Source organism: Pseudophaeobacter sp. 1A16562 (assembly GCF_041008785.1).
Taxonomy (GTDB): Bacteria; Pseudomonadota; Alphaproteobacteria; order Rhodobacterales; family Rhodobacteraceae; genus Phycobacter; species Phycobacter gallaeciensis_A.
Genome location: NZ_JAXGFT010000015.1, coordinates 1 through 113413, shown reverse-complemented (window position 1 = coordinate 113413; position 113413 = coordinate 1). Strand labels below are relative to the sequence as shown.

Below are 113413 nucleotides of genomic sequence, written 5' to 3'. Positions count from 1 at the left end.
TGTCGTGTCCATCCTTGCTGTTCGGTCGGGGAGAGCGTCGAGAGGGGCCGCCCCTCGCGACTCCGCCGGGAGGCGAGCCAAGATGGGTTCGGGAAGAGGTGCGGAACGCTCTTTCCGGGAGGGGGAGGAGGTTTGGAGGAGAGCGTGGAGCTGCATCCTCTAGGAGCAATGGGGTCTTGGGGCTGTGCGGAACGATGCCCTGAGCCTGTCGGGAGACGCCAGGGAGTGCAGGGGGTGTGGCGAGCCGCCCTTGCCTTGGGTGTTCAGAGGGGCAGAGCATCCTTTGGTCCGGCTGACGGCCCCTGGCGGGTTCGGGAGGGCGGAGCGCATCCCGAGCGGCGCGTCAGCGCCGCCGGGGTCCGGGGGCGTCAGCCCCCGGCGAACGACAGCTGGAACGCAGGCCCGAAGGGCCGGAGTGCCAGCTGATTAGTGAGTATTGACCTGGCGGGTCTGTTGACGGGCGAAGAAGGAGAGATCAATGGGCGGGGGGCAGGTGCTAACGGCGTGTGTCGGTGAAGAAGCTGGCGCTGGTCTGGCTGAACCGCTTTCGGGACAACGCGAACAGGATGGCAGAAACGCGCAGATAGCGACATTTGCAAAGTCTGGCCTTCGGGCCAGTTCAATAGGTCCTCACCGCTGTGACGCCGCACTCACAAGCAGACCTTGGCCGTGGCGCATTCGAGCCATGTGCAGCACGACGGGTCGTACAGCGGGAAGCGGTCAAACGACGTTAGGCAAAGGCGAGCTTAACCCCTAGTCGAGACGACGCACCATAATCTGATTGCCTTCGCCGCGTTTGGTCTCGAGCGTTTTCAATGTGGCGATCAGCTCGCTGAGCTTTCGCTTTCCATAGCTGCGCGTGTCAAAATCAGGAGCAGCAGTGGAGAGATATTGCCCGATCTGCCCAAGCGGAATCCACTCATCGTCCTGATTGATCGCATCCATTGCCCGCTTCACAAGCTTGCTTGGATCTTCCAGATGCGTCGGAGCACCGTCCTGGCTGTCCTCTTTTGGGGCCGTTGATTTAGGTGTTGTCTTTGTTGGCTCTGAGATGAGGTTTTCAACATAAATGAACCGTTTGCAGGCCTTCACGAACGCAGTTGGGGTCTTGCGCATCCCCATGCCGAAAACATCCAATCCCTGCTCGCGTATGCGGCTGGCCAGCCGCGTGAAATCGCTGTCCGAGGAGATCAGAACAAACCCGTCGAAGCGACCGGAATGAAGAATATCCATGGCATCGATGACCAGCGCGATATCAGAGGCATTCTTGCCTGTGGTATTGGAAAACTGCTGATGCGGCACGATTGCCAACGAGGCAAGCTTTTCCTTGGTCCAGCCTTGAGCGCCGGACCCCGAGAAATCGCCGTAAATACGGCGAATGCTCGCCTCTCCCAGGGATGCGATCTCCTCAAACATGATCTCGGCGTGTTTGGCAGATATGTTGTCTGCGTCAATAAGGACGGCCAGGAGCGGTGGCTTGGATGTGCTCAGCATGGGGTAAACTCTCTGTCGTGTTGACCTGTCCCACGAGGACAAACCCATGGGTATGCAAAATGATACGGCTGTCTTCAGCCTTGCTATGATTGCCTGCGGAGCCAGCTAAAGTTCTTTAGACCCGATCTTGATCGGCGATGCAATCGAACCGGAAACATGCCGTCGCAACGGGATTGGGCTCCGGCGCGGGCATGCGGTTTATTGCAAAACACTTGAAAATCCTTGCAATTGCCGGGGACCTCCCCCATGTAGGTTGGGCAAAGCTTCTTCCTACGTTCTTCTGTTTCCTAGCGGCCCCAGTTGTTCTTATGTCGACACTGGGCCGGGCTATCGCATGTTGCGGATGGCATTTTTTCAAGGAGACGACACGATGGCCAATGGCACCGTGAAATGGTTCAACTCTCAAAAAGGTTTTGGTTTTATCGCGCCCGAGCACGGATCGAAGGACATCTTTGTCCATATTTCCGCTCTGGAACGCTCTGGCATCCAGCACTTGGACGATGGTCAAGCCGTGACCTTTGATGTCGAGGCCGGTCGCGACGGACGCGAGTCCGCCAGCAATCTTGCACTCGCCTAAACCTTTACAGGTTTCAAGCACTCAGCGGGAGCATTCTGCAATGCTCTCGCTTCCCGCATCTTCAGTGATCATGTTCCAGATGCGGTTTTTCCCAAAGTATCGAAAGAATACACTTGATAGAACTCTCTTGGGGCACCCCCATGACCATTTTCCTGCCGTCCGAAGGGCGAACGCGGAAAATCTCCACAATCGAACAAGCCCATTTTTGGCTGCAGAAAGCATGGCCTGTTTCTGACAGAAACAGAGACGTCGCACTCGAGCAAATCGATGCGGCCATGGACTGTCTTGCTCCTGTCGGAGCTGCGCGCGCCGCATTCCTTCTGGCAGTGGACACCGCTGGATTTCAGGCGGATGTTCCTGCGGCTGCTTAGGCAGCCACTGCTAGTTGGCGCCATGGCCGCGCAGCCGTTTCCATCCATCCCATAGCCCACCCGATAGAAAACGGATTGAATTTTTACGCGATACCGCCCTGCCGCACAATCGATCTCAACGGAGCAAGACCATGACCAAGCTTGATACTGAGGCGCTGAAACTCGTCGGTGTTCGCCGCAAGGAAACAGCGATGGAGAAAACCACCCGTGCAGCGCGTGAAATTCTAGATGACGAAAACGAAATGCGCCGAGCCAAGAATGAGCGCCTTAGACGATCCCGACTGCAATATGAACGCGGAGATCGGTAGGACAAATCCCTTCTGACAGCCGGACCGAGATATTGCCGTTTCTATGTCTCCAGACGGCAGGGGAGCTCCACCCGCAAGCCGAAATTGCCGAGAGAGCGGTTTTCTATCGCCAATGTTTCCTGCGGTATTTTGGGGGAGTGCGTGTCGTAAGTGCTGCCCATGAGGTTTTTCGCACCTCCTGTTGGCCCTGTTCCGAGACGTCGCGTCGGTTTTGAACGGCAGCACCCCGAAAATTAGGTTGCACCATCTCCCATGGCCGAGGTTTCCTCTTGAATGACTGCTTTCGGGAAATCCGTTCCTTCTCTTCGCGTATGCAGCGTGGCTCGCGCTGCACTCAGCACCAATGTCTTGTTTGGGCTGGGAGAGGTCACCGCGGCTCCAAGCACGAAGGTCGGCTCAGGGCCGTCACCGTCGGCCAAGTCGACCCAGTCTCGCCAGCTGCGCCAGCATTTTTGACCCCGAGTCTGCGGATCCTGTGCCTCCTGCGGAACCCGTCTGCCCCATGCCCTGCCTCACGGGCATCTGCTGCACGCCGAAGAACTGCCGCGCCCTGAGGGCTGCGTATTCTGCGCCACTTGCGCCTCCGATCAGGTAGCGATTGTAGGCCTGCTGGCTGCCCATGGCGGCGCGGGCAAAGCTGTAGCCGCCGCCGAGACCACCGGAGAGGGCGGGCATCATAATGTTTCCGGAGATCGCGCGGACGATGAAGGGCGTGGCAATGATGAAGCCCTTGGCCATGAGCACCATCATGAAGAAGGGAATGAGCGCGCCGATGTTTGAGGCTCCCTCCGGTTCGCCGAGTTCGCCGATGAGGGCAGAGGAGACGCCCGTGATTGTCGCGAACACACCGGCCACGACTATGGGGTAGAGCGCGAAGGAGACCAGCGCCGACAGCCAGCGCGCGAAATAGTCCTTGGTGACCTCGAAGAGGGTCAGGAAAATCATCACCGGTGCGATCCCGATCAGAAGTGCGATCATCAGGCGGGATGCCACGAGGATGAAGGCGGCCAGCCCGCCGAGGATCGAGAGCAAGAGGACCCCGACAATGTCGAGCATGGCCCCTGCCATCCAGTTCAGCTCGGACCCAGCGGCGTTGAGATAGTCCCCTAGTTCCGCGATTAGCCGGTCAAACTCTTCGGCGAAAGTGCCAGAAGGGCCGGGAGTTCCACCACCAACGGAAGCAACCAGCGCACCCGCAATGCTGTCGATCCCGGCCAGGATGGCGGAGGAGAGGGCGTTGAACTGCACCCAGTTGGTTGCAAATATCCCGATGAGCCCGATCTTGACTGCCAGCCAAAAGGCCGTTCTGCCGTCCATCGCCTTGTATTGGTAGATCGTGTTCAGGAGGACTAGGATCACCACCAGTGTTGTACCCACAACCAAAAGTGTGCCCACGGTCGCAGCGACAGACCCGAACTGGGTTTCCGCGGCGGTGTCGAGGTAGCCCTGGGAAGTTTGAACGAAATAGGTGACGACGCTCATCGGGGATCAGCCTTACCAATTGCCCGCGGCTTCGCAGATGGCCTTGGCGGCAGGGCGGGCGGCGTTGGCGCGGCGGTTGTAGGCGTCCGAGGCCTGCAGCATCTCCCATCGTTCGCCACTCGCGTGGACCTCGCGAAACATCGCCTCGGCATCGTCCCAGGACGGGAACCGGATCTCGCAATCGCAGCTGCCAGTCTCGACGATGCGCTCAAGGTTTTGGGCACGGTAGATGTCTTGGACCAGCACGCGCTGATAGGCTTGGCGCAGGGGGATTTCTTGCATCCAGCTGAGTTCAGCGGGGCGGTCCGGACAGACATCGAAGCGGCGCTCCAAGGTAGGGACTAGGTCGCGCTCGGCGAACGCGGGGGTGAACGTCAGGCTGAGGCCGAGGGCGAGCGCAGCCAGGGCGAGGCGAAACCGCGTCACTCTCATGCCGCGGTTCCAACGGTTGTCGTTTCGCGCTTCAGAAACACTGTGTGCCCGACATTGGCGAATTCCGAGGAGCTGATCGACACCACCTCCCAGCCTTCCGCACCTTTGGCATTCAGACTGGCCTGCATGTCGGAAAGGCCGGTCTTACGAGTCATGGGAAAGGACAAGATATCGTATTCAAAGGTCTTCATGGGGAAGCTCCAATCTCAGTTGCGCCGGGCAGGTAGAATTCGGTGATGCCGCGTTTGCCGTCATGGCGACCGGCCTGGATGATCACATCGATGGAATTTTCGATGTACTGGATCATGTCGGCATAGGTCATCGGGATTTCGGTCTTGAGTGCCGCGATCGCGAGCCGCTGCACGGCGAGTTGCGGGGTTTCGGCATGCAGTGTGGTCATGGACCCGCCATGGCCGGTGTTGATGGCTTCCAGGAAGGTCATGGCCTCCTTGCCGCGCACCTCGCCCAGGATGATCCGGTCGGGGCGCATGCGCAGCGTGGCGGTGAGAAGCACATCTGCGGTCTGGAATTCTGCGTCGCGATTGGCGATGAGGGTCACGGCATTGGGCTGGGTCGGCAGAAGCTCGGCGGCTTCTTCGATGGTGACGATGCGTTCCTCGGCCGGCACATGGGCGAGGATCTTGCGCGCGGCCACGGTCTTGCCGGTGGAGGTGCCGCCCGAGACGATCATGTTGAGCTTGTTCTCGACGCAAAATGCCAGCGCATCATCGATCACGCCCGCGGCCACGACGGCGCGCAAGGCGCGCTTCTTTTCCACGCGCAGGTCTTCGAGCTTTCGCTCCTTTCCGTAGAGGAAATCGAGCGCAATGCCCTCGAGTGGCAGGCTTGAGAAGAACCGCAGGCTGATCGACATGGCCGAGAGCACGGCGGGCGGGGTGATGACCTGTGCGCGGATCGGGCGCCCCTTATAGGTGATCGAGACCGAGACGATGGGGCGGTCCTTGCTCATCGTGGTATTGGCCGAGGAGGCGATCTGGTTGCCGAGGTCCCTGACCTGAACGCCCGTCAGCCTCTGGTCCAGCGCGCGCATGAAGTGATCACCCTGGAATTCGCCCCAGCAGGTCCCGTCTGGGTTGATGCAAATCTCGATGACATCGTCGCGGGCGGCGGCGTCGATCCGGTCGAGCGAGGTTTCAAGATAGCTCAGCGACATGGGCTCAGAATATCTCCAGATCGCGGTCGACCATGACAGTGACGCGCGCGCCCTGGTCGACATAGATGACGGGGCCGATGGAGAGGTAATCGCCTATGACGCTGTCCGTGGCATCTGCCAGATCATCGCCAACGTCTTCGAGAACGTCGGCGGCAGTCTCATCCTGGACCTCGGAGGCGGCGGCACTTGGTGCCGCGGAAATCAGCGAGATCAAGGCGGCCGACCCGAAACGCTCGGCGAAGCGTGTGTCCACGAAACCCGTGACGCCAGAACGGCCCAGTTCATCACCCCCGAATGAACTGATCTGGACGGTCTGGTTGTCGGGCAGGATGATCCGGTCCCAGGCAATCGTGACGCGGCGCTGCGCGATATCGACGCCGGCGCGGTAGCGCCCGATGAGGCGGGATCCGCGGGGGATCAAGAGGCGCGCGCCATCGACGCTGTAGACATCCTCGGAAACCACGGCACGGGTCTGGCCGGGCAGGGAGCTGTCGAGGGCAGTTTCCATGACGGCCTGGATCATGGTGCCCTGGATGACGGTGTTTGAGGGATTGGCGATCACCTCGGCCTGCGTCACGGTAGAGGGCAGCGCCCCGTTCAGCACAAAATCCGTCACCTCGCCAAAAGTGCGTTCGGTCAGAGCCGTTTCATTCGCTCCGGACGTGCCGCCAAACGCGATGGTGGGCGAGGCGATGCGCCGCTCCTGGAAGGCGCGTTCCTCAGCAGCGCGGCGTTCAAGTTCCGCGAGCCGTCGTGCTTCTTCCTCGCGGCGCAGCCGCTCTTCTTCCCGCGCCCGCAACTCGTCCTCGGTGGGCCCGGTGGGTGCGGGGAGGGGGCGGTTGGCCTCGAGCTGGGCCAGTTCCAGATCCATGCGGAGTTGCTCAAGGCTGCGATCCCGCGCCGTCAGTTCGTCCTGGAACCGTTGCTGTGCGGCTTCCGAGGCGGCTTGGAGCGCAGCGATCTGATCGGTCAGCGCGTCGATCGCCTCTGCGGCGGCGGTGTCTTCCTCGACGACCGGTTCAGGGGCGTTGCGCAATTCCTCGATCTGGGCCTGAAGGGCTGCGAGCTGTGCCAGAAGCTCAGCATTGGGCTCGATCGGATCGGGTGCGACGAACACAACCTCGGGCTCGGGCGGGGGCAAGGTCTCGATGGCGCCGAACCCGTCGCCTTCGTTCTGGAACACGTCCGGCGTGGCCGTGGGAAGGGCTTCCTCTTCCTCGGGTTGGGACATGAGATAGAGCAACGCTCCGCCCGCGCCGATCACGAGGACGACGACCAAAGCGAGCAGCGGTGAGCGCCGTGGGGCAGGGGTCGAACCTGCGCCCTTGCCTTGTTCTAGAGCAGCGAGGCGCTTTTCGAGGTCTGCGTTTTCGGTGTCGCTCATGAGCCTATTCCCGCAGGTGGCGTCACCTCTATGCAGACCACCTCGTCTCCGACCCGCAGCACCCATTGTCGGGTCACGCCTGAAACCCGGATCACGCCGTCCTCGGTGGCTTGCGTGTTGACCGTGCGTTCACGGCCATTGGCGTAGCGGAAGATCGCAGGCACCGGCGCGTTCCGCGGAAATTCGAAATACGTAAACGTCCCGTCATCCCAGACACGGGTAGGGGTGAACTCGGTCCGCGCGCTGGCACCGTAATTATAGTTCGGCGCTTGGGCCGCGATGGCACGTGTGGGCCGCGTATTGTCTTCGGGGTAGCGGAACTGCACCACGTAGAAGGTTGGGCTGCGGACCTCCTGGACGTTGAAATAGTAGCTCCGCCTGTTCGTGTAGACGGTAACGTTTGTATGGACACCGCGCGCCACCGGCTTGATCGCGAAGGCCTGACCGCCGGGCACGCCGTCAATCTCGAAGCCCTCCGTGTCGCCTGCGATGATCGAGCGGATGCTTTCACCTTCGCCAAATTCGATGGTCGTCACATGGGTAAGCGAGACATTGAGACGATAGACCTGGCTCTCCTGATAGGTGGCCAGCCGAACCCGATTGTCATTGGGGCCGCTGCGCGGGATGGCTTCGGCGGAGGCAAGGCCGGGCAACAGGGCAATGACAAAAATAAGCGATCTTATAAACAACAACGTCAGTTCTCCAATCTGTCGGAGCGGATGGAATATTCGAGGACGGTGAAGCCGAATGGATTGGTCCAGACCTCATCGATGGAGCGACGGGTCTCCGGGCGGAACTCGAAGAGAAGCGTCGCAGTGAAGAGGCCGGTCTGGGTGCCGTTAATGGACGTCAGGCGCTTGCGCAGGCGGACCGTCGCGCGGTTGGTTCCGATCCGGTTGATGCTGAGGATTTCCACGTCGAGCCGAGCATTGGGGCCATAGACCGTCGGCGGGTAATTCTCGTTGGCGCTGTTCCAGATCTGGCGCAGCCCGCTCTCGGCAGCTCCGTCCGAGCGGCGCAGGACGCTGCGGATGCGCAGATCGTTGTCCAGCTGGTTATAGACCTCCCGGTCGGTCACATAGCGGAACACCTCCGCCTCGATGATCGCCTGGTTGGCGGTCACCGAGGAGGCGCCCACCGAGGCTTCGGGGAGTGCAAAGCCGGTGGCGGGATCATAGGGGACAACGACGGGGGGCGGGTCGACATCGAGGATCGAGACAGCCGCGGCACTCAGACAGCCGATGATACCGAAGACAAGGCCCATCAGGCCAAGGCGTTGCCAGAGCCGTTCGCGGCGCAGGGCACCGTAGACCAGTTCTTCCTCGATGATTTCTTGTTCAGTCGCCACCATTCATGCCCCTGCGATTACTCGGCCCGCAGGTCCGGCAAGGTGAAATCCATGAAGCGCTGCTCTTCGGCGATGGTGGCGGCATCGATCACGCCTCCCGTGCCATCGCCCACGGTCTGGATGGCTTCGAGCTGCCACATGGCGACCAGCGCAATGGCGAGCTCCGCGGTCACGCGCGTGTTGAGATCGATGCTTTTCTTGAGTTCGTCCATGTCGTCGATAAGCCCCACAAGGCGGTCGACCCGCTCGAGCGATTGGCCGGCATCTTCATAGCTGTTCTGGGCGGCGGCTGAGACGAGCGCGCCGGTTGTTGCCTGCGTCGCCACGCGGTTGGCTCCGGGATTTCCGCTCGTGGCCATTTCCGAGAGGGTGTCCTCGTCAAAGCCGAGGTCGGCCAGAACGCGGTCCATCTGGGTTTCGATCTCGCCTGCGCCGGAGCCCGAGAGGCCCGAGAAATCCCCAGTCTTGATCGCCTCAATCGTGGCGAGGATGTCGCCGAACTCTTGGTCGAGCAGGCCGTTCAACTCGTCTTCCATTTCCGTGCGGATGATCTCGGGAAGCTCGGCAAGGCGGGTGAGTGCTTCATAAGTTCTTTGCAGCTCCGCGAGTTGATCCGTGAGTGTGGCAAGCTGTTCACGGAGCTGCGTCAGCTGCTCTTTTTGCAGAATCTCGTCTTCGATCATCTGCCGGAGCTGCTGGATGTTTTGCGCGATATTCTGGGTGTCGACGACCGGCACACCTTGCGCCACGGCAGCGGACAGGGTGCCGAGATGCAGACCGATCCCAAGCGTCGTGGCCAATGCCGTCCTCACGAGCAAATCTCTCATCAGTCTATCTCCCTGATCGTGAATTCCATGAACGTGCCTTCGGCCATACGCGCACTGGCCTGAGCCAGCTCTTCGGCGGAAAGGACGCGGGTGCGCGCCGCCTGAAGCCGGATGCGGGCGGCGACGAGGCGTACGAGTTCGGCGCGGGCATAGGTGTTGAGCGCGATGCTTTCCTGAACATCTTCCGTTTCGGAAATCCGCTCGACGATGTCCGCAATACGGAAGGCGGCCTGCCTAATCGCCGCAGGGGAATTGTTGCCATAGAAGGCCGCGCCGTGCCCGGTGATTGAGAGGTTCGCATTGGCGAGAAGTGCCGGATCAATCGTGCCGAGCGCTTCGATCCCGCCGATACGGCTCAGGTAGAGATTGTAGCGTTCGGGAATGACCTGAACGTAATGCTGGGTTTCGGCAAAGGGCGGCACGCCACCATATTCGAACACCCGGCCGGGTCCCGCGTTATAGGCCGCGAGCGCATTGATGATATTGCCGTCGAAGGTGTTGAGCTGTGTCGCGAGATAGCGTGCACCGCCATGCACCTGCAGGTAGGGGCTGTCATAGTATTCCGGATTGATGCTCAGATCGCTGGCGGTACCGGGCATGATCTGGGTGAGGCCAAAGGCGCCGACGGGTGAGCGGGCGCCAATCGTGAACCGGCTTTCCTGCCAGATGAGCGCCTGTAGGAGTGCGCGCCATTGGACCGGGGAGAGGCCCGCGCGGCCAACGCCGGCAAAGCCGCTGGTCTCCTGAGCCACGCGGATAATGAGCTGCTCGATGTTTTCCGCCGCATCCCCGAACATCTGCGCACCGCCGGGATTGGGATCAATGTCACCCGTGCCATAGACCGCTTCGACAGAGCGGGCTGGATCGCCACTGCCGCTTTCCAGGCCCGAGACCATCGCCGACAGTCCTTGACCGCCGAAGCTGGTTTGGGCATCGAGGATGCGTTGCAGGGTTTCCAGTTGCTCGCGTTCGATCTCGGCAATGAGCTCGCGTACGGCGAGCTTATCGGCCTGCAGGGCCAAGTCGGCCTCGCGATCGCCTGTTTCGACGATATCACGCGCGGTCAGCCCACTGTCATTGGTCGGCACACCTTGGGATAAGGCGGCGCCAGGCAGCAGGCAAAGGGCCAGGATATGAGGCAGGCTAGACTTCAATTTCGCGATCCGGGGTGCCAAGGGGCGTGAAAGTGCAATCCGGAGCAATGGGTGTTGTCGAGGCCAAGAACGTGAAGCAATTGGCCTGCGGTTCCTGATACTGGGCGCAGGAGGCCAAAGCGCCGAGCGCGGTGAGAAGCAACAAAATGCGAATCATGAGAGTCTCCAGAAGTCGGGGCGGTCGCGGTAATCGGCGCCGACGAGCGCCTCGCCTTTCTCCATGCCGCCGAGGATGGTGAGATTGGGCCCGAGAGCACTGAGATCGGCATCGACCACGATCGAGCCCTGATCGTCGCGGATCAGCGCCAAACGGCTGTTGCTGCCCGTGTTGAGAAGGACGTCGAGCTCCTTCTCCGTTAGGTTCAGCATGGCGTAATCCGCAGGCTGCGCGCGGATATTGGGCAGCAGGATCTGCGTCGGCACCGCCTCGACGATGGTCTTGCCGGTCCGGGTGCGCTCAAGCTGGCTTGCGTATTGCGTCATCATCACCGCGACCGTGTTCTGCTTGCGCGCGGTGACCAGCCAATTCGACAGCCGCTCGGCGAAATACGCGTTATCGAGGGCCTTCCAGGCCTCGTCGATCACGATGATGGTGGGGCGGCGGTCTTCGATCTCGCGTTCGACCCGGCGGAAAAGATAGGAGAGAACCGCCATCCGCTCCTTGTCGGCCTCGCTGTCGAGAATGCCGGTCAGATCGAAGCCCACCACATCGCCTTTGAGCGAGAACGTGTCCTCGAGGCTCTGCCCGAAGATCCAGCCATAGCGGCCGTCTTCGGTCCACTCGAGCAGGCGCTGGTGCAGATCGCCGCCATCATCGGTGGACACAAAAAGCGATGCGAAATCCCGCCAGTTCCGCAGGGCCGGGTTTGTGGCCTGCGCGTTCTGGCGCACGACTTCCTGGATGCGATTGGTCTGTGCCGGCGTCAGGGGCTTGTCGGCGCGGTAGAGAAGCGTGGCAAGCCAGTCCGAGAGCCAGGCGGTCCCCCGCGCATCGGTTTCGGTCCAGAGCGGATTGAGACCCGTGGGCTGGCCTGCGTTCAGGGAGGCGTAGCGCCCGCCATTGGCGCGCACCGCCATCTCCATACCGAGACGGTAGTCGAAGACGAAGATCCGCGCCCCTGCTCGACGGGCCTGGGTCATCAGGAAGGCCGATAGCACCGATTTGCCCGACCCGGGCCGCCCCATGATCAGGGTATGCCCGCTGGTCGGTTCTTTGTCGGGCGAGCCTTGCTCGTGATAAGAAAACCGGTAGGCGCTCTGCTCCGGCGTGGGCAAATATGTGACGACCCGGCCCCAGGGGGTAAGTGCTGCAGGTTTGCCGAGCTGTGTCCGGTGGAAGGCCGCAAAATCCGCGAAGTTGCGGTTGGTGACGGCGCTGGCGCGAACGCGCTTTGGCTGGTTGCCGGGGTGCTGGCTGAGGTAATGGGCCTTTGCGGCGACCCGCTCGCCGATCATCTTCACGCCTTCGGTCGCGGCGGCGTTCACGATTTCGGCGCTGAGGGTTTGCAGTTCTTCGAGCGTTTCGCAGAAGAGCGTCACGACCATGTGATGCTCGCCGAAGCTTTGGCGCTTGGCCTCGAGATCATCGGCGGCGATGTCGAGGGCTTCCAGAAGCGAGAGGGCGGCGTCCTGGCTGGCCTGCATCTGGCGCTTTTGCCGCTTGATGCGGCCCGCCATGAGGTTCGAATTGATCGGCGTGAAGGAGTGCGTCACGATCATGTCGACCGGCAGGTTCAGCATGTCGAACATGGTGCAGGAGGTGCCTTCCGAGTATTCCCCAATGGTGAAACTCTTGCCGTAGCGGTGGCCCACGACGCCCTCGGAAAGCTCGAAATGGTCGCCGTGAAAGGTCACGCGGGTATTGGCGACGTTGAAGGACAGAAAGCCGTAGGTGTTTGCCGGATAGAGCGGCAGTTCCGTTCCCGTGTTGAGCGCCCCCAGAAACCCGATCAACTCGCCGCTTTTGGCGGTTAGCACACGCGGATTCAGCTCCGTCAGGCCTGACAGGAAGACACTCACGGCCTCGCCCAATCGGCGAAGGCGCTTTTCGGTCGCTTCCTTGAGGCGATCCGGCGCGCTGCGGTTCAGGAATGGCAGGACGCTTTTTGGAGGCGGGCGATGGATGATCGTAAGGGTGAGCGTCTTGTCGCGCAGCCCGCTGGTCTCTAGCTTCTTGCGCCAGAGCCGGTCGACTTCTCCCGCGAAACTATCCTCGCGCAGGGGCTCGAGGTCCGACGTGATCGCCTTCGAGACCTTATGGACGTAATAGCTGAACTCCGGACCCAATTGCGCAATGATCCGAGCAAAGAGCGCGGTCACCTTGTCGAGATAGGCGTCATCGGTCGTGTAGCTATTGACCCCGTCGAGCCGGATGCACTGGAAAAGCTCGTTGACCCGGGTCCGCACGGTCTGGTCATCAACTAAGCTTACATAGGGCAGCATGTGCGCGAGGCGGGTCTCGCGCGCATACCAGTCTGGCGTCATTGTGCGGGCATCGAGCGCAGCATCACGGGCGTCATCACGGGGCATAGCTGTCCCCGCCATGAATGGACCTGTTGCGCGTGGGCGGTGTCTCCTGCAGCGCCGTCATCATCACGTCGATGAAGCGCGGGTCCCAATCGGCGGCCTTCCACAGCACCGGATAGAGCAGGGCCGCGACAGCCAGCACCGCGATATGCTGGACCCAGACGAACAGGAGCACCGAGCCAAAGAGCCAGACCATCGCATACATGATGGGCAGGCCCAGAAGCTTCGGCGGGCGCACGAGCCCCAGAAAGAGAGGCGCGCGCTCAGCCACCGGCAAAGACCGCGGCAACGATGGTGGGGGCAGCCGCGACACCGGCGATGCCGACAAGCACCCAAAGCGCTTGGCGCAGGTCGATGATGTTGAAGAACCAGCTCAAAAAAACGCCGAGGACCGCGAGTGTGGCGATGACCACACCAAGAGGTCCGGTCAGCGCATCGACAATACCCTGCAACAAGCTCTGGATCGGGGAGAGATCGATGCTCTGTGCAAGGGCGGGCTCGGCAATGAACAGGAATAGCGCCAGCGAAGCGACAAAGAGGTTTGAAATCTGTTTCATGAATTTGATCCTTCCAATCGGGCCACGACGGCCATGACGCGGGCCACGTGGTTCTGGGTTTCTCGGTAGGGGGGAACGCTGCCATACTGGCGGACCGCATGGGGTCCGGCGTTGTAGGCAGCCAGCGCCAGGTGCGGATCGCCGAACGTCTCCAGCATCATCGCGAGGTAGCGGGCGGAGCCGTCGAGGTTCTGCAGCGGATCACGCGGGTCGACGCCCAGATCACGCGCCGTCGCTGGCATCAATTGACCAAGGCCAATGGCACCTGCACTTGAAATCGCATCCTGCCGATAAGCGCTCTCAACCTCGATATTGGCCCGATAGAGAGCCAGCCAATCCGTCACGGAAAGCCCCGCGCGACGCAGGCCGGGATGGTCGGCATAGCGCAAGGCCGTGGTCTGAATCCCGGAGAGGACATCGGCGCGGGGCAGGGGTGCCGGACCGACACGGGCTGCAAAGCGCATCGCTTCTCGCTCTGGCACAGTTTCATCGCTGCCGAAAATCGCAAGTTCATCGGCAGCCGATCCCTGACCGATGCCATCATTGTAGTTCCGAGCAAAACTGCTCTGAGACCGGGATGGGGTCAGAGAGCCGTCGCTCTCCATGACCAGGACCATTTGCGCTGAGGCAGGTGCTGCGACCAGCCAGAGACAGACGAGGTTAGTTGTCAGCGCCCTTGTCTGATGGGGCTTTGTCTGACGGGGCGAGTTTGTGGGTCCGGCTTGTCCCCGCTTCAAGCGGCAGGTCGACATGCGCAAAGCCAAGGCCAATGAAGAAAGACACCACGCCGGAGATCGTCTTGAACTCGCGGATCTTGATATCGTTGTAGGTCGTCCGCGTGCGGGCGGTGACGAGGAGCTTTTCCACCCCGTCATCAGAGACAACACGCATGATCCAGACCCCGTAATAGCTGGGGCCTTTCTTATGTGCCGACTCTTGGCACAGGATTTCTGCGCTATAGCCGCTTTCCACGAGCTCGCGGAACCTGGCTTCCGTAACCACATTTGGTGCTTCGATGTCCCAGTTCATGGCCCGGCTCACGCTTTCTCCAATGGCGCAATCCCGGGCATTCCTACTTGAAGCCCAGAGTTACGATAGTATACTATCAACCGCAAGATGTAATATCGTGCTTTAGCTGTAGTTTGGTCACGCAAACACTAGTCACGGCCAGTGTCTGCGATCAAGGAGATAACAGGTTTGAGAAACCCAAGGTTGACAGGCCTGCTCCCATTGCAAGCTATAGTCCTTCTAATCTGCGTTCCCGGGCCGGTTTTGGCGGAATCCTGCTTCGCCCCGGCCCGTCCTTTCATGCCAAGCGATTCGCAGGCCGCGCGGGACTATTCGGACATCATCCGTGGCGACTTCGAAGATTACATCCAGGATATCCAGAGCTACTTCCGTTGCCTCGACAGCGAGCGCGCCCGCGCCTTCGAGGAAGCGCGCGAAGTCAGCGAGGACTATGGCCGATTTCTGCAATTGGTAGGGGATTGATGGGCAACCTCGGGAGCATCAGACTTGCAGCCCATGGAAACCAGACGCCGATAACACCCTCATATATCTACTTTTTAGATAACAGATTTCATCCGCTAGCGACGTCACAAAAGGTATGTGACGCGTGGCAAAGACAATCAGAAGCAAAGGGCAAGTGGCACTCTGCCAGGCGTTGGTCGACGCGCGCATCAAAGCGGGCCTCGGCCAGAAAGACTTGGCGGATAGGCTCAGATGCCACCAATCCCTTATTGCCCGTCTTGAAAGCGGTCAGCGCCGGGTCGACGTTGTCGAACTGGTCGTTTTGGCGCGTGCCATCGGCTTTGATCCGTTCCAGCTTCTGGCGATCGTTGAAGCCGCCACGGAGCCCGACCACAGGATTTGAAGCCAATGAATTGTTGAGAACACGGAAACCCATTTTCCCGGTCTGATGATCATTCCCTCCTTGAGGACCAGTTAGCCAACATCAAAGAAGCCCGGCGCGCGGTCGTAGTGAACGCTCTGCAACCCCACGCCGCAATTCGCAGCGCCACAGTGCAGGAAGTCAGTAAACAGTGAACGATGATAGGGGTGAGGGCGTCGCGATCGCCAATCTGATCGGGACCGATGGGTGCAGTGTTGTTGGTTGGGTTTATCGCTGGAGTACAGGCTCACATGCGGTGATGTGGGACGTCCATGGGCCTCAGCCGGTATCGGAAATCCGGCCAGATCTGGGTGCGGAACAGAAGCAGGAAATCGACTTCGATGCGCTCACGCGGATCGGAAAAAGTGACAGTGGATAGGCTTCTCAGGCTGCCGCCAGTTCATATTGATGGAAAGGGTCTGCGAGCGTACCGGTCATTGGAGTAGATGGCAGCGAAGGTCTCGAAGGAGCCCAAATTACCAGCTTTCTGTGACACAGCGAATGTCCTCTTCGGTTATGAAGCCAACAACCTAGTAAGGTCAAAGCTTGCGCCGAGCGCAGTATAATGTTGCAGTACAACAGGATCACACTAGTGCGAATGGGCTTTCAGCTGATCCGAGAAAAAGGGTTTGACAGGGACAATGACACCGCAAGAGGTAATCGGACTAACGCGCCAAATCGCTGACGAAATAGAGGCCCTTATCCAAGAAAAGGAACGGGTAACGCAGCGTGCTCGTTTTGTCGGGCATTTGGGTGCCATAGCAAACGCACTATCCGTCAAAGAAGACGAGCTCTTTCTCGATACGACGCAAGATAAGTTGCCGATACCGTTGTACGCCGCTGCCGAAAAACTCAAAGCTGTTGCTGACAAATCGGATGACGAACGCGAGACATACGAAGATGAAGGCGAGTACATTGGCAGTGTTATTGGTGCAGGTGTAGGGGCTGGACTTGGCTTCGGCGTCCCCGGCGCGGCCATCGGCGCAGGCATTGGCAATGTCATTGGAGGTGGCATTGGCAGGGGTATACGGCGTGGGGGAGGCGGCGGTGGTGGTAGCAGTGGTGGACCCTTCGACGATGATTGGTGGGTACTTCAAAACTAGCAATCGGGCATCCGACGTCTCTGAACTCTATAAATTACCTTTAACTACCATCGCAAAACAGCTTTGCTTTGAGTTTGGTCGTGCGGGTAAAAATCAAGCTCATGTAGGTTCGTGAATAGCCGACATTGGTGCCACCGCAGCGAAAGCCGGAAAAGTCCCGCTCTCCGGACATACGCACCGAAAGCAGCGAAGGGCCGGTATTTGAGCAACTCAGAACGCTCAAATTCTCGTAGCATGATGGCAAAGCTGTCTTTGTCAGCGCTAGTAGTTCACCTGTTCGAAGCCGTAGTTGCCCTCATAGTCACGCCAATCGACGAAGACAGATCGGTGATAGATACCCGGGCAATTCTGGCCCCAACGTTCAAGTCCCACATGGGCCTCGGGCAGGGCAGTTATGGAAGATCGCTGCCATGAGAAATCGCCTTGGGTCCCGTAGGTGCCGAGGACCACGGTCGCGCTTCGGTTACAATCCCCATCGCGCCCGGAATCGTGCTGTCGTGCATACCGTACATCGAAGACGCGGATGGACCGAACGAAATTGAACTCTGGCCCGCTGATATCGATGTCCGCGCGGTCCTGAACAAGCCGCAGGGTGAAATCTGTGGGAACGAGATTATCTACTGGCAAGGATTGGAGCGGTCGACGGCTGTCGGTCCGGTACAAGGCTTGAATGATGCGGTCAGCATTGTTTGATTGCCGATCGCTCTCATAGGACGCGCCCATGGGACAGCGCCAGATTTGCAGTGGGGGTTCCACCGGCCAAGGCGTAATCCGCCGGATGAATTCGGCGCGGGCTCGGGCGCAAGGGACGGAAGCAGGCCAGCCGCCAGACAGGCACAGGAGGATCGCGCAATCGATCGGGTATGTCTGCGCGCGGGCGGGTACCGGCAGCGAAAAACCTGTCACGGTCAAAGCGACTGCGACCGAGGGGAGGAGCTTCTTGAGTAAATGGCGCATGCTGTGGAGCCTCCGTGATAGGAGTTCAGAATACATACGATAATATACTATCGCAACACTAAGTATAAAGACGCATAATGAAGTTTATGTTGTATAAATAGTAACCTCAATTCCACGTTCCCACCGCATTGCGGTCGCACCTAAAGGCCAACCTGTTCGGGACAACAGTTAGTCACCGCAGGACACTATCACCAAAGGTTATTGATCGATGCACCTGCTGAAACCTAAGGTTCTGTACAATGATGTATTCTGTTCTGATTTCCGTCGCGCTTTTCCTGGCAACCGCCTGTGTGCATTCGGTATTGCTGAGTTTCTGTTCCGGGAGAATGGCGTCTATCCCAATGCGGCCGTCTACTCGTGTGCTATCGATTGTAACTCTGCTGTTCATCACTCATCTGTTTCAAATAGCACTCTTCGCAAGTGGATTTTGGATCGCCGTGGAGGTGCTAGAAATCGGATCTTTTGAAGGCGAAGAAATGAATGATGCGCTTGACTACCTATACTTTTCGGCTGTCATCTACACCTCGCTAGGGATCGGAGATATCCTCCCGCAAGGGCATTTGCGGTTTCTTACCGGCGTCGAAGCCCTCAACGGATTGCTCCTGATCGCCTGGTCCGCGTCCTTCCTCTTCGCGACCATGAACCGCCTGTGGAACTGGCAACCTTGCGTCAGGCCCACAGACAGTGACAAAGACAAGAACTAGGCATCCCAGTGTTCCGGCTCCGGCAGATCAGCGGAGCTTGAGGGCAAGGGTGCCAAGCACGACGGCGATGGCCGAACTGCTCACAACGGCGAGTTTTACCGTCGCTGCAACCGGGGTCGCATCGAATGCCGCGCCCACGATGAACAAGCTCATGGTAAAGCCGACACCCGCCAGCAGCGCGATCGCCGGCACATCCCGCATCGATGTGTCGGGCGGTAGGGCTCCGATGCGCAGGCTAAGCGCCAGAAGTGTTCCGCCGAGAATTCCCAAAGGCTTTCCGAAAATCAAAGCAATCGCGATACCGATTGCGACAGACCACGCCTGTTGGTCAGCGGGAACAAAATCCAGCACGACGCCGCCGTTGAAGAAGGTGAAGATCGGCACGACAAACAACAGTGCAAATGGTGAAACGCGTCTCTCGGTTCCCTCGGTCGCTTTTGACGGGAACGACGAAAGCGCCAGGGTAAACCCGACGATTGCCCCGGCTATGGCCCCTTCGATTCCGGCCATGACCAATCCCGCCCACAGAACGCAGCCCATGGCGAGGTAGGGCACGAGAGAGGCCTTTCGGGTTCGGTTGAGCACAAGCAGACCTGCCAAGCCGCCGGCCACCAACCAAAGCGGCCAAAGCTGATCGAAGTCTCCGTAGAACAGGGCGATGACGGCCACTGACCCGAGGCCGTCAAACATCGCTGCTGCCGTCGCAAAGGCGATCATCGCGGGTGCCACCTGCCCTGAAACAAGCGAAAGGACACCAAGAACCAGCACAATGTTTGTTGCGATCGGTATCGCCCACCTGCGCAAGGCGACAGCGTCTCCGAAATTGAACCCAAGATAAATCACCGCTGGCACGATCATGCCTCCAAGTGCCGCACTTGCCGGAAGCATGGCCGCACAGGGTTCGGATAGCGCACCTCGGGTCAGCTCGTGATTTGTGTGAAGGCCGATGAGAAAGAAGAAGACCGTCAGAAGACTCTGATTGATCCACTCAATCAGAGGGGCTTCGATTGCCCATGCTCGTGATCCCACCCGCAGAGGCAGATGGTGAACAAGCGCGTAGGTATCCGACAGCTGCGAATTCGCGGCCACCATACCCAGAGCAAGACCGACGAGCATTGCAAGACCCGCGCGCTGCCCATCGCGAACCGATTGTGTGACATGATCCGTCAACTGTGGCCGGGCCCATCTTGAGGTGCCAGCCAACGCGACAGGTAGGCGCGTTCGAACAGAAAGACGCCGAGGATCGCGAGGGCCGCATAGGCGACGATGGCCGGATCGCTCTGCAGCTTCATGGCGGTGAACGCGACGAGAACAATTGCATCGAACCCGAGCGCCGCAAGAATGACGACTCCAGAGGCGCCGATTTCCGTCCGGCGGAACCGCCAGACACCCCAATGTACGACCATATCCATGATGAGGTAGAAGAAGGCGCCGAGCGACGCGATGCGACTCAGATCGAAGAACACGGCGAGAAAGGATGCGATCACCACCGTGTAGACCAGTGTATGCCGCTGGATCGGTCCGGACATGCCGAAATGGCTATGCGGGATCATCTTCATATCCGTCAGCATCGCAAGCATCCGCGAGACAGCAAAGACGCTGGCCAGCACGGCAGATGCCGTTGCGACGACTGCCAGAAGAACCGTCAGCAGGAAGCCCACCTGCCCCAGTGCCGGTTCCGCTGCCTCGGCGAGCGAATAGTCCTTGGCGGCGATGATCCCGTCGATGGTGAGGCTGGACCCGACACCGAAAGCCACTAGCAAGTAGACGACGACGCAAAGCGCAATCGAAATCATGATCGCGCGCCCCACGTTGCGGTTGGGATCGGTGATCTCGGCGCCGCTGTTGGTGATCGTCGTGAACCCCTTGAACGCAAGAATGGCAAGCGCGACCGAGGCCACGAAACCCATCGGACCGAAATCCTCAGCGTCCCGCGACGCGGCAGCGAATTCAAACCCGCTCGACCACAGGGCGGCGATGCCGAAGACCGCGATACCGCCGATCTTGATTGCGGCCATGACCATCGAGAACAGCCCGATTGAACGGTTGCCCGCGATGTTTACGAGGAAGGCGAAAAGGATTACCCCAACAGCCAGGACGGGCACCAGCGGCCCGCCCTCGATATTGAAAGGGCGCAAAAGATAGGTGGCAAAGGTCCTGGCGACGAGGCTTTCCGCGATCACCATGCTGAGCGCCATTAGAAGCGCCGCACCTGCTGCAACGGCCCCCGGTCCGTAGCATTTTTGCAGGATCATCCCGATCCCCCCTGCCGAGGGCCAGGCATTGGACATCTTGATGTAGCTGTAGGAGCTGAACCCGGTGACGATTGCACCGATGATGAAGGCGATGGGAAAGAACGGCCCGGCCAGTTCGGCAATCTGCCCTGTCAGGGCAAAGATCCCTGCCCCGATCATGACGCCGGTTCCCATGGCAACTGCACCGCCCAGCGTTATGGAGTTCTTCTTGTAGCCGTCGCCGCCATGATCGTGTTTCATAACATGTCCCGTCATTCTTGTTTCTTAGGTCGGCTTGGGCCGAGTGTTCATGTACATAGGCTCTATGCCTGGAAAGTGGCGACGCAGACCGCTCAGCGCCTGCTCCAGATCAAGGTGGTCAACAATGGAATTAGCCCCTGCCTGTCGCGCATCGCCGGACCGCATTGCCTCAAGTGTCACCAATATCATCGCAGCCGTCAAATAAGCCTGATCGCCACCTTCGAACAGGTTCGAGGCGATCTCTTTGCCTTCGTGATCGAACGCAACCGCCGCAATCCGTGTTCTTAATTGCCCGAATTGCGGCAGCCACCCTGAAAGCTTTGTCAATCGCCGGGAATGCTCTGACATCCAGCGTCCGAGCCAAAGCTTTTGTGCCACTGCAAATAGGCGTGTGAAAAAAGGGGGATCAACGGCCAGGTAATGGTGAACACGGACTTCGCGTCCATTGGGTTGAATGCCCTCATCTGGAAACGCCACATCGAGCGCCAGTCTCGGCGCCTCGTTCCGCGTGAAATTAAATCGCCACGGCTTCTTGCCAGGAAATACAGACCGGCCCGTGACCGGGTCGTAATAAGGTAGTCCAAGCGCCCGAAAGAACCACTCAGCCGCTGCCTGCCCATAGTGACGGCCCATGCCAAGCTCGAGTCCGATACGCAGCGTCTCTACCCGTTCGTCGCTTGCCAGATCTGCCGCCATCAATGTGCTGAGACCCGGAGCCGTCCCAACGCCCGTAACAAGACATCCGTTTGTCCCGGCCGCCGCCCGGATCAGGGCATCGACATAGCTCGGCGTCGCCGATGTATCGAGAACCGTTTCGCCTCTTGCGAGGCATTCAGCAACCAGTTCCGGTGGCGTCGCTTCAGTAAGATTGACGACGATGGCGTCGTCGGGAAGGGACTTGGCCGCTCCGGGGCGCGCCACGTCGAGGGCGGTGTAAACGACGTTTCCATGTGCTGTTTCAGCGACGCGGTTTCGCCTTGAAACCACCCAAACCTTCCACTCCCCATTGTCGGACAGAAGGTGCGTGAGCCGCGACCCGACATCACCGGAACCACCGAGGATCACCAGATTGCCCACTCCGTTCGCCCTCGGTCTCGGCGCTTTCAAATCGCAAATCCGTCGTGCATTTCCGATATCAAACTCAATCATCGATTAATTCGCAGACGAGCGCTCGATCATCGGGAAAAACTGACGTCGCTCCGGTTTCCCCATAGCCAGCTTGAGCCTTGCAAAACGGAACAGATCGCTTGCGTTCACTGCGCGGCAACTTCCCGGAATCGAGGCAGAAACGCCGGAACTTGCTCTGCATATCTCTCCCAGGCCTCCCCAAACCGGGCACGGCTGTCGGCCTCCTCGCTTTTCGCAAGTCGCGCATACATCCACACGAGGACCGGGAACATGGCGAGCGTGAGGATCGTCGGCCATTGCACCAGAAACCCGACCATAATGAGAACGAACCCCACATACTGCGGATGCCGTATCCGTGCGTAGGGACCCGTGACCGCCAGTCGCCCGGCCCGCTGTGCAGCCCAGAGATGATGCCAGGCCACTGAGATCAGCCAGAAACCCGCACCGATGAATGCAAAGCTGAGGAAATGGAAGGGTCCGAAATGCGGATTGGAACTCCAGCCGAAAATCATTTCCGGCAGGTGCCCGCTGTCATGCGCGAACCAATCGATCCCAGGCCAGTTGGATTGGAGCCAACCCGACAAAAAGAAGATCGTCAGCGGAAACCCGTACATCTCGACAAAAAGTGCCACGATAAAGGCACTGAAGGCACCGAAGCTGCGCCAGTCACGCGATGTCTGCGGCTTGAAGAAGCTGAAAGCGAACAGGATAAAAACCGCTGAGTTGATGAACACGAGCAGCCAAAGGCCATAAGAAGATCCCGGGTCGGTCATGATTGGTCATCTTTCGACCCGTGACCACCATGCCCGCCGTGACCACCGTGCCCGCCATGCATGAAGAAGTGCATGCCAACACACAGCAGTAGCGGAAGCCAAAGAAGCCAATTGCTGGCCAAGATATGCGCGCGATGCTCAAAACCTAGCAGCAAACCGCCGAGCACAAGTGCGACGATCAAATAGACCCCCGCGCGGGATTTCCAGAAGGACGGTGGATGAGCATCCCCGCCAGCTTCGTTCTGATTTTCGTGATCGGTATGTTCATGCATTTTGCTGTTCCTTTTCAGATTTTAGCGCCACGTAGGCGGAGTGAATTCAGCACTACCGAGATCGATGATGCGCTCATCGCGAAAGCGGCGAACATTGGGCTGATCAAAATGCCAAAAAGCGGATACAAAAGGCCGGCGGCGATCGGCACACCACTCGCGTTGTAAATCAATGCGAAGAATAGGTTTTGGCGAATGTTTCGCATCGTTGCACGCGACAACCGACGTGCTCTGACGATGCCGTCAAGGTTACCTTGCACCAAAGTTATACCGGCGCTTTCGATGGCTACGTCCGCGCCTGTTCCCATAGCAACGCCCACGTCTGCTTGTGCCAGTGCGGGAGCATCGTTAACACCGTCGCCGGCCATCGCGACTTTCTTACCTTGCCCCTGTAGATCCTTGATAATTGCAGCCTTGTCTTCCGGCAGAACATCAGCTCGAATCTCATCAATGCCCAGCTTGGTTGCTACGGCTCTGGCAGTGCGTTCATTGTCGCCCGTGGCCATAATGATTCGAAAGCCCAATTTATGCAGAGCTTCCAGCGCATCGGGCGTCGTTTCTTTGACCGGGTCGGACACGGCCACAAGCCCGGCAAGCGCGTTGTCCACCACTACAAACATCACTGTTTCACCGTCGTCTCTTCGGGAATTGGCCGTCTCGATCAGATCGCCGGCATCAAGCCCGAGGTCTTTGACCAGTCTGTGATTGCCGAGGGCCACCGTATATCCGTCAACCACGCCCGTTACGCCCTTACCGGTGATAGCTTGGAAATCGCTGGCTTTGGCCAAAGCTACCCCGCGTTCGTCGGCTCCGGCCACGATGGCTTCTGCCAAAGGATGCTCGGATCCTTTTTCCAGGGTAGCAGCGAGGCGCAGTACCTCTTCTTCCTCATGTCCCGCCTCAGGTAAAACTGCAACAAGGCGCGGTTGACCCATCGTGAGCGTACCCGTCTTGTCCACGATTAGAGTGTCGACCTTTTCAAACCGTTCCAATGCTTCCGCGTTCTTGATCAATACGCCTGCTTGCGCACCTCGGCCGGTGGCCGTCATAATTGACATTGGGGTCGCCAGACCCAACGCACACGGACATGCGATTATCAAAACCGCAACGGCTGCGACTAGAGCATAGGACAGGGCCGGAGCGGGTCCCCATATGGCCCAACCGATGTAGGCCAAGACTGCAATCGCAATAACAGCTGGCACAAACAATCCTGCCACTCGATCCGCGTATTTCTGGATCGGTGCACGTGATCTCTGAGCGTTTGAGACCATTTCTACAATTTGGGACAGCACGGTGTCCGACCCAACGCGCGTGGCTTCAACAACCAGCGATCCGGTCCCATTTATGGTTGCTCCGGTGACAGTGTCGCCCACAACCTTTTCGACGGGGATTGGCTCTCCCGATATCATGCTTTCATCTATGGACGAATGCCCTTCCGCCACAACACCGTCGACGGGCACTTTGTCACCGGGTCGGACCCTAACCTTGTCGCCGACCTTTACATCATCCAGAGGCACCTCCGCCTCGCTGCCATCTGCGTTTAGGATGCGCGCGGTCTTGGCGGCCATATCGAGGAGTGCCCGTATCGCTTTGCCGGTGCCCTCTCGCGCGCGCAACTCCATAACTTGACCCAACAAAACGAGTGTTACAATTACTGCTGCCGCCTCAAAATAGACACCAACGTGGCCTTCGCTGTCCCGGAAACCATCAGGGAAAACTTCCGGCGAAAGAACAGCCACCACGCTGAACACCCATGCGGCCGAAACCCCCATGGAGATTAGGGAAAACATGTTGAGATTCAGAGTTTTAAACGAATTCCAGCCCCGTATCATAAACGGCCAGCCGCACCACCATACAACCGGGGTACCCAACACCAATTCAATCCAAAGCGTCGTTCGCTCACCGAATATCTGGCGGACTTCAGGGAAACCAACATATGGTCCCATCGTCAAAACAAGCAACGGCAGCGTAAGAACGGCACCGACCCAGAAGCGTCTAGAAAAATCGTCGAGCTCGGGGTTTGGGCCATCTTCCACCATAGCTGCGTTTTCCAGTTCCAAACCCATACCGCATATCGGGCATGAACCGGGATGTGTCTGGCGTACTTGCGCATGCATTGGACAGGTGTACACGACGCCGACGTACTCCAGTGGCACCGTATCGTACTCGGCACCTAGTATGTCATTAGCGCCAGAGTGATGGTGCGCGCTTTGCCCGTGTTCTTCAATCTCCGCTTCGGGCACCAGATGCATACCGCATTTTGGGCAGTCGCCGGGCTCTCTCTGACGCACTTCGAGGTGCATCGGGCAAACAAATATGCTGTCCTCCGTCGCGGCGTGTGCGGTTTCTCGGTGTGTGTTCATTGTCGAGAGTCCATTTGTTTTTGAAAGAGGTAATCAGTACCGCTTGGCAAATTAGGCGCTTTGTAGTGCCCAAGCCGGGAGATCACTTTGCCAACTTCCATGATCGGAAGTTGGCACTCTTTCCCGTTTGCCTCGCAGAGACTATGCTTTGGCTCAATTGTTCTGAGGTACTTGCCCGTGCTGCTTTGTAGCAGCACTTGGCATCCTCATCCGCTCGATTGGAGCGGCAATTTCCGCTTCAGTGATGGCTCCATCGCCGTCCGCGTCAAGGTGCTGAAACCTGTCAACCGTTGTCTCACGGATCATCGCAGCATGAAGTGCCTCGAACTCAACGAGCGACAGTACACCATCGTTGTTTGCATCAAATTCGTTTGACTTAGCAAGCATCACTTCTCTGCCTGTTTCCGGAGATGACATGACCCTCGTGCCAGGCCCCATCATATACTTCATCACGGATCGATCCTTATCCATTGCATTGCCTTGAGCATGACCGCCCATCATTGCGTTGTGCATTTGCGTCATCATAGCCATCATGTTCTGCATCATGCCAACTTGGCCACTGGCGTGCTCAGGCACATCGCTTTTGGCAGCCCCACCGCTGCTATGATCATGTTGGCCCTGGGCCAACAGCAGTCCTGGGGTTGCGAGCGAAATGGCAAGTGCGGTGGCTATCGAGGTCATTTTTGTCATTGGATATCTCCTATTGTTTCAGCCCGTCGCGAAAAGAGTGAGAATTCATCGCAAGCCCACCGTTTTAGTGTGTGTGCGACCGTCGTCACTTTCTCGGCCTTCAGTCCCCGAAGTGTTTCCGCGTGACCTGACGATCTCGCTTTGCATGCTGGTATTCTTGCGACAACAGCACGCGGCAGTCTCGCCTGGTTTCGGGGTGTTTGAGTCGGTGTATGTCTTTTCTTCTTTTTCCATCACGGAGATCCTGCTAGGTGGTTACAATCCTGTAGACGCCTTATCCGCAGCATCGTTACCAAGATTGCACCCCTTGGGGATCATCGAAGAAAAATAGAAGTGTTCACTGCCCTTGAAGAGCGTGAGCTACTCAGGTCCGCCTTTCTCTTGGCGGACGAAAAAAGTCAAAAATCGGCTTTTTTGGAATTGAGTATCGGGCTGTGGTAACTGACCTGCTCCCCTTTGAGTCCGCGGTTGTTAGTTCGCTCTGTTCAGTGTTTGGTCCTCTATTGACCGTTGGTGATACTCCCACGGAGTGAGCCCGTCGAGGCTCGTGTGGGGGCGATGGTGATTGTAATCGTCACGCCAAGACGCGATCAGCTCCCGGGCGTGGCGCAGGTTTGCGAACAGATGCTCGTTGAGGCACTCGTCTCGCAGGCGGCCGTTGAAGCTCTCGACGAAGCCGTTCTGCATGGGCTTCCCAGGCGCGATGTAGTGCCACTCGACCTTCCGGTCTTCCTGCCATTTCAGGATGGCATTCGACGTAAGTTCGGTCCCATTGTCGCTGACCACCATGCACGGATAACCGCGCGTTCGGGCGATATTATCGAGCTCACGGGCAACCCGCTGGCCGGAGAGTGAGGTGTCCACGACCGCGGCCAGGCATTCCCGGCTGAAGTCGTCGATGACGCAAAGCACCCGGAACCGGCGCCCGTCCGAAAGGCTATCTGAGACGAAGTCCAGGGACCATCGCTGGTTTGGCCCTTGCGGGATCGTCATCGGCGCACGCGTTCCAATCGCTCGCTTGCGACCGCCACGCTTGCGCACTGTCAGGCCTTCTTCACGGTAGATCCGATAGAGCTTCTTCCAGTTAACTTGCCAGCCCTCTCGGCCCAGTAGGAGGTGCAGTCGTCGGTAGCCAAACCGCCGACGCTCCCCGGAGAGCTCCTTCAGCCGCTCTCGGAGCTCTGTATCCTCAGGCCTGGCTGGTCGCCGCCTGTAGACGCGCGGATCAATCCCGGCCAAGGCACAGGCCCGCCGCTGGTTGTAGTTCTTCTCTGTCATGGCCCAGTCCACGGCTCTCCGCCTTGCACCGGGCTTCAAAAGTTTTTTCCCAGCATTTCCTTCAGCGTGGCCACGTCGAGCATGTGTTCCGCCAGCATCTTCTTCAGCTTCGCGTTCTCGGCTTCGAGCGCCTTCAGCCGTTTGGCCTCCGACACTTCCATGCCGCCATACTTCGAACGCCACTTGTAGAACGTGCCATCACTGATGCCATGCTTCCGGCAGAGCTCCTTGGCCCCGATGCCAGCTTGGTGCTCCTTCAAGATGCCAATGATCTGTTCTTCGCTGAATCGGCTCTTCCGCATCGTTTGTCTCCTCGTTTGGAGAACAGGCTAACTTCAAACCGCGGACTTTTCAGGGGAGCAGGTCACCATGCGCCCAAACGAGACTTGCGGCGGAGACCGCGATTAGTGAGAGTAAAAGGGTGGTCTTTTTCATTTGTTTATCTCCATGGGGATTTTTTAATGAGGGTGGGATGCTTCAGCTTCGCGATCACCGGATCACATCGAAGTTGCGGTTTGCGCCACTTGGAGGTTTGTATGCCCCGGTCATGGTCAGCATTGACCTCTCGGTAATACATGTGCCGTGACCTCCAGTGTTCCGTGCCTGAAACTCAAGAAAACAGTTGGATGGTCGCCTGGGCTGAGATCTTGCTTGAGATCAGTTAATCGCGCGCCGATATGGGAACTCGAGACGTCAAGTATTTCCCCTTCATCAATGCCAAACCCATTATGCGCGATCGTCGAACCTACGAGATCTTTGAAGTATAACTCACCGCCCGAAGATACATCAGATGCGACCCCATCTAGGAACATCATCTCGGCCGAAGTGTTCTCGATGACCATCTCAATCTCAGCGTCGCCATCTTGAAGACCGCTGGTAACACACAGTTTGCTTATGTAGATGCCATGAAGACCTTCCAAGGACTGCTCGACGCCATCCGCGTGTGCAGGCAGACTAGCTACCGTCGACCCAATTAGTCCCATCACCAAAACATGCCGGGTAAAACGCATCATGGAGTTCCTTCGATTTAAAAGAATTGTGGGCGACTATACCTTTGCTTCAACTTCAGTCCGTGGGTTACTCTTCCGCATTGCAGCAAGAAACTCTCATACTCCCTTGCTCGCAGCCTGACATCGGAAGAATTCTGATAGTATAGAATGAGTTCCCGAAAAGGACTGGAAAAATCTTTGAAAGCCGCAATTACTGCCACCAAGGCCCCAAGTGATAGTCGGCCTTCAATGACAAGCCAGCCTCCAATCGAGTAGAGCAGAAAAGGCGTTAGTGACATGAGAAAATTGCTGATTGCCTTTTGCAAATACTTCGCACGCTGCAAGTCCAGTCTTGTGTTTCTAAGCTGGTGAGCAGCTGAGAGTGTTTTGCGAGTTATGTATCGGCGGGACACATCACCGGTTTGCTCACCAAGAACGTCTCCAAATGCGCGAACAGCACGAATGCGACGTCTCATCCGCTTGTTCACCCATCTTTGCAAAATGGGTATGATGAACAGCTGACAAGGTACTAGTGTCATCGCCGCCGCACCCAATATCGGGTCTTGAATGAACATAAACAACAGGACAGTGACCAATGTGCCGCCTTGGAACACAGGTGTCGCCAGAACCTCTCCCGCAAACCCTCCGATAGGCTCAATTTCACTCGTCGACAATGGAATGACTTCGGATTTGCGCCGGCCTTCCGGTGCGCGGCGCCATGCCCGGTAGAGCACCAGACGAAGCCTCAAAAGCGTTCGCTCTCCGATCTCTCCCTTTCTGACATTTATGCAATATTTGATCGCGCCACTCACGATCAGGGAAATAAGATACAAGCCTGACAAGACGCCAAGAAATTCTAGTTGCGTGTATCGAGCGCCAAGAATTTCAACAGGGAAGTGATTTGATTCGATCGCACCATTAACAATGCGTTTTGGCAATTCAAGGGTCGCATATAGAACTGGCTGTGCCAACAAACCAAGAAAAATCACGCTAACTTGTTCGTGCCAGCGCAATCCTATCAAATTACGAACAAGCGCAAACTCAGCGCGATATTCATCAGAAAACAGACTGTTCCGAGCCGCTTTTTTAATAATCTGCGCTAATACTACCAGGAAACCGAACAGAGAAACGAGTGGCGCAATTACTAGGATCAAGTGCAGCGCCATATGCAGCCAATGGGGTGGATTTTCAATGATCCGAAACCCCACCAAGTCCGCAATATGATGTGTCCAACCGAAAAGACCGGAAATTGTAAACGATTCGATTTCCAGGGTCGTACTCATTGTGTGTCCTTAAATAGGCCAGCAGAGTAACGGCCCTGGAGTCTCAACATGACGTTTTTTATTTCATGATCTCTGTTACAATGTACTGGCCGTTGATTTGCTCGACGACGAAATGGATCTGGGAGCCTTTGCGAAGGCCTTTCAGCATCGAAGGCTTGGCAACCGCATACCCCATTTCCATCGCTGGCATGTTGATGTTTTTGAGCGGGCCGTGGTTGATTGTCACCACATTTGATTTGCGGTCCAAGTTAGTGACAGTACCCATCGACATATCGTGGTCGCCGCCAGCAAATGACGTTGTTGCAGCAACTGCCAAAGCGGCCGCGAGTGAGAGAATCTTCATGTTTCATTTGCTCCTTTGTGAGGCATAAGATCGGTTGTTAGAGTCGAGGCTTTGTTAATTTCAAAACAGGCAAGTTTGGGGTTTTGGCTGCAAACCACCGAGGGAACTCACTCTGGCTACCGGGTCTGACCGAACGGTCGTTTTGACGATGACAGTGAGGGCGACCTTTGTCGTTTCTACCTTCAAAATCCCATGGTTTACTCAATTGTGAAAGATGACTGCCTGATGCTGATAAAGCTAAAAACTCCAACTAAATCAATACCACTAGGCCGGTTTGAAATGTATCAATTTGTAAGGTTTACACCGACAAGTGCCATCTATAACTCTTGCTTGTAACCCCGCGGAAAGAGATCGATGCAGCTCGAAATGATAACCAAGACACTTGGCGCTTTGTCGCTCGCTCTTTTTGTATTGTCCGTTTTTCCAACCGCGTCTGTTGCCGTTGAGGCCGGGCCTCTGACAAGCAGCAAAGTTTGTGCAGAAGCGGGTTCAGCGCACACTTCAATGTTCAATGATCGGAATGAGCGCCACCACTCCAGTTGCTTTGGATCGATGACTCACTGTTTGATTGCGGCCACAACGATATCGACGCTTTGTGCGCCACGGCCGGAGCCAACTTCGGGGGCCCCAAAGGTCGCGGAATTACAATTGAGCGAGAGTCGTGTGCTGGAGGTTAAGTCGCCTCCTCCGCGTTTCCGAGTACCTTTCCCTCTCTGAAATGTTGCCGCGCGTATAAGTATCAGCAAGTAGCACTTTGACAGTACATTTGCATACTTTGCTGCCGGTTACCGGTAGGGCATTTCCAACATCTTGATGAATCAACTCGGCCATTCTGACGACCTTCAGTTTGGCAAACTCCAATAATTTGACCACTAAGGAGAAGAAAATGCGTCTCTTTACCCCCAGTTTTCTTGCACGCTCAGACACTGCGCTGAGTACATCGGAGCATTTATCGGGTAGCCTTTCCCGGCGACAATTCGGTTTGGCTGCCGCGGCGGCTCTTGCAATGCCATCTGCTTTGCAGGCTCATCAAAACCCGACGATTACATCCAGAGGAACGTATGACATTACAGTCGATCGGGTGCGGATCGATACGGGCGACTTCCGTAAGACGGGTGTCGGTTACAACAATAGCCAGTTCCCAACCGTCCTCCGTTTTAAGGAGGGTGAAGAAGTCACGATCAACGTCAAAAACAATCTAAACGAAGCTACCTCCATTCACTGGCATGGGTTAATCCTGCCGTTTAGACAAGACGGCGTACCTGGGATCAGCTTCAACGGAATTCCCCCGGGAGAGACCTTCACTTATCGGTTTCCGATCACCCAGGCTGGCACCTATTGGTTTCACAGCCATTCCGGGTTCCAAGAACCCGACGGTGCTTACGGGGCCATTGTGATCGAGCCTCGCGGAGGTGAACGGGTGCGGGCAGATCGCGATTATGTCGTTCAGTTGGCAGATAACCACCCACACTCCGGCAAAAAAATCATGCGCAATCTCAAGCGGATGCCTGACTACTACAATCGGTCGCAGCGCACGCTCCAAACGCTCATAAAAGACTCGCGCGCTGACAGTCTGCAAGCAGCCCTGCAGGAACGCGGGATGTGGGGCAGAATGCGCATGATGCCGACCGATATCGAGGACGTTCAAGGGTTCACGGCGTCAATCAACGCCCAGAGCACGTCGCAGAACTGGACCGGCCTGTTCCGTGCGGGTGAGAAAGTTCGACTGCGTTTCATCAACGCGTCCGCGATGACCTATTTCGACATGCGGATTCCGGGGCTCAAAATGACCGTGATCCAAGCAGACGGGAACGATGTCAAGCCCGTCAACGTGGATGAACTCCGCATTGCAGTTGCCGAAACCTACGATGTCATCGTTCAGCCGCGTGAGAACAAGGCTTACAGCATCATCGCGGAATCGGTGGGGCGTACCGGCATGGTGCGGGGAACTCTTGCACCAAGGGAAGGTATGGCAGGCGCTGTGCCGACGATGCGGCCGAAACCACTTCTCACTATGGCCGACATGGGCGGAATGATGGGTGGAATGGGCATGGAGGGTCATGTGATGCAGAACATGGCTGGCATGGATCATTCCAACATGGCCGGTATGGACCACTCCAATATGGCTGGCATGGATCACTCCAACATGGCCGGTATGGACCACTCCAACATGGCTGGCATGGACCACTCCAACATGGCTGGCATGGATCACTCCAACATAGGCGGCATGTCGGAACCCAGCAGCGTCGACCCCTCCTATGCCAATGGCAGTGGTTTGATACCGAGGGCATACAATGGCGGGAAATTCCTCTCCTATGCCGACCTCACGGCCGCGCGGCCCAAGTACAAGTACAGGAAGCCGTCCCGCACCATCGAGTTGCGCCTTACAGGGAACATGGAGCGTTACATCTGGTCGATCAACGATGTGAAATTTAATGATGCGGAGCCGATCGTCCTGAATTACGGAGAACGCGTGCGCATTCGTTTCATAAACGAAACGATGATGGCGCACCCGATGCACCTGCACGGCCTGTGGTCGCTCGTGGATGTGGGCAAAGGGTCTCGCAACCCCATCAAACATACTGTCAACGTGAACCCCGCCATGACGATGGACATAGATGTCGAGGTCGACGAACCCGGTCAGTGGGCGTTCCACTGTCATCTCTCATACCACGCTGATGCTGGCATGTTCCGCAAAGTCGTGGTGCGCGGCAGACCGGCATAAGTGCCTCGAATACGAAGGAAAAGATCAATGCAAAACATAAAGATAGCTAGCGCTGCAGGCATGATGCTTGCAGCCGCTTCGGCGGCTCAAGCCGAACCGCTCATCTACGGGTTTCAGGCGGAGCAGTTCGAATATCGAGACGGTGACAACGGCGAAAACGTCTTTGTCTGGGATTTCGATTTCGTCGTTGGAACAGACGAGTTGAAGTTCGTTTGGCGGAGCGAAGCTGAAATCGTGGAAGGGTCTGGCGACTTCGAAGGCTTGGAAAACCAGCTGCGGCTGCAGTTCCCGATTTCGACTTTCTTTGACGGCGTTGTCGGTGTCCAGGCAAGTACACCCGACGGACTACCGGATCGGTATAATGCGGTGCTAGGCCTTAAAGGTCTTGCTCCTGGTTTCCTAGAGGTTGATGCTGACTTCTTTTTGTCCGATCATTCGTTCTTTCGATTTGAGGCGGAGTATGAAGGTCTAATTACCAATCGACTCATCTTGACGCCTAGCATCGAAGTAACTGTTCCCCTTGAGGATGATCTTGCCTATGATCAAGCTTCGGGTGGTGCAACAATCGAAGCTGGGCTGCGGCTGAGCTATGATTTGATTGATCGTTCCTTCTCACCTTACATAGGGGTTAACTACGAAAAGTCCTTTGGTGGGACGGCTGATCTTATTCGTGCAAGCGGAGAAGAAAACGGCGTTACCTCTATTGTTTTTGGGACGCGTCTGATGTTTTAACGCGAAACCGCCCCTTCTGAACGGAAGGGGCGGTTCAATCCGGCTGTATCAACCGTCGGTCGCAAGTTGATCTAGGAAGCAATCTGCATCTGTGCTGGAAAAGGAAGACTCAGATTCTACCCGATATTGACCTTCTCGTATAAAACTTCCTCGATTTCAGGTGAGCCTGCTCTCGGACTGAGAAAACTGTCGATGAAAAGAGGATACTTCAGCGACGAACATATCACTAGCACGAAAGTACACTGAAACTGCCGTTCTGAACTGCGATACTAAGGTACGCCCGTGCAAAATGGTGATTTTGGTCCCGAAAATCGACTGTATCCTCCAGACATGGCAGCCTGCTCATATGCAAAACCTATTTTCAGCCAACATGCCTGGCTTGCTGTCGCGTTGCCCTTTAATCTGAGACGCGACGCGTTTGGCGACAATTTTTGCCCTTAATTGTGAGATACGGCTGTCATGGGGCCCCTGTTTCTCGCGCACCTTTGCGCGATGTGATCAACCGCGGCAAGCAATCGAGGCTCCTTCTCGAAGGCGCGCAAGAGAGCAACCCTTGCATAGTCGTCGATGCTTTTGCTGACGATGGCTGCCTTAGCCAAGGGATGAGATCGAGCGGCGGCGATTGCGGCGAGGCAGAACAGCCTAACTTCCGATCTGGGGTTCTGGACAGCGAACGACGGATCCCCGCGGAAGGTTTTGAGTGACATGGCAAAGGTGACTGCGCGCATTGCGCGCCGAAGTTGCTTGGGGCCGCGCGAGCGCGCGGCGCACTCAAGCATCTCTGCCCCGCGGCGCGCTCGGTATATCAGTTTTCCAGATATTTGTTCCTCACGGAGTTTGCCAAGGGTCTGCACAAGTCTCGTCCCGCAAACTTGGCAGTCAAATGCCCAGGCCCGCCTCCAATGCCTGAGCGAAAGACCCTCTCTGGCGCATTGCATGCAATGCTGGAATGGCATCTGAGCCGTCAGCGAGGCTTCTCGTGGCGTCATTGCCGGAAAGGTCAAAGATCGAACAACATCTGGGTTAACCCGTGCGGCGTTGGCAATCTTCGCCGCCGCAGCCGCGTCGACGTTGAAGTCCAAGGCGGTGCCATGCGCGGTATCGATTCTGAGATGAGCCAGTAGTTCCGCATCATCACAGTAGTTGGCCGCCGCCAGCCGAGACAACCAACCTGACAACAACTCGTCTGGCAGCGGCGCGACAGTCTTGGGCAGCGGGTGCGGCTTCACACCCGGGACTTCTGGAGCCGCCGATGGGGGTTCGCATGGCGCGACCAAACCGGCGTCCATTTTGCGATTGCGTCATCGGTGATGCATTCCTCGCCTGTGATAATGGCGTCGATGGAAAGATCCTTGACCAGAGCGAAGATGCGCGAGGTCACCCCACCGGTCAGTGCCAAGACCTGCTTGAGAGATTTGACCTTCAGGTTGGACTTCTTTTCCAGTGGCATGGCAGCAATAAGGGTCTGGATCATGTCCGAGAACTCGGCATCGTCGCGCCAGTTTGGCAGATGATGTTCGTCCAGCCGTCGGGCAAGCTGGATATCACCGCGAATAGCATCGACGGCCTCGCTGACCCCAAGGCAGACCAGTGACACCTCGAGTTCATTGCTGAGATACCGCAGGACATTGAGAAATCGGCGCTGTTCGCGGTGGGTCCCGGCCAAGAGATTGTGGACCTCGTCGATCATGATCATCCGCAGGCCAAGGTCGCGTAAGAGCGCGATGACACGGACTTCGAGGGAAGCCACATTTTGAGCGCGGGCGCTAAGAGCCGTCGCCGGGGCGCCGACGGCGGCCAGGATGTGCAGGTAAAACCGCCGTTCATCAGGTGCGGGCGGCGCTTGCAACAGCAGAAGCGGTGTGCGGGTGATGCCCGACGCCGGATCGTATTCTGGTGCGTACTTGCGCGACAGGTTTCGGGCAATCATCGTCTTTCCGATCCCGGAGGCGCCATGCACAAGAAGCCCAGGCATACGGGTTTGTCGTGGCGCTTCGATCATGCCCTGCAAGCGGTCCAACACCTGTTCCGCCCGAGGAAAGCCGATCCAGATATCCGATTGAATGAGGGCGATCCGGCCGTCTTCTTCAGTTGTCCCTGCCCTCAATTCACCATCTCTCCACCTTGAACAATGGGCGCGATGTATCACCCGTATCGATCGGGCGCAGCCCTTCGGTTGTCGAGACGGCCGAGTTCGTGCCCTTCAATGTCCCTTTTCTTTCACGGGTTCTGCGTTCGGCCTTCGTCAGGCCCCGGCTTTCAGCTTCGATCTGGCGTTGCTGTCGGATCAGCTCAGCCAGCACCAGCTCATTAGACCCGGACTTGCCAAGGGCACGGGCCTTCCTCATCGCTTCGCGATATTCCCAGAGCGAGACGGGCGGAATTTCCAGGTTTCTGTACCGCGCCTCAACATACCGGCCATCGTCCAGTTCGACCCAGATCATTGAGATATCGCGAGGATCGTAGCGAACGACCACCTTTCCATCCCCGCGCCCAATGTGGCCTGCAAGGGCATCGGACCAGTACCTTATCTGGAACAGATGGATGCCGTCACGCCTGATCTTGCGCAGTTCACTCGGCAGGAAGCTCACCTGAAAGGCTTCCATCTCGAAGGGGATGTCGCCTGTCATTTGCTCTGAGAGCGCCTCCCATTTGGCAACGGGCGTGCAGCCAAGACTTGAATGAATGCTGTTGTTGTAACGGCAGATTTCCAGAGCAAACCAGCGATCGAATTCGCTCAACGTCATCGTGGCCTTGCTTTCGGCGTCATAGTCGCCCTTTGCCGCGATCGAGGATTGCGTTGTTCCCGGCAACAGGTGAACGGCCCCCATCATGGTGCCGATCAACCGTTCGATGTGACCACCGAAGTGAGGACTTGCTGGCGGTCGATAGACCAGATCGATCCCCCAATCCGCACAGGCCGACCGAAAGGCGCGCGACCGGAAATCGCGACCGTTATCGACGTGGATGCTGTGCGGTTTGCCCTGTGCCGGCCAAGGAACATCGCACGCCAATTCCGCAAGAAGTTCCTCCTTGAGGGCCACCGCCTGTGTCAGGCAAAGCGCCACTGACAGACGCGAAGGTGCCTCGAGAGAGGTGTAATATCCGGTCACCATCCGCGTTGCGACGTCGATCGCCAGCGTGACCCAAGGCCGCCCAATTGGTTTGCGTTCAAAGCCGTCGACAAGAATGATGTCCGCCGGTGTATGATCAATTTGGACGATCTCCAGTGGCATACTGGCCTTGTTCTCACCTGTGACCGGCGCAAATTTCTGGCGGGCCGCCTTTGCGCCCTCTCGTGCCTTCGCAACTTCGCGGGCATCCATCGCATCCAGACGACGCTGAACCGTTCGCCGTGTCGGCGGTTGCAAGCCCTCCTGCCAGCAAGCGCTGCGGATTTCTGTCACGACGCGCGACAAGCTCGAACGCTCCCGGCGCAAGAAATAGCGGCGAAGGTGCTCCTCGATTACCGCTTCGACTTTGCTGGATATTAACATCGTCCCGGTCGGGCGGCCCCGTTTCCGCGGAGCCAGAGCGCTGGTGCGCCCACCCTCTTCCGCCAACCGTTTTATCCAACGCCAGACCGTCGCCCTGCTGACACCAAGCTCCCAAACGGCGTCATTGATGCCACGTTCCAGGCTGCCAGTCCCATTGAGATATGCCTGAACAAGAGGGCGCAGCACCGCGGCCCTGCGCGCCTCTTCAGCACCAACAGCAACGCAGTCTTCGCCATCATCATTCATCGATATTTGCCGCAAATGTCTGTGAACCCTGTCTCAGGTTTAAGGGCAAAAATATCAGAATTAAAGGCAAAATCTCATATTTAAGGGCAAAGCTCAGCCGTTGATTTCGTTGGATTTCCCATCTCACAATTAAGGGCTACGCGACACCGCCGCAAGTGCCAGTTTTCTAATCATTTTAGGGTCCTTCTCTGGTTGAAGTGAAGATAACGGAGCCCTCAAAGGGCTCCGTTATCAAGTTGTCAACTGGCGTCTTTGAACTCGGCGTATTCGCCGCGTACTTGAACGGTCACGGTGGCGGTCTCGCTGTCGCGATTGCGCCAGAACCAGCCGTGTTCGCCGTCGAATGCAGCGACGATCTCGCCTTCGTCGCCCATCGATCCGCGACCCTTTTCGTAGGTCACCGAATTACCCCCACCATGGCCGTGCAGGTCGAAGTTGACGCGCCCGCCCTCGACCAGCATCCGGTATTCTGCGGTCTGGCCCTCGGTCATAACGAGCTTCCACTCGGCGGAGTCTCCGGGAGCCAGGGTGAAGGTGGTCTCGTCGCGCCAGACCTCCGCTTCCTGAGCGTGGGCCGCCCCGACGAACAGGCCGAACATGCCGTCTAGGAAGCTGGACTGGTCGCCGCCAGTGGCCTCCAGTTCCAGCAATCGGTCGGCCTCCGCCTCTTCGGAGAGTTGGGTCTTGATTTCACCCATCTCTGCCAGACCGAGTACGCCGCCAATCCCGGTCGGGTCGATGTTGTATTCGGCGGGAAGCACGACAGTCACGAGGATCGCAACGGCGCTGGCCGCAGCGATAACGGTGGAACGGATGAGCTGCGCGGAACTTGGCAGCTCATCGAGGCTCGGTTTTTCTGCGTTGAACATTTGGGTCTCCTAAATTCTCAGGCGGCTACGAAGTAGCCAGTGATTTGCAGGCCCATGAGGATGAATCCCATGGACATCATGACGACGTTGGCGGCGTAGGCCTGCCGGAAGAAATTCGGGGATTTCCGCCAGTAACCCATGACAATGAGGATCACGGCAAGTGCCATCAACTGGCCCAGCTCCACGCCTACATTGAACGCCAGGAGATTGGCCAGCAGCCCATCCGACGCGATCTCGTAGTCGAGTATCTTGGTGGCCAGACCCGTGCCGTGGAAAAAGCCGAAGATCAGCGTCGCGGCCTTAGTGTTCGGCTGCACCCCGAACCAGCGCTGGTAGGCACCCAGATTGTCGAGCGCCTTGTAAACGACCGAGAGGCCGATGATCGCGTCGATGATATAGGCGTTGATGCCCCAGCCGAACCAGACTCCTGCCAGCATCGTGGTCGAGTGCCCGATGGCGAAGAGGCTGACATAGATGCCGACGTCCTTCATCTTGTAGAGAAAGAAGACGACGCCGAGCAGGAACAGGATGTGATCGTAGCCCGTCACCATGTGTTTGGCACCGAGATACATGAAGGGGATGATGTTCACCCCCCAGATTTCCTGGATGTAACCCGCGTCGCCTTCGGTGACATTGTGAGCAAGCGCATTGCCCGCACTCAGAATGAGTGACGACAGCGTGATTAAGGACAGGATTACGATCCGGCCCATGCCGGGATCGGTCCAGCCCCGATGGACTATAGTCATGGATTGAACTCCGTATTCTTGTCTGATGGTTGGTTGAAACGCGCGAGTGGCGCGCGACCAATCAGACGCGCGGAGGTCGTTCGATCAGGAATAAGCGTCGGGGGTTGGCGGCGGCTGCATTCAGCCGCCATGCGGTCTTGTAAATTTCCATGGGCAGCGGCGACAGATCGGGGCCAGGCACAACCGCCTGACTGTGATCGTGATCAACACTGTCGTGGCTGTGTCCGTGCATGGCCCAAGCCAGGTCTTCTTCCAGACCGTGCGAATGCCCGTGCTCGGCAATCATCTCAGCGTGCTCCTGAAGCACATCAATGATTGCGGGCGCATGTGAGGTTGTGGGCATGACCGACCAGACGAGCACGGCCGCGCATAGAAGTGTCGCGAACGCGGTCTTTCCGATTGTCTGTAAAGTTGTCATCAGCTTTGCCTGCCCGCTCGTCTTTGGCGTGATGCGTCGTGGCACCATCTTGTTCAATCCCCCCAGGGAGGATAAGTCGTTGATATGACAAATCCCCCTGTCCATGCAAGTCATCCCGCCCTCATCGCACGGCTGAAACGCGCTGACGGTCACCTGTGTGCTGTGATCGAGATGATCGAGGCGGGCAAGCCATGCCTTGAGATCGCCCAACAGATGCAGGCGGTTGAGAAAGCGATCACCAATGCCAAGCGGGCGTTGATCCACGACCATATGGACCATTGCCTAGACGCTGAAAGCTCCGAAGCCGATCGTGCCGAATTGCGGGCGATCACCCGATATCTCTGAGGCCCGCCATGCTCGATATCCTCTCTGACCGCACCTACCGCCATCTGTTTCTGGCGCAGGTCGTGGCGCTTTTGGGAACTGGACTCGCAACGGTCGCGCTTGGGCTTTTGGCATTCGACCTCGCGGGCGACGGGGCGGCGATTGTGCTCGGCACAGTTTTTACCATCAAGATGGTAGCCTACGTGGGCATTGCGCCGATTGCAGGGGCGTTCGCCGACCGGGTGCCGCGTCGCGCGTTTCTTGTGACGCTTGATCTTGTGCGCGCGGGCGTGGCGCTGGCCCTGCCTTTTGTGACTGAGGTCTGGCAGGTCTACGTACTGATCTTCCTGTTGCAATCGGCCTCCGCTGCCTTCACGCCGACCTTTCAGGCGACGATCCCGGACGTTCTGCCCGAAGAGGAACGCTATACCCGCGCGTTGTCTTTGTCGCGGCTGGCCTACGATCTGGAAAACATCGTCAGTCCAACGCTGGCGGCACTTTTGGTTGCGATGATGTCCTACAATTCGCTTTTCCTCGGCACAGTAGTAGGGTTTACCGCCTCGGCCCTTCTGGTCGTTTCGGTGCTACTGCCCAATCCTAAGCCCTCCAAACCACGCGGCATCTATGACCGGACCACACGCGGCATCCGCATCTATCTGGCCACGCCCCGCCTGCGCGGGTTGCTGGCGCTGAACCTTGCGGCAGCGGCGGCCGGGGCAATGGTGCTGGTCAATACCGTCATTTTGGTGCGCGGATCGCTCGGCCTGTCGGAAAGCGCGCTGGCCTGGACGATGTTCGCCTTCGGCGCTGGCTCCATGACGGCCGCACTGCTCCTTCCGCGCGTAGTGGATGCGCTGCCAGACCGGCCCGTAATGTTCGGCGGTGCTGCCCTGATGGTGGCGACATTGCTGGGACTGGGGGTAACAGTGCTGACCGCCGGCCTTGGTTGGTTCATCCTTTTGGGGGCCTGGCTGCTGGTAGGTCTGGGATATTCCGCCGTTCTCACCCCGTCTGGCCGGTTACTACGCCGGTCCGCCCATGCCGGGGATCGCCCCGCTCTGTTCGCGGCGCAATTCGCGCTGTCGCACGCTTGCTGGCTGGTGACCTATCCGCTGTCGGGCTGGCTGCTGACGGTCTACGGTGTCGTTCCTGCGCTGATCGGTCTGGCGCTTCTCGCGGCCACTGGCATGCTCGCTGCTCTGAAACTCTGGCCAGCGAGCGATCCCGTGGAGCTTGAACACACGCACGACAACCTGCCACTTGATCATCCCCACTTGAAGGGGCATCGCAGGCACAGCCATGCTCTGGTGATCGACGAAAGCCACCCTCGCTGGGCCACACATTTCTGAGCGTTGGCGATTTGACGGAGGGACTGCCTAATCAAGATGGTTCGCAAACCTGTGAAAGAGGGAAGCCGATACCAGAGCGGCCAAAACAAACCAACCAGAAGGATCATCAATTGATGTACATACGAAGCGCACTTCTTCTCACAACCGTCTTGGCCTTGGGGGCTTGCTCGGAGTCTTTCTCGAATTCAGAAAACGCGTCGTCACGCCCGCCATTACCGGAAAATATCCTGGAACTGGCCGCACCGAACCAAGACCTCGCGACCGCCTATCTGCGGCCCGAGGACAACTGCTACTGGTACATGCACGCGAGTCCGGTTGAAACAACGCGATTGCCGCTCAGGACGATCGAGGGAAACCCAATTTGCGTCAAACGGGCCGAGTAGGCGATCTCTGGGAATGCCCGCAACCGGCTTGTCGCTTCCGTCCACTTGGTAGGGATCGATAACGTATCATCGACCTAGTGGTGCCCACATGGCAGGCTATTTCAATGGATAGATTTTTCTCTATCAGTATGCCCGCGGCTCAGTTTGTTAGAAATGTCCTGCTGTTCAGCTTCGCTGCATTACTGCCGGTCCTGTTGTTCTATGTCTTACTGGCTCCGGGCTTTGCTCCGGCTCTTGCTGCCGGCGGACCGGCACTCATGCGCTTTCTAAGGCAGGTTGCGACCAACGGTTTGCCCGTGGTTTTTGCCGTCAACTACGTCAGTTTTTTCCTTTTCGCCATGACAAAGCAACCAAAGGCGGGCTCAAGAGACACGGTGTTTTTCGTGCTGGTCGATGTCTTGCTCAGAGCCCTTCTCTTTCCAGGTCTCCACGTGCTTATATACGTTCTATCTGCCGACTGGTTCGGGTCATTCGGCGGCAATCGTTCAACCGCTTTGGCGGTTGTATCCCCGACTCTTGCGCGTTCGGCGTTTTTCGAGAACATCTCCGGCGTTTACCTCTATGCGACTATGATAAGCGCGTTGCCGCTCTACGTCTCGGCTTTCGGGCGGTCGGAATTTCTTGGACCGGTTGTACGTCGCTTGCCCATGAACACGGGCGTGATGCTGCTTGCCCTGGCTGCGTTTGCCTTGTCGGTCGGGCTGATCACGATCGGCGCACAAGGCATCGCATCTCTTCAGGCCAGGTGATGGCAGGCTAATCACCGTGGGCGTGGGCGTGGGCGGGGGCGACTTGCGGTGCCACCCATTGCGACAAGTAAACGCGCTCGAAGGCGAACACAGCGATCATCCCGACAGCGGCGTAGAGAACGATCATCGGGTCGCTTTGAAGCTTCATCACGGTGAAAGCTGCCAGTACTATCGCATCGAGCGCCAAGGCAGTCAAAAGCACGATACCGAAGGCGCCGACGTCTGCTCGACGATAGCGGAACACGCCCCAATGTATGATCATGTCCATGACGAGGTAAAAGAAAGCACCGAGGGATGCGATCCGGCCTAAATCAAAGAGCACGGCCAACGTCGCGGCGATGACGACAGTATAGACCAGGGTGTGGCGTTGGATGGGACCTGGCATACCGAAGTGGCTGTGCGGGATCATTTCCATGTCGGTCAGCATCGCCAGCATACGCGACACCGCGAAGACGCTGGCCAGAACGCCGGACGCCGTTGCGACAGCGGCCAGGATCACCGTGAGTATGAAGCCGGTTTGTCCAAGGGCGGGCTGCGCCGCTTGTGCCAGCGAATAGTCACGCGCTGAGATGATCTCCTCGATCGTGAGACTCGAACCGACCCCGTAGGCGACCAACAGGTAGACGACGACGCAGATTCCGATAGAGAACATGATCGCTCGGCCAACATTGCGATTTGGTTCAGTGATCTCGGCTCCGCTGTTGGTGATCGTGGTGAATCCCTTGAACGCAAGGATGGCCAGCGCCGTAGAGGCGATGAACCCCGTGAGCCCGTAGGATTGTGAGGTCTCGGACGCCGCGGCGAACGCAAAACCACTGGACCACAGGGCCGCGATGCCAAACAGAGCTATGCCTCCGATCTTGATCGCGGCCATGATCAACGAGAACAGCCCGACCGAGCGGTTTCCGGCGATGTTCACCAAAAAGGCGAAAACGATCACGGCCACAGCCAGAGCGGGGACCAATGGGCCACCTTCGATATCGAAAGGGCGCAGGACATAGGTGGCGAAGGTTCGCGCGACGAGGCTTTCCGCGATCACCATGCTGAGCGCCATCAGCAACGCGGCCCCGCCTGCGATGGCTCCGGGACCATAGCACTTCTGCAGGATCATGGCGATGCCACCCGAGGACGGCCATTTGTTCGACATCCTGATGTAGCTGTAGGCGCTGAAGCTTGTGACGACCGCGCCGGCGATGAATGCAAGAGGGAACAGAGGGCCGGCGAGCTGTGCGACTTGCCCCGTTAACGCAAAGATTCCGGCGCCGATCATCACGCCTGTTCCCATCGCGATGGCGCCGCCCAGACTGATAGAGCCTTCGCGGTACGTGTCTTGTTTGCTCTGCATAAATGGTCTCTCTTTTGCTTTCGGTTCGTCCGAACGATGTTGCGCGCTTCTAGATGCGAACGCCGCGAAGACGCAGCGAATTGAGCACCACCGAGATTGACGACGCGCTCATGGCGAAGGCAGCAAACATCGGACTGATGAGGATGCCAAAGAAGGGAAACAGAACTCCTGCCGCGACCGGCACGCCGGAGGCATTGTAGATCAGCGCGAAGAACAGGTTTTGACGGATGTTGCGCATGGTGGCCCGAGCCAACCGCCGCGCGCGCACGATTCCATCGAGGTTGCCCTTGACGAGGGTGATGCCCGCACTTTCGATGGCCACATCGGCGCCAGTGCCCATGGCGATGCCGACATCGGCCTGCGCGAGCGCTGGGGCGTCGTTGACGCCGTCCCCGGCCATGGCGACCTTGCGACCTTCGGCTTGCAATTCCTTGATGATCCGCGCCTTGTCCTCGGGCAGCACGTCGGCCCGGATCTCGTCGATGCCGAGCCGCGCGCCGATCGCCTTGGCTGTGCGCTCGTTGTCGCCGGTCGCCATGATGACGCGGAACCCCAGTTCATGCAGGTCCTTGATCGCGGCGGGCGTGGTCTCCTTCACCGGGTCGGCGACAGCGACAAGACCGGCAATGTCGCCGTCCAGCACCACGAACATCACTGTCTCACCCTCGTCGCGGCGGGCATTGGCCTTGGCGGTCAGGTCGCCCGCCTCGAGCCCCAATTCACGGATCATCGCCAGATTGCCGAGCGCCACCGCTTTGCCGTCCACAACACCCTTGACGCCCTTGCCAGTGACCGCCTCGAAGTCCCGTGCCTCGTCCATTTTGACATCTCGCTCCTCCGCACCCCTGACGATCGCTTCGGCCAAGGGGTGCTCCGATCCGCGCTCAAGCGATGCGGCGAGACGCAAAACCTCGGCTTCGTCGTGGCCGGGTTGCGGGAGTACGTCGACAAGCCGCGGCTTGCCCATCGTCAACGTGCCGGTCTTGTCGACGATCAGGGTATCGACTTTCTCGAACCGCTCCAGTGCCTCGGCGTTCTTTATCAACACGCCGGCCTGAGCGCCCCGCCCCGTTGCCGTCATGATCGACATCGGTGTCGCCAGGCCAAGCGCACAGGGACAGGCGATGATCAGAACCGCCACCGCCGAAATCAATGCGTAGGAAAGCGCAGGCGCGGGCCCCCAGATCGCCCAGGCGATGAAGGACAGGACCGCGATACCGATGACGGCCGGAACGAAGTATCCCGCCACCTTGTCGGCGTATTTCTGGATCGGCGCGCGCGATCGCTGCGCGTTCGACACCATCTCGACGATCTGCGCAAGCATCGTGTCGGACCCGACACGCGTCGCCTCCATCACCAGGCTGCCAGTGCCGTTGATCGTCGCTCCAGTTACCGGGTCGCCTTCGGTCTTCTCGACGGGCACAGGTTCACCGGAGATCATGCTTTCGTCGATCGAGGACCGGCCGTCCAGAACCACGCCATCGACAGGCACCTTGTCACCGGGCCGTACGCGCAGCCGGTCGCCGACCTGTACGTCCTCCAGCGGGATCTCCTCCTCGGAGCCATCGTCCCGCATGACCCGCGCGGTCTTGGCCGCCATGTCGAGAAGCGCGCGGATCGCCTTGCCGGTTCCTTCACGTGCGCGCAATTCCATCACCTGACCGAGCAACACGAGCGTCACGATCACAGCCGCCGCCTCGAAGTAGACGCCGACATGGCCTTCGGAGTCTCGGAACCCATCAGGGAATATGTCCGGTGCGAGAACGGCAACGACGCTGAAGAGCCAGGCGGCTAGAACGCCCATGCCGATCAGGGAAAACATGTTGAGGTTCAATGTGCGGAAGGAAATCCATCCGCGTTCCAGAAACGGCCAGCCGCACCACAAGACCACTGGCGTTGCCAGGATCAATTCGATCCATTGTGTAGTGCTTTCGCCAAAAAACGTCCGGACTGCGGGGAAACCGACGAAAGGCCCCATCGTGAGGACAAGGAGCGGGATCGTCAGGACTGTGCCGACCCAGAACCGCCGTGTGAAATCCACCAGTTCGGGATTTGGACCTTCATCGCCCGGCACACCGGATTCCAGTTCCAATCCCATACCACAGATCGGACACGCGCCCGGATCAGGCTGCCGCACCTGAGGGTGCATCGGGCAGGTGTAAATGGGACCATCATGCCCTCTAGGAACCAGATCATATCGGCCATCCGCCGGCGCGGCACCCGCGTGGTGGTCGTGATGATCATGTGCTGAATGGACCTCCAGCTCCGATTCCGGCCCGAGATGCATCCCGCATTTCGGACAATTGCCGGGCTCGTCCTGCCGCACCTCAGGGTGCATGGGGCAAACGAATACCGAAGAAGCTGCTGTGGTTTCAGAACTGTCGGGAGTGCTCATTTTGCGGTCCTTTCCGAGAATGCTTCTCTTGCCTAGGGCTTCCATCCGCGGGAGGGTCAAGAGAGATCAGTACGGCGATTACATTGCGGCTCTGCGGGGTGGCGCTGTCCGGCCCCGTTCCCGCCGGGCGAACACGATCAACGCCAGCCCGACCAGCGCCATTGGCATGGAGAGCAACTGGCCCATGGTCAAACCCCACTCACCAAAATGAAGCGCATGGCCGATCGGGTTGTCCGCCGTCACAAATTGTTGGTCCGGTTGCCGGAACATCTCGACGAAACTTCGGGCAAGACCATAGCCGGTCAGAAACACGCCAGCCAAGGCACCGGGAATTTTCAGCCAGCCCCGGCCCCAAGCGAGATAAATGAGCAGCATTCCAAGAATGAGCCCCTCCAATAGCGCCTCGTACAGCTGGGACGGGTGTCGGGCGCAGAGGCCACTAACCCCTGGGCAGGCCTGCGCGACTTCGCCGGGAAAGATCACCGCCCAGGGAACGTCCGTCGGCCGCCCCCACAACTCATTGTTGGTGAAGTTCGCCAGCCTCCCAAGAAACAAGCCTGGCGGTGCCGCCAAAGCCAGCAAGTCGCCAGTGCTGAGCAAAGACGCGTTCTGTCGAAGGCAGAACAGCAAGGCAGCGATGACAACGCCCGCGAACCCCCCGTGGAAGGACATGCCGCCTTGCCAGACCATCAGAATTTCCAAGGGATTTGCGAGATAATATGCAGGCTGGTAGAACAGTACAAAGCCTAGGCGACCACCAGCAATCACGCCGATGATGATCCACGTCAGAAGATCTTCGATCTGCGTCCGGTCAAGCGGCGGTCCAACTGATGTCCAGAGCGCGGGACGGCTTATCGCACTCAAACAAATGCGCCAGCCAATCAGGATACCGAAGATATAGGCTAGCGCGTACCAGCGGAGTGCGAATGTGACCCCCCCGATGTCGAAGGAGATGAGGTCGGTTCCAATATCCGGAAATGGCAATCCCGCTGGCAGCACTGGGTGAGTTCCTCATCAGGAATTTACGTGGGGATTAGATGGCATTGATCGAGCACCGCTAAAGGCGCTCGATCTGCGACAGGGCATCCAACGCCCATCCCGCCATCACGCGGCGTCGAGGGCGTCCCGGAGTAGATCGCGGACTTCGCCGGCGACCGCGTCCAGGTCTTGGTTCTGCACCGCCTGCATCGAAGCGACAGGATCGACCGCGCTGACCTCGGTGTCGCCGTCCACTTGCCGCAGGATGACATTGCAGGGAAGCATCGCACCGATGCGAGGCTCGATCTCGATGGCTTTGTGCGCCATGCCCGGATTACAGGCCCCGAGAATGCGGTAAGGCGGCATGTCCGCATCAAGTTTCTTTTTCATCGTCGCTTTGACGTCAATCTCAGTCAGAACGCCGAAGCCCTTGTCTGCCAAAGCATCCCGAACACGCATCTCTGCGTCATCGATATTGGTGTCTTTCAGGACGCGATCATAGGTATAGGCCATGGGAATTTTCCTTTCCGTGTCTCTATTTTTTGGCATAACGAGGCTAAACGGTTCAGGTCGCGGTTCGGTTCAATGTCCCGGCCGAGAACGGTTTTGGCGTTTTGAGGACGGGTGCCGGAAAAAACCGGCACCCGTTGGCTCAGTTGTCCTGCATCATGGAGCCGTTGCCCATGCCCTGACCGTTGCCCGGCCGCGCAGGCGCATCTGCCATGTTCGACCGCATCATCTGCATCCGCTCCATCCTATCGGCCGGAGCGGCCATCTCTTCCGGCGTCACCGCGCCGTCGCCATCGGCATCGAGGTGTTGAAAACGATCCACCATCATTTCGCGGATCATCGCGCTGTGGAGAGCTTCAAACTCGGTAATCGAGAGGTTTCCATCCCCGTCGCTGTCAAACTCGGAAAGCTTGGCCTGCAGCTGCGTGCGCATTTCTTCCGGCGTCGTTGTGCCGTCTCCATCGGTGTCGAACATTTGCATCATGCCGCCAGCCATGCCTGCGCCCATCATGTTTCCGTGCATGCGCTGCATCATGTCCATCATTCCGCCCATGTTCCCCATCATGCCCGGACCACCGTTCTGCATCATGCCTGCCCCACTTTGGGCACCAGGTTGACCACTGTGCCCATGGTTGGCATCCGCCAAGGCGACGCCACCAAAGGCGGTTGCAGCCAGAGTCATTGCAGCGAGTAGAGTATTGCGTTTCATGTCGATCACCTCGTGTCAGTGTTACGATAGCCACCATATGGGATGCACCTGCAGATGCGGAATGCCACGCGAGCCGGTGTTTTGTATCGCGAGGTCACAAAGGCGGGGTCTGTTACAAATTGCGACAAATCAATTCGGGGCGAACGCTCCTCTTAATCTGAGACTTGCGATATCCAGAGAAAAACCTGTCGAGGAGTCGCGTACCAACCGACACCGAACCCGTGTTTCGGTGGACGTGAAATCCGGAAGAGTTGGTGTCGAGAGTGGTAGAGGACCTGAATATCCCGAAAATTCAATTATTCAGCCCATGGCAGGAGGCTGCAGGGTGCTCTTTTTGAACCGCATTTTCTCAGTTCTAACCTTGGTAATTTTGGCGGGGTGCGGCGCAGGAAACGACATGCGCCCGGATGCTTCAGCCGAAGTCATCAGTAGCGCATCCTACCGTCACGATGGACCGGCCGCGCTGACGTTGTACACCATGATCAACAACAGGTCCGGGGCGGGTGCGCATAGCAGCGTCATGATTAATGGGTCGCAGCGTGTTATCTTCGATCCGGCAGGAACGGTCCGGCTGAGCGCTGTACCGGAACGGGGAGATGTGCTTTATGGCATTACTCCACAAGTGGTCGATTTTTATGCGCGGGCTCATGCTCGCGAGACCTACCATGTCGTCATACAAGAGATCGATGTGTCTCCCGAAGTCGCGGAGCAGGCTTTGCGCCTTGCAATTGCCAGCGGCCCAGCCGCTTCCGGTTTTTGTAGTGCCAGTACCTCCGCGGTACTCAGACAATTACCAGGATTTGAATCCATCGGACGCACATTTTTTCCAAAGCGCCTGATGGCGGATTTTGGCAAGTTGCCGGGCGTGCGAACCACAAAGCTGTTCGAGAACGATGAGGACGACAAATCCGTAGCGATCGCACAGTTCGAAAGTTCACTTGCGACACAGCCGTGAGTGTTCGTCCAACAATTCATTGGAAGATGTCCCTGCACGACGCAGTCCTCGGCGTGTGAGCCAAAGATGCAATAGGTTAGCTTCGAGCGGTAACGCTGTCTTCGGCCGAGTAAAGGAACGCCGTCGATCCGACAGCGACATTCGGATAGAGATCATTGATGTGGGCCATCACCATGCGCACGCATCCCGAACTGGCCCGGCCGCCAATGCTGCGAGGGCTCGGCGTTCCGTGAATTCGAAGGTACGTATCCCGATCTCCGACGAATAGATACAAAGCCCTGCTGCCCAAGGCATTGTTGGGGCCGGGCTCCATACCGTCGGCAAACCGCTCGTAAGCCTCCGGATCGCGTTCGATCATTGACTGCGTTGGCGTCCAGTGCGGCCATTCGACCTTTCGGCGGATCGTATAGGTGCCGGGTTCATAGAGATCGCCCTTGGCAATCGCCACCCCGTATCGCATCGCGGTGCCACCTTCCTCGATATGGTACAGATAGCGCGCGATCGCATCGACGTGAATGTCACCCGGGCGCAAACCGTCATTCGCCAAAACGCGTTGCGGCAGCAGCCTGGGATGCAGCCCCCATGGGTTGGTTGTTGCCGGGTCATAGTTGGCGGGCGTGATCTGCGCATCCCAAGCTGCTTTTTCGGCTGTTGACGGCCAGGTCTTAGCGAATGCTGGCGAACTCAGAGAAGCTGAAAACAGCGAGCCGGAAAGTGCAAGGAAGTGTCGTCTTGTAACCATGAAGCGAAGCCCTTTGTTTGTTTTCGATGAATGCGGGACGATTCAAGAAACGTCCGCGACCCCATGCCACCGAACCTTTTGATGTCTTGCGATCGCGACCAACCAGAGGCAAGCAAGGACACCGCTTAGGATCGCGTTCCAACTCGCCATGGACAACGTCAGAAATTCCCAGACAACCTCACTGCACAGAACAAGATTGGACGCATTTGAACTGGCAGAGGGCAGCAATTCCGATACCGACATTTGGGAAACATCGAGGCCGGATCCCGTGCAAGAAGTCGGTCCCTCCCACCAGCCGCGCTCGACACCGGTATGAAACACTCCCAACGCGGATGTGCTGAGTTCCGACAGGGCACCGATTATCAGGATTGGCAAAATCGGCAGAGCAAAGAGCAACAGAGCGCCCATTCCAATGGCGATTGCGTGTGGGTAGCGTTGCCAGATGCACATTGCGCAAGGCGCGTAGCCAAGAGCCTGGAAAACGAAGGCCCCTAACAGCAAGGCGGCTGATCCTGCCGCCGCAGTCATGCCGAGAGATTTTGGTGTCAGGGTCAATGAACGCTCCCGTTGGCAATCGATGGACCTGTTTCTCGCTTGTCAGGTTACGTAAACGGCAGAAGGGCTGTTATCATTCAGAGATTTGTAACGGTATGTATCCGTCGCGACCCTCAGCCGACTCTGATCCACGTTGCCATACCGTCGGCCTGGTGGCTCAACATGTGGCAATGCAGCATCCACGATCCCGGATTGTCCAGGACGACGAGAATATCCCGCGTCTCGCCGGTATCCAGATAGGTCGAGTCCCGGTATGGACCGGCTTCACCCGCCGCATCGAGTTCCCAGAAATGGTGGCCATGCAGATGCATGACGTGTGGGAACCCGGTTTCGTTGCGGATCGAAATGCGCGCGGTCGTCCCCTGCGCGGCGGATAGGAAAGGCCTTCGAGGCAGGCCGGATACGTCATTGAGCGCCCATGTCCCTGTGCCGTTGTGGGACGCGCTTCCCGCACCTCCCTGGAGCACCAGCTCCGCGGTTTGGCCGGGGTCTTTCGGGGCGGGCATTCGGTTGGCGGGCAATGCGGTGATGGGCGCTTTCGCGGGCTCACGGGAACCGGAAACAGCGATTTCGCCAAGGCTCAACGTCTGTTCTCCAAAGCTGTCGTCGAATCTAATAGGCCCGGTCGCATCACCAATCACATCGCATCTTTGCCCCGGAGCGAGAAGGATCGGTTCGAGCGTCCGAGGATGCGCCAGAGGCATGCCATCCAGTGCAACGATCTTGCCTATCAAACCATCCAGGCCGACACGGTACACCCTGTCGATAGAGGGATTTATGAGACGCAGTCGCAGACGGTCGCCTCGTTTCACAGTCTTGCCGGTTCCATTGAAAACAAGTGCCGTGACCGTATTGCCGATACGGCCCTCGGTTGCGAAATGGGCCGGGTTGAACGCTTCGTCGTACTGCCCGGACTGATCCAGCAAGACATCGAAGAACTGAACAACGATGTCATGGTCGACAGCCGGCGCATTTTGCTCCTCGACGATGAAGGCGCCGAAAAGACCGCGGCTGACCTGATCGTAAGACAGGTAATGCGAGTGATACCAATACGTGCCGGCATCCGGGACGCCGAATTGATAACGATACGAGTCGCCCGGAATGACCACATCCTGAGTGAGGACGTTGACACCATCCATCCGATTTGGAACCCGCAACCCATGCCAGTGAACGAGAGCGCCCTCCTCCAATCGGTTATCGAGGGTAATGCGGGCGGTTTGTCCTTGTCGCATTCTGACTTCTGGGCCCGGCAGACCACCGTTGAAGCCCAACATCGACACGTCGTACCCAGCAAGGTGCGCCTTGATCGATTGGGGCGCGAGGATCAACTCGTGTGTCGCTGCTGGCAAGCGGGTACCAGCCAGCGCAACGGTCATCCCGCCAAGGAAAGACCTCCGGCTCAAAGACAATTCCGTCACCTCATGAATGATAGACTGGCTTTCGCCAACTGCCGCACTTGTGCCATTTCCGGAAGAGGAACTTCAAGGCGACAGAACACTCCTCACGCCGTTGTCACTTTGGGATACAGGAAGACGCGGGCGCCGATTTCAACGCGTTCGTACAGATTCTTCACATGTTCATTCGTCAACCGCGCGCATCCATTCGACACGGCAGACCCAATTGTCTCCGGGGCGTTCGTTCCATGAATGCGAAGATAGGTATCGCGTCCCTCGGCATCGTAGAGATAGAGCGCGCGGGCCCCGAGCGGGTTGTTTGGCCCGCCTTTCAGTCCATCCTTGTACTTTGCGTATTTGCGTGGCTCGCGCCGGATCATGGCGTTCGTTGGCCGCCACCATGGCCATTTGGCCTTGCGCGCTACCGTGAACTCTCCGGGTTCGTACAAACCTTTGCGCCCTACCCCGACCCCGTAGCGGATCGCCATCCCGTCCTCGAGCATGAAATAAAGGAAAAAATCGTCGGGAACGACGTGGACATCGCCTTTAACCCAGTCACCACGACGGGTGTTTACCAATTGTGGTTCGAACCGTTCGGGCAATTTGACTTTGTGGGCCCAGGCAGTTGTGGGCAGAAAGCAACCCATCGCTCCGGCACAAATCAATTCTCGTCTCGTGAAATTCTGCATGGCGCGATCTCCTCGGACCCATGAAAATTCAGTGCGCGTCAGGGGCAAAGAAAAGAAGCCGTGAACCGGGGCAAACGACGCGCCTTTGTTGCCTTGAAACTACGAAAATTCGTGCTTTTGGAACTCTCCAGCGCTGGAATGTTGTTGTTTTAGAGAACTGCAAGGAGGTGACTGGAAATGCACTACTCACGATTCTTTATGATGATCGGAACATCGACCGTGGTCATGTTCGTTCTGATGTACCTGAACACCTATCTTTGGGGCCATATCTTCTTTTCGGAGACACGCCTTTACATGGCCATCCTGATGGGGGCGACCATGGCCGTGATCATGTTGGCGTACATGTTGTCCATGTATCAGAACACCAAAGCCAACATCGCGATTTTCGTTGGCGCAATAGTCCTTTTCGCGGCGAGCCTCTGGCTGGTTCGCGGGCAATTCACGGTGCAGGACAGGTCCTACATGCGCGCCATGATCCCGCACCACTCGATCGCCATCATGACGTCGACTCGTGCCGAGATCACCGACCCGCGCGTCCGGGGGCTCGCAGACGACATTATCTATGCGCAGGACAAGGAAATCGCCGAAATGCGCTACCTTATTGCTGACATTGGAGCAAACGGCGAAGCATCGGCCACGCGAAGCGAAACGCCGGCGCAGGTTGTGGATGCGCAACAGGCGCTTCAAACGGAGGTCGTGTCGAAGGTCGATCCTGAGTTTCTGACGGAAGACGAAATCGCTGCGGTGTTCCCGAATGGCGGAAATTGCCGCTTTGCTTACACCTCGGACAGTCCGGCTGTACTGGTGACTGGTGAAACCGGCGAAGGGTCTGCCGCCGCAATGAAGATCAGCGGTGATCTGGTGCGCCTGAATGCGCAGGGCGAAAATGCATTTTCTGAAGGCCCGCTGTCGGCCGAGATCGCAGAGACGAACGGTGACCTGACCGATCTGATCGTCAGCGCGGGAACCGACTACGAAGCCGGGTTCCGTGGTCAACTTACGTGCAGCGGATAAGGAGGAAAGGACATGCCCCGCGATACAGACAGTAAATCCGCGCAGCTTTATCGCATGGTCATGCCGGGCCATGTCTGCCCCTACGGTCTGAAATCGAAAGACCTGCTGGAGCGGCAAGGCTTCGAGGTGGAAGACCATCCGCTTGACACCCGTGAAGACACCGATGCTTTCATGGAGAAGCACGGGGTCGAGACGACGCCGCAGACTTTCATCGGGGACGAACGGATCGGCGGTTACGATGATCTCAGGGTGTTTTTCGACATTGACCCACCCGAGGAAGAGCAAAGCGACACGACCTACCAGCCGGTCATCGCGATCTGCCGCGCTGTTGGCATTGGGCCTGTCTTGGCACCAGTACGGGTCGGTCCTTACCTTGCGGGGGTTCGAATGGTTCATTTCGCTGTCCATGACCATTCTCGCGATCCAGAAATTGCAGGATGTCGAAGGGTTTTCGACGATGTTCCTCAACTACGATCTGCTGGCGCGCAAATGGGTGCGATACGGCAAGGTCTACCCGTTCGGCGAAGCGTTGGCAGGTGTCCTGATGACTGCCGGCGCGCTGCTGTGGCTCTCGGCGCCTGTCGCCCTGTTTATCGGCACGGTCGGCGCTGTCAGCGTGTTCAAGGCTGTTTATATCGACAAGAGAGAGCTGAAATGCGCCTGCGTCGGCGGTGACAGTTCCGTCCCGCTGGGGTTCATTTCGCTGACGGAAAACCTGATGATGATCTTCATGGGTATCTGGATGCCGGTCCGCGCGATCTGGTTCTGAGGTACAGCCCCTTCTTGCCTGTCACTTGGCCAACCGCTCCGGCGACAGATCCTCGATGATGGGGCAGTCGGGCCGGTGATCCCCGGCACATTTTTCCACCAGTTCGGCGAGCGTCGCGCGCATGGATTGCAGTTTCGCGATCTTTTCCTCGATCTGGCGCAGATGGTCTTCCGCAACCGCCTTCACTTGCATGCTTTCGCGGTTTTCATCCTCGTAGAGCGACAGGAGCGTCCTGCAATCTTCGATGGTGAACCCCAAGGCCCGTGCGCGACCCAGAAACGCCAGCTTGTGAACGTGGTTCTCGGTGAACGCGCGATAGCCGTTCTCGCTACGGTTCGGGCGGATCAGACCGATGTCCTCGTAGTAGCGGATCGTCTTGGCGGGCACACCCGATTGTCGGGCAACGTCTCCGATGTTCATGTCGGACCTCCGTTATTCTGCTGGAGCAGGAGTGGCGGCTGCCATCTCTGCCGGGATTGCGCGCTGCTCGTCCATCGCAGGCGCGATGCGCCGCAGCCGCAGGGCATTGGTCAGGACAAACACCGAGGACAACGCCATCGCACCCGCCGCAAGGATTGGTGACAGGAGCAACCCAAAGGCCGGATAGAGCACCCCGGCAGCGACCGGAATAAGTGCCACGTTGTAGGCAAAGGCCCAGAACAGGTTCTGCCGGATGTTGCGCATGGTCCGCCGCGATACTTCGAAGGCGTTCACCACGCCGCGCACATCGCCCGACATCAGGACGACATCCGCAGATTCGATGGCCACATCGGTGCCGGTTCCAATGGCGATGCCCACATCGGCATGCGCCAGCGCCGGGGCGTCGTTGATCCCGTCGCCGACAAAGGCGATGCGCTTGCCGCCCTCGCGCAAACTGTTGAGCGCCGCGACCTTGCCGTCTGGCAGAACGCCGGCGACGACATGGTCGATGCCGGTTTCGCGGGCGATGGCTTCGGCGGTTTCGCGTTTGTCCCCGGTGATCATCGCAACCGCAAGACCCTTTTCGTGCAGCGCTGCGATGGCTGCGCGGCTTGCCGGTTTGACCGGATCGGCGACGCCGATCACGGCGGCGATACGTCCATCTATGGCAGCGTAAAGCGCCGTCCGACCCTTGCTCGCGATCTTCGTTTCCTCTGGTGCCAATGCCGAGATGTCAATGCCTTCCCGCGTCATGTAGCGGTCGGCCCCAACCAACACCTCCGCGCCTTCGACCAAGGCGCGCACGCCGTAACCGGTGACCGACTGGAAACCTTCGGCCCCCACAAGCGGGGCGCCGTCGGCCCGGGCGGCGCGGACGATGGCGTCCGCGACAGGATGCTCGGAGAGCGACTCCACGGCGGCGATCTTCGAGAGCGTTGTTGAACGATCGAACCCTTCCGCCAGCACAAGGTCAGTCAGTGCGGGTCGCCCCTCGGTCACCGTGCCTGTCTTGTCGAGGGCGACCACATCAACGGAATCAAGTAGCTGCAAGGCGTCGCCCTTGCGGAACAGGACACCCATTTCCGCAGCACGTCCCGTCCCGACCATGATCGAGGTCGGCGTCGCAAGCCCCATCGCGCAGGGGCACGCGATGATCAGCACCGACACACCGGCGATCAGCGCCATTGTCAGGGCCGGATCAGGCCCGAAAACCAGCCAGACCAGCACGGTCGCCGCCGCGATCGCCATGACGGCAGGTACGAACCACAAGGTGATCCGGTCGACCAATCCCTGGATCGGCAGCTTGGCGCCCTGGGCCTCTTCGACCATGCGAATGATCTGCGCCAGGGTTGTGTCGGCGCCGACCCTTGTGGCGCGGAATTGCAGACTTCCAGCGCCGTTGACCGTCCCGCCGGTCACCGGATCTCCGGCACTCTTTTCAGCGGGGATCGGCTCGCCTGTCAGCATGCTTTCGTCGACGCGGCTGGTCCCCTCGATGACCTCACCATCGACCGCGATGCGTTCGCCGGGACGCACGATGACGATGTCACCCTGAACCAGCGCATCGATCTCGATCTCGACGTTTTCACCGTCCCGCACCACACGCGCGGTCCGCGCCTGAAGCCCCAGCAGCTTCTGGATGGCCGCGCCCGTTCTCCCCTTAGCGCGCGCTTCAAGAAAACGCCCCAGCAAGATGAGGACGACGATGACCGCTGCCGCCTCGAAGTAGACAGAGCGCAGCGTGTCAGGCAAGGCCGATGGTATGAATGTCGCAACTACGGAATAGAAGTAAGCCGCCCCGGTGCCGACCGCGACGAGGCTGTTCATGTCGGGCGCGCCCCGGAATAGGGCCGGGAAACCCTTGGTGTAAAACGTCCGGCCCGGGCCGAAGAGAACGATTGTCGTGAGAACGAATTGAAGAAGCCAACTCGTCTGCTGACCAATCGTGGTCTCGATAAGCATATGAACGGCCGGAATGACGTGGCCACCCATCTCGATCAAAAAGACCGGCAAGGCGAGGATGGCTGCAAAGGTGACCCGTTTGGCAAGCGCCTGAGCCTCTTCCTCCTTGCGCGCAACCCTGTCGTCACCGGCTTGGGCCGTTGCCACGGTTGCTGGATACCCTGCCGCGCCGCTTGCATTTACCAGATCGGATGTCGTGACAAGACCTTCGACGTAAACCACCGTCGCCGTCTCGGAGGCGAGGTTGACGTTCACCTCGACCACTCCAGGCACCGCGGAAAGCGCCTTGTCGACCCGCCCGACGCAAGAGGCACAGGACATGGCTGCAATCGTGAGTTCGGCCTTGGCCGTCCGCGCGGGGTAGCCCAGCTCGCGAAGGGTTTCGATGATTTCCGGAACGCGCTTGAGCGCGTCCACGCTCATACGCGCGGTTTCGGATGCAAGATTCACCGACACATCCTCTACGCCGTCGATTGCATTCAATGCGCGGTCGACCCTGCCAACGCAGGACGCACATGACATGCCTTCGATCGGCAGGCTGGTCTGTTTGGGTTCGGGCATATGTGTCACCTGTTTTTCCATTCGAAGTGGAATATGAGGATTCCAGTTACTGGAGGGTCAATGGGAGGGCGCCAAATAAATTTCTTCACTTGACCTTCCAGCGGGGGGAAGCCCCATGTCACCGACAGAAATCAGATCAAGGAGTGGTTCCGATGAAGTTCAGCGTTCCGGACATGAGCTGTGGACATTGCACCGCAGCAATCGAAAGCGCGGTGAAGAGCGCAGATCCGAATGCAGGCGTAGAATGTGACCTTTCTGCCCGACATGTGCGTGTCGCCAGCGTGTTACCAGCCGATCAAGTCCTAGCGATCATTCGGGATGCGGGCTACAACGTGGAACCTGCGGCCGCTTGATGCAGTGCCTGGACCACCCAAGGGCGGTCCGGGCACAGAATTTCAGTCTTCGACTTTGCGGGCTTCCTCGACCAAGTCGACAAGCTGCGCCTTTTCGACGAAGCCCGGGACCAGCGCGTCACCGATCACGAAAGACGGCGTGCCGTTAAAGCCCAGAGCTTGGGTCAGTTGCATGGATGTCGCAATGTGCTCTTCGACCTCGGGGGCCTCCATGTCCTTGCGCAACTGTGCGATATCCAGGCCGATCTCCTCGGCAACGCGCAGCACGGAGGCCTCTTCCGCGCGGCCTTCCAGCCCCATCATCGCCCAGTGAAACTCTTCGTATTTGTCCTGCTTGCGCGCTGCCAAGGCCGCTTTCGCGGCGAACACCGATCCGTCTCCGAGAATGGGCCATTCACGATAGACGAGGCGAATGTTTGGATCGTCTTCGATCAAAGCCCGCACCTCGGGTTTGACCCGCCGACAATAAGGACAGTTGTAGTCGAAAAATTCCACAACGGTGACGTCCCCTTCCGCGTTGCCGAGAACCGGCGCATTCGGATCGTTCTCGATCAGATCGCGCTGGTCATTCAGAACTTGGGCCTGACTGAGCTCCTGCGCTTGCGCCTGCCTTTGTTCAAGGATGGCGACGGCCTCCATGACAATCTCCGGGTTCTCGCGGATTGCTTCCAGCACAAGTTCCTTGACCCGGGACTCTGACAGTTCGTCGGCGAGTGCCGGTAGCGGAAGCAAGGCAGCTATCGCGACCGTCGTGAAGGCTTGTCTGAAACGCATTTTAGTTCTCTCCCCGTTGTTCGTCGGCTTCTGTCCGCGCGGCCTGGACTTCGCGGATGCGATCTGGCCAGGTGGACCGGATGAAGGCCAGGATGTTGTGAATTCGCTGGTCGGTCAGCACGTCTGCGAAACCGGGCATGCCACTGTCGAATTCGACGCCCTGACGCGCCAGAAGCGTTGCACCCCCCAGTTTTGTGTAATCGAAGAGCAGGCTGTCAGGATGATGCCAGGTGTGACCCGTCTCATCATGCGGTGGTGCTGGCAGGCGCCCATCCGCGCCCGGCGTTCGCCATTCCGGCTGGCCTTCCAGATCCGCGCCATGACAAGACGCGCAGTTTTCTGCGTAGAGCAACGCGCCTTCTTCGATGTCGTAGCTCTCCGCCTTGGACGCGCTGCCGACATCCGAGGATGCACTGGTCGAGAGCCAATACGTGAAGGCGGCTGCTGCGACAGTGATCGGAACGGACCAAACGAGATACCTCATGTGACCCGTATCCAGGTTGTCATGCCGGACGCGGCGTGGCTGAGCATGTGGCAATGGAACAGCCACTTGCCGGGATTGTCTGCCGTAAAGGCGATCTCCCGGGACTCGTTGCCGGCCAACAGGATCGTGTCCCGCATCGGCCCGAACGCGCCGTCGGGGCGCAGCTCACGGAAATGCATCCCGTGCAGGTGCATCGCATGTGGGAACACGGTCTGGTTCTCGATCTTCAAGCGCACCGGCTCGTTCAGGGATAGATCGGCCAGTGGCGTGTCGGTCATATCGGCGACATCATTCAGGGCCCAGAATTTGCCCGCTTGGGCAAGCTGACGGAATCCAAGACGTTCCCCACCGAGCAACGCGGACTGCATCCGCCCCATTGCACCGCCGGACATGACCAGTCGCAAATCTCGCGCATCGGCAAGGTCCGGGGCGTTTGCTGCGGGGTTCGGCGGCAACGGCAGTGGCTTGCCTCTTGGTACTGAACTGGCTGTGCCGTCGATCGGAAAACTCACGAGCGGGGTCGGTTGATCGTCATCGCCGATGCGCAGCAAATGGGCCACGCCGCCTTCGTCTTCGGTCACATCGACAATTAAGTCGACGCGCTGTGCCGGGCCGAGGATCAACTCGCCGTCAATCTGCTGGGGTTGGCCGATTGGCATTCCATCGACGGCCACCCTCCAGCCACTCAACCCCGAGAGCTTCAGCGGGAAAATCCGCGCGCTTGCTGCGTTGATGATCCGCAAGCGAATGCGTTCGTTGCGCTTCGCGGACAAGGTCAGGTCATAGCGCCCATTGGTCGTGATAAAGTTGCCGATGCGTCCACCGTGGCTCATCATCATAGGCTGCTCGAAATTGTCGAAAAGCTGCCCGCTTTCGGGATCGAGCAACCAGTCCTCCAGAACGATGACTTCCTCGCGGTCGATGTCCGGTCCATTGGCCTCTTCGACGATCAAAGCACCGCGCAAACCACGCGCGACCTGCTCGTATGAGCGATTATGCGCGTGGTACCAATAGGTCCCGGCGTCCGGTACGACGAAGTCGTAGTCAAAGGTTTCACCAGGTGCCACGGGCTCTTGGGTCAGCCCTGAAACGCCATCCATCGCGTTATCGATCCGGATTCCGTGCCAGTGAACCGAACTGGGATCGGGTACCTCGTTGCGGAACCTGCGGCGCACCCGATCGCCTTGAGCGACCCGGATTTCCGGGGCCGGAACAAGGCCGTCATAGCCCCAGATCTCTGTTTCCGGGTAGGTGTCCGGAAGAAGCTGTCGACGTGCAACCTTGGCAATCAGGTCCTCGAACGGGGTCGCGGCAAAAGCCGACTGCGGGATGGCCGCCGCGCAGGCCGCCAGTGTTGCATGGCGCAAGAAATCCCGACGTGTTTGTCTCATTTCGATCCTCTAGAAAGCGGGGGCGTGTTGCCCCCGCGTGGTGTTAGTTCGACGCGGGGTTCTCCGCCTCGACCGTGTCCTTGTTCAGCAGGAAAAGCGCCATCGCTTCGCGATCGGCAGGTGTCAGAAACCGAGTTCCCTCGCGAACCACTTCCGCCATGCTGCCGCCGAAAGCATCGCCCGAAGGGATGATGCCGGTCTGGAGCGCATAAGCGAGGTTTGAAACCGTCCAGTCATTTTTGGCCAGGTCTTTTGGCCGTATCGCGGGTGCCTTGCTGCCACCGGGAAGCTGGGCGTTGCCTGCAAAGGAAGCACCGATATCGCGACCTCCTGCAAGATTGCGCGGCGTATGGCAGGCTCCGCAATGTGCCGCACCGCGCACCAATTCCCGTCCGCGATTCCATGCGCCGCTTCGCCCTTCAACCGGTTCGGTATCCGGATCGTAGAAGAACGCCGCTCGCCAGAGCTTCAGCCCCCATCGTTGATCGAATGGGAAGCTGACATCGTTTTCTGGTGCAGGTTCGTCCACGGGCGGCACGGTTTGAAACGCCGCCCAGAGGTCAGCGATATCCTGGTCAGAAAAATCCGCATAGAACGTATATGGGAAAGATGGATAGTAGGGCGTTCCATCGGGGCCGATCCCCTGCCGCACGGCTTTTGCGAACTGTTCTGCCGTCCATTCGCCCATGCCATGTTCGGGGTCGGTCGTCAGGTTGGGCGGATAGAACGTTCCGAACGGGGTTTCGAGCGGCGCCCCTCCGGCAAGTGGTGCGCCGCCCGCTTCAAAATTGGTATGACAGGCAATGCACCCACTGGCGCGCGCCAAATATGCGCCCCGGTCGACATTGCCCTCTGTTGCAATCGGAGTCACTGCACTGCCGACAGGCCATGCAATCACCACGCCGAGGCCGGCCGCGCCCAGCACGGCGACCCCGGTGACGAGTTTCAAAAACCGGCGCATGGTTAGTCTTCTTCCGCCCGGAAGCGTTCATGGCATGCGGAACAGACCTGTGTCGTCATCGCGAATGCCGCGTCGGAGGGCATTTCGGCAATGGCGGCAGCATCCATCATGCCGCCGCTGCCCATCATCGTGCTCCCGCCCATCATGGTTGTATCGCTTCCCATCATGGATCCGCCGCCCATCATCGAGGCGCCATCCATGGAGGTATTGCCGCTCATGCCGCCCAATCCATTGTCGGCTGCGCGTTCCAGGCCCTCAGAGTATTCTTCCAGCTGACTTGCCAATGCCGCGAAGCGCTCCCAGTCGGTCCACACCTCGTCCTTGGCTTCCGAGGGCATGCCCCCTGTGCCCTCTGGGAACAGCTTTGTCATGCTCTCACCGGCGTGCTGCTGGAACAGGCGCGCGGCATCGCGCACTGTTTCTGCGTCATAGGCCGTTTCGCCCCTCATCATCGGGGCCACGGTCTTGACCGCCTTCCCCATTGCAAGCATGGCGTCCATGCGCTCTTTCACGATGCCGGTGGCACCGCTATGCGCGAATGCCGTGACCGCAGTACCTGCAATCAACACTGCCGCTACGATAGTCGTCTTTTTCATGTCTTCGATCCTTCTTTGGGTCTGCTTTTCGAGCGATGTGAAATCAGACCCACCGTCGTGGCGGTGGAGGATCGCTGATAGGGCGCAACTCTGTTCGTTGGGTCGCGACGTCTTGCATGACAGCCGTCAGAAACTGAGGCTCGTAAACCACGTTTGGCTGGAGAAACACCACAGCAGTGACAGAACAATCGAGTCCCGGATGACAGTGGCCAGAGACCTCGTTCGTCGATGACCCTACATCTTCGTGAGCGTGAAATTCTTGCGCCAAGGACGCTTCACCATGAAACGCTGGCGCCTCAGGCACTCCGAGAACCACTAGGAAAAGGCCGAAAACGATCGACAGAATCCATTGGTTTGTCTTCGACCAACGCATCAGTCAATCCCGTTGGCCCGCTGTAGTTCGCGGACATAGGCGGCAACCATCTTGACGTCTCCTTGTGTCAGTCCTTCGATCCTTGGCATATTACCGAATTTCCAGTGATGCGCACGCACGCCATTTTGAGCGGCCAGAACAAAGGCCATGTCTGAATGGTGGCTCGGCTCGTAAATCTTGTGCACAAGAGGCGGGGCAATCCCGTTTTGTCCCGCTGCGTTTGCTCCATGGCACTCGGAACACTTAGCCTCGAATATGGTTTTCCCAATCGTGGCTTGCTCCGAGAATTCTGCCGGCAGTTGGACCTGAACGATTGGGTCGCCTGCTTCTATGCTACTCGTGTCAGGAGGCGTCATGGAATGACCCATCGCTGTATCTTCCGCAGAATCTTCCGCAGAAATGAACTGCCAAGTTGCAACTCCCCCGCCAGCTATAACTACGGCTCCAATAAGCGCGGTCAATTTGTCCATGCCTGTATCTTCCGCCTTGTCTCTTGGGTCAGATGAGTTTGACTTGAGTGCCGACGGGCACCCGCTCGTAAAGCTCTTCAACCTGTTCGTTGAACAAACCGATGCAGCCATTTGATGACCGACGGCCGATTTTTCGCGTGTCCTGTGTTCCGTGGATACGGTAGTATTGCCAGGACAGATACAATGCGCGGGTACCCAGAGGGTTGGCAGGATCGCCTCCCTCGACACGTGCCGGCCATTCTGGATTGCGTTCCCGCATGGAGGGCGTCGGCGCCCAGCTGGGGTTTTTGCGCTTTTCCACGACTTCGGTATAACCGCGTTTTGTGAGTTCATCGGTCAGAGGAACGGATGTCGGATAGATCCGCATTGACCCATCTGCTGTCCAATGCTGCAGAGCCCGTGTTTCCGTGTCCGAGATAATGATACCCTTTCCAAGCGTATCGAAATGGTCTTGCCACTCGTGAACTCGGAAAGAAGAGATATTGCGGCGAATGACTTCGGCCCAAACCACGCTTGGGGCAGCCAAAGCAACCGCCGCCAAACCAAATAGGCGTCGTCGGTTAATCTTGTTATTCGGCAAAGACGTCATGACACACTCCCAGCCTCGGTTTTGTCACACGTCTTTTACGCGAGACCCGGCATCTGGCAACCTGACAAGGCCGCGAGAAGTGTATCCATTTGTATCCTTGACCTTACCCTGCTGGAGGGCCGCAAATGACGCGGGAAACGAGACAAAGAGGGTGTCATGGACCACCAGAACCACAGAAAGAAGCCGATCACGGACAGGCTCATGCATTACGGAATGATGGCGTGTTGCGCCGTCATGCTGCTGCCCGTTGCGGGATTTTTTCTTGCCGGCGGCACATTGGCGGGCATGTGGGGCAATGCAGCGGCTTTCGCCCCGCTCCTGCTGTGCGTGGGGGCGCATCTTGCGATGCACAAATTCATGGGGAAATCGTGCCATTCCGACAAGGCAAAGGATACTATCGAGGAAACGACCGAGCCCATGACCTCCGCGATTCCAGTCGTGGTCCGCGACAGGCCGTGATGTACGCGGGAAGGTACGCGTAGGCGCGTTGCTGTTGTCGGGTTTCTTGCTTGGGGGATGTGCAGGAAGTCTAGAAGACTGCCCGGATCGCGGCGCTATCGTGTCCACGAAGCAAGCGTCAGACCTTCTGCCGGATGGGTGTCGGTATCTTTCAACTTCTGCGACTGGCGTCGCGCGAGTTGACTGCGCGGATGGTCGTCAGGGTTTTGCCGTAGGTTTCCGTTGAGGCGACCTCCGCCGTCTTGGCGAAATCTGCGGTAAAAATAAGGGAAGGAAGCAGGTATCTTGATCGATTGCCTTTTGATCCTGCGACGGGTTTTGCTTATTCCCTTCGTGCTCCTGGCCGTTGTCTCTGGAAGTGTCGCGGCAGCAACCTCTGCTGAATACCAGAGCGCGCCACTCACCGCGCATCTCATTAGTGTACAGGACGGCGTTCCCGAGAACACACAGACTCTGTCAGCCGGGCTTCACCTTCAACTGAACGAAAACTGGAAGACCTATTGGCGGTCGGCGGGCGAGGTGGGAATACCGCCTTCGGTCGAATGGAGCGGTTCCGAAAACGTCGCAGATGTCGAATTCATGTGGCCCGCCCCGACGCGCTTCACCGCCTTCGGCATCGAAAATTTTGGTTATGCGGGTGAAGTCGTCTTTCCGCTGCGCATAACGCTCGAAGATCCCGGCGCACCTGTGACTCTTTCCGCGCAGGTCAAACTGCTGGTGTGCTCCAATGTCTGTGTCCCGGAAGAGTTTGACCTGTCACTTCGCCTCGGACGGGGCAACGTCATCGACAGCACTTCGGCTGGGCTGATCGGTACGTTTTCCGAGCGCGTCCCCGAAGGGGCCAAGACGAGCGGCGTCAGCGAGGCAAATGCCTTCATCGACGAAGACCTCACGGAGTTGATCGTCAGCCTTCGCGTCGATGAACCACTCCAGTCGCCGGATGTGTTTCCCGAACTGGGTATGGGTGTTGCGCTTGGCAAACCCGATATCCGTTTGGGAGAAGAGGATCGTTTGCTTTGGGCGCGCTTGCCGATCCTCTCGTCGAATACGGATGTGACAGTGGCTCCGTCGATTACCGTCACCGACGGCGAGAACCGGGCCTTCACGATCATCGCGGATCGCGTGGCGCAAGGAATAGCACCACCCTTTGAGCTGGCCGCCACGACACCGGACATGATGGAACTGATCTGGATTGCCGCGATCGCGCTGCTGGGCGGATTGATCCTGAATGTGATGCCCTGCGTGCTGCCGGTGCTGTCCATCAAGGTGTCGTCTGTGCTCAAACACACCGATCACGACACAACCCGTGTCCGGTTCGGTTTCGTCGCTGCCAGCGCCGGCATCATGACGTTCATGTGGGGTCTGGCGCTCGTCCTCTGGGCGCTCCAGACGGCAGGCCTCAGCGTCGGGTGGGGTCTGCAGTTTCAAAGCCCGCTGTTTCTTGCGGTGATGATCGCTGTTCTGCTCGTCTTTTCGGCAAATCTGTTCGGAGCGTTCGAGTTCGCCCTTCCACACGGCATTCAAACGCGGCTTGCAGGGGCCGGTGGACGCAACGGGTATTCCGCCGACTTTTTCACTGGCATGTTCGGTGCCGTCATGGCGACGCCTTGTTCGGCACCGTTCCTCGGCACCGCTGTGGCCTTTGCTTTGGCCGGGCGTGGCTTGGACATCCTCATAGTCTTTTCGAGCCTCGGGTTCGGCCTCGCCCTGCCCTATCTCGTCATCGCCGCGTTCCCGCGTCTGGTCGCATTCATGCCTAAGCCTGGTCGATGGATGCTGATCATCAAAAGCGTCATGGGGGTCTTGTTGCTTGCAACCGCCGTGTGGCTGTTCTGGGTGCTCGACGGTGTCGCCGGGCTTGTGTCTGTCATCGCGGTCGCGGCGTTGTCCGGTCTCGCCGTTCTGATACTATCTCTCCCGAATGTGCAGTCCCAGTTCAGGTGGTCTATTGCCATAGCCAGCCTTGTCCTGGCCATTGCCGCAGGTCCTCTCTTGCAGCAATCAGCACCTGCGCGTTCGACGCCGCAGTTGGCAATGGCTTGGATCGCATTTGATCGTTCGGACATAGCGAAACGCGTGTCCGCAGGAGAGGTCGTTTTTGTCGATGTGACCGCTGACTGGTGCCTGACTTGCAAAGCGAACAAGACACTTGTCATCGACCGGGAGCCAGTCCGGAGCGCGCTTGAAGCGCCTGGAGTCACGGCGATGCAGGCAGATTGGACACGCCCGGACACGCGCATTTCCCGCTACCTTGAGAGTTTCGGCAGATACGGCATCCCCTTCAATGCCGTCTACGGACCATCGGCACCGAACGGCATTGTGCTGTCCGAATTGCTAACAACCGAAGACGTGATGGACGCCTTGGCGCAAGCCAGCGGTCGGGATGTTTCCGCAAAGGTTGCCGGACAGGAGTGACCTGCCCGGGCGGGACACCGACCAGCAGTCAGCCGCCGAGCCGCTCAAGCGCGGCACGGACCGCCGCACGCCGAGGATCACTGGCGGGCTGCTGCTCCAACAGCGCTTCAGCCTTGCGGTAGGCCTCAACGGCGCGATCGGGCTCCTCAAGGACCGTATAGGCGTTTGCCAGCCGCATCCAACCATCCAGATCGTCCGGTTCATCCTCAAGACGCTCGGCCAGCCGCGAGACCATCGATCGGATGAACTCCGCGCGGTCCGCGTCATTCATCTCCGACGCCGCCGCGACATCTGCCGCACTCGGGCCGGGTGGGGATGTCGGCCCGCTGGGTAGATTGACGACCGGGAGGTCAGCTGCCGCTGCAATCCGGTTGATCTGCAAAACGTATGTTTCCATCCAGGGCACGAACGTCTTTTCCTGGTTCAGCCGGGAAACGAGCAGATCGTAGGCCTTACGCGTCTCTTCTTTTTGAAGATGGTAGAGAGACTCGAAATAGGTTGCCGCAGGATTGGATGGGTCAAGTTCCAAAGCGCGATCAATGGCCAATTTCGCCCGTGGAATAACAACGCCATCATTGGCAACCGCGACAGCCTCCGCCAGCATGGAGAATGTCGCGGAGGTGGCATCCTCCCGTTTGGCGACAACTTCGAATGCTTCGACAGCATCAACTGTTCTGCCCATGCGCTGATAGGTCTGGCCCAACAGCATCCACCCTTCGCTGGGGCCGCCGGTCGGATCGGATATAAGCCTTTCGCGAAGTTGTATTGCCAGCGCCGTCACTTCATCAGTCTGTGCGCGCTCCTCTGCACGGGCAGCGAAGGCCATTGAAGGCACCTCCGGCGATCCCATTGTCAGATAGTAGCCCGCGGCAATAACCGGCGCGAGGACCGCCGCGACAACAAGAGTGCCTCTGCCACCACTACGGGACGATCCGGCTTTTGCTTCCAAATTGCGGGTCGTCGCGAGGATCCGTTTCTTGATCTCGAGTCTGGCTGCTTGAGCTTCTTGTTCAGAAATCAAACCGCGGTCCATGTCTCGTTCGATTTCCTGCATCTGATCGGCGAGGATGGCCGGTACCGCATCTCCTCTGGTGAGAGTGTTCGATTTGGACAGCAGCAGCGGGTAGAGGACTATTCCGATCGCGACCAGCGTCAGAAGACCGAAAATACCCCAGATCATGACGCATCCCCCGCTTCGTTTTGTCTGAGAATCTCGGACACGGTGTTCTCATCCTCCGCGCCCAAATCTTCAAAAGCCTCTTGCTTTCGCCGACTCATCAGTACCCCGCCACCAACGAAAACCCCGATCAGAACGAAAGCGATCGGCGCAAACCAAAGCGCGTAGGTCGCAGGCTCCAGAGGCGGTTTGAGCAGCACGTAATCCCCGTACCGCGCCCGAATGTATTCGATCACCTCCGCGTCGCTGTCTCCGGTGACCAGTCGCTCGCGTACGAGCAGACGCAAGTCCCGCGCCACACCCGCGTTCGAACTGTCGATGTCCTGGTTTTGACAGACGACGCATCGCAGATCCTTGGAAATCTCCCGCGCACGCTGTTCCAATACCGGGTCGGCCAGCATTTCGTCTGGTTCGACCGCATTGGCGGCAAAGGGAAAGAGCCCGATGCAAAACGCGAAAATCAACTGTCTCATGATGCTGCTCCCTTTGGCAGTGCGCCTGCCTGCTTCAGGGCTTGCGTGAACCGTTCGACGGCGTCCGGACCCACGACCGGCCCGACATAGCGAAACAGAACAGTACCATCGCCATCGACGATGAAGGTTTCCGGCACGCCTGAAAGGCCCCATTCGATCCCTGTCCGGCCTGAAAGGTCGGACCCGATCCGTTCGTAGGGATTGCCGAGGTCATTGAGCCACTTCACGGCATCTTCTGGTTTGTCTTTGTAGTTGATGCCGAACAACCGCATGCCCTCGCGTTCGACAAAGCGTGTCAACACGGCATGTTCCGCGCGGCAGGGCACGCACCAGGACGCAAAGACATTGACCACGACCGGTCGTTCGTTGCCTACAAGATCGCTTCGGGCCAGGCCGGGTGTCTCCAACCCCGGCACGGGATCGAGGTCGAACGCCGGGGCCGGTTGCGAGATCAGGACGGAAGGGATCTCGTTGGGATCCCGGTCGGGATTGAGCCCCCAGAGAAAAAAACCCCCGAATATGACCGCCGCAATAAACGGCAGCCCGGCAATGAGACGTTTCATCTTCTCTCCTACTCGGCAGGAACAGCATCGCTGGCTGGCTGTTTGGCGCGGCGCGGCGCCCCGACCCTCAAACGGCGATCCGACAAGGACAAACAGCCACCGATCACCAGCAGGATCGAGCCGATCCAGATCAGGTTGACGAGCGGTTCATAGAGGATCCGAAGGGTCCATGCTCCGGCGTTGTTCACTTGATCGGAGGCTGGCGTTGCAATCGACGTATAGAGATCACCCTCCAATGTAGAGCGGATGGCCGACTCCGTCGTCTGGCTTTCCGCGACCGGGTAATACCGGCGTTCTGGGAAAAGCGTCGTGACCAGCTCGCCATCCCGACGGACCACAAGGGTGCCGCGATCCGCGATGTAGTTCGGCCCTTGAACCTGTGTGGCCCCTTCGAAGGTGATGTCGAACCCCGCGATCGTGACTTCGGTCCCGGGGGCGGCAAAGACGATCTCCTCACTCTTCCATCCGGTCGAGCCGATCATCCCCATCATCAACACAGCGACGCCGGCATGGGCGAGCGTCATGCCGTGTGACGCACGTGGCAGGTTGCGCGCGCGTCTCGCGGCCTCTGCAAGGGAAACCTCGAACAGACGGATGCGCAGCGCCCATTCTCGTAGGGTTGCAAAAAGCAGCCACGCCGCGCCGAGGATGGCAAGATAGGCCATGATCGGCCCACCGTTCAGAAGATACCATGCGGCCAAGGCTGCAATGACCGCCAGCACGGCCACGAACCGAATGCGATCGAGCAAACCGGCGATATCAGCCCGCTTCCACGACAGGAATGGACCAAGACCCATGAACACGACCAGTGCCAGCATCATCGGAATGAAGGCCGCGTTGAAGAAAGGTGGACCGACCGAGATCTTGTCCCCGGTGACAGCCTCCAGGATCAGCGGATAAAGCGTCCCGAACAGGACGGTTCCCGTAGCGGCGGCCAGAATGAGGTTGTTCACGAGCAGCCCGGCTTCGCGGCTGATCGGGCGAAACAAACCACCCGGCTCCATTTCGGGCGCCCGCCAGGCGTAGAGCGCCAGCGACCCACCGATGGACACCGCGAGTAAACCCAGAATGTAAACTCCGCGCTCTGGATCGACGGCGAACGCGTGTACGGATGTAAGCAGGCCTGACCGGACGATGAACGTCCCGAGAAGTGAAAGCGAGAAAGTCAGGATGGCAAGCAGGATGGTCCAGCTTTTGAACGCATCGCGCTTTTCCGTGACGATGGCCGAATGCAACAGCGCTGTGCCCAGAAGCCAAGGCATGAAGCTTACATTCTCGACCGGGTCCCAGAACCACCAGCCGCCCCAGCCCAGTTCATAATAGGCCCACCAAGACCCGAGGGCGATACCGGCCGTCAGGCTGATCCAGGCGGCCAATGTCCATGGCCGGACCCATCTGGCCCAGGCCGGATCGACGCGACCCTCTATAAGAGCCGCAACGGCGAAGGAAAACACGATGGAGAAGCCGACATACCCGAAATACAAGAGCGGCGGGTGCATGGCGAGACCCATGTCCTGAAGCAACGGGTTCAGGTCATTGCCGTCGAGCGGCGGCGGAAACACCCGCTCGAACGGGTTCGACGTCAGAAGCAGGAAGGACAGGAAGCCGACGCTGATCCACGCCTGCACCGACAAGGTGCGCGCCTTGGTCTCGGCGGGGATGTTCGATCCGAACCAGGCGACGCCCGCGCCGAACACCGCGAGGATCAGAATCCAGAGCAGCAGCGAACCCTCATGGCTGCCCCAGGTCCCGGCCACCTTGTAGAGCATCGGCTTGAGCGAATGGGAATTCTCGACGACGTTCCTGACGGTGAAGTCGCTGACGATGAAGGCCTGCATCAGCGCTGCGAAGGCTATGGCCACAAACAGCACTTGTCCTATTGCCGTCGCCTGGGCGGATTTCATCCAGACGGCGTTTCCACGCGACGCACCTGCAATCGGCAGAACGCTTTGAACAAGCGCAAGCGCAAGCGCGAGGGCCAGTGCGAAGTGACCAATTTCCGGGACCATGGCGTTCTTTCCTATCCAGTGTCGGTGGGCGTCGCGTCGGACGGCTTTGGCGTCCGCGGCGGGGTCTATTCGTCGAGCGTTGCTTTGCGGCGACGGAACTCTTCTTCGTCGATTTCCCCATTCGCAAAGCGGCGCCGGAGCGCTTCCTGCGCGTCCGAGTCCGGGGGACGGGTGCCATTGTCCCGCAGCCTGAGCACCAGAAACACGATCAATGCGATCACGGCGCCCCAGAAGGCGAGCATCATGAAGCCGCCCATAAAGCCATAGCCTCCGCCCCACATGTGACCTGTCCAGGAGCCTGGACCATCAGCTCGCGCCATGCTGGCGGGCAAGCTGGCCAGCAACGTTGGAATGAGCGTTTTCAGTTTCATCTGTTTCTCCTTCGATTAGTTCGCTTTCATCCAGTGGGATGGTGACAACAGCGCGCAAACCCGCGCTGTTATGGTTGACCAGCTGGATATCGCCGCCATGGGATTGGACGATTGTCCTCGCGATCGAGAGCCCAAGCCCATAACCGCCCGTTTCCAGAGACCTCGATTGCTCGAGGCGATAGAAGGGATCGAAGACCTTTTCCAACTGGTCGACGGGAATGCCGGGCCCATTGTCATCGATGTTGAGTACGAGGTTCGAACCGTGGGTCGCCCAGCTGACTTTTGCGGCACCACCGTAGCGAACGGCGTTCTCAAGCAGGTTCCTCAGCGCCCTTCGGAACGCGTTGGGTCGAAGCCGCACGGCAACATCATCACTCGGGGCAAAGGTGCAGTGTGCCGCCATATCGCTGCACAAGCTGTCCAGAAAATTGCGCAGATCGACCACTTCGGCACCTTCGGATCCGGTAAGGCCCCGTGCAAAGGTGAGCGTCGCTTCGACCATGCTCTGCATCTCTTCGACCGATGCGATGAGGCTGTCCCGCGTCTCTTCTTCGTCAACCAGCTCCGCGCGGACACGCATAGCAGTCAACGGCGAGCGCAAATCGTGACCAAGCGCTGCGAGCATCCGTGTCCGATCGCTGACAAACCGGGTCAGCCGTCGTTGCATGCGGTTGAAGGCGACGGTCAGATCCTTGACCTCGGTCGGCCCCGCGACGGTCAATTCACCCACATCCTCGCCCCGGCCAAGATGGTCCGCGGCCTTGGAGAGGTGCCGCAAAGGACGCGTCAGGCGCGTCATGACAAACCAGAAGATCGCCACCAGGAGCAGTCCGGCGGAAATTCCAAAGGTCAGCATCGAATAGAAAGGCCATTGGATTGGCGGACGCTCGAACCGCGTTCCGACATTCAGCCAACGCGCTCCCTTGATGGCGATCGACAGGTTCATCTCAACCGCCGTCAACTCTCCGCGCATCATCGCGAGATGCATTTCCGTCATCTCGTCCGAGAGATTGGGAAGGGGCCGCAACGCGCCCTCGACCTCGTGCAGTTCAACGCGAATATCCCGGCTGTAGCTATCGCCCAGAAGCGCGCGTATGCGTCCTTCCACGATGCCGCCATCCGAATGACCGGTGTGTTCCACGCTCGGAACGTCCGACAGATCAAACCGGATCAATGGCGAATTCGCCGCGCGGAGGATCGAGTCCTGCAACTCCGGCGGGGCCTCCTCGATCAACCGCGCGACATTTGCTGCGCGACCGGCGGCCTCGAACCCCAATGCGGCACGAATCGCAAGGGTGCGCTCGTCAGCGAACAGGAACAGGCTGATCGCCTGGGCCACGACAAGTGCCGCGACCACAAGCAGGATCAACTGGCCGCTCAGAGACCTCATCGCACGGCGCATCACGGCGCATCCTCGACATCGGCAGCCAGACAGTATCCGCCGTTCCGCACCGTTTTGATGACACTGGGCCTAAGTACATCCGGCTCGATTTTGCGGCGGAGACGGCTGATCTGATTGTCGATGGTTCGATCCATCGGGCCTGCCGTCCGCCCAGCGGTCAGGTCAAGCAACTGGTCACGGCTGAGCACCATCCTCGCGCGTTCCAGCAGGACCGCCAGTAATTTGAACTCGGAGGTCGTCAATGGGGTCTCGGTGGTGGACTCGTCAATCAGCACCTGCCGGTCGGTATCCAGTATCCAGTGCGCAAAAGAGACTTTCCTCCCAGCGAGGCTTCCGGCCACAGGTTCGTCGCGGTTGCTTCTCCGAAGAACCGACTTGATGCGGGCGAGCAGTTCTCGTGGATTGAACGGCTTGGCGAGATAATCGTCCGCACCGATTTCCAGACCCACGATCCGATCCGTTTCCTCACCAAGCGCCGTCAGCATGATGATCGGAAGATCACCCTCTGGCGCAAGTCTGCGGCAAACCGACAAACCGTCCTCGCCCGGCATCATGACATCGAGCACGAGGAGGTCGAAGTGACCGGTGGCCAGCTTGGCATCCATCTCCACGGCATCCCTGGCGACGGTCGTGCGCATTCCGTTCTTCTCCAGGAAGCGCGCGACGCTTTCGCGTATCTGAGCGTGGTCGTCCACGATAAGGATATGAGGTGGCGGTCCCATGGCGTCCTTCCTAGATCATTGTTGCATTCTGTTTCATGGGCAGAATTGTAGCCGTTTGTATCAGGTCAGTCCCTTGCTACAGATGGATACAAATCTGTGCCTGCACCGTGTCGTGCTCCCGGGTAGCGTCGCGCGTATGTTATGTGACCTTTGGGATCGCAACCGATCAAAGGATGAGGTTTTCGAATATGGCTCTTGATTTGAACCGGCGCCGTTTCGTTCTGGGTGCTCATATGACGGTGCTGACCGTCGCGGCGTCACCGCTGTTGGCGCAGAGCCGATCTGTCTGGTCGGCAGAGAATGCCTTTGACGCGCTTCTATCGGATACGGCGCGGATCATCGATGTCAGAACGCACAAAGAGTGGCAAGAAACCGGCGTAGGTGCTGGTGTATGGCCGATAAGCATGCACGCGTCCGGTTTTCCGGACCGATTGTTCAGGGCCAAGGAACTGAGCGGTGATCGCACTGTTGGACTGATCTGCGCCACTGGCGGACGCTCCGCATCGCTGCTTCGAGCGTTGAGACAAGCTGGTTATTCGGGCTACGCCGATATCTCGGAAGGGATGTTGGGATCAGGCGAAGGGCCTGGCTGGATCGCATCGAACTTGCCGACCGTTCCGGTGGATGTCGCCCTGAACGGGTTGCCCCCCGCGTTGGCCTGACCAGTGAAGAATCAATTGGTCCCGTTGTGCTAAAAGCCTGATGTATGGTCAAATTGACCTGTTTGAACAGGAAGACGGGTTTGGGTGTATGACCGAGTTGATGGCTATGTTTGTCGGAATATGCGCGGCGATCGTGATGGGAATTGTCCATCATTATGCGTTGTCGGGCATTCTGAAGTTTTCCCCGCAGCGGTCGGATGGCTCCGGCTTTCGGATCATCCTGACGTTTTCCGCGTTGCTGTTGCTGCACGTATTGGAACTTGTGACGCTCGCCGTTGTCGCGTTGCCCTTTAATCTGAGACGCGACGCGTTTGGCGACAATTTTTGCCCTTAATTGTGAGATACGGCTGTCATGGGGCCCCTGTTTCTCGCGCACCTTTGCGCGATGTGATCAACCGCGGCAAGCAATCGAGGCTCCTTCTCGAAGGCGCGCAAGAGAGCAACCCTTGCATAGTCGTCGATGCTTTTGCTGACGATGGCTGCCTTAGCCAAGGGATGAGATCGAGCGGCGGCGATTGCGGCGAGGCAGAACAGCCTAACTTCCGATCTGGGGTTCTGGACAGCGAACGACGGATCCCCGCGGAAGGTTTTGAGTGACATGGCAAAGGTGACTGCGCGCATTGCGCGCCGAAGTTGCTTGGGGCCGCGCGAGCGCGCGGCGCACTCAAGCATCTCTGCCCCGCGGCGCGCTCGGTATATCAGTTTTCCAGATATTTGTTCCTCACGGAGTTTGCCAAGGGTCTGCACAAGTCTCGTCCCGCAAACTTGGCAGTCAAATGCCCAGGCCCGCCTCCAATGCCTGAGCGAAAGACCCTCTCTGGCGCATTGCATGCAATGCTGGAATGGCATCTGAGCCGTCAGCGAGGCTTCTCGTGGCGTCATTGCCGGAAAGGTCAAAGATCGAACAACATCTGGGTTAACCCGTGCGGCGTTGGCAATCTTCGCCGCCGCAGCCGCGTCGACGTTGAAGTCCAAGGCGGTGCCATGCGCGGTATCGATTCTGAGATGAGCCAGTAGTTCCGCATCATCACAGTAGTTGGCCGCCGCCAGCCGAGACAACCAACCTGACAACAACTCGTCTGGCAGCGGCGCGACAGTCTTGGGCAGCGGGTGCGGCTTCACACCCGGGACTTCTGGAGCCGCCGATGGGGGTTCGCATGGCGCGACCAAACCGGCGTCCATTTTGCGATTGCGTCATCGGTGATGCATTCCTCGCCTGTGATAATGGCGTCGATGGAAAGATCCTTGACCAGAGCGAAGATGCGCGAGGTCACCCCACCGGTCAGTGCCAAGACCTGCTTGAGAGATTTGACCTTCAGGTTGGACTTCTTTTCCAGTGGCATGGCAGCAATAAGGGTCTGGATCATGTCCGAGAACTCGGCATCGTCGCGCCAGTTTGGCAGATGATGTTCGTCCAGCCGTCGGGCAAGCTGGATATCACCGCGAATAGCATCGACGGCCTCGCTGACCCCAAGGCAGACCAGTGACACCTCGAGTTCATTGCTGAGATACCGCAGGACATTGAGAAATCGGCGCTGTTCGCGGTGGGTCCCGGCCAAGAGATTGTGGACCTCGTCGATCATGATCATCCGCAGGCCAAGGTCGCGTAAGAGCGCGATGACACGGACTTCGAGGGAAGCCACATTTTGAGCGCGGGCGCTAAGAGCCGTCGCCGGGGCGCCGACGGCGGCCAGGATGTGCAGGTAAAACCGCCGTTCATCAGGTGCGGGCGGCGCTTGCAACAGCAGAAGCGGTGTGCGGGTGATGCCCGACGCCGGATCGTATTCTGGTGCGTACTTGCGCGACAGGTTTCGGGCAATCATCGTCTTTCCGATCCCGGAGGCGCCATGCACAAGAAGCCCAGGCATACGGGTTTGTCGTGGCGCTTCGATCATGCCCTGCAAGCGGTCCAACACCTGTTCCGCCCGAGGAAAGCCGATCCAGATATCCGATTGAATGAGGGCGATCCGGCCGTCTTCTTCAGTTGTCCCTGCCCTCAATTCACCATCTCTCCACCTTGAACAATGGGCGCGATGTATCACCCGTATCGATCGGGCGCAGCCCTTCGGTTGTCGAGACGGCCGAGTTCGTGCCCTTCAATGTCCCTTTTCTTTCACGGGTTCTGCGTTCGGCCTTCGTCAGGCCCCGGCTTTCAGCTTCGATCTGGCGTTGCTGTCGGATCAGCTCAGCCAGCACCAGCTCATTAGACCCGGACTTGCCAAGGGCACGGGCCTTCCTCATCGCTTCGCGATATTCCCAGAGCGAGACGGGCGGAATTTCCAGGTTTCTGTACCGCGCCTCAACATACCGGCCATCGTCCAGTTCGACCCAGATCATTGAGATATCGCGAGGATCGTAGCGAACGACCACCTTTCCATCCCCGCGCCCAATGTGGCCTGCAAGGGCATCGGACCAGTACCTTATCTGGAACAGATGGATGCCGTCACGCCTGATCTTGCGCAGTTCACTCGGCAGGAAGCTCACCTGAAAGGCTTCCATCTCGAAGGGGATGTCGCCTGTCATTTGCTCTGAGAGCGCCTCCCATTTGGCAACGGGCGTGCAGCCAAGACTTGAATGAATGCTGTTGTTGTAACGGCAGATTTCCAGAGCAAACCAGCGATCGAATTCGCTCAACGTCATCGTGGCCTTGCTTTCGGCGTCATAGTCGCCCTTTGCCGCGATCGAGGATTGCGTTGTTCCCGGCAACAGGTGAACGGCCCCCATCATGGTGCCGATCAACCGTTCGATGTGACCACCGAAGTGAGGACTTGCTGGCGGTCGATAGACCAGATCGATCCCCCAATCCGCACAGGCCGACCGAAAGGCGCGCGACCGGAAATCGCGACCGTTATCGACGTGGATGCTGTGCGGTTTGCCCTGTGCCGGCCAAGGAACATCGCACGCCAATTCCGCAAGAAGTTCCTCCTTGAGGGCCACCGCCTGTGTCAGGCAAAGCGCCACTGACAGACGCGAAGGTGCCTCGAGAGAGGTGTAATATCCGGTCACCATCCGCGTTGCGACGTCGATCGCCAGCGTGACCCAAGGCCGCCCAATTGGTTTGCGTTCAAAGCCGTCGACAAGAATGATGTCCGCCGGTGTATGATCAATTTGGACGATCTCCAGTGGCATACTGGCCTTGTTCTCACCTGTGACCGGCGCAAATTTCTGGCGGGCCGCCTTTGCGCCCTCTCGTGCCTTCGCAACTTCGCGGGCATCCATCGCATCCAGACGACGCTGAACCGTTCGCCGTGTCGGCGGTTGCAAGCCCTCCTGCCAGCAAGCGCTGCGGATTTCTGTCACGACGCGCGACAAGCTCGAACGCTCCCGGCGCAAGAAATAGCGGCGAAGGTGCTCCTCGATTACCGCTTCGACTTTGCTGGATATTAACATCGTCCCGGTCGGGCGGCCCCGTTTCCGCGGAGCCAGAGCGCTGGTGCGCCCACCCTCTTCCGCCAACCGTTTTATCCAACGCCAGACCGTCGCCCTGCTGACACCAAGCTCCCAAACGGCGTCATTGATGCCACGTTCCAGGCTGCCAGTCCCATTGAGATATGCCTGAACAAGAGGGCGCAGCACCGCGGCCCTGCGCGCCTCTTCAGCACCAACAGCAACGCAGTCTTCGCCATCATCATTCATCGATATTTGCCGCAAATGTCTGTGAACCCTGTCTCAGGTTTAAGGGCAAAAATATCAGAATTAAAGGCAAAATCTCATATTTAAGGGCAAAGCTCAGCCGTTGATTTCGTTGGATTTCCCATCTCACAATTAAGGGCTACGCGACAGCTACGCGCGCGTTTCAACCGAGGATCAAACCCCCCTGCCCCAGTCTGAGGCCCTGAAATCCGCAGGCTGCGCCGAGATCCATGAAGAACAGGCCTCGGGCGGCAATCGTGCGCGGCCGGTGCTTGCGCGGGTGTTGGAGCGCATCGGCAAGGGCGACACGCTGGTGGTCGTGCGGATTGACCGCCTCGCGCGATCCCTGTCGCATCTGCTGGAGGTGATCGAGCGGCTGGAGGCCAAGGGGGCGTTCTTTCGTTCCATTCAGGACCCGATCGACACCGGATCCCCGCAAGGCAAGTTCACGCTGCAGGTCTTGGGCGCTGCGGCCGAGTTCGAGCGCGCCCTGATCCGGGAACGCACCAAGGCCGGCCTCGCCAGCGCGCGCACAAAGGGCCGCGTGGGCGGGAACCCTGGGCTGCGTGCCAAAGACCCTGCCGCTCTTCGCAAAGTGCGGCTGGCGCGACAGGACGGCTACATGGAGCGTTTGAACGAAACGGCACAAGATTGGGTGCCCCACGTGCGCCGGTTGCGACCCGACTTGGCTTGGGAGGACGTGCTGCGCATCATCAACGGCCCCTTGCCCGAGGCGCGTCGCTGGACCCAAAGCCGCCTGCTGCGCGCTGTGAAGGCCTATGTCCGCGACGGCTTCCTGCCTACCGAGGTGCTGGCCCGCGCCGGGCGCCGCGAAACGGACGATCGCCTGCCCGCCATTATTGCTGGCATCAAGGGCGCAGATCCCGACATCACGCTTCAAGCGATCTGTGAACGGCTGGAATCTATGCGCGAACGCACGCCTCGTGGCCGAACGAGATGGCAGCCGTCTTCGGTGAAAATGCTGTTGGAGCGGGCGGAACGACTTGGCCTCATGCCGTACGAATCGAGCCAAGATCAGATGTAGCTTCTGACCCGAATCCAAAAAATTCCACCGGGGGAAAACTCCGCAGGAGGCAGAAAGTGCCATTAGTTGCTTGGGGTTAGCTGCTAATGTGCCAACTCAACAGAGTAGCGGCTCGATTCGGTTAGATCTGCATTTAATATATCTATATCAATGACTTGTTGATTTTTTTACGCGGCAACACCTATAGGTGTTGTGGATAACTTTCACACTACATTTAGATTCTTCTTGCCGGACTCACTGGATCGTGGCATTCCCATTCTGACGGCAAAACGCGTCAGACACGCTGTACACCGTCAGAATGACTAAGAGCCTCAACAGAGGCCGAGAGTGGGCGGCAGGACATGGATGATCGTAACATTGGATACACGCAAGGCATAGGCTCTTCCGATATCGGAGCATTTGCCGACAATCTGGCTGAGTCTTTGGATCGCCAGATGAAGATCGCTTTCGAACCCGAAGAACGAAAGTCCCTACGCCGCTTCAGTTCCACCGAAGTCGCCGGCCTCCTGCGCGTAAGCACATCTAACCTGCGCAACCGGCACAAGGACGGCAGCTTCCCGGAAGTGCATACAGACAACCGCGGACACCGGTTCTACACAGCCCAAGAGATTGATGAGTTGCGCGATGTTCTTGGACGCACTGGAAAGAACGCAGAAAGCTACCGCCCAGGTCGACGTGATGGCGATCGTCTCCAGGTGATATCCGTCGTCAACTTCAAAGGCGGTTCATCAAAGACTACTGCGACGATTCATCTTGCGCAAAGGTATGCCTTGCGCGGTTACCGCGTGCTGGTCCTAGACCTCGATCCGCAAGCAAGTTTGACCACGTTTTTCGGCTTTCGGCCCGAGCTTGAGTTCGCCGATGGCGGCACAATCTATGATGCTTTGAGATATGAGGACCAAGTTCCTCTCTCGAACGTCATCCAAAAGACCTACTTCCATAAGCTCGACATGGTGCCCGCCGGTTTGATGCTCTCGGAGTACGAAACCGAGACCGCAAACGCTCTCGCCCGTCGCGTACAGCCCATCTTTGCAGAGCGCCTCGCCTTGGCGCTTGAAGAGGTTGAGGCAAACTACGACATCGTCCTGATCGACTGCCCGCCTCAGCTTGGGTTTCTAACCCTGACTGCGCTGGCAGCCTCGACGGGGCTTTTGGTTACCGTGGTACCTGGCATGCTTGACATCGCATCCATGAGCCAATTCCTGAAGCTTGCTTCAGAAACGGTCAAGGCCGTGGAGGAAGCCATCGGTCGGCGTGTCACATGGGATTTTGTCAAGTTCCTGATTACCAGATATGAACCGTCGGACGGTCCGCAGACCCAAATGGCAGGCTACCTGAGATCAATTCTGGCAGGTCAGGTCATGACAGAGCCGATGCTGAAGTCTACGGCGATCTCCGACGCGGGGATGACCCAGCAGACGGTCTACGAAGTCGATCCAAGCCAATTCATCAGAAAGACGATTGATCGCGCCCTGACCAGCGTGAATGGCGTTGGCGATGAGCTAGAGCAGACGATCCAAATGGCATGGGGGCGTCGCTGATGGCCCGAAACATCTTCAACCAGCCTCCAAGGAATGAGACGGAGAGCGGAGCCCCCTCCCCTACCCCGCCAAAAGCGGCAAAGCTGCCGGGGTCTGTTGGAGGATTGCGCGACTCTTTGCGCGAGATCACAGCAAACTCGATTCGCGATATCGAACCCGATCAGATTGACATGGATGGGCTGCGCGATCGGTTGGTGCTGGAAGATTCCAGTATCGATGAATTGGCCGAGAGCATTCGCAAGCATGGCCAACAAGTGCCCATCATGGTCCGTCCATCAGCCCAGCCGGACAGATACCGCATCATCTACGGCCGCCGCAGGCTTGCGGCGATCCGTAAGGTCGGTGGAACGGTCAAGGCAATTGTTCGAACCTTGGACGATGACGCATCTCTGATCGCTCAAGGCCAGGAGAACAACCTCAGGCTTGATCCGTCTTTTATAGAAAAGTCTCTTTTTATCAAAGAGATGCAAGAATCCGGGTACAAACCCGGTGTCATTCAAGATGCTCTAGGTCTGACCCGGCAAGGCGTATCCAACCACAGGGTCGTCATAGAACAACTGCCAGACGGTCTTGTTCAACTCATCGGGCCAGCACATGGGATCGGACGACGGCAGTGGGGTGATCTAGCTGCCTTGTCGGTGAAGGTAGATTTGGTGGACATCGCCAAAGAGGCGCTCGCCGCCCTGCCCGACGACACTCCTAGTTCCGAAAAGTTCCAAGCGGTTTATTCGGCTTGCTCGAGCAAAGCACGTAGCGACAAGAAGCCGCCCAATCGTGGGCTGACTTCGGTCATCAATGATGAGAACGGCAGTTCATTGGGCACGCTGACAATCGATGAGAAGGCGATCGCGCTCAAGGTCAGCAAAAAGGACAATCCAGAATTCGGCCAATGGCTCGAAGAGCACGCGGAAGCTACGCTTTTGCAACTCTTCGTACAGTGGCGGAATGAGAGAGGCTCTGGGTCCTAACCCAGGCCACACAGAGCAACACGAGCAGAGGAGAAAAGCGAAGACCCGAAAGAAAAGAGCCCCCCAAAGTTTCCCCTGGAGAGCCCTCATCATCTGATTAGCATCTTTGATGTAGCAACCTCCAGCATACCGGTCAAGAGTCACCGATTCGGTGGACTGATATTTTTTGCCTTTTTCCGCGAAAATTTGAGGAAAGAGACGGGGAAGTTGTGGGCCGAACGGTCGTCGTGAACAAGCCATGGCATTTACAAAACTCTCTATCGAAGCCGCAGGTGCTGATGCAACCCGCGGCTCATTTCCCCCATCTGAAACCGACGTCTGGACCATCTTCAGAGCCCTGAGAGATGCACGCAGCGTGTTTGGTTTACGTCCTGGCCACATACAGACACTTCAAGCAATGCTCAGTTTTCTGAAACCTGGCCATGGCGAAACGGTTTTTGCGTCTAACAATTCACTTTGCCAGCGCGTTGGCGGAATCGACGAACGGACACTCCGGAGGCACATCAACCGCTTCGTTGAACTCGGATTCATCAAGCGCAATGACAGCTCGAACCGAAAGCGCTACCGCGTTCGCTCATCCGGCGGGGAGTGCATCAGTTATGGATTGTCTCTCACCCCCCTGCTCCAACGTGCGAGCGAGCTTATAGCCATCGCGCAAGAGATGGAGAATAACCGGCGAGATCGGATATTTGTCCGCAAACAGATCCTTACAAAGCTCGCCCATTTGGAAGAGCACGATCCTAGCAACGCATTCATCAACCACGCACGGAAAGCTCTACGCAGGAAGCTGAGCCTCCCCGAATACCACGCTCTGCTCGCCAATACAGATGTAGAATGCCAGAGTTTGTCTACCCCGGATGACCCGCCTGAAACTATGGAATTGCCCGCCAATGACGGACAAACTGTCCGGCATCAATCTAAGTCTGAAGAAGAAAAAAAAGATTTAGATAGCAACATAGGCCTTGAGGCCCTGAAACCAGACTTGTTGACCTCAGTCTGCGATCAGGCGACATCGTTCTCCACAGAGAGACTTAGAAACTGGTTGGACATTGAAAACCATGCTCGAACACTTGCACCCATGATGGGCATTCACCCAGAGACTTTCGAGAAAGCCAAGAATGCTGTAGGAGCTCAGAAAGCGTCATGCGCAATCTTCATCATGCTACAGCTTGGAAAACGCATCAGGGATTTTGGAGCGTATTTTCACAGTATCACCCTGGGTCAAAGGCAAAACCAATTTGATCCATTAGCTTTAATCAAGCGACTGTCCGAAAACAATGAGCGAACTGTCTAATGTCCACCGCGGTGGACTTCGAACGAGAAGCGGCGCTTGTGGCAACCAAAACTGTCCAAACGCACCTAGCGGCGCGTGGTGGTTCTTCAGTTTATCTCAGACCAGCAGATGTCCACCGCGGTGGACAAGTGACACACGAGCAAGCCTTGATGAAAATCTGGCCGCCCATGGAAGAAATCCACGGCAAGGCATTACACCCTAAATGCCTAAAGTTATTGTGGGAGGTCACCATCTCCAAAGAGGTTTGGAAAGAGCCGCTCTCGATAATCTAACGGAAACGCCAACCGAACTGGCGTCTTCGGCGAGGCGGACATCAGGTATCCGGCGGCGGTCAGTTTACTCAGCGTGTTGCGAGCAGTACGCTCGGACGTCTTGAGCACAATTTGCGCGTCGCCACGTTCCAGTGCCCCATGCCGAAGAACCGCCGAGATTAGTTCCGGCGCTCGCTTGTCATCGATGGTATCTGCAACAAGACGACGATACCGTTGGTCCAATCCGCCGAGATCGAACAGCTTCGCAGAGAACGTGATCTGGTCGAGCGTCACTTTTAGGAACCATTCGCTGAACGCCTTCAGTGCCGCTTCTGACAGGTTCCCCCGTCCGTCGCGGTCTCCGCGGCGTGGACTGTCGGCCAGATCCATCATCCGTTTGTACTCGCCCCGATCGGTAAGCCCGCGGGCCAGCCCACGTGATATGGACCAGAGCCCTTGGCCACCAATCCCCGCTGTGAGGGCCATGGCATGAGACATCAGTCTGCTGACACGGCCGTTACCATCCGGGAAAGGGTGGATGTAGTTGAGCCGGTGATGTGCAGAGGCGATCGCGATGATCCGTCCGCTCGAAGACCGCGCCGCAATCTGAAATCGTTTGTCGAAATGGTCCATGAATGCCGCGACGCGCGACGATGAAGGAGGTAGGTGGCGCCCGACCGCAACTTCCCGATCATCATCCTGGCGCATGCGTCCCGGAACGATGGGCTCTTGTGTGCCGTCGGGATGTTCGATGACCCGAAACTCATCCGGCATCTCGTCGTAGAAGCTCTTATGGACCCAAGTCAGGAATTCGACGGATGTAGGGCGGGGCAGGGTGCCTATGCGATGCATCTCATCGATGGCCCGTTGAACGATGACGTGCGCCCGGGCCTCAAGGGCGAGAGGGCGGGTTTCTTCCTCAAGCTCGGCACCAGCCAGCGCCCTTTCGATGTCGCGGGGGCGCGTGTTGTGTCCTTCGATCAGGTTGGAGTAGTAGCAGTTCATCACACGGACGAGATCGGCAAGTTCGGCTGCGCTGTCAGGATGCAACCCTTGCCCCAGCCCGGTGGCTTCCCTCTGGATGTCGACCGAAAGGTCTGCCAGTTCTGTGGGAATATGCTCCTCGAAGAAGCAGGGTTCGATCCTGGCGGGTGTTTCCAGCATTTTTGCCGATCTTCCATGTTTGCAAAGTAATTGAAAAATAAACACATTTCGTACTTTCAAGCAAGGTTTTGCCGATATGCCTTGCCGATCTTGCCTGCCGATCTGGAATTGCTGCATGAAATCAATGGCTTCGGCAGAAGGGCCGGGCTTTTCGGTTTTGTTGTGTGCCCAAAGGGGCCGGAAAAAGAGAAAGTGTCCTTCGGGTTTTGTGACTGACGGATGAGGGCCTTTGGGGTCCCTCAGATGGGTCCGGGCCGGATTCCGGTCTGTCTTTCCTGATGAAGGGCATTCCGATGCAAACAGGTGTTTTGCGCGTGTTGCGCGCGACCGCTGCCTGGTGGTGGCGGCATAGAGAGCTGCGCCGAACTGGCCAGACGGCGCTGGCACAGCGGCTCGAACGCCAGACCGTCCTGCGTGATCTCGGCTATCTGAAGCAGGCGGCGTCATTGCCAAACGCGCATGTGATCTGCGGGGAGGGTGGGACATTCCTCCATCTCGGTTGGACCACCGTGTCCACCCTCGCGCCGATCGATCGCTTTCCCTTGGCCGCACTTGCGGTCGCACGAGGGACGCCGTTCATCGATAACCGACCCGTCACTGACGTCATCACCTTCGCGAACTTGCCGTGCGTGGCGCGGGACGGATCGGTCGACCCTGACCCTTGCGGTCCTGGCACGTCCGTCTCGCTGACCACCTACATCGACATGGTCGAAGCCCTCGGTGCCAGGATCGCCAACGATCCGCGCCCCCGCCAGTCAACCTGATCACCATTCCCTCTCACCAACACTCGAAAGGAGGCCAGCCATGGCCCGATCCCGCACGCCCAAATTCGATGCCTCCGAGGTCATCACAAACGAAATCATCCGCATCATCGAGCGCGGCGTCCTGCCGTGGCGCAAGCCATGGACCGCAGGTGGCAGCTGTCGCCCCCTGCGCGTGGGCGGGGAACCCTACCAGGGAGTGAACAACTTCCTGCTGACGATGCGGACCGTGATGGCGGGCCACAGCTCTCCCTTCTGGATGACGCTGCCGCAGGCCAATGCGTTGGACGCAAAGGTCCGCAAGGGCGAAAAGTCCTCTGTCGTTGTCTACTACGGCCAAAGCCGGAAAGACGCCGGCGGCGAGGATGATCAGGAGGAGAGCGATGATCGGTCCGAGGAGGCCCGCATCTTCCGCTTCCAGAAATCCTACCGCGTGTTCAATGCCTGCCAGATCGAGGGCCTGCCTGAGGGTTTCTACCCCGACCCGGAGCCCGCACCCGAGCATCCGCCGTCCGAGCCCATCCCTCACATGCAGGCGTTTTTCGACGCCATCGACATCACGACCGTCTTCACAGGAACGGAAGCCCATTATTTGCCGCCCGTGGACAAGGTCTACATGCCGTCCATCACGCGGTTCCAGGACCCGCGCAATTTCTACGGGGTCTGGGCCCATGAGCTGGCCCATGCCACGAAAGCTCCCCATCGACTGAACCGCGATTTCGGGTTCTCGAAGTTTGGCAACACGTCCTATGCGCGCGAGGAGATCGTCGCGGAATTGACCTCGGTGTTCCTGGGTCAGACGCTCGGCTTCACGGCGCATACGCTCGAGATGAATGCCGCCTACCTGCACAACTGGTTGCGGGTCCTTCGGTCGGACAAGGGCGCGATCTTCCGGCACGCCGCGGACGCGCAGCGCGCCTGTGATTATCTGATCGCCAGATCGGAGGTGGGCAGGGCAGGTCGCAGTGCCGAGGCCGCCTGACCGCACGGAGAACGGAGACACCCATGTCACGTAAGGAACCCAAAACGCTGCGGGTGGCCTGCTTCAACGACGGCCGCCGCAAGATCATCACCTTCAAGCGCGGTGCCTATTGGTGGAGCGCTGCCGAGGGCGCTTATCCGCTCTCGGCAGCGCTCGAGAGCATCAAAGAACAAGGCGGCTGGATCGAAACCATCCCCAACCCGAATTACAGACCCAAAGGGCTGTTCGGGTAGGGCGCCTTCGGCCTCGATTCATCCGCCAAGCGGAAAAGAAAAAGCGGGCTTTGAGAAGGGTGTTTCAAACCTCTCAAAGGAGATCCCCATGTCCATGAATGTTCAACCCCAGCCAGACCGTCCGGATCCGAACGTGATCGCGGCGCAGAACGACGCGTTTCGCAAGCTCGCGTGCCTTGGGGTGCCGCCCGCGCAGCCCATCCACGGCCGGATGCATGTGACCCGCTCGCTTATGGAGGCCGATGACGGCTTCATGGCCGAGGCGGTGAAGGCGACCGGTGAGTTTGCCACATTCGAGCCTGAGAATGATCCCGAAGGATGGCACGATTTCGGGGCGGTCGAGATCCGAAGCGAGACCGTGTTCTGGAAACTGGATTTGTACGAAGCGGATTCCGACTTCCGCTATGGCGCCGAAGCCCCGGACAATCCCGCCACCACCATGCGTGTGCTGACCATCATGCTGGCGCGCGACTGGTAGGGCAGGGGACACCCCCTACTGACATCTCAGACGATGAAGGCCCGCGGCCCCCAAAAAGGCAAAGCGGGCCTTCGGTCTTTGTGATCCCCGAAGCCGGGGATTGGTCACGCGCGTGAACGCGCGGGCCACACCTCATCCACCGAAAAGGACATCTTATGACCGCAAGTTTCAAACTCGTCTCCGTCGCTATCGGCGATCTGACTGCCCACCCCGCCAACGTGCGCAGTAACTCCCCGGAAACCTACGACCCCGAGAACATCGCCCATCTGAAGGCCAGTATTGCTATTCTGGGCCTGCTCCAGCCTCTCCTGGTCCAGAAGCTTGACGGCAAATACGCTGTCCTCGCCGGTGGCCGGCGCCATGCCGCGCTGAAGGAGCTGATCGCCGACAAGGCCACCAAGGGGTTCACTGCGAAAACCAAGGTCGACTGTCGCCTTGTCCCAGACGACTGCGACGTCACCACGGCGCTGTCGCTCGCCGAGAACATCACCCAGGCACCGATGAATGCCATCGATGAGTTCGAGGCTTTCGCGCGGATGATGGAGGTCGACGGCCAGACGCCTGAGACCATCGCAAAGACCTTCGGCACCACGGTGGCCGCCGTGAAAGGCCGGTTGCGCTATGGCCTGATCCACCCCGACATCCGCGCCGCGGCCCGGGGCAAGGTGATCACGCTCGACACGATGAAGGCCTTCGCCGAGCACCCGAGCCAGGAGGCGCAGCGCGAGGTCTTCGAGGCGCTCACGAAAGACGGCGGCTATCTGCAGGCCTACACCGTCCGTCAGGCCCTCAAATCCCGCGGCGTGCAGGTCAGCGATGATATCGGGGCTTTCGTGCGCGCGGACTACGAGGCGCGGGGCGGTGCTGTCGCGGCCGATCTTCTGGAAGAACATTCCGTGCTCGAGGATACAGCACTGGTCGAGACCATCTTGCTCGAGAAGCTCGGTGCGGCTGCCGAAGAGGCCCGCACGAGGCTGGGCTTTGTCTGGGCCGATGCGATGGTGCGGTATGATTACGCGACCATGGCCGACTACGGCCGCGTCTATCCCGGCCCGATCGAGCCCGACGAGGCCGCCCAGAAGCGCGTGGATGAGATCACCGCCGAGCTCGAGAAATTGCAGCTCGAGATGGAGGACGAGGGGCTCGAGGACGGTGCCTACAATGCCTTTTACGACCGTGTGGACGCTCTGGAAGAGGAAGCCCGCGATCTGCAGGAGGCCTACAGCACCGAGGACCTCGCGCGGTCTGGGGTGATCGCGTCGTGGCAGGGTGGGCAGATCACGCTCCATGTTGGTCTCGTGCGCCCGGAGGACACCGTGAAAGAGGAGGGCGCGCGCGGCTCCGCGGGCAACCAGACGGGGGAAGAGGCCGCCGATGCCGGAGAAATCACCTATCCGGCCTCGCTGGCCGAGGACCTCAAGACCGAGCGGGCCATGGCCCTTGGCGCCGCAATGGCGCTGCATCCCGAGGCCACGCTCGATCTGACGCTCTTCAAGCTGGTGAGCGACGTTCTGGCCAGCGGAATGAGTGTCACGCAGGCGATCAAGGTCGACGCCCGCAAGGAACACCGCAGCCATGCCAAGATGGACGAGATCGACGAGACCTCGCTTGAGCAGGTGGCGGCAGCGCATGATGTGCTCAATCTTTCCTGGCTCGATGATACCCGCCCGCCCGCCGATCAGTTCGCGGCGTTTCGCGCGCTGGAGGCCGGCGAGAAGGCCAAGCTCGTGGCCTATGCCACGGCCAGCACCACGCAGTCCTGCTTCGCGCGGGACCGCCAGCGCGACAGCCTGATGCATGCGTTCGAGATCGAGATCATGCCCGACATCCGCGCCCACTGGACGCCGAATGCGGCGCTCTTCAACCGCTTCAAGAAGGCTTGGCTCCTGAAGATCCTCGGCGAGGATCTGGGTCTCGCCCAGGAGGCGGTGACGCTGGCCTCGTCGAGCAAGAAGGAGATCGTCGCCTTTTGTGACAAGCTCTTCGCCGAGCCCTTCGCTACGCTCACGGACGCGCAGCGCGCTGCCGTGGCCGCCTGGTGCCCGCCGATGATGCAGACCGCCGGTATCGCCTTTGATGAGGCGGAGCCCGCTGCGGAAACCCCCGAGCCTGATAGCGAGGTCGCGCAAGCGGCCTGAGCCATCACGCGACCCGCGCGAGGCATTCCCCGCGCGGGTCGACCCTCCCACACCCAACCGAAAGACATCCTCATGGCTATTCTCAAGTTCTCTGCGTCCGCTGTTGCGGCACAGATCGCCCATGCGCGCGCCTGCAAAACCTTCCTGCCCAACTGGAACGGGCCCGTGGACAGGCCCGCCCTGATCCTGATCGTCGGCAATGGTGTGCATCTGCGCTCAAACGGCATCGATGGCACGACCACCCGAATCGTCACCACCGAACAGGCCGATCCCTCTTTCGCCTTCGCCGACGGCATGAACCCGTTTCGGGATACCGACTGGATGGCGCAGCGCCGCATGGCGTTTCGCGATCTGACCGGCCAGTTCTACACGGACATTCTAGACGATGTGCAGGTGCTCATCGACCGGGGGCAGGGGGCGATCCGGCTCGCCACCGATGGCCACAATATCCGCGTCTTCGTGCGCCGGGCCTCGGATTATCTCATCGGCGGGACCTACGAGGTGCCCTCGGGCCTTGGCGGCACCTTCCGGGTCATCCTCAAGGATGCCTGCGACACCTTCGCGATCGTGCAGAACTGCGGCAATTGCGAGGATTTCGACGCCATGCAGCCCTACCGCGTGCCGCTCGATGCGCTGATGGAAATCGATGACCGGAGGGCAGCGTAATGGGTTGGCTCTTCTACACCGATCGCCGCGTCCAGACCTACGCGGACGAGAAAGCGGAGATTGCCCGGCTCTGCACCTTTGAGGGCGACACGCGCAAAACCGAACTGGTCAAGGCCTATAAGGTTGGCTCCACCTGGTATGCAGCGGCTAGGGTTACCAATCGCGACGGCACTCCTGTCGAGGACGCGACCTATGTCACCGATCCTGACGGCTCGATCACTTTCGCCGCCGTCTTCCTCACCGCCTACGACGATGGGTGTTGGGGCTACAAGGATATGGAGGAAAGCGCTGGCCCGAACGCGTCGCGCGCGCCCCTTGCGCTGATCGAACTTCTCTCCGACCTGAAAGACCCGGACAGCTACGCCCAGGACTGGCGCCAGCGCTGCCGGGATTGGGCGTCGATTCCAGACTACCAGGAAGGCGACAAGATCAGGCTCGCCGCGCCCGTGACGCTCACCGATGGCAGTACATGCCAGATCGTCACCGCGACCCACTACAAGCGGGGGCGGCAACAACGCCGCTGCTACCGCATTGAGGAAACCGGCGGGCTCGTGCGCCTGTCGAAAGCCTCGCTCGCGGGCTCGGAGCTACTCAGCTCCGCGAAAGGTGCTGCCAGCCCGGTGCTGGCGGAGTTCCTGGCGGGGCGAAATTAAGGGCTGCGCCGGACGGTTCATCGACCTGCCCGGCGACAGCAGATCCTGCGGCTTATCTTGACAGGGCAATGCAAATGCATTACCTATCGCAGGCAGCAAAGACCCCCATTCTTTCAGGAGACTGCCATGACAGCGCTCGCACAAGATGTCTCGAAACTCACGGATCGGTATCAGACGACCGTGCCGGCGGGTGTGCGCAAGCAGCTCAAGCTGGGCAAGGGCGACCAGATTCGCTACTGTACTGAGCCGAGTGGCAGGGTCTATATCGAGCCCGTGCGCAGCGACGAGGAAGATCCCGTGCTCGGAGCTTTTCTCGATTTTGTCGAGGCCGATATCAAGGCGCATCCGGACCGCATTCGGGCGTTCGATGGGGCTTTGCATGACCGTCTTGCAGCACTGGTCGGAGACGTTGACGTCGATCTCGATGCGCCGCTATCGCTCGAGGATGAATGAGCGGCGATAGCGTACCCGCCCAAGCGCCCCTTGTCGTAAACGGATGGTCGATTTATGCACATCCGCTCTTTCTGGACCAGCTCGAAGGGCTGACCCTGGAGGTCGAGGCGCGTAAGGCACGCGATCCCAAGACTTGGCGTAAGAAAAACCCGACGAAACGGCTGGCAGCCATCTTCAAGCTGGTCACCGAGGCCATACCGGCAGATCCGGGTGCCGCCGCCTTCCGGCAAGGCGGCACACTCGGCGATCACCGCAAGCACTGGTTCCGGGCGAAATTCTTCCAGCAGTATCGGCTGTTCTATCGGTTCAACAGCAATGCGAAGGTCATCGTGGTGGCTTGGGTGAACGACGACAAGACCCTGCGCGCCTACGGCAGCAAGACGGATGCCTATGCGACGTTCAAAGGGATGTTGGAAGATGGCAATCCACCTGACAATTTCGACGCGCTCTTGAAAGAAGCTGCAGCGGCGGGCAAGCGGTTCGAAACTTCCCTTGAAGCGGTGCCCGATCGGTAAGTGGGCCAGCTTGCTGTGACCCTTTGGCATTATCGTTTACGACGCCCCGCTGGAAGATGTAGCATCGGCTGATAATACGGTCGGAGAAAGCACAATGGACGAAACGGAAAAGGATAGGCAGCACCTCGGGCTAGAGGAGCAATGCGCGCCTGACCTGACGGGGCACCGTTTCCCAATTGCTGTGCACGTTGCAGACATGCCCGATGACCTCGGCAAGCTGCTGGATATCGGGCTCGAGGAGCATTTCCGTGGCGGCTGATGTCAATTCGTATGACGCGTGGTTTCGCGCGAAGGTGCAGGCCGCGCTGGAGGAGGAATGCACGGGAACATCTCAAGTTCAGGTGATGCAGGCCGCACAGGCATTGATTGATGCGAAACGGGAGGTCGAACCCAAGTCCTGACCAAGCCTTGGAGGTCAGCGCGGTCTGACCCCCGTCACCCTGAAAAGCGAAAGCGGGCTTTTTGTCCTTTGGAACTCAGACCCTGATCCAAAGGAAAATCCCCATGTCCAAACCCAGAACGGCCAACCCGGCTCTCGCAATCTCCGAAGCCGATCTCGCCTCTGCGCTAGCGCTTATCGGCGCGGAGGTCGACAACCAGCCCCTGCGCAGTTCAGCGCTCGCGCGTATCATGCGCGAGACGTTCCATGGCAGCGATGCCGGCGGTGCCTGGGACTGGCGCATGGCATATGACCTGATGCAGGCCGCGGCTGTTCATGTGCTGCTGCGTGGGGACGGCGCGGCGGGTGACATCGCCGCTGCAAGGCTGCTTGCCTCGCGGCTCCTGACGGAAACCCGCCGCTCCGAGCAGCAGATCCGGCTGCAGCAGTTTTCCACACCGTTGGCATTCGCGACCATGGCGGTGCGGGCCGCAGCGATCCGCCAGGGCGAGACCGTGCTGGAGCCCTCGGCTGGCACCGGTGCCCTGGCTGCTTTCGCCGCCCGGGCCGGTGCCGCGCTTATTCTCAACGAGATCGCCCCCTTTCGCCAGCGCCTCCTGCGCGCGGTTTTCGGCGGAGAGGTCACAGGCCATGACGGCGAGCATATCGATGATCTGCTGCAGACGCCGGTTCTACCCGACGTCGTGGTGATGAATCCGCCCTTCGCCTCCTCGGTCGATCGCTCCCGAGACAAGCACATCGCCGCCAAACATCTCGTCGTGGCTGCCAAGCGTCTCGCGCCCGGCGGGCGGCTGGTGGCGATCATGCCGCCGGGATTCACGCCCGAACGCGATGCCGCACATTGGTCACGCGCCTGCGGTCTCCTGACGCCGCGCTTGGCGTTGACGATGCCGGGGCAGGTCTACCGCAAGCTCGGCACCTCTGTCGAAACCCAGCTCATGATCTTCGACAAGATGCAGGAGGATGGCGAGATGATCCGCGCAAATGTCCGGGATCTGGATGAAGCCTTGGCATATGTCGACGCCGTGGCCGCGACCCGGACCGAGATGCGCCCGGCCCAACGGGTTGAAGCGATCCCTCATCCTCGGCCGACCGTTCGATCATCTGTCCCGCGCAAGACCGCTGCCGGTGTTGTCACCGCCTCCAAAGCCCGGGCCAATGCCGTTGTCCCGCTAGTTTTCACGAGCCTTGATATCCCGCGCGACAACACGCCGATCTCGGACATCTATGCGCGCTACCGTCCGCAGCGGATCGAGATCGCGGGTGCGCAGGAACATCCCACGCCGCTCGTTGAAAGCATCGCCATGGCCTCGGTTGCCCCGCCCATGCCCTCAAATACGGGCCGTGATGACTTGCGCCTGCCCGCACGGTTGATCGAGGAGGGAGATCTCTCCGAGGCGCAGCTCGAGACCATCATCATGGCGCATGACGCCCATGGGCGCGACCTGCCGGGTCGGTTCGCGATCGATGACGACCAGACCAAGCTGACGCGCGCCGATGATGACCCGGATGCACGTGCCTATCGCCTTGGCTATTTCCTCGGCGACGGCACCGGTTGCGGCAAGGGGCGCGAATGCGCGGGGCTCATTCTCGTGAACTGGCTTTCCGGGCGCAGGAAGGCGATCTGGGTCTCCAAATCCGCCACGCTCATCGAGGACGCCATCCGCGACTGGACCGATCTCGGCGGCTCGCCAGCCGACATCCAGCCGCTCTCCAAATGGAAACCGGACCAGCCCGTCCCTATGGGTGACGGTATCCTCTTCGTCACCTACGCCACGCTGCGGTCCGCGGGCAAATGCGGCACCACGCGACTGAGCCAGATCCTCGCCTGGATGGGTGAAGACTTTGAAGGCGTTCTTGCCTTCGATGAGGCCCATGCCATGCAGAACGCGGCCGGGTCCGAGCAGGGCAGGGGGGTCAAACCCTCGCAGCAGGGCCTTGCTGGCCTGCGGATGCAACTGGCAGCACCCCGCGCTCGCGTCTTCTATATCTCGGCCACGGGCGCCACGAGCGTGCACAACCTGGCCTATGCCGCGCGTCTCGGTCTCTGGGGACAAGGCCCCGAATACCCCTTCCCGAGCCGCGAGGGTTTTGTCTCGGCGATGGAAGCCGGCGGCGTGGCTGCCATGGAGGTGGTCGCGCGTGATCTTAAGACGCTCGGCCTCTACACGGCGCGCGCCCTCAGCTTTGATGGCGTGGAGTATGACGTGCTCGAACACGCGCTGACCCCGGCCCAGATCGAAATCTACGACGCCTATGCGGGTGCGTTTCGGACGATCCACCACAATCTCGAAGCCGCTTTGACAGCCACCGGCGTCAACGATGCCTCGGGGGAAACTAAGGCGTCGGCCGCACGCGCCTCGGCCAAGTCTCGTTTCGAGAGCACGAAGCAGCGTTTCTTCAATCATCTGCTGATGGGCATGAAGGCCCCGACCATCATCCGCGCGATCGAGGATGATCTGGCGGCGGGCAAGGCTTGCGTCATCCAGGTGGTTTCGACAGGCGAGAGCCTGCTGAAACGTCGGCTTGAAACGATGGACCCCGAGGATGAGCTCGTCGAGGGTGCCTTGACGCCGCGCGACTATGTTCTGGGATACCTCGAACAGGCCTTCCCGATTCATGCGCAAAAGCTGGTCGAGATCGATGGCAATATGGTGGCCGAACCGCTCCGCGATGAAACTGGCGCGCTGGTCGTCTCGCGCGAGGCGCTCGCTCTGCGTGACGCGGCCATGATGGAGTTGATGACGCTGGCTCCGATCCCCTCGGCGCTCGATCAGATCCTCTGGGCCTTTGGCGACGAGGCCGTCGCAGAGGTCACGGGGCGGTCCATCCGGCCCCTCAAGGCCGAGGATGGCCATCTCTTTATCGAAAAGCGCGCCGCCAGCAGCAATTCCTCCGAGACCCAAGCCTTCATGGACGGCGAAAAGGATATCCTGATCTTCTCCGATGCAGGCGGCACGGGCCGATCTTACCATGCGGCCCAAACGGCTAAGAACCAGAAACGGCGCCGGCACTACCTGTTGGAGCCCGGCTGGCGCGCCGATGCGGCCATCCAGGGGCTCGGGCGCACGCATCGCTCGGCCCAGGTCAGCGCGCCCTTCTTCCGGGTCTGCACCTCGGATGTGCATGGTGAGAAACGCTTCACCTCGACTATAGCCAAACGCCTCGACCAGCTGGGAGCCCTGACCAAGGGTCAGCGCGAGACCGGCTCGCAAGGCATGTTCCGCGAGGAGGACAATCTTGAAAGCCCGATCGCGCGGGCGGCATTGCGTGGCTACTATGCCGATCTTGCCGCCGGGCGCGCCGAGGCGATGAGCTACGAGAGCTTCACCGACTGGACGGCCCTGCGGCTGATCGACAAGGACGGGGTGCTGCTTGAGGAGCTTCCCCCGATCCAGCGCTTCCTCAACCGGGTTCTGGCCCTGCCTATCCACATGCAGAACGCCCTCTTTGCCGAGTTCATGCGCCGGATCACCGATCAGACGGAAAGGGCGCGCGCGGCAGGCACGCTCGATCTCGGCGTGGAAACCCTGCGCGGCGAAAAGATCGAACAGGTCTCCACAGAGGATCTCTGGACCTGCCCGAAATCCGGGGCCGTGACGCGGATCATCGGGCTCGAGGTGACGGACCCGGTCCATGTCTTAGGCGCCGAAGAGTCCAGTTCGCGCAATCCGGATAAGCTGCCGATGGTTAATCGCGCCTCCGGTCGCGCGGCGCTCATCTCGGCGCGCCCCATGCAGATGTATGACGAGGACATTGTCACGCTGATGCGCAAGGCGGTGAGGCCAAACGGGTCCAGCTACCTCGAGGAGACGCGGTTCGTGTCCTCGGCCTGGGAAGACATCGGAAGGCCCGAGTTTGCAGGGCTTTGGGATACCGAGGCTGCATCCCTGCCAAAAACCACCACGACCAAGCTCTACCTGCTGACCGGGCTCTTGTTGCCGATCTGGAAGGACATTCCGACCACCAATGAGCGCATCTACCGCGTCACGCCCGACGGGGCGACCGCCATGATCGGCCGCACGCTGAGCGAGGAAGGGGCGGCCGCGTTGCGCGCCCGCTTCCTCGTCTCCAATCCGCAAACGCCGCAGGAGATGTTGACCTCCGCCCTCGGCACCACCGCACCTGTCGATCTGGGCCGGGGTCTGTCCCTGACCCGTCGCCGGGTCGCAGGCGAGATGCGCCTCGAGTTGGGCGGTGGGGACAAAGGAATGATCGATGGCCTCAAGGCCGCCGGTTGTTTCACAGAGATCATCGCCTTCCAGCTGCGGGAGTTCTTGCCGCATGGGGCCGGGATCGACACGGTAAGCATTCTGGCGCGGATCGTGGGGCAGGAAGCCGCTAGAGCGGCAGAACAAGCCGCCTGAAAAGTCAAAGAGGGCTTTGGGCCGGGCGTCGCGGATCTGGGTTTCACCGGTCTGCGCTTTCCGGCCGCGCGCTGACCAATGCCACGCGCGGCCCCCCAATTACAGACAAGAGGACAGACCCATGACCGATCCCCAGATCGATTATGCCGCAATGGCGGCTCAGTGGCGCGCGGAGCGCGAAACCACCTTGAAGGCATCCCGAACGGAGCTGCTCGCGCAACTACGTGCGCTTGGCATCAGCGGGGTCACTGCCGAATACGAAGGCTATGGCGACTCCGGCAATGTCGAGGATGTGACGGTGCAGCCTGCAGAGGTCCAGCTGCCGGAGGCGCTTGCCGCAGAGGTTGGCGACTTCGCCTGGTCGCTGGCCTATCACCATCACCCGGGGTTCGAAAACAATGAGGGCGGCTATGGCACGCTGACTTGGGACATTGCAGCAGACAGCATCACGCTCGATCACGCGGACCGCTATGTCGAATGCTCGCACAGCTATGACGAGGGTCTTTGAGATGGCCCATCCGCTTCATCATGCCGAAAGCTCCGCCCGGAAATTCGGCGGGGTGCCGTCTGACTATCAGTCCATACATGACTGGTTCGACGCCTCGAAAGAGCACCTCGCGCTCTTTACGCACCGAGCCATGCGTCACCATGCCCAAGGCCTATTTGAGGCCGAACGTGTCTTCGGCGTGTCCCTGACCAATAGCGCAGGTCGGGACATTCCCGTGCGCTGGATCGGCGAGCAGCATGTCCGCGAAGACTGTCAGGGCCGTATCCCGAGCATGGCAGACTGGCTGCGACGGATCCAGCCCGAGCCATGGATGGCCAATGGCCACATCGACCGGCATGTCGGCTCCGAGCCCTGCGGCGACCCAAGGGTTGCCTGGGCCTCCGAGGTCGCCGCCGGACGAACGGTTTTTGGCCTGAAGGATTGGATGGCGGCGCGCGCGACGCAAGCCACGCAAGGTGCCTGACAGCTCTCGGCCGTTGGCCAAACAAATGCTGCATGGAAGCCCGGTTGGACGACCGGGCTTCTTGCGTCGTTTCCCCACCATTCTTCTTGAGGAGGATCAAATGACACTCGATGAAATCAAGGCGGCCGTTGATGCCGGCCAGACCGTGCATTGGGCCAATACCGGCTACATTGTCCACAAGGACCGGCTCGGTCAGTACCTTATCACCTATGTGCCGAATGGTAGCTGCATCGGTCTGACCGACCGGGGCGGGCACCGGTTGAACGGAAAAGAAACGGAGTTCTTCGTCGCGCAATCGAAGGACGCCGCAAAAAATCCGGGCAACCAATCAAGACCAGACCGGCAGTGGAGGGGCGTAGCACCCGGAGGCGCGGGGGCATTCCCACTCGGACGGCAGCTTTGACCCGTGGACGGGGCTGAAAGGAAAGCAGGCTTTCTGATTTGTGATCCCTCAAGGGGTCGAGAAAGCAATCCCGGATGCGTTGGCAAAAACGTCAGGCACCGGCCAATCCAAAAGGAACCATCCCATGTTCGCAGGAACCCTCACCCGCAATGTCGAGACCGCAACCGCCGAGTACACCGGCATGATCCATTCGACGCGCTTTGACATCGCCATCCAGCTCGAGGCACGGGCCAAGATGTCCGCTCGCAGCCCGGATTACGACGTGACGGCAGTCAACAAATCAGGCCGCAAGGTGCGTATCGGCAAGGCCTGGAACGAGACCGGCAATACCAGCGGCAACCCCTACATCTCGATGCAGATCGATGTCGGCCTCGGCCCGTTCCGGGTCAACGCGGTGCAGACGAAAGAGGCGCGCGCGGCCCATAGCGGCGAATTCGAGATCATCCCGCTGGTCTCGAACGGCCTGATGAAATCCGGCTCGATCTCGGGCGAGCTCACCGCCATGGACGCTGACAACGCCTTCACGGGCTACATCGCCAACATGATGTTCGATCTGGAGTTCATGCTGATCGAGAACAGCTACAAATCCGAGGAGACCCACCCAGATTACCGGATCGAGGTCAGCTCGCCCCGGGGTAAACCGATCCGCGTCGGCTCGGCGTGGATGGCCAAAAGCAGCCGCACGGGCAATGACTACCTGTCGCTGCTGATCAACACGCCTGATGGCGACTTGCGCGTCAACGCCGTGCAGAACGAAGAACAGCGCGGCGGGCAGACCTTCTCGATCATCCCGTTCATCGACAGCGGTGAGCAGCCGCAGGACGCGGGCGCGGGGCTCGCCTTGGTCGCCTAATCGGCGCGCGAGGGGAGACGATCTGAACCAAAAGGGGAGCCGTGGGATCACGGTTCCCCTTTTTCCATTTCCGTTTGCGTAAAGGACGTCACCCGCTTGCGATCTGGTGTAAATGCGATACAATAATATATTAACGCAATATCGAGGGCGGGCGCGTGGCGGCTAGATCAGGGACGGTTCCATGGTTCGAGAGCTTTGATGTTGAGGCAGAGGTTGCAGAACTCCTTGCTCATATCGAGCGTTGCACCGGATTTGCGCTGCCTGACCGCAAGCGTGATGTCATCATGACCCATGCAAGGGCAAAGCTCGACAAGAACCTGCAGGCGTATCTGGAGGCCAAGGCGGTGGGAAAGCCGGTGTCCACATCGCGGCGTGCGTATCTGACCGACTTGCAGGACACGATCTTCATGGCGATCCCGGAAGAGAACCTGGCGCGGATGCCGCTGAGCGAGCAGGTTCTCAACGACCCGTCATTTTACGCGGACGCCATGCACCGCGCCGCTGCGATCAGCGAGGATGAACTTTTCATGGCGCTGTCCCCTTCGCTGAAAGACATGACGGTCCAAGACGCCCGGGCCTTCGTCTCGAAGCTGTGGCACAGCACGATCGATGACAATTCCCGCAAGTATGCCGAAGCCCTGAAGCGCCCCGAGCGTGAACCGCAGCCCTTTCGCCCAGGGAACACCGTGTAAGATCGGAGCCATTCTCTTGGCTTGAGCCATACCGAGGTTGGCCGCCTCGAACCCCCTTTCTTGGAGGTGGCATCCTGTGCAGCGCGCGAAAGCCGTTGAAGGTGCTGTGGTGACGTCTACTGTCGCCAACATGATGAACCGGGATCACATGCGCGCCTTCTTGCGGCGCGCCGCGGCGCTTGCCGCTTTTGTTGCACTGCTCTGGGCGGTCCAAGTCGTCAATTGGATCACCGGCTACGGCTTGAACCCGGCCTTCGGCCTGATCCCCCGGCACGTCAGCGGATTGGATGGTGTCATCACCATGCCCCTCCTGCATGGAAGCTTCGCGCACCTTATGGCCAATACGCCGCCGCTCTTGGTGATGGGTGGGCTGCTGGTGGCCACGACCACGAGGGCCTTGCTGCCGGTGAACGCAGTGGTGATCGGCCTCGGCGGCGGACTCGTCTGGCTGTTCGGAAGCTCCGCCATCCATATCGGTGCGTCAGGGTTGGTCTTCGGCTGGTTTGGCTTCCTCGTCGCGCGCGGCTTCGTGGATCGCTCATTGATCACGCTGGGCGCGGCACTGGTGGTCGGTGTCCTCTATAGCTCCATTATCTGGGGCGTTCTTCCGGGCCAACCCGGCGTCTCGTGGGAGGCGCATCTCTTCGGCGCCATCGCGGGCGCGGCCGCTGCAGCCCTTGTCCGGACGCATGTCCATGCGCCGCGCCTCGGCGGTGTCGATCTGGACTGAAGCGCTACACCTGCCCAAAGCTGCCGCTCAATGAGAGGTCCAATACTGCGACGCAACGATATTAAATATCTAATTTTTCTATTTCAGTTGCGAATTGACCGAGGCTTTCTGCGATCGTTGCAATTCTGGTGTTTGCGACCCATTCTCCGCGTAATGTTAACCAGGTTAGGAATATCCATTAACATTCACCGCATCAATGTCCTCTGGGCAATACTCGACCCCGAACAGAATGACTGATCACTATGGTAATTGCGCTGACACCGATCCGAGAGGGCGATCTATGGTCCGGGTCTACATGGACGGTCGAAGACGAAAATGCGTTGGCCGGGCTGCTTGCTCGCGTGGCCATCGGCCAAGCCAGAGTTGCCGAGCGCATTCTGCACGAGGACGGTTTGGTTGACATCAACTACCCAATGGGCGGCTATGAAAGTGCGCGGAACCTACTCAAGCTTGGCCCAAGTGGTGATCCGGCCCATCGTGATGGTTGGATGTTCCAAGTGATCTCGTGGATTGCCGCGCACCGCGCAGGGAGGCCGGGCATGATCCGGTCGCCACACATGCGACATGCGGACAAGGGCCTCGATGGGCTCTTGGTTGAGTTCGACGACACGGAGATCGCGCGAGTAGTGATCTCTGAGGAGAAGGCAACGGGGAATGCTCGAACTATGGTCCGGGATCGGGTTTGGCCCGAGTTTCAAGACTTTGAGACGGGCAGACGGGATGCCGAACTCGTCGATGGTGTCTCAACGTTGCTTGCGGGTGCCGGGCATCCTAATCCCGATGCCGTGGTTGCCGCCATCTTGTGGACGGAGAAGCGGGCCTACCGGGTTGCGGTAACGATCGACGACACGCACGCTTCGGAGAAAGGCCTCAAGGCTCTCTACAAGGGCTACGAGGCAGCAGTCTCCGGCGCGATCGACCGTCGCCGGGCGGAGGCCTTCCAAGTTCAGAATCTCCGGCCCTGGTTCGAAAATATCGCCGTCAGGGCAACCGCCATCATCGATGCCGAGGAGGCCGCCATCAATGTATGACGAGAGAACGGCCGATCTGATCCGATCCGCCCCAGACCTTCCCGGCCTCGATCGAGATCGGTTGCCGGAACAACTGTCGCAAGCGTTTGCTGAGATCGTGTCGGCCCGCATCGCATTGCGCGATACCGAGACCCCTGCGGGCGACATCAGCGAGACCATCGCGTTCGCGCGTAAGCTTGCCGCGACCAATGAGGTGTTGGTTACGATGAGTCCTGAGCGCGAAAACCGTCGCGCTGCAAGCTTCGTGGCAGCGTCCGCGCATCAACTTGTTCATCAGGCCGAAGCTCTTCTCGGCTTGGCTTCGAGGACTACTACATTCACAGCGGACGCGATCAGTTCCGACGTATCCGCAATGCTGCTTTTTTTGATCGCGGGCTCGTCTGCCGACGCCACCGAGGTCGCGCGGGCGCTTCGGTCGCCGGCGGAAGATCGGCTTCAGCACGAACTCGTACTGAACCTCGGCTGGTTAGCGCGCGGAATGATTGGGACAATCCTCAACCAGGAGCGACGTCCGGTCACCGAGCTGGTCGCTGGCGAAGGCGTCGATGGCACGCGAGCCGCGAATGCGTTGTACCATCGACTTCTCGAAGGCGTCCGTGCCCTCGCGGCTGTTTTGGGAGGCATTTCGGACGCGGATCCGGACCGACCCGCCGCGATCTTTCGTGGCGTCGCCAGGTCAGCGAGACCAGACGATGCCATTGCAATCGAAGGCTTGACGCCGATGCCGATCGCCTCGTTTCCAGGTCCGTTCCACCTGGCGCGGCTTCTCGAAACGGCGACTTCGGCACTTCTCGAGGCGGCAGTCATCAATATCAACCCGCCGGACGGTGTGCCTGCGGATCGCTGGCATCATTCGATGGCACGAATCGCGAAGAAGAGGCCATACCTCTGGATTAACCATCTTGCCGCAATCAGGGGAGGCTATCTCGAACCGGGTACATCCTGTGCTGTTGGCTTTCCGACAGGCGCAGGTAAATCGACTACCGCTCAACTGAAGATCCACGCAGCTCTCCTGCGAAACCTGAAGGTGGTTTTCCTCGCGCCGACCCATGCGCTGGTCGATCAGACGGCCCGGGATCTGCGGGCCGCCTTCCCGAACACCAACGTTAAGGGACAGCGCGCAGAAGAGTTTGAGGAAGGCACGCTGCTCGAAGAGCTGCCTGACATACTCGTCATGACACCGGAGGCATGCCTCTACGCGAGTCACATCGAGCCTGATAGCTTCGCGGATGTCGGATTGCTGATCTTCGACGAATGCCATTTGATTCATCCGAAGACTGACGGGGATCGGCGAGCCATCGACGCGATGCTCTGCCTAATTCGCTTCACGCGAGTCGCCCCGGAGGCTGACCTCGTCCTCCTATCGGCGATGATGAAGAACACGGCAGAAATTGCTGAATGGCTTGGGGAGCTGACTGGGGGAGAACTGAAAGGGCGTCGATCAATCCCCCTTGACGACGTTTGGAAACCAACCCGTCAGTTGCGGGGCTGCGTCGTATATCAGGCAAACGAAATCGAACGTCTGAACCAGAAAATTGGGGAGGCGTGGAGGAATAAAACGACAAAATTTCCGCCTGTAGGGCTCAAGAGGGATCTACACGCGTCCCCATTAGGACTGTTCAGTCTGAAACAGACATGGGCCTCGATGAAACGCGACGATTACGCCCTGCTCTCGCTCTTGGATCATCAGGTTCTGCTGACGGCGAACAACTACTGGAGCCTCACCCCAAACTCGGGCGAGCTTGCGTCGCACATCGCGGCATCGGCATCAAAGGCTGGACTCCGGACTCTCGTCTTCTCCCAGTCAATCCCGAACGCATGGTCGATCGCCAAAAAGGCATCGGCGCTAATCGACGCTCCACCGACCGAACTCACTACAGCCGAAAAGGACCTATACGAGACGGCAGTTGATGAAATGGGCGACGCGGGCGATGTATATCTCGCCGTCGAGAACGGTCTTCTGCAAAGCGCCGCCACGGCGCATCACGGCCTTTTGCTTCCCTACGAAAGAGATTTGGCAGAGAGGCTTTACGGTAGGGACGACGGCCTGCGGGTACTCGCAGCGACCCCGACCTTGGCGCAGGGGATGAATCTTCCTGCCGATTTGGTGATCATCGCTGAAGACAGCCGCTTTGATCGTGAAACGAACCGTCGCGATCTCCTCGATGCCGCTGCGTTGCTGAATGCCGCTGGGCGGGCAGGACGCGCGGGTCAAAGCGCGTCGGGTATCGTGCTGATTGTTCCTGGAAAGGTTGTTCCCCTGTCAGATGAAGAGGGAACGATTGGTGAGCAATGGACGCAGCTCCGGGAGGTCTTCAGCCAGTCCGATCAGTGCTTGGTGCTCGAGGACCCATTCGAAGCCGTCATGGACCGTGTCCATCACAAGGCGGAGGACACCGGAGATCTGGAACGGTATGTCGTCAGCCGTCTAATGGAAACGCCCTCAGATGGCGAAGACGGAGGCTCGCCTCGGGTCGATCTGTCCCGGAGCCTCACGGCGTTCCTAAAGCGTAAGGCGGGTGACGAACAGTGGGTCGCGAGCCGTACGGAGGCCGCCCTGTCTGTGATGTCCGGCGCCGATGAAGATGCTGTCGTGCTGGATCAGAGATACCGAGACCTCGCCTCCATGGTGGGTCTCCCAGAGGACGTGCTCAAAGCTTTGTCTGACGCGCTTGCCGACGCCCAAGATGACATGGCAAGCACGGTGGCCGGGATCTGCGAGTGGATGTTCTCATGGATGGAGGCCAATCCGGGTCACCTTTTCCGAATGATTAAGCCCTCGACCTTCGAAGATCTCTTTGGGAAGACCTATGGAGACCTGGCATCGGATGAAGAGAAAGCGAGGTACGCGGTCCCCAAGCTTGAGGCGACTCTGCGAACATGGATTGACGGCGCGCCACTTAAAGAAATCCAGCAGACGATATCGCCGAATGGGGCTTCGGCGGAGTTCTCGCCTGACGCACGCAAGTTTGTCATTCGCATGATCCCCGACCTGGCGCACGTGATGGGTTTGCCTTCTCGTATGATGCAGATATTCACGCCAGGAGGATCTGAGCCGAATACGGTGGAGGGTGCGGGCCCCCTCCTCCTCGCTCATGTCTGCGTTCGACGAGGGCTTCGAGATGCAGAGATGGCAGCATTTTCGATGTCGGGGGGAGCCTTGCCTCGAAGGGCGACCCATCGGGCGTTCGATGAGGTACGCCCGCATGTGGCTGTAGCAGAAAGCGGCGAGACGCTCGAAAATCTCAAGGAAAGGGTTCGCGCGGGCAAGGACCTCAAACAGGCAATAGAGGCGTTCTCGAATATTGACCTGGGTCCGTTCGACAGCACCCAGTTGTGACAGAAGGGTACAGTGTGCGTCGAGCAGGCACATCGAAAGTCCGCTTTCCTGCCCATCATGTCGCATGCTGGAGTAGATATTTTGTATAGTCGCCAGCGTAGTCGCCTGCACATCAACCTTGGCTTCAGCCTTGCGGCCTCCCCTGCTCGGCTTCGCGTGTCGCAGGTGAGAACGGCCCTTCGGTCCGTCGCGCATTCGGCCATGCGGCCTCACCGCGGCGTCGCACCCAGCATCCCGGTTTGCCCGCCTCGCGAGCACGTCCCTCACCAGCCGCTCCGCCGGATTGCGCTCTGGTCTGTTTTGGCCCGAGGCCAAAACGATCCCGCCACTCCATCCGTCTTCCGCGTCCGGTCAGGCCGTTTGCCTGCTCGGGTCGGGCAAACCTACCGTCAAAACACACACACATGAGTGCGGAAGCATATCCTCCGGATGGCCCCCAAATCAGCCCGCGTCAAGGATCGCAAAACTTTTCGGCGAGGGCGGGGCCTGTGGCGAGGGGCGGTCCCTTGCGTGAGGGTGCGCATGCGTCGGGTGCTGCACTCGGAAAACTTTTGCGCCCGGCAAGCCGGCGGCTGCGCCGTCCCTGACCCGGGCAGATTCGGAAACCAGACATTCGGCCATGCCCCCACACTCACGTGGTGGTCGAACCCAATATCTGGAGAATGAACATGGCTTACGATCAAGCGAACACCTACGAGACCATCGAGCTTTTCGGGCTGACCGAGAAGGACGCGCAGCTGCCGATCCCGGAAGATCACATCCTGACCGACCACATCATCCGCGAGAGCTTCGAGGCTTTGCTCGGACAGCTGCGCGGGACCGGGCTTGAAGCAGAAATCGAACCGCTGGCCCATGGGCTCGCCACGATCCTGCAGCGCCGCAAGGTGGCGCTTGGCAAGGAGGTCGACCGCACCGCCGACAAGATCGGCGCGTTGGCAAAATCCCACGACGGATCGGAGATCGCCGAGACCGCGCTCGAAGAGGCGCAGGCGCGTTTTCTGCAGCTGCGCGAGATTGTCAGCGCCATTGAGGTGATGAGCGAGGCGGCGGCGGAATGCTACGAGATCGAGACGGGCCACGCCTTCATCCCGGCAGCCGGGTCGCGCGCGAGCGTCCGGGCGCAGGAGACCGGGGCGGTCTTCGAGGCGCGGCAGCTCCTGGAGCAGCACGACCGTGAAACCGCCGAGAAGTCGAAAGTCGAGGGGGTGCCCCTGATCGTCTCCGGCGCAACCGACTGGACCGATATCGACGTCATCTTCAATACGCTCGACAAGGTTCGGGAGCGGATCAAACAAAACCGCAATCAGGAGATCTTCCTCTGCCACAAGGGTGGCAAGCACGGGGCGGAGATGATTGCGGCGAGGTGGGCCCGAGCACGCGGGATAGCACAAGCGCGCTTCGATCCGCGCTGGTCCGCGCACGGGCGGGCGGCACCGTTCAAGTGCAACGACGAAATGCTGGACGACAAGTTCGCGGCGACGGGGGTTGTTCTCTTCGGTGGCAACGGGGTCGCGCTGAACCTCGGGCAGAAGGCGGAAGCGAAAGGCCTGACGGTCATGCGGGTTGCTGACCCGGCAAAGAAGGCGTCGCAGGATTGAAGAGAGGGGGTCGCCTTCGGGCGGCCCTTTCACCGTTTTCCCAGAAGTGTGTGAACATCGGTGGTGTCGCAGTTAACTCCAACAATGGGCATCGACAGGCTTGGTGATCGTAGTCCGGCCAATCTGGTTTCGGGAATGGCTAGATGGTATCTCTATGCAAATACAGCTTAATGTGGCCGTGCGGCAGAAGACATTTGTTGCACCGATCAACACCCGCCCAGGTTTTTCCTAGATGCCTTTTTCTCCGGAACGCACCAAAGAGATTCAATCGCGCATTGATGCGCGTTTGCGGTCCGGTCAGGCAAACGATTGGGAAGTGTCCTTCCTCACAAACATGGCTGAACGGTTTCAGCGTTATGGAACGGAGACGCGCCTGAGCAAAGCGCAGTATGCGAGCCTGCACAAAGTCTTGAAACTGGAACGGGAAAATCCGGCACAGAAAAGGGAAGCAGCCGACCACAAAACTTCTCAATCAGCACCGAAGCGCAGTACTAGAACGGGTCAGACAAGACCCCGTCCGGTCTCCGTGACCCGCGCGATCAATGCACCTCGGCGTGCCGTGCGCAAGGCTCAACGCCAAATCATGGTGCCGTTGGTGATCGCTGTCGGATTCTTCGCATTGGTTGGATCATTGTTTGAATCATCGAACTCGCGATCCACACCCTACAGTCCGCCAGCGGTTCCCTCATCGCAAACTGCCGACACCGCTTACGTCTATGTGACAGGGACACGTGTCAACCAACGTGCTGGGCCGTCTACTTCCAATGCCGTTATGGGTGTCTTGAGCGAGGGTGCCCGCGTCGCAAAGCTTCGCGAAGAAGGGCAGTGGACACAAATTCGATCCAACTTTGGGACGGGCTGGATGTCTTCCAGTTTCTTGTCGCCGGTGGCGCCACCAGCAGAGCGACCCACCTCGCAGGATCGGTCGCTTCGCGCCAGCGATGTGCGGATCATTGATGGTGATACGATCGATGTTCGAGGCATGACAGCGAACGTGCGTCTCGTCGGGATTAACGCGCCTGAGACATGGAGACCCTCCTGCACCGCAGAGCGTGAGGTTGGGGAGCGCGCGACCGCGCGTCTAGGTCAATTGGTGCGGGGTGCGACGTCAATTGAATTTGAGCGCGTGGCCTGTTCCTGTCGGCCCGGGACAGAGGGGACGGATCAATGCAACTTTGGTCGGTTCTGCGGCTCGTTGTTCGTTGACGGTCGGGACGTGGGTAGCACGCTCATTGCGGAAGGTCTGGCCGTGCCGTACAGATGTGGCCGCACCAGCTGTCCTCCACGCCCTCAACCTTGGTGCCGATAGCAAACGCGCCCATCCGACACAGACGACGGGTCTTCGCTCGCGGCGGAACGCTGACCCGCCATGGGGTGAGCGTGACGGATCATTATCCAGATGCATTGGACCAGAACGAACCAGGCCATCTTCGGTCACGATCGACGGGTTCGATGGCGGCTTCAAAGTGGTGGCACAAATTCGGATCACTCCTTTTTGCTCATAGATGTGGATCGCACGGGGTCGGCCCGACCGTCCCCTCCGCTTCGCTCCGGCAAGCACAAATACGGCTTCCACGCCTTTGGCGCGGACCCTCCGCATTTGCGCTTGCGACCGGGCCTCTTGCCCCCGTGCCGAGCGATCCCCATCGCAACAAGGAGTAACCCAAATGACCAACCACTACGTCGCCACCGTCCCCGTCAAGTTCACCGACACCGATGGCCAGGAGCGCACCCGTTTTCAGCGCGTGGGTGCGATGTTCCGCAACACCCGCAACGGGGATGGATCGGAGTTCTTCAGCCTCAAGCTCGACTTCCCGGTCGCAGTCTCGGAGCTGGTGATGTTCCCAGCGAGCGCGAAAGATCCCCAGGACTAAATCCTCTGACGAGGATGGGCCGCCCCAGGACGATCTTGGGGCGGCCCGATCCCTGTTCCAGGGATGCCGCGTCCGGCGGTCAGATCGCCCGAGGCGACTTCACGAAGCCGCCGGCCGCTGCGCGTTCAACGGACGCACTCCCCCCGGAATGATCAGGCCGCGACAGACCGGCCAGTCAGCCTCAAGGGGGCCATCCGCAAAAACCTATCGGCCAGGGCCTCCCGGTTTTTGCGGCAGAGATTTGGGGACCCAAATCTGGCCCTCCTTGACCCTGCCTGTCCGCCCTGTCGGTGGGGTTTGCGCCCGCCCGCGGTTCCGTCCGAACACATGCGTGTTCGTCCAGACCCTCGGGCGGTGCTGGCGGACGGGACCCATTGGACAGGTGGGTCGCCCGGTGGTGAGGGCGGCAGAGCCGCGTCCCTGCGGGCCGCGGGGGAAGCGGACACCAAGGCTGCCTGAGACTGAATGCGACGTAAGTATATAATTGACAGGTGGGTATATTATCGTAAGGTGGGGGCAGCCTTGGTGGAAGGTGGCAGGAAATAGGGGGTCTTTCTTCCGCATGTCCCGAACAAAACGCCTGACAGAGATCGAGAAGATGCAGATCGTCCGCGAGGCCGCGGAGGGTGTGTCGACGTCCGAGCTGGCCGAGCGTTTCGAGGTCACATCGCGGGCCGTGCGCTACGTCCTGAAAGCCGATGCCGAGCGCCAGACGGATGCCGCGATCCCGGTCTCAGCGGTCAGTGTGAAGGTCACTGCTGCGGAGCTTGAGGCGCTCGACGCGGTGTTGGCGAAGGCGGGGATCGAGAGCCGGGCCGAGGGGCTGCGGCGGCTCATTCAGGCGGCAGGCGGGGTGTTCGTTCCGGACGCGCAGATGGCTGCTGAGATGGCGCGCTACCGCGCCTCTCTGCACGAGGTCGGCAATGGGGTTGCACAGATCGCCAAGCAGATGACGAAGGCCAACCGGATGGGGCAGGGGGCTGATGGTAGCACGCGTGCCGAGTTTTCTGAGCCGCGCCTTGCGCAGATGCGCGGGTTGGCGCGGTTCATCCTCGATTCCGCCGACGAGATCGAGCTGCTCCTGCGGCGTCGGCGCGACGCGATGCAGCTCGAGGCCAGTGCCGCGCTAAGGGAGTTTGCCCATGCGGCTGAATGATGCGGTTGACGCTGTCACAGGCGAGGTCTTCCGGGACGGCTGGAGCCGGATCCGGGGCTCGATGCAGGGGCTGCATGTCGCCAAGCAGAGCCAGCTTACGCGCGCGGCAGCTGGGCACAGGCCAGCCGTCTTCAAGGCGATCCGGGGTGGGGGGACGCATACCAAATCACAGCTCACAAACCAGCTTGATTATCTGACCACGAAGTCCACCCATATCGTGGACTCGAGCGGGTTTCTGGATGGTAAGGCCAAGCTCGAGGCGAAGGGCATCAAAAACCTCACCGAGCGCTTTGCCAAACGGTGGGAGGGCGGCTTCAAGCCCAAGCTTGGCCAGACCACGCACATGCTCATGTCCTTCCCGATCGGCACGCGGGGTGAGGATGTGCGCGACATCGCGACGGATGTGGCCGAGCGGTTCTTCCAGACCGATGAGGGGCATTTCGATTACATCATCGCGGTGCATGAGGACCGCGATCACCCGCATGCGCATCTGGTGCTGAACCGCCGCTCGCAGGAAGGCGAGTTCTTCTTTCTGGGGCGCAACCACCGCTTCAACTATGACGACTTCCGCCTCGCCATGGTCGAGGAGGCCGAAAAGTATGGCGTGCGCCTGGAGGCCACGCGTCGGGTGGATCGTGGGGTCGTGCATTACCCCGCCCGGACCCGCGAGGTCTATGCCGCAAAGGAAGAGGGCCGCGCGCCCCGCGAGCGGGAACGCGTAGGGCAGGACCTGACGCGGACGCTCGCGGAGATCGCCAATACCAGAACTGTCTACCACTCGCTTGCGGCGGAAGCCTCCCGCGAAGCCCGCGAGGATATTGCCGCAGCCCTCTTCCGCGCGGGCGAAGTGCTGGCGCGGGGTGGGCAGGTGGACCGAACAGGAGATGTGTATATGGCCGAGGATCAAAGTTTTGAGGATCTGAGAAGCCTCTATGCGGAGAAGCTGGCGCGGGTGCAGGGCATGATCGCCGAGAAACCCGATGCCGAGCGGCCCGTGCTTGAAAAACGCCTCATCGAGATCCAGACACAAGTCCAGCATATGCAGCCGCTCGGATTACGTTCGAGCACATTGTCAGAGACCCCCTCGGACGGCGGGATCTATTCTGAGGCCAATATCGACGCCAGCCAGCGCGAGCGACTGGCCGAGCCCGACCTGAGAGCGCGCATTGACGTAGCACTACGGGGCACCGGGATCAGCACATCGGAAGTGGTGGCCCGGATCGAGACAGGCGCCTCAAATGCAGCGCTCGAGCATCAATGGATCGCTGATGATCTCTCCAAGGTGGCCGAGGCTCGCGATCTGAGCCTCGAGCGCCGCGCCGATTTGGAACAGGCGCGCGACATTCTCAACAATGTGCATGTCGCGCTTGGCATGCTCTTGGAACGGGAGGCGGTGCTGCGCCACGATGGCGTGATTGATGAGGCCCACGCGGCGCGGGTCCATCTCACCAAAGACAGAATTGAAGAGGCTGCCAAGGTTGTGCGGTTGGAGACGTCCATTAGCGAGCGGGGTGAGGCCTTAGTCGAAACCCGCGCCGTGGAGCGCCTCGAGGCCGAGCAGCGCGCCTACCTGCAGGAGCATCCGGACCTTCTTCAGAGCCCGGCCGATGTCATCCGTATGGATGAGGAAGGCCGCGCCAGGATTGTCGATCAGACGCTGGCTGACCGCATTGGTCGTGAGATTGAGGCTGCGCGCCTTGGTGCTCATAGCCGCACACCGATCTCTGTGGCCGTCACGCGGGACTTGCAGGCGCGTTATCCGGATATGCCAGAGCAGCTGGCCGAAGGTCTCGGAGAGACCTATGCCCATGTTCAGGACGCCCGCCTGTCCCAGCGGGAGGTGCAGGTTCTCCAGACGCCGGAACTGGACCGTGTGCTGACTCATGAGCGGGCGGGGGAGTTGTCCGCAGCCTTCGAGACCGAAGACGAGAGGGACGCTTTCCGAACCGAGATCGCGCGGGTGCTGGATGACCGCCAGTTGGGCCGCCTCACATCCGGCGATGCCGATGCGCTGGAACAAGTTCTCGGGGACCGCCTCGACCGGCTCTATGTCGCCAAGGTCTATCTGCAATCCGATGCCGCGACAGCTAATACGGAAGCTCTGCGCCAGGTGGTCGATGAACTCGCCGACGCCGAATACGAAAAACACCGCGCGACAGACGTGGATGGTGAGACCGAACGGGGGCAGATCCATTGAGCGACGCCATGGGAAAAGCGCGGATCGCAACTGGGATCTTGCTCGTCACGCTGGTGACCGGGGCCATGGGATATACCATCGCCTCGGCGGTTCTGAGCTACCAGGATCTCGGCTTCGGGGCGGAGATCGACTTTGCTTATATCGCGCAGAACTATCTGGCGATCCTCGATCGCCGCCCGGAGGACGCGCAACTCATCCACCTGATCATCGGCAGCTTCGCCGCTGCCGGCCTGATGCTGAGCCTTGCCCTGTCGGGCTCGACCCTCACACGCTTTGGCCAGACCCATTGGCAGTCTGCGCGCGAGATGAAGGCCAACGGGTTTTTCGGCGCTCCCGGGACCGGGTTCATTCTTGGTAAGCTCGGGACTCCAAAATCCCGCGCGAAATACGTCTGCTCAAAAGTCTTCCCGCACGCGCTGATCGTGGCGCCCACGGGCCGCGGCAAGACCACGGGTTTCGTCATTCCAAACTTGCTGACCTGGCAGGGCTCTGCCGTGACGCTCGATGTGAAGGGGGAATGTTTCGAGGCCACGGCGCGCCACCGCGCCGCCCAGTGCGACAAGGTCTATCGCTTTGCTCCGGCGGATTGGGAGGGCAAGCGCACGCATCGCTACAACCCGCTCTTGCGCATCTTCGAACTGAAAGATCCCGCGCGCCAGCAGATGGAACTGCAGCTCCTGGCGACGCTTTTTCTGCAAAGCGACAATGACCGGGTGCAGGGGCTGCTCAAGGGCGGGATCGATCTCTTCGTGGCGGCAGGCCTGCTGGCCTTCCAGCGCAAGCGCCCCACCTTGGGCGAGATCTACCGCATCGCGGCCTCGGGCGGGAACAAGCAGAAGGAGTATTTCGCGCGCGGCCATGAGGTCGATAACAGGGCCGCCAAGTTGATCTTCACGCGGCTGGCCTCAACCAACAACGATACGCTGACCTCCTATGTCTCGCTCCTGATGACATCGGGGCTCGACCAATGGCAGAACCCGGCCATCGATGAAGCGACGACAGTCTCGGACTTTGATTTCCGGACGATCCGCAAGAAACCCTTTTCGGTCTATCTCGTGGTCCAGCCGCTGATGGTGAAACCCCTCGCGCCGCTGATCAGGCTGTTTTTCTCCGACCTGCTCTCGGCCATGCAGGAAAAGGATCCCGGGCCAGACGAGCCGTGGCCAGTGATGATCATGCTCGACGAGTTCAACCGTCTCGGCAAGATGCCCATCGTGGTCGAGAGCATCGAGACCCTGCGGACCTATCGCGGCCACCTGGCCGTGGTCACCCAAACCATTCCCGCCCTCGATGAAATCTACGGCGAGAACACCCGCCGCGCCCTGCAAGGCAATGCCGGTGTGAAGCTCTACCTGACGCCCTCCGATGAGAAAACCGTCGAAGAGCTGAGCAAGGCGGTTGGCAAGACCACGAAGACCGTTATCACGCGATCCCAGTCCATCGGCAAAAACCCCTTTGAAGGGCGCAGCCAATCCACACGGACTGAAGAAAGCTCTCTCCTGCCCGAGGATGAGGCGCGCCGCCTGCCGCTTGACGAAATCGTCATGGTCATCGATGCCCAGATGCCGGTCCGGGCGAAGCGGATTCAGTATTTTGACGACCGGCTGTTCAAGGCGATCCACGCGGCACAAACGGGCGAGCTGCCTTTTCCGGAGCCGGGGGGAGGTGGGTTGCAGGGCCCGCTGCCGCTGAGTGTGCGCGCGATGCCGATGACACCGCCTGCGAGCGTACCAGGTGGGTCTGACGTCGTAGTGGAGACCACACGCCAAGAAGCGGGCAGTCAAACGTCAGGGCGAACCGACGCCTTGGCCAAAAAGACCGCGCCTGTCGTTCAAGCCGTTATCGCCGAGGAACAGCGACAGATGGAGATGGATTTTTGGGGCCAGGTTGCGGATGCCGAGACAGTGGGCGTGGATGATGAGGCGCAGATGCGCTCTGCTGTAGATGGCTTAGAAGACATGGAAGCGATGCTGAAGGAGGAGGGTGGCAAAAAGCCAATTCACCGGTAGGGCGGTGGGCATGGTCTGACGGTCATTGAGGGCGGGAAGCGGACCTTCTCTGTACGCGCGAAAGATCCTCTGTCCCGATACAAAAGCGGGCTTCGGAATCCAAGGCAAGCCAATCTGTGATGCGGTCGTGCGCCAGAATGACGTTGGCGATGCGCAGGGCGTGGTGGATCGGAGGAACTGCCATGCCTAAAGCAAACCTTCCCGCCATCCGCGCCTGCTGCCCTGCCTGGAAAAAGGGGCGCAGTGCCGTTCATAAAGGTCCCCTTTTGCCGAAGCATGTCGAGGAACGCACTTCGATCATCTAGAGCAAGACGGGTCGACCGCTCCGCTTCGAGTTCACAGAGTGCATGCGGCGATCAGCGCGATGGATGGTAGAGCCTCTCATGATCGGATCCGAGCACCTCTGGCCTGGTCGATTTCATGAGCGTCTTCACATCTCGACGAGTCGGTTGGTCCGGCTCGTGCGTGACCGGGTCTCGTCCATCGGGCTGGTTTCCTCGTTGTTTGGCATGCATTGATGCGGCGGACGAAAGTGGCGCAGATCTGCCGCAAGACGCGCAACCGGCGGGCCGTTCCTTTGCTTCTCGGCCACGATCCTCGTTGGACAGCACGGTCTGATACCTTGGCATGGACCTGGAAGATGCCCTCGCAAACTCGGAGGGCGTTGATATCTGAAACCACGGGTCGGTGGCTGCGCCGACCCGCTCCCATACGAACCCCAACAGCGGTGTAAGCCCTTCGCAATTATTATACCCCTGAACCAGACCCGACGGCTTGGCCTTCCGGCGCTACTTGAGTGTAGGGAGCGAGCCAGCGCCGGACACCCCATCCGCCAGTCCAAGCCTTCGGCCAGAATTCCCCGGCAGCCGTCATTCAAAAGGTGACAGGACTGCAAGTGTTGTCCGCGGCGACCGGAAAGCCTCTGCCAGATCTATCCTCCTGCAAACCGAAAACCCTTGGCATCCTACTCCTCACAAGAACAGGAAATCGTCCGCGCCAAGGTCTTCTATCGTGACATTCAGGAGCAGAACCTGCGCTCCGCCCATGTTGATGACCACGCCGTCGTCCTGCTGAGACATCTTCAGATCGCCGAAGCCATCCGCCTTGAGGCTTGCCTCCACGACCAGTTGATCCACCCCCAGTTCGAAATCAGTAACCACATCGAAACCACCGGATTTCCCGAAAACGAACTGGTCTGCTCCGCTGCCTCCCGAAAGCGTGTCTTCCCCACGCCCTCCTGTAAGGATGTCGTTGCCACTGTCACCGAACATCAGGTCGTCGCCGTTCCCGCCGGACAGGATGTCGTTTCCACCGCCTCCGGCAAGCGTGTCCTCGGCATTGCCACTGGAGATCGTATCATCTCCCGCCAGTCCAAGAAGCACCTGCGTGCCATTCCCGAAGACCATCAGATCGGCCCCGTCCGTCCCTGCCGTATCCCCTTCCAGCGCCGCGACCGTAATCGTCGCATTGCCAGTGTCCGTGCCACCGTATCCATCTGACAGGGTGTATTCGAAGCTGTCCTCACCTGCGAAAAACGCGCTGGGTGTATAGACGAAACTGCCGTCGGACTGGATCTCCACGGTGCCTCCCTGCGCCGTAACGAAACTGCCAGCCGTCACTTCCAAGGGATCACCGTCCACGTCGCTGTCGGGGCCAGACCCGTTGTCCACTAAGAGGTTACCGGAAATACTCTGGCCACGATCGGTTGCAAAACTATCCGCCACGGCCACCGGGCCGTCGTTGCTGCCGGTCACCGTCACCACCGCCAGGGCCGTGCTGCTGCCGCCATTGCCGTCGGAGATCTCGTAGAGGATCTCCACCGTGGCGCTCTCGCCCA

113 protein-coding genes and 2 pseudogenes are annotated in these 113413 nt (G+C 59.3%); 51 read left to right on the top strand and 64 right to left on the bottom strand.

Features of this window, described 5'->3' with window-relative positions; translation table 11 throughout:
• Window positions 1-753: 753 nt before the first annotated feature.
• Complete coding sequence (locus tag SM764_RS18745) at window positions 754-1494, bottom strand: NYN domain-containing protein (RefSeq protein ID WP_274832300.1); 741 nt, start codon at window positions 1492-1494, stop codon at window positions 754-756.
• A 370-nt stretch (window positions 1495-1864) separates the two neighbouring features.
• Between SM764_RS18745 and SM764_RS18740 the strand changes: the two genes are divergently transcribed.
• The 3 genes from SM764_RS18740 (at window position 1865) to SM764_RS18730 (ending at window position 2750) form a co-directional block, all read left to right on the top strand.
• The gene (locus SM764_RS18740; RefSeq protein WP_065273549.1) at window positions 1865-2071 is read left to right on the top strand and encodes a cold-shock protein; all 207 of its coding nucleotides are present in this window, start codon (window positions 1865-1867) and stop codon (window positions 2069-2071) included.
• A 140-nt stretch (window positions 2072-2211) separates the two neighbouring features.
• Window positions 2212-2442: a DUF982 domain-containing protein gene (locus SM764_RS18735; protein ID WP_116560341.1), complete on the top strand. Its 231-nt coding sequence runs from the start codon at window positions 2212-2214 to the stop codon at window positions 2440-2442.
• Between the two features lie 131 nt (window positions 2443-2573).
• Complete coding sequence (locus tag SM764_RS18730; protein WP_274831099.1) at window positions 2574-2750, top strand: hypothetical protein; 177 nt, start codon at window positions 2574-2576, stop codon at window positions 2748-2750.
• Window positions 2751-3155: 405 nt separating this feature from the next.
• Here SM764_RS18730 and SM764_RS18725 read toward each other — a convergent pair whose 3' ends face one another.
• The 15 genes from SM764_RS18725 to SM764_RS18655 are packed head-to-tail and all read right to left on the bottom strand — an operon-like array spanning window position 3156 to window position 14663.
• Complete coding sequence (locus tag SM764_RS18725; RefSeq protein WP_369002483.1) at window positions 3156-4232, bottom strand: TrbL/VirB6 family protein; 1077 nt, start codon at window positions 4230-4232, stop codon at window positions 3156-3158.
• 12 nt (window positions 4233-4244) lie between these two features.
• The gene (locus SM764_RS18720) at window positions 4245-4664 is read right to left on the bottom strand and encodes a hypothetical protein (RefSeq protein ID WP_369002482.1); all 420 of its coding nucleotides are present in this window, start codon (window positions 4662-4664) and stop codon (window positions 4245-4247) included.
• Window positions 4661-4855, bottom strand: a complete 195-nt coding sequence (locus SM764_RS18715) for a DUF4177 domain-containing protein (RefSeq protein WP_009808068.1) — start codon at window positions 4853-4855, stop codon at window positions 4661-4663. The genes SM764_RS18720 and SM764_RS18715 overlap by 4 nt, the downstream gene beginning before the upstream one ends.
• Entirely contained in the window at window positions 4852-5838 is a 987-nt protein-coding gene (locus SM764_RS18710; protein ID WP_369002481.1) for an ATPase, T2SS/T4P/T4SS family, read from the bottom strand. The genes SM764_RS18715 and SM764_RS18710 overlap by 4 nt, the downstream gene beginning before the upstream one ends.
• Before the next feature lie 4 nt (window positions 5839-5842).
• Window positions 5843-7222, bottom strand: a complete 1380-nt coding sequence (locus SM764_RS18705) for a TraB/TrbI/VirB10 family type IV secretion system protein (protein ID WP_369002480.1) — start codon at window positions 7220-7222, stop codon at window positions 5843-5845.
• Complete coding sequence (locus SM764_RS18700) at window positions 7219-7914, bottom strand: TrbG/VirB9 family P-type conjugative transfer protein (protein ID WP_369002479.1); 696 nt, start codon at window positions 7912-7914, stop codon at window positions 7219-7221. Before SM764_RS18700 ends, SM764_RS18705 begins: the two co-directional genes overlap by 4 nt.
• A gap of 2 nt (window positions 7915-7916) precedes the next feature.
• Window positions 7917-8573 (bottom strand): VirB8 family type IV secretion system protein, encoded by a 657-nt coding sequence (locus SM764_RS18695; RefSeq protein ID WP_036562862.1) that lies wholly within the window; start codon window positions 8571-8573, stop codon window positions 7917-7919.
• Window positions 8574-8587: 14 nt separating this feature from the next.
• On the bottom strand, window positions 8588-9397 hold the full coding sequence (locus SM764_RS18690; RefSeq protein ID WP_369002478.1) for a type IV secretion system protein: 810 nt from the start codon (window positions 9395-9397) through the stop codon (window positions 8588-8590).
• Window positions 9397-10551 carry a lytic transglycosylase domain-containing protein gene (locus tag SM764_RS18685; RefSeq protein ID WP_369002477.1) on the bottom strand — a complete coding sequence of 385 codons (1155 nt, stop codon included), beginning with the start codon at window positions 10549-10551 and terminating at the stop codon, window positions 9397-9399. Before SM764_RS18685 ends, SM764_RS18690 begins: the two co-directional genes overlap by 1 nt.
• Window positions 10541-10708 (bottom strand): hypothetical protein, encoded by a 168-nt coding sequence (locus tag SM764_RS18680; RefSeq protein ID WP_369002476.1) that lies wholly within the window; start codon window positions 10706-10708, stop codon window positions 10541-10543. Before SM764_RS18680 ends, SM764_RS18685 begins: the two co-directional genes overlap by 11 nt.
• Window positions 10705-13080: a VirB4 family type IV secretion/conjugal transfer ATPase gene (locus SM764_RS18675; protein ID WP_369002475.1), complete on the bottom strand. Its 2376-nt coding sequence runs from the start codon at window positions 13078-13080 to the stop codon at window positions 10705-10707. The genes SM764_RS18680 and SM764_RS18675 overlap by 4 nt, the downstream gene beginning before the upstream one ends.
• On the bottom strand, window positions 13070-13348 hold the full coding sequence (locus SM764_RS18670; protein WP_025042451.1) for a VirB3 family type IV secretion system protein: 279 nt from the start codon (window positions 13346-13348) through the stop codon (window positions 13070-13072). Before SM764_RS18670 ends, SM764_RS18675 begins: the two co-directional genes overlap by 11 nt.
• A complete protein-coding gene (locus SM764_RS18665) occupies window positions 13341-13634 on the bottom strand; it encodes a TrbC/VirB2 family protein (RefSeq protein ID WP_008282963.1) in 294 nt (97 codons plus the stop codon). Before SM764_RS18665 ends, SM764_RS18670 begins: the two co-directional genes overlap by 8 nt.
• Window positions 13631-14251, bottom strand: coding sequence for a lytic transglycosylase domain-containing protein (locus tag SM764_RS18660; protein WP_369002474.1), 621 nt, complete (start codon window positions 14249-14251; stop codon window positions 13631-13633). The genes SM764_RS18665 and SM764_RS18660 overlap by 4 nt, the downstream gene beginning before the upstream one ends.
• Before the next feature lie 43 nt (window positions 14252-14294).
• Entirely contained in the window at window positions 14295-14663 is a 369-nt protein-coding gene (locus SM764_RS18655; RefSeq protein ID WP_055296398.1) for a hypothetical protein, read from the bottom strand.
• A 210-nt stretch (window positions 14664-14873) separates the two neighbouring features.
• On the opposite strand from SM764_RS18655, the gene SM764_RS18650 reads away from it, so the two are divergent.
• From SM764_RS18650 to SM764_RS18635, 3 genes are all read left to right on the top strand, one after another.
• Entirely contained in the window at window positions 14874-15125 is a 252-nt protein-coding gene (locus SM764_RS18650) for a hypothetical protein (RefSeq protein WP_025042455.1), read from the top strand.
• 124 nt (window positions 15126-15249) lie between these two features.
• Complete coding sequence (locus tag SM764_RS18645) at window positions 15250-15507, top strand: helix-turn-helix domain-containing protein (protein ID WP_040610014.1); 258 nt, start codon at window positions 15250-15252, stop codon at window positions 15505-15507.
• Window positions 15508-16166: 659 nt separating this feature from the next.
• Window positions 16167-16628, top strand: a complete 462-nt coding sequence (locus SM764_RS18635) for a hypothetical protein (protein ID WP_369002473.1) — start codon at window positions 16167-16169, stop codon at window positions 16626-16628.
• A gap of 261 nt (window positions 16629-16889) precedes the next feature.
• Here SM764_RS18635 and SM764_RS18630 read toward each other — a convergent pair whose 3' ends face one another.
• Complete coding sequence (locus SM764_RS18630; RefSeq protein WP_238529769.1) at window positions 16890-17585, bottom strand: hypothetical protein; 696 nt, start codon at window positions 17583-17585, stop codon at window positions 16890-16892.
• A gap of 239 nt (window positions 17586-17824) precedes the next feature.
• On the opposite strand from SM764_RS18630, the gene SM764_RS18625 reads away from it, so the two are divergent.
• Window positions 17825-18289, top strand: coding sequence for an ion channel (locus SM764_RS18625; RefSeq protein ID WP_369002472.1), 465 nt, complete (start codon window positions 17825-17827; stop codon window positions 18287-18289).
• Window positions 18290-18316: 27 nt separating this feature from the next.
• Here the strand turns inward: SM764_RS18625 and nhaA are convergent, their stop codons facing one another.
• From nhaA to SM764_RS18570, 11 genes are all read right to left on the bottom strand, one after another.
• Entirely contained in the window at window positions 18317-19459 is a 1143-nt protein-coding gene (nhaA, locus tag SM764_RS18620) for a Na+/H+ antiporter NhaA (RefSeq protein WP_369002471.1), read from the bottom strand.
• Window positions 19456-20799: an APC family permease gene (locus tag SM764_RS18615; RefSeq protein ID WP_490363087.1), complete on the bottom strand. Its 1344-nt coding sequence runs from the start codon at window positions 20797-20799 to the stop codon at window positions 19456-19458. The genes nhaA and SM764_RS18615 overlap by 4 nt, the downstream gene beginning before the upstream one ends.
• Before the next feature lie 9 nt (window positions 20800-20808).
• Window positions 20809-21933: a saccharopine dehydrogenase NADP-binding domain-containing protein gene (locus SM764_RS18610; RefSeq protein ID WP_369002470.1), complete on the bottom strand. Its 1125-nt coding sequence runs from the start codon at window positions 21931-21933 to the stop codon at window positions 20809-20811.
• Window positions 21934-22037: 104 nt separating this feature from the next.
• Window positions 22038-22685: a methyltransferase family protein gene (locus SM764_RS18605; protein ID WP_369002469.1), complete on the bottom strand. Its 648-nt coding sequence runs from the start codon at window positions 22683-22685 to the stop codon at window positions 22038-22040.
• Window positions 22682-22957, bottom strand: a complete 276-nt coding sequence (locus SM764_RS18600) for a DUF2933 domain-containing protein (RefSeq protein ID WP_369002468.1) — start codon at window positions 22955-22957, stop codon at window positions 22682-22684. Before SM764_RS18600 ends, SM764_RS18605 begins: the two co-directional genes overlap by 4 nt.
• 14 nt (window positions 22958-22971) lie before the next feature.
• Complete coding sequence (locus tag SM764_RS18595) at window positions 22972-25257, bottom strand: copper-transporting P-type ATPase (protein WP_369002491.1); 2286 nt, start codon at window positions 25255-25257, stop codon at window positions 22972-22974.
• 213 nt (window positions 25258-25470) lie between these two features.
• Entirely contained in the window at window positions 25471-26007 is a 537-nt protein-coding gene (locus tag SM764_RS18590; RefSeq protein ID WP_369002467.1) for an EF-hand domain-containing protein, read from the bottom strand.
• 471 nt (window positions 26008-26478) lie between these two features.
• A protein-coding gene (locus SM764_RS18585) for an IS3 family transposase (RefSeq protein WP_274836679.1) occupies window positions 26479-27587 on the bottom strand; the annotation gives its coding sequence in 2 pieces (ribosomal slippage) (window positions 26479-27338 and window positions 27338-27587; 1110 coding nt in all).
• Window positions 27588-27836: 249 nt separating this feature from the next.
• Window positions 27837-28298 (bottom strand): hypothetical protein, encoded by a 462-nt coding sequence (locus SM764_RS18580; RefSeq protein WP_369002466.1) that lies wholly within the window; start codon window positions 28296-28298, stop codon window positions 27837-27839.
• A 14-nt stretch (window positions 28299-28312) separates the two neighbouring features.
• Complete coding sequence (locus tag SM764_RS18575; RefSeq protein ID WP_369002465.1) at window positions 28313-29557, bottom strand: ABC transporter transmembrane domain-containing protein; 1245 nt, start codon at window positions 29555-29557, stop codon at window positions 28313-28315.
• A 58-nt stretch (window positions 29558-29615) separates the two neighbouring features.
• Window positions 29616-29900 carry a copper-binding protein gene (locus SM764_RS18570; RefSeq protein WP_369002464.1) on the bottom strand — a complete coding sequence of 95 codons (285 nt, stop codon included), beginning with the start codon at window positions 29898-29900 and terminating at the stop codon, window positions 29616-29618.
• An 886-nt stretch (window positions 29901-30786) separates the two neighbouring features.
• Here SM764_RS18570 and SM764_RS18565 point away from each other — a divergent pair.
• Together SM764_RS18565 and SM764_RS18560 are read left to right on the top strand one after the other, a co-directional pair.
• Window positions 30787-32625 carry a copper resistance system multicopper oxidase gene (locus SM764_RS18565; RefSeq protein ID WP_369002463.1) on the top strand — a complete coding sequence of 613 codons (1839 nt, stop codon included), beginning with the start codon at window positions 30787-30789 and terminating at the stop codon, window positions 32623-32625.
• Between the two features lie 27 nt (window positions 32626-32652).
• The gene (locus SM764_RS18560; protein WP_369002462.1) at window positions 32653-33357 is read left to right on the top strand and encodes a copper resistance protein B; all 705 of its coding nucleotides are present in this window, start codon (window positions 32653-32655) and stop codon (window positions 33355-33357) included.
• 437 nt (window positions 33358-33794) lie between these two features.
• Here SM764_RS18560 and SM764_RS18555 read toward each other — a convergent pair whose 3' ends face one another.
• The 6 genes from SM764_RS18555 to SM764_RS18530 form a co-directional block, all read right to left on the bottom strand.
• Window positions 33795-34586, bottom strand: coding sequence for a TniQ family protein (locus tag SM764_RS18555; RefSeq protein ID WP_038147409.1), 792 nt, complete (start codon window positions 34584-34586; stop codon window positions 33795-33797).
• Window positions 34583-35464: a TniB family NTP-binding protein gene (locus tag SM764_RS18550; protein WP_038147410.1), complete on the bottom strand. Its 882-nt coding sequence runs from the start codon at window positions 35462-35464 to the stop codon at window positions 34583-34585. The genes SM764_RS18555 and SM764_RS18550 overlap by 4 nt, the downstream gene beginning before the upstream one ends.
• A 1-nt stretch (window position 35465) precedes the next feature.
• Entirely contained in the window at window positions 35466-37100 is a 1635-nt protein-coding gene (locus SM764_RS18545) for a TnsB C-terminal domain-containing protein (RefSeq protein ID WP_028288640.1), read from the bottom strand.
• Window positions 37101-37339: 239 nt separating this feature from the next.
• Complete coding sequence (locus SM764_RS18540) at window positions 37340-37969, bottom strand: transmembrane anchor protein (protein WP_088652760.1); 630 nt, start codon at window positions 37967-37969, stop codon at window positions 37340-37342.
• A gap of 17 nt (window positions 37970-37986) precedes the next feature.
• Window positions 37987-38715, bottom strand: a complete 729-nt coding sequence (locus SM764_RS18535) for a HupE/UreJ family protein (RefSeq protein ID WP_088652759.1) — start codon at window positions 38713-38715, stop codon at window positions 37987-37989.
• 61 nt (window positions 38716-38776) lie between these two features.
• Window positions 38777-39238, bottom strand: a complete 462-nt coding sequence (locus SM764_RS18530; RefSeq protein ID WP_369002461.1) for a hypothetical protein — start codon at window positions 39236-39238, stop codon at window positions 38777-38779.
• Here SM764_RS18530 and SM764_RS18525 point away from each other — a divergent pair.
• The 4 genes from SM764_RS18525 (at window position 39218) to SM764_RS18515 (ending at window position 41938) form a co-directional block, all read left to right on the top strand.
• Complete coding sequence (locus SM764_RS18525) at window positions 39218-39478, top strand: metal-sensing transcriptional repressor (RefSeq protein WP_088652757.1); 261 nt, start codon at window positions 39218-39220, stop codon at window positions 39476-39478. The two genes, SM764_RS18530 and SM764_RS18525, sit on opposite strands and share 21 nt — an antisense overlap.
• 8 nt (window positions 39479-39486) lie before the next feature.
• Window positions 39487-40806, top strand: coding sequence for an MFS transporter (locus tag SM764_RS18520; protein WP_111772748.1), 1320 nt, complete (start codon window positions 39487-39489; stop codon window positions 40804-40806).
• A 113-nt stretch (window positions 40807-40919) separates the two neighbouring features.
• Window positions 40920-41189 carry a hypothetical protein gene (locus SM764_RS22590; protein ID WP_088652810.1) on the top strand — a complete coding sequence of 90 codons (270 nt, stop codon included), beginning with the start codon at window positions 40920-40922 and terminating at the stop codon, window positions 41187-41189.
• A gap of 104 nt (window positions 41190-41293) precedes the next feature.
• Entirely contained in the window at window positions 41294-41938 is a 645-nt protein-coding gene (locus tag SM764_RS18515) for a hypothetical protein (RefSeq protein WP_111772749.1), read from the top strand.
• Window positions 41939-41945: 7 nt separating this feature from the next.
• Here the strand turns inward: SM764_RS18515 and SM764_RS18510 are convergent, their stop codons facing one another.
• The 5 genes from SM764_RS18510 to SM764_RS18490 form a co-directional block, all read right to left on the bottom strand.
• Complete coding sequence (locus SM764_RS18510) at window positions 41946-43283, bottom strand: APC family permease (RefSeq protein ID WP_088652808.1); 1338 nt, start codon at window positions 43281-43283, stop codon at window positions 41946-41948.
• Window positions 43284-43332: 49 nt separating this feature from the next.
• On the bottom strand, window positions 43333-45678 hold the full coding sequence (locus SM764_RS18505) for a copper-transporting P-type ATPase (protein ID WP_173014454.1): 2346 nt from the start codon (window positions 45676-45678) through the stop codon (window positions 43333-43335).
• A 78-nt stretch (window positions 45679-45756) separates the two neighbouring features.
• Window positions 45757-46677: a prolipoprotein diacylglyceryl transferase gene (lgt, locus tag SM764_RS18500; protein ID WP_369002459.1), complete on the bottom strand. Its 921-nt coding sequence runs from the start codon at window positions 46675-46677 to the stop codon at window positions 45757-45759.
• 105 nt (window positions 46678-46782) lie between these two features.
• Window positions 46783-47169: a DUF302 domain-containing protein gene (locus SM764_RS18495; protein ID WP_050686143.1), complete on the bottom strand. Its 387-nt coding sequence runs from the start codon at window positions 47167-47169 to the stop codon at window positions 46783-46785.
• A 139-nt stretch (window positions 47170-47308) separates the two neighbouring features.
• Window positions 47309-47875 carry an EF-hand domain-containing protein gene (locus SM764_RS18490; protein WP_369002458.1) on the bottom strand — a complete coding sequence of 189 codons (567 nt, stop codon included), beginning with the start codon at window positions 47873-47875 and terminating at the stop codon, window positions 47309-47311.
• A gap of 397 nt (window positions 47876-48272) precedes the next feature.
• Between SM764_RS18490 and SM764_RS18485 the strand changes: the two genes are divergently transcribed.
• Window positions 48273-48830 (top strand): hypothetical protein, encoded by a 558-nt coding sequence (locus tag SM764_RS18485; RefSeq protein WP_242533902.1) that lies wholly within the window; start codon window positions 48273-48275, stop codon window positions 48828-48830.
• Between the two features lie 76 nt (window positions 48831-48906).
• On the opposite strand, the gene SM764_RS18480 is transcribed toward SM764_RS18485, so the two are convergent.
• The 4 genes from SM764_RS18480 to SM764_RS18465 form a co-directional block, all read right to left on the bottom strand.
• On the bottom strand, window positions 48907-49572 hold the full coding sequence (locus SM764_RS18480) for a L,D-transpeptidase (protein ID WP_012187180.1): 666 nt from the start codon (window positions 49570-49572) through the stop codon (window positions 48907-48909).
• Window positions 49573-49614: 42 nt separating this feature from the next.
• Window positions 49615-50127: a disulfide bond formation protein B gene (locus SM764_RS18475; RefSeq protein WP_442416241.1), complete on the bottom strand. Its 513-nt coding sequence runs from the start codon at window positions 50125-50127 to the stop codon at window positions 49615-49617.
• A 113-nt stretch (window positions 50128-50240) separates the two neighbouring features.
• Entirely contained in the window at window positions 50241-51503 is a 1263-nt protein-coding gene (locus SM764_RS18470) for a multicopper oxidase family protein (protein WP_007803424.1), read from the bottom strand.
• Between the two features lie 125 nt (window positions 51504-51628).
• The gene (locus SM764_RS18465) at window positions 51629-52210 is read right to left on the bottom strand and encodes a L,D-transpeptidase (protein ID WP_082204816.1); all 582 of its coding nucleotides are present in this window, start codon (window positions 52208-52210) and stop codon (window positions 51629-51631) included.
• Between the two features lie 225 nt (window positions 52211-52435).
• Here SM764_RS18465 and SM764_RS18460 point away from each other — a divergent pair, with 225 nt between their 5' ends.
• The gene (locus SM764_RS18460) at window positions 52436-53224 is read left to right on the top strand and encodes a DUF305 domain-containing protein (RefSeq protein WP_367397392.1); all 789 of its coding nucleotides are present in this window, start codon (window positions 52436-52438) and stop codon (window positions 53222-53224) included.
• 12 nt (window positions 53225-53236) lie between these two features.
• Window positions 53237-53993, top strand: a pseudogene (locus tag SM764_RS18455) (MauE/DoxX family redox-associated membrane protein).
• A 21-nt stretch (window positions 53994-54014) separates the two neighbouring features.
• Here the strand turns inward: SM764_RS18455 and cueR are convergent.
• Both cueR and SM764_RS18445 read right to left on the bottom strand, forming a co-directional pair.
• The gene (cueR, locus tag SM764_RS18450) at window positions 54015-54413 is read right to left on the bottom strand and encodes a Cu(I)-responsive transcriptional regulator (protein ID WP_038008399.1); all 399 of its coding nucleotides are present in this window, start codon (window positions 54411-54413) and stop codon (window positions 54015-54017) included.
• A gap of 12 nt (window positions 54414-54425) precedes the next feature.
• Window positions 54426-56936, bottom strand: a complete 2511-nt coding sequence (locus SM764_RS18445) for a heavy metal translocating P-type ATPase (protein WP_369002457.1) — start codon at window positions 56934-56936, stop codon at window positions 54426-54428.
• A gap of 152 nt (window positions 56937-57088) precedes the next feature.
• Between SM764_RS18445 and SM764_RS18440 the strand changes: the two genes are divergently transcribed.
• Window positions 57089-57289 carry a heavy-metal-associated domain-containing protein gene (locus SM764_RS18440; protein WP_058239067.1) on the top strand — a complete coding sequence of 67 codons (201 nt, stop codon included), beginning with the start codon at window positions 57089-57091 and terminating at the stop codon, window positions 57287-57289.
• Window positions 57290-57331: 42 nt separating this feature from the next.
• On the opposite strand, the gene SM764_RS18435 is transcribed toward SM764_RS18440, so the two are convergent.
• The 7 genes from SM764_RS18435 to SM764_RS18405 form a co-directional block, all read right to left on the bottom strand.
• Window positions 57332-58063 carry a DsbA family protein gene (locus tag SM764_RS18435; protein WP_040182558.1) on the bottom strand — a complete coding sequence of 244 codons (732 nt, stop codon included), beginning with the start codon at window positions 58061-58063 and terminating at the stop codon, window positions 57332-57334.
• Window position 58064: 1 nt separating this feature from the next.
• Entirely contained in the window at window positions 58065-58547 is a 483-nt protein-coding gene (locus SM764_RS18430) for a c-type cytochrome (protein WP_058239068.1), read from the bottom strand.
• Window positions 58544-59938 carry a multicopper oxidase family protein gene (locus SM764_RS18425; protein WP_369002456.1) on the bottom strand — a complete coding sequence of 465 codons (1395 nt, stop codon included), beginning with the start codon at window positions 59936-59938 and terminating at the stop codon, window positions 58544-58546. The genes SM764_RS18430 and SM764_RS18425 overlap by 4 nt, the downstream gene beginning before the upstream one ends.
• A gap of 43 nt (window positions 59939-59981) precedes the next feature.
• Complete coding sequence (locus SM764_RS18420; protein WP_040182554.1) at window positions 59982-60899, bottom strand: c-type cytochrome; 918 nt, start codon at window positions 60897-60899, stop codon at window positions 59982-59984.
• A 2-nt stretch (window positions 60900-60901) separates the two neighbouring features.
• Entirely contained in the window at window positions 60902-61495 is a 594-nt protein-coding gene (locus SM764_RS18415) for a c-type cytochrome (RefSeq protein WP_369002455.1), read from the bottom strand.
• Window positions 61496-61867: 372 nt separating this feature from the next.
• Entirely contained in the window at window positions 61868-62338 is a 471-nt protein-coding gene (locus SM764_RS18410; RefSeq protein ID WP_369002454.1) for a c-type cytochrome, read from the bottom strand.
• Between the two features lie 28 nt (window positions 62339-62366).
• On the bottom strand, window positions 62367-62927 hold the full coding sequence (locus SM764_RS18405; RefSeq protein WP_369002453.1) for a L,D-transpeptidase: 561 nt from the start codon (window positions 62925-62927) through the stop codon (window positions 62367-62369).
• Between the two features lie 156 nt (window positions 62928-63083).
• Here SM764_RS18405 and SM764_RS18400 point away from each other — a divergent pair, with 156 nt between their 5' ends.
• Window positions 63084-63386, top strand: coding sequence for a DUF2933 domain-containing protein (locus tag SM764_RS18400; protein WP_046212140.1), 303 nt, complete (start codon window positions 63084-63086; stop codon window positions 63384-63386).
• Between the two features lie 285 nt (window positions 63387-63671).
• Window positions 63672-65801 carry a protein-disulfide reductase DsbD family protein gene (locus SM764_RS18395; protein WP_306005613.1) on the top strand — a complete coding sequence of 710 codons (2130 nt, stop codon included), beginning with the start codon at window positions 63672-63674 and terminating at the stop codon, window positions 65799-65801.
• A gap of 28 nt (window positions 65802-65829) precedes the next feature.
• On the opposite strand, the gene ccmI is transcribed toward SM764_RS18395, so the two are convergent.
• The 7 genes from ccmI to SM764_RS18360 form a co-directional block, all read right to left on the bottom strand.
• Window positions 65830-66981 (bottom strand): c-type cytochrome biogenesis protein CcmI, encoded by a 1152-nt coding sequence (ccmI, locus tag SM764_RS18390; RefSeq protein ID WP_050686135.1) that lies wholly within the window; start codon window positions 66979-66981, stop codon window positions 65830-65832.
• Window positions 66978-67451 (bottom strand): cytochrome c-type biogenesis protein, encoded by a 474-nt coding sequence (locus SM764_RS18385; RefSeq protein WP_078523121.1) that lies wholly within the window; start codon window positions 67449-67451, stop codon window positions 66978-66980. The genes ccmI and SM764_RS18385 overlap by 4 nt, the downstream gene beginning before the upstream one ends.
• A complete protein-coding gene (locus SM764_RS18380; protein ID WP_007803389.1) occupies window positions 67448-68014 on the bottom strand; it encodes a DsbE family thiol:disulfide interchange protein in 567 nt (188 codons plus the stop codon). Before SM764_RS18380 ends, SM764_RS18385 begins: the two co-directional genes overlap by 4 nt.
• 8 nt (window positions 68015-68022) lie before the next feature.
• Window positions 68023-70023 (bottom strand): heme lyase CcmF/NrfE family subunit, encoded by a 2001-nt coding sequence (locus SM764_RS18375; protein WP_369002452.1) that lies wholly within the window; start codon window positions 70021-70023, stop codon window positions 68023-68025.
• Between the two features lie 65 nt (window positions 70024-70088).
• Window positions 70089-70394 carry an SHOCT domain-containing protein gene (locus SM764_RS18370; RefSeq protein WP_239367986.1) on the bottom strand — a complete coding sequence of 102 codons (306 nt, stop codon included), beginning with the start codon at window positions 70392-70394 and terminating at the stop codon, window positions 70089-70091.
• Window positions 70330-71796, bottom strand: coding sequence for an ATP-binding protein (locus tag SM764_RS18365; RefSeq protein WP_017468462.1), 1467 nt, complete (start codon window positions 71794-71796; stop codon window positions 70330-70332). Before SM764_RS18365 ends, SM764_RS18370 begins: the two co-directional genes overlap by 65 nt.
• Entirely contained in the window at window positions 71796-72518 is a 723-nt protein-coding gene (locus tag SM764_RS18360) for a response regulator (RefSeq protein WP_007803380.1), read from the bottom strand. Before SM764_RS18360 ends, SM764_RS18365 begins: the two co-directional genes overlap by 1 nt.
• A 233-nt stretch (window positions 72519-72751) precedes the next feature.
• On the opposite strand from SM764_RS18360, the gene SM764_RS18355 reads away from it, so the two are divergent.
• A complete protein-coding gene (locus tag SM764_RS18355) occupies window positions 72752-73180 on the top strand; it encodes a rhodanese-like domain-containing protein (RefSeq protein WP_083794021.1) in 429 nt (142 codons plus the stop codon).
• Between the two features lie 88 nt (window positions 73181-73268).
• Window positions 73269-73514 carry a hypothetical protein gene (locus SM764_RS18350; protein ID WP_369002451.1) on the top strand — a complete coding sequence of 82 codons (246 nt, stop codon included), beginning with the start codon at window positions 73269-73271 and terminating at the stop codon, window positions 73512-73514.
• Here SM764_RS18350 and SM764_RS18345 read toward each other — a convergent pair.
• Genes SM764_RS18345 through SM764_RS18335 form a run of 3 tightly spaced genes read right to left on the bottom strand, consistent with a single transcriptional unit; the run spans window position 73511 to window position 76816 of the window.
• Window positions 73511-74302 (bottom strand): TniQ family protein, encoded by a 792-nt coding sequence (locus SM764_RS18345; RefSeq protein WP_038147409.1) that lies wholly within the window; start codon window positions 74300-74302, stop codon window positions 73511-73513. The two genes, SM764_RS18350 and SM764_RS18345, sit on opposite strands and share 4 nt — an antisense overlap.
• Window positions 74299-75180 (bottom strand): TniB family NTP-binding protein, encoded by an 882-nt coding sequence (locus SM764_RS18340; protein WP_038147410.1) that lies wholly within the window; start codon window positions 75178-75180, stop codon window positions 74299-74301. The genes SM764_RS18345 and SM764_RS18340 overlap by 4 nt, the downstream gene beginning before the upstream one ends.
• 1 nt (window position 75181) lies before the next feature.
• Window positions 75182-76816, bottom strand: coding sequence for a TnsB C-terminal domain-containing protein (locus tag SM764_RS18335; protein WP_028288640.1), 1635 nt, complete (start codon window positions 76814-76816; stop codon window positions 75182-75184).
• A gap of 148 nt (window positions 76817-76964) precedes the next feature.
• Here SM764_RS18335 and SM764_RS18330 point away from each other — a divergent pair.
• From SM764_RS18330 to repC, 4 genes and pseudogenes are all read left to right on the top strand, one after another.
• Window positions 76965-77858, top strand: a pseudogene (locus tag SM764_RS18330) (recombinase family protein); the annotation flags it as partial.
• 341 nt (window positions 77859-78199) lie between these two features.
• Entirely contained in the window at window positions 78200-79399 is a 1200-nt protein-coding gene (gene repA, locus SM764_RS18325) for a plasmid partitioning protein RepA (RefSeq protein WP_009807965.1), read from the top strand.
• Entirely contained in the window at window positions 79399-80367 is a 969-nt protein-coding gene (repB, locus tag SM764_RS18320) for a plasmid partitioning protein RepB (RefSeq protein WP_369002450.1), read from the top strand. The genes repA and repB overlap by 1 nt, the downstream gene beginning before the upstream one ends.
• Window positions 80368-80605: 238 nt before the next feature.
• Window positions 80606-81661 carry a plasmid replication protein RepC gene (repC, locus tag SM764_RS18315; protein WP_369002449.1) on the top strand — a complete coding sequence of 352 codons (1056 nt, stop codon included), beginning with the start codon at window positions 80606-80608 and terminating at the stop codon, window positions 81659-81661.
• Between the two features lie 212 nt (window positions 81662-81873).
• On the opposite strand, the gene SM764_RS18310 is transcribed toward repC, so the two are convergent.
• Entirely contained in the window at window positions 81874-83076 is a 1203-nt protein-coding gene (locus SM764_RS18310) for a Fic family protein (protein ID WP_369002490.1), read from the bottom strand.
• A gap of 293 nt (window positions 83077-83369) precedes the next feature.
• Here SM764_RS18310 and SM764_RS18305 point away from each other — a divergent pair, with 293 nt between their 5' ends.
• The 26 genes from SM764_RS18305 (at window position 83370) to SM764_RS18180 (ending at window position 111576) form a co-directional block, all read left to right on the top strand.
• Window positions 83370-83840, top strand: coding sequence for a hypothetical protein (locus SM764_RS18305; protein WP_369002448.1), 471 nt, complete (start codon window positions 83370-83372; stop codon window positions 83838-83840).
• 40 nt (window positions 83841-83880) lie between these two features.
• Complete coding sequence (locus SM764_RS18300) at window positions 83881-84819, top strand: ArdC family protein (protein WP_369002447.1); 939 nt, start codon at window positions 83881-83883, stop codon at window positions 84817-84819.
• A 23-nt stretch (window positions 84820-84842) separates the two neighbouring features.
• Window positions 84843-85052: a DUF6330 family protein gene (locus SM764_RS18295; RefSeq protein ID WP_005617043.1), complete on the top strand. Its 210-nt coding sequence runs from the start codon at window positions 84843-84845 to the stop codon at window positions 85050-85052.
• A gap of 88 nt (window positions 85053-85140) precedes the next feature.
• Window positions 85141-85530, top strand: a complete 390-nt coding sequence (locus tag SM764_RS18290; protein ID WP_369002446.1) for a DUF3768 domain-containing protein — start codon at window positions 85141-85143, stop codon at window positions 85528-85530.
• A 155-nt stretch (window positions 85531-85685) separates the two neighbouring features.
• Entirely contained in the window at window positions 85686-87668 is a 1983-nt protein-coding gene (locus SM764_RS18285; protein WP_369002445.1) for a ParB/RepB/Spo0J family partition protein, read from the top strand.
• 72 nt (window positions 87669-87740) lie between these two features.
• Window positions 87741-88334, top strand: coding sequence for a regulator (locus SM764_RS18280; protein WP_369002444.1), 594 nt, complete (start codon window positions 87741-87743; stop codon window positions 88332-88334).
• On the top strand, window positions 88334-88987 hold the full coding sequence (locus SM764_RS18275) for a DUF6927 domain-containing protein (RefSeq protein ID WP_369002443.1): 654 nt from the start codon (window positions 88334-88336) through the stop codon (window positions 88985-88987). Before SM764_RS18280 ends, SM764_RS18275 begins: the two co-directional genes overlap by 1 nt.
• A gap of 126 nt (window positions 88988-89113) precedes the next feature.
• Window positions 89114-89440, top strand: a complete 327-nt coding sequence (locus SM764_RS18270; RefSeq protein ID WP_005668772.1) for a type II toxin-antitoxin system PrlF family antitoxin — start codon at window positions 89114-89116, stop codon at window positions 89438-89440.
• The gene (locus SM764_RS18265) at window positions 89437-89955 is read left to right on the top strand and encodes a type II toxin-antitoxin system YhaV family toxin (protein WP_369002442.1); all 519 of its coding nucleotides are present in this window, start codon (window positions 89437-89439) and stop codon (window positions 89953-89955) included. The genes SM764_RS18270 and SM764_RS18265 overlap by 4 nt, the downstream gene beginning before the upstream one ends.
• A 94-nt stretch (window positions 89956-90049) precedes the next feature.
• On the top strand, window positions 90050-90214 hold the full coding sequence (locus SM764_RS18260; RefSeq protein ID WP_009820263.1) for a hypothetical protein: 165 nt from the start codon (window positions 90050-90052) through the stop codon (window positions 90212-90214).
• Window positions 90204-90356 (top strand): antitoxin PaaA2 family protein, encoded by a 153-nt coding sequence (locus SM764_RS18255; RefSeq protein WP_009820264.1) that lies wholly within the window; start codon window positions 90204-90206, stop codon window positions 90354-90356. The genes SM764_RS18260 and SM764_RS18255 overlap by 11 nt, the downstream gene beginning before the upstream one ends.
• A 103-nt stretch (window positions 90357-90459) precedes the next feature.
• Window positions 90460-94722 (top strand): strawberry notch-like NTP hydrolase domain-containing protein, encoded by a 4263-nt coding sequence (locus SM764_RS18250; protein WP_369002441.1) that lies wholly within the window; start codon window positions 90460-90462, stop codon window positions 94720-94722.
• Between the two features lie 121 nt (window positions 94723-94843).
• Window positions 94844-95230, top strand: a complete 387-nt coding sequence (locus tag SM764_RS18245) for a DUF6878 family protein (RefSeq protein WP_369002440.1) — start codon at window positions 94844-94846, stop codon at window positions 95228-95230.
• A 1-nt stretch (window position 95231) separates the two neighbouring features.
• On the top strand, window positions 95232-95693 hold the full coding sequence (locus SM764_RS18240) for a DUF6915 family protein (RefSeq protein WP_369002439.1): 462 nt from the start codon (window positions 95232-95234) through the stop codon (window positions 95691-95693).
• A gap of 100 nt (window positions 95694-95793) precedes the next feature.
• Window positions 95794-96096, top strand: a complete 303-nt coding sequence (locus tag SM764_RS18235; RefSeq protein WP_369002438.1) for a hypothetical protein — start codon at window positions 95794-95796, stop codon at window positions 96094-96096.
• A gap of 124 nt (window positions 96097-96220) precedes the next feature.
• Entirely contained in the window at window positions 96221-96949 is a 729-nt protein-coding gene (locus SM764_RS18230; protein WP_369002437.1) for a DUF736 family protein, read from the top strand.
• A gap of 155 nt (window positions 96950-97104) precedes the next feature.
• Window positions 97105-97641, top strand: coding sequence for a hypothetical protein (locus tag SM764_RS18225; protein ID WP_369002436.1), 537 nt, complete (start codon window positions 97105-97107; stop codon window positions 97639-97641).
• Window positions 97642-97789: 148 nt separating this feature from the next.
• On the top strand, window positions 97790-98371 hold the full coding sequence (locus tag SM764_RS18220; protein ID WP_369002489.1) for a rhomboid family intramembrane serine protease: 582 nt from the start codon (window positions 97790-97792) through the stop codon (window positions 98369-98371).
• A 242-nt stretch (window positions 98372-98613) separates the two neighbouring features.
• A complete protein-coding gene (locus SM764_RS18215) occupies window positions 98614-99402 on the top strand; it encodes a hypothetical protein (RefSeq protein WP_369002435.1) in 789 nt (262 codons plus the stop codon).
• Window positions 99395-102742, top strand: coding sequence for a DEAD/DEAH box helicase (locus SM764_RS18210; RefSeq protein WP_369002434.1), 3348 nt, complete (start codon window positions 99395-99397; stop codon window positions 102740-102742). Before SM764_RS18215 ends, SM764_RS18210 begins: the two co-directional genes overlap by 8 nt.
• 668 nt (window positions 102743-103410) lie before the next feature.
• Window positions 103411-104340, top strand: a complete 930-nt coding sequence (locus SM764_RS18205; RefSeq protein ID WP_369002433.1) for a DUF2493 domain-containing protein — start codon at window positions 103411-103413, stop codon at window positions 104338-104340.
• 232 nt (window positions 104341-104572) lie between these two features.
• Entirely contained in the window at window positions 104573-105649 is a 1077-nt protein-coding gene (locus SM764_RS18200) for an SH3 domain-containing protein (RefSeq protein ID WP_369002432.1), read from the top strand.
• Between the two features lie 358 nt (window positions 105650-106007).
• Window positions 106008-106214 carry a hypothetical protein gene (locus SM764_RS18195; protein ID WP_368999899.1) on the top strand — a complete coding sequence of 69 codons (207 nt, stop codon included), beginning with the start codon at window positions 106008-106010 and terminating at the stop codon, window positions 106212-106214.
• 562 nt (window positions 106215-106776) lie between these two features.
• Window positions 106777-107370, top strand: coding sequence for a transposase (locus SM764_RS18190; RefSeq protein ID WP_368999898.1), 594 nt, complete (start codon window positions 106777-106779; stop codon window positions 107368-107370).
• Window positions 107357-109567 carry a relaxase/mobilization nuclease domain-containing protein gene (locus SM764_RS18185; protein ID WP_369002431.1) on the top strand — a complete coding sequence of 737 codons (2211 nt, stop codon included), beginning with the start codon at window positions 107357-107359 and terminating at the stop codon, window positions 109565-109567. Before SM764_RS18190 ends, SM764_RS18185 begins: the two co-directional genes overlap by 14 nt.
• 8 nt (window positions 109568-109575) lie before the next feature.
• Entirely contained in the window at window positions 109576-111576 is a 2001-nt protein-coding gene (locus SM764_RS18180) for a type IV secretory system conjugative DNA transfer family protein (RefSeq protein ID WP_369002488.1), read from the top strand.
• Between the two features lie 971 nt (window positions 111577-112547).
• Here SM764_RS18180 and SM764_RS18175 read toward each other — a convergent pair.
• A partial coding sequence (locus tag SM764_RS18175; protein WP_369002430.1) for a cadherin-like domain-containing protein occupies window positions 112548-113413 on the bottom strand: 866 nt, incomplete at its 5' end.

What these genes read in the sequence shown, in the direction of transcription:
- SM764_RS18745 (WP_274832300.1), bottom strand. Translation starts at nt 1,494, where the DNA reads ATGCTGAGCACATCCAAGCCACCGCTCCTGGCCGTCCTTATTGACGCA.
- SM764_RS18740 (WP_065273549.1), top strand. Translation starts at nt 1,865, where the DNA reads ATGGCCAATGGCACCGTGAAATGGTTCAACTCTCAAAAAGGTTTTGGT.
- SM764_RS18735 (WP_116560341.1), top strand. Translation starts at nt 2,212, where the DNA reads ATGACCATTTTCCTGCCGTCCGAAGGGCGAACGCGGAAAATCTCCACA.
- SM764_RS18730 (WP_274831099.1), top strand. Translation starts at nt 2,574, where the DNA reads ATGACCAAGCTTGATACTGAGGCGCTGAAACTCGTCGGTGTTCGCCGC.
- SM764_RS18725 (WP_369002483.1), bottom strand. Translation starts at nt 4,232, where the DNA reads ATGAGCGTCGTCACCTATTTCGTTCAAACTTCCCAGGGCTACCTCGAC.
- SM764_RS18720 (WP_369002482.1), bottom strand. Translation starts at nt 4,664, where the DNA reads ATGAGAGTGACGCGGTTTCGCCTCGCCCTGGCTGCGCTCGCCCTCGGC.
- SM764_RS18715 (WP_009808068.1), bottom strand. Translation starts at nt 4,855, where the DNA reads ATGAAGACCTTTGAATACGATATCTTGTCCTTTCCCATGACTCGTAAG.
- SM764_RS18710 (WP_369002481.1), bottom strand. Translation starts at nt 5,838, where the DNA reads ATGTCGCTGAGCTATCTTGAAACCTCGCTCGACCGGATCGACGCCGCC.
- SM764_RS18705 (WP_369002480.1), bottom strand. Translation starts at nt 7,222, where the DNA reads ATGAGCGACACCGAAAACGCAGACCTCGAAAAGCGCCTCGCTGCTCTA.
- SM764_RS18695 (WP_036562862.1), bottom strand. Translation starts at nt 8,573, where the DNA reads ATGGTGGCGACTGAACAAGAAATCATCGAGGAAGAACTGGTCTACGGT.
- SM764_RS18690 (WP_369002478.1), bottom strand. Translation starts at nt 9,397, where the DNA reads ATGAGAGATTTGCTCGTGAGGACGGCATTGGCCACGACGCTTGGGATC.
- SM764_RS18680 (WP_369002476.1), bottom strand. Translation starts at nt 10,708, where the DNA reads ATGATTCGCATTTTGTTGCTTCTCACCGCGCTCGGCGCTTTGGCCTCC.
- SM764_RS18675 (WP_369002475.1), bottom strand. Translation starts at nt 13,080, where the DNA reads ATGCCCCGTGATGACGCCCGTGATGCTGCGCTCGATGCCCGCACAATG.
- SM764_RS18665 (WP_008282963.1), bottom strand. Translation starts at nt 13,634, where the DNA reads ATGAAACAGATTTCAAACCTCTTTGTCGCTTCGCTGGCGCTATTCCTG.
- SM764_RS18660 (WP_369002474.1), bottom strand. Translation starts at nt 14,251, where the DNA reads ATGGTCCTGGTCATGGAGAGCGACGGCTCTCTGACCCCATCCCGGTCT.
- SM764_RS18655 (WP_055296398.1), bottom strand. Translation starts at nt 14,663, where the DNA reads ATGAACTGGGACATCGAAGCACCAAATGTGGTTACGGAAGCCAGGTTC.
- SM764_RS18635 (WP_369002473.1), top strand. Translation starts at nt 16,167, where the DNA reads ATGACACCGCAAGAGGTAATCGGACTAACGCGCCAAATCGCTGACGAA.
- SM764_RS18630 (WP_238529769.1), bottom strand. Translation starts at nt 17,585, where the DNA reads ATGCGCCATTTACTCAAGAAGCTCCTCCCCTCGGTCGCAGTCGCTTTG.
- SM764_RS18625 (WP_369002472.1), top strand. Translation starts at nt 17,825, where the DNA reads ATGATGTATTCTGTTCTGATTTCCGTCGCGCTTTTCCTGGCAACCGCC.
- SM764_RS18615 (WP_490363087.1), bottom strand. Translation starts at nt 20,799, where the DNA reads ATGACGGGACATGTTATGAAACACGATCATGGCGGCGACGGCTACAAG.
- SM764_RS18610 (WP_369002470.1), bottom strand. Translation starts at nt 21,933, where the DNA reads ATGATTGAGTTTGATATCGGAAATGCACGACGGATTTGCGATTTGAAA.
- SM764_RS18605 (WP_369002469.1), bottom strand. Translation starts at nt 22,685, where the DNA reads ATGACCGACCCGGGATCTTCTTATGGCCTTTGGCTGCTCGTGTTCATC.
- SM764_RS18600 (WP_369002468.1), bottom strand. Translation starts at nt 22,957, where the DNA reads ATGCATGAACATACCGATCACGAAAATCAGAACGAAGCTGGCGGGGAT.
- SM764_RS18595 (WP_369002491.1), bottom strand. Translation starts at nt 25,257, where the DNA reads ATGCACCTCGAAGTGCGTCAGAGAGAGCCCGGCGACTGCCCAAAATGC.
- SM764_RS18590 (WP_369002467.1), bottom strand. Translation starts at nt 26,007, where the DNA reads ATGACAAAAATGACCTCGATAGCCACCGCACTTGCCATTTCGCTCGCA.
- SM764_RS18580 (WP_369002466.1), bottom strand. Translation starts at nt 28,298, where the DNA reads ATGATGCGTTTTACCCGGCATGTTTTGGTGATGGGACTAATTGGGTCG.
- SM764_RS18575 (WP_369002465.1), bottom strand. Translation starts at nt 29,557, where the DNA reads ATGAGTACGACCCTGGAAATCGAATCGTTTACAATTTCCGGTCTTTTC.
- SM764_RS18570 (WP_369002464.1), bottom strand. Translation starts at nt 29,900, where the DNA reads ATGAAGATTCTCTCACTCGCGGCCGCTTTGGCAGTTGCTGCAACAACG.
- SM764_RS18565 (WP_369002463.1), top strand. Translation starts at nt 30,787, where the DNA reads ATGCGTCTCTTTACCCCCAGTTTTCTTGCACGCTCAGACACTGCGCTG.
- SM764_RS18560 (WP_369002462.1), top strand. Translation starts at nt 32,653, where the DNA reads ATGCAAAACATAAAGATAGCTAGCGCTGCAGGCATGATGCTTGCAGCC.
- SM764_RS18545 (WP_028288640.1), bottom strand. Translation starts at nt 37,100, where the DNA reads ATGAATGATGATGGCGAAGACTGCGTTGCTGTTGGTGCTGAAGAGGCG.
- SM764_RS18540 (WP_088652760.1), bottom strand. Translation starts at nt 37,969, where the DNA reads ATGTTCAACGCAGAAAAACCGAGCCTCGATGAGCTGCCAAGTTCCGCG.
- SM764_RS18535 (WP_088652759.1), bottom strand. Translation starts at nt 38,715, where the DNA reads ATGACTATAGTCCATCGGGGCTGGACCGATCCCGGCATGGGCCGGATC.
- SM764_RS18525 (WP_088652757.1), top strand. Translation starts at nt 39,218, where the DNA reads ATGACAAATCCCCCTGTCCATGCAAGTCATCCCGCCCTCATCGCACGG.
- SM764_RS18530 (WP_369002461.1), bottom strand. Translation starts at nt 39,238, where the DNA reads ATGGACAGGGGGATTTGTCATATCAACGACTTATCCTCCCTGGGGGGA.
- SM764_RS18520 (WP_111772748.1), top strand. Translation starts at nt 39,487, where the DNA reads ATGCTCGATATCCTCTCTGACCGCACCTACCGCCATCTGTTTCTGGCG.
- SM764_RS22590 (WP_088652810.1), top strand. Translation starts at nt 40,920, where the DNA reads ATGTACATACGAAGCGCACTTCTTCTCACAACCGTCTTGGCCTTGGGG.
- SM764_RS18515 (WP_111772749.1), top strand. Translation starts at nt 41,294, where the DNA reads ATGGATAGATTTTTCTCTATCAGTATGCCCGCGGCTCAGTTTGTTAGA.
- SM764_RS18510 (WP_088652808.1), bottom strand. Translation starts at nt 43,283, where the DNA reads ATGCAGAGCAAACAAGACACGTACCGCGAAGGCTCTATCAGTCTGGGC.
- SM764_RS18505 (WP_173014454.1), bottom strand. Translation starts at nt 45,678, where the DNA reads ATGAGCACTCCCGACAGTTCTGAAACCACAGCAGCTTCTTCGGTATTC.
- SM764_RS18495 (WP_050686143.1), bottom strand. Translation starts at nt 47,169, where the DNA reads ATGGCCTATACCTATGATCGCGTCCTGAAAGACACCAATATCGATGAC.
- SM764_RS18490 (WP_369002458.1), bottom strand. Translation starts at nt 47,875, where the DNA reads ATGAAACGCAATACTCTACTCGCTGCAATGACTCTGGCTGCAACCGCC.
- SM764_RS18485 (WP_242533902.1), top strand. Translation starts at nt 48,273, where the DNA reads ATGCGCCCGGATGCTTCAGCCGAAGTCATCAGTAGCGCATCCTACCGT.
- SM764_RS18480 (WP_012187180.1), bottom strand. Translation starts at nt 49,572, where the DNA reads ATGGTTACAAGACGACACTTCCTTGCACTTTCCGGCTCGCTGTTTTCA.
- SM764_RS18470 (WP_007803424.1), bottom strand. Translation starts at nt 51,503, where the DNA reads ATGACCGTTGCGCTGGCTGGTACCCGCTTGCCAGCAGCGACACACGAG.
- SM764_RS18465 (WP_082204816.1), bottom strand. Translation starts at nt 52,210, where the DNA reads ATGCAGAATTTCACGAGACGAGAATTGATTTGTGCCGGAGCGATGGGT.
- SM764_RS18460 (WP_367397392.1), top strand. Translation starts at nt 52,436, where the DNA reads ATGTTCGTTCTGATGTACCTGAACACCTATCTTTGGGGCCATATCTTC.
- cueR (WP_038008399.1), bottom strand. Translation starts at nt 54,413, where the DNA reads ATGAACATCGGAGACGTTGCCCGACAATCGGGTGTGCCCGCCAAGACG.
- SM764_RS18445 (WP_369002457.1), bottom strand. Translation starts at nt 56,936, where the DNA reads ATGCCCGAACCCAAACAGACCAGCCTGCCGATCGAAGGCATGTCATGT.
- SM764_RS18440 (WP_058239067.1), top strand. Translation starts at nt 57,089, where the DNA reads ATGAAGTTCAGCGTTCCGGACATGAGCTGTGGACATTGCACCGCAGCA.
- SM764_RS18435 (WP_040182558.1), bottom strand. Translation starts at nt 58,063, where the DNA reads ATGCGTTTCAGACAAGCCTTCACGACGGTCGCGATAGCTGCCTTGCTT.
- SM764_RS18430 (WP_058239068.1), bottom strand. Translation starts at nt 58,547, where the DNA reads ATGAGGTATCTCGTTTGGTCCGTTCCGATCACTGTCGCAGCAGCCGCC.
- SM764_RS18425 (WP_369002456.1), bottom strand. Translation starts at nt 59,938, where the DNA reads ATGAGACAAACACGTCGGGATTTCTTGCGCCATGCAACACTGGCGGCC.
- SM764_RS18420 (WP_040182554.1), bottom strand. Translation starts at nt 60,899, where the DNA reads ATGCGCCGGTTTTTGAAACTCGTCACCGGGGTCGCCGTGCTGGGCGCG.
- SM764_RS18415 (WP_369002455.1), bottom strand. Translation starts at nt 61,495, where the DNA reads ATGAAAAAGACGACTATCGTAGCGGCAGTGTTGATTGCAGGTACTGCG.
- SM764_RS18410 (WP_369002454.1), bottom strand. Translation starts at nt 62,338, where the DNA reads ATGGACAAATTGACCGCGCTTATTGGAGCCGTAGTTATAGCTGGCGGG.
- SM764_RS18405 (WP_369002453.1), bottom strand. Translation starts at nt 62,927, where the DNA reads ATGACGTCTTTGCCGAATAACAAGATTAACCGACGACGCCTATTTGGT.
- SM764_RS18400 (WP_046212140.1), top strand. Translation starts at nt 63,084, where the DNA reads ATGGACCACCAGAACCACAGAAAGAAGCCGATCACGGACAGGCTCATG.
- ccmI (WP_050686135.1), bottom strand. Translation starts at nt 66,981, where the DNA reads ATGATCTGGGGTATTTTCGGTCTTCTGACGCTGGTCGCGATCGGAATA.
- SM764_RS18385 (WP_078523121.1), bottom strand. Translation starts at nt 67,451, where the DNA reads ATGAGACAGTTGATTTTCGCGTTTTGCATCGGGCTCTTTCCCTTTGCC.
- SM764_RS18380 (WP_007803389.1), bottom strand. Translation starts at nt 68,014, where the DNA reads ATGAAACGTCTCATTGCCGGGCTGCCGTTTATTGCGGCGGTCATATTC.
- SM764_RS18375 (WP_369002452.1), bottom strand. Translation starts at nt 70,023, where the DNA reads ATGGTCCCGGAAATTGGTCACTTCGCACTGGCCCTCGCGCTTGCGCTT.
- SM764_RS18370 (WP_239367986.1), bottom strand. Translation starts at nt 70,394, where the DNA reads ATGAAACTGAAAACGCTCATTCCAACGTTGCTGGCCAGCTTGCCCGCC.
- SM764_RS18365 (WP_017468462.1), bottom strand. Translation starts at nt 71,796, where the DNA reads ATGCGCCGTGCGATGAGGTCTCTGAGCGGCCAGTTGATCCTGCTTGTG.
- SM764_RS18360 (WP_007803380.1), bottom strand. Translation starts at nt 72,518, where the DNA reads ATGGGACCGCCACCTCATATCCTTATCGTGGACGACCACGCTCAGATA.
- SM764_RS18355 (WP_083794021.1), top strand. Translation starts at nt 72,752, where the DNA reads ATGACGGTGCTGACCGTCGCGGCGTCACCGCTGTTGGCGCAGAGCCGA.
- SM764_RS18350 (WP_369002451.1), top strand. Translation starts at nt 73,269, where the DNA reads ATGACCGAGTTGATGGCTATGTTTGTCGGAATATGCGCGGCGATCGTG.
- SM764_RS18335 (WP_028288640.1), bottom strand. Translation starts at nt 76,816, where the DNA reads ATGAATGATGATGGCGAAGACTGCGTTGCTGTTGGTGCTGAAGAGGCG.
- repA (WP_009807965.1), top strand. Translation starts at nt 78,200, where the DNA reads ATGGATGATCGTAACATTGGATACACGCAAGGCATAGGCTCTTCCGAT.
- repB (WP_369002450.1), top strand. Translation starts at nt 79,399, where the DNA reads ATGGCCCGAAACATCTTCAACCAGCCTCCAAGGAATGAGACGGAGAGC.
- repC (WP_369002449.1), top strand. Translation starts at nt 80,606, where the DNA reads ATGGCATTTACAAAACTCTCTATCGAAGCCGCAGGTGCTGATGCAACC.
- SM764_RS18310 (WP_369002490.1), bottom strand. Translation starts at nt 83,076, where the DNA reads ATGCTGGAAACACCCGCCAGGATCGAACCCTGCTTCTTCGAGGAGCAT.
- SM764_RS18305 (WP_369002448.1), top strand. Translation starts at nt 83,370, where the DNA reads ATGCAAACAGGTGTTTTGCGCGTGTTGCGCGCGACCGCTGCCTGGTGG.
- SM764_RS18300 (WP_369002447.1), top strand. Translation starts at nt 83,881, where the DNA reads ATGGCCCGATCCCGCACGCCCAAATTCGATGCCTCCGAGGTCATCACA.
- SM764_RS18295 (WP_005617043.1), top strand. Translation starts at nt 84,843, where the DNA reads ATGTCACGTAAGGAACCCAAAACGCTGCGGGTGGCCTGCTTCAACGAC.
- SM764_RS18290 (WP_369002446.1), top strand. Translation starts at nt 85,141, where the DNA reads ATGTCCATGAATGTTCAACCCCAGCCAGACCGTCCGGATCCGAACGTG.
- SM764_RS18285 (WP_369002445.1), top strand. Translation starts at nt 85,686, where the DNA reads ATGACCGCAAGTTTCAAACTCGTCTCCGTCGCTATCGGCGATCTGACT.
- SM764_RS18280 (WP_369002444.1), top strand. Translation starts at nt 87,741, where the DNA reads ATGGCTATTCTCAAGTTCTCTGCGTCCGCTGTTGCGGCACAGATCGCC.
- SM764_RS18275 (WP_369002443.1), top strand. Translation starts at nt 88,334, where the DNA reads ATGGGTTGGCTCTTCTACACCGATCGCCGCGTCCAGACCTACGCGGAC.
- SM764_RS18270 (WP_005668772.1), top strand. Translation starts at nt 89,114, where the DNA reads ATGACAGCGCTCGCACAAGATGTCTCGAAACTCACGGATCGGTATCAG.
- SM764_RS18265 (WP_369002442.1), top strand. Translation starts at nt 89,437, where the DNA reads ATGAGCGGCGATAGCGTACCCGCCCAAGCGCCCCTTGTCGTAAACGGA.
- SM764_RS18260 (WP_009820263.1), top strand. Translation starts at nt 90,050, where the DNA reads ATGGACGAAACGGAAAAGGATAGGCAGCACCTCGGGCTAGAGGAGCAA.
- SM764_RS18250 (WP_369002441.1), top strand. Translation starts at nt 90,460, where the DNA reads ATGTCCAAACCCAGAACGGCCAACCCGGCTCTCGCAATCTCCGAAGCC.
- SM764_RS18245 (WP_369002440.1), top strand. Translation starts at nt 94,844, where the DNA reads ATGACCGATCCCCAGATCGATTATGCCGCAATGGCGGCTCAGTGGCGC.
- SM764_RS18240 (WP_369002439.1), top strand. Translation starts at nt 95,232, where the DNA reads ATGGCCCATCCGCTTCATCATGCCGAAAGCTCCGCCCGGAAATTCGGC.
- SM764_RS18235 (WP_369002438.1), top strand. Translation starts at nt 95,794, where the DNA reads ATGACACTCGATGAAATCAAGGCGGCCGTTGATGCCGGCCAGACCGTG.
- SM764_RS18230 (WP_369002437.1), top strand. Translation starts at nt 96,221, where the DNA reads ATGTTCGCAGGAACCCTCACCCGCAATGTCGAGACCGCAACCGCCGAG.
- SM764_RS18220 (WP_369002489.1), top strand. Translation starts at nt 97,790, where the DNA reads ATGCGCGCCTTCTTGCGGCGCGCCGCGGCGCTTGCCGCTTTTGTTGCA.
- SM764_RS18215 (WP_369002435.1), top strand. Translation starts at nt 98,614, where the DNA reads ATGGTAATTGCGCTGACACCGATCCGAGAGGGCGATCTATGGTCCGGG.
- SM764_RS18210 (WP_369002434.1), top strand. Translation starts at nt 99,395, where the DNA reads ATGTATGACGAGAGAACGGCCGATCTGATCCGATCCGCCCCAGACCTT.
- SM764_RS18205 (WP_369002433.1), top strand. Translation starts at nt 103,411, where the DNA reads ATGGCTTACGATCAAGCGAACACCTACGAGACCATCGAGCTTTTCGGG.
- SM764_RS18200 (WP_369002432.1), top strand. Translation starts at nt 104,573, where the DNA reads ATGCCTTTTTCTCCGGAACGCACCAAAGAGATTCAATCGCGCATTGAT.
- SM764_RS18195 (WP_368999899.1), top strand. Translation starts at nt 106,008, where the DNA reads ATGACCAACCACTACGTCGCCACCGTCCCCGTCAAGTTCACCGACACC.
- SM764_RS18190 (WP_368999898.1), top strand. Translation starts at nt 106,777, where the DNA reads ATGTCCCGAACAAAACGCCTGACAGAGATCGAGAAGATGCAGATCGTC.
- SM764_RS18185 (WP_369002431.1), top strand. Translation starts at nt 107,357, where the DNA reads ATGCGGCTGAATGATGCGGTTGACGCTGTCACAGGCGAGGTCTTCCGG.
- SM764_RS18180 (WP_369002488.1), top strand. Translation starts at nt 109,576, where the DNA reads ATGGGAAAAGCGCGGATCGCAACTGGGATCTTGCTCGTCACGCTGGTG.